The organism is Oceanicola sp. 22II-s10i (assembly GCF_002210105.1).
Taxonomy (GTDB): domain Bacteria; phylum Pseudomonadota; class Alphaproteobacteria; order Rhodobacterales; family Rhodobacteraceae; genus Pseudooceanicola.
Window position 1 is genome coordinate 1 of sequence record NZ_AQQU01000007.1, and the last position, 114366, is coordinate 114366.

At 66.4% G+C, this 114366-nt stretch carries 105 protein-coding genes and 2 tRNA genes (1 of these 107 only partly in view); 58 read left to right on the plus strand and 49 right to left on the minus strand.

Going from position 1 to position 114366, the window contains the following annotated elements; all coding sequences use genetic code 11:
• The first annotated feature begins 109 nt into the window (after nt 1-109).
• The 3 genes from ATO6_RS16830 to ATO6_RS16840 are packed head-to-tail and all read left to right on the plus strand — an operon-like array spanning nt 110 to nt 3519.
• Entirely contained in the window at nt 110-844 is a 735-nt protein-coding gene (locus ATO6_RS16830; RefSeq protein WP_088625202.1) for an RNA methyltransferase, read from the plus strand.
• Nucleotides 845-896: 52 nt separating this feature from the next.
• Entirely contained in the window at nt 897-2033 is a 1137-nt protein-coding gene (ctaA, locus tag ATO6_RS16835) for a heme A synthase (RefSeq protein ID WP_088625203.1), read from the plus strand.
• 1 nt (nt 2034) lies between these two features.
• Entirely contained in the window at nt 2035-3519 is a 1485-nt protein-coding gene (locus tag ATO6_RS16840; RefSeq protein WP_254919188.1) for a carboxypeptidase M32, read from the plus strand.
• A gap of 382 nt (nt 3520-3901) precedes the next feature.
• Here the strand turns inward: ATO6_RS16840 and ATO6_RS16845 are convergent, their stop codons facing one another.
• Both ATO6_RS16845 and gyrA read right to left on the minus strand, forming a co-directional pair.
• Nucleotides 3902-4753: a LysR family transcriptional regulator gene (locus ATO6_RS16845; RefSeq protein WP_088625204.1), complete on the minus strand. Its 852-nt coding sequence runs from the start codon at nt 4751-4753 to the stop codon at nt 3902-3904.
• A 29-nt stretch (nt 4754-4782) separates the two neighbouring features.
• Nucleotides 4783-7533 carry a DNA gyrase subunit A gene (gyrA, locus tag ATO6_RS16850; protein WP_088625205.1) on the minus strand — a complete coding sequence of 917 codons (2751 nt, stop codon included), beginning with the start codon at nt 7531-7533 and terminating at the stop codon, nt 4783-4785.
• Between the two features lie 192 nt (nt 7534-7725).
• Here gyrA and ATO6_RS16855 point away from each other — a divergent pair, with 192 nt between their 5' ends.
• Nucleotides 7726-7995 carry an usg protein gene (locus ATO6_RS16855; RefSeq protein WP_088625206.1) on the plus strand — a complete coding sequence of 90 codons (270 nt, stop codon included), beginning with the start codon at nt 7726-7728 and terminating at the stop codon, nt 7993-7995.
• A gap of 39 nt (nt 7996-8034) precedes the next feature.
• Here the strand turns inward: ATO6_RS16855 and ATO6_RS16860 are convergent, their stop codons facing one another.
• The 3 genes from ATO6_RS16860 to hemB form a co-directional block, all read right to left on the minus strand.
• Nucleotides 8035-9312 carry a tetratricopeptide repeat protein gene (locus tag ATO6_RS16860; protein WP_088625207.1) on the minus strand — a complete coding sequence of 426 codons (1278 nt, stop codon included), beginning with the start codon at nt 9310-9312 and terminating at the stop codon, nt 8035-8037.
• A gap of 177 nt (nt 9313-9489) precedes the next feature.
• The gene (locus ATO6_RS16865) at nt 9490-10050 is read right to left on the minus strand and encodes a YSC84-related protein (protein ID WP_088625208.1); all 561 of its coding nucleotides are present in this window, start codon (nt 10048-10050) and stop codon (nt 9490-9492) included.
• Between the two features lie 131 nt (nt 10051-10181).
• Nucleotides 10182-11186 carry a porphobilinogen synthase gene (gene hemB, locus ATO6_RS16870; protein WP_088625209.1) on the minus strand — a complete coding sequence of 335 codons (1005 nt, stop codon included), beginning with the start codon at nt 11184-11186 and terminating at the stop codon, nt 10182-10184.
• Nucleotides 11187-11318: 132 nt separating this feature from the next.
• On the opposite strand from hemB, the gene ATO6_RS16875 reads away from it, so the two are divergent.
• Nucleotides 11319-11843, plus strand: coding sequence for a component of SufBCD complex (locus tag ATO6_RS16875; RefSeq protein ID WP_088625210.1), 525 nt, complete (start codon nt 11319-11321; stop codon nt 11841-11843).
• A gap of 3 nt (nt 11844-11846) precedes the next feature.
• Nucleotides 11847-15311 carry a transcription-repair coupling factor gene (gene mfd, locus ATO6_RS16880; RefSeq protein WP_088625211.1) on the plus strand — a complete coding sequence of 1155 codons (3465 nt, stop codon included), beginning with the start codon at nt 11847-11849 and terminating at the stop codon, nt 15309-15311.
• Nucleotides 15312-15325: 14 nt separating this feature from the next.
• Here mfd and ATO6_RS16885 read toward each other — a convergent pair whose 3' ends face one another.
• From ATO6_RS16885 to ATO6_RS16910, 6 genes are all read right to left on the minus strand, one after another.
• Entirely contained in the window at nt 15326-16225 is a 900-nt protein-coding gene (locus ATO6_RS16885) for a helix-turn-helix domain-containing GNAT family N-acetyltransferase (protein WP_088625212.1), read from the minus strand.
• Nucleotides 16226-16341: 116 nt separating this feature from the next.
• Nucleotides 16342-17565, minus strand: coding sequence for a leishmanolysin-related zinc metalloendopeptidase (locus ATO6_RS16890; protein ID WP_088625213.1), 1224 nt, complete (start codon nt 17563-17565; stop codon nt 16342-16344).
• A 178-nt stretch (nt 17566-17743) separates the two neighbouring features.
• Nucleotides 17744-19420: a tetratricopeptide repeat protein gene (locus tag ATO6_RS16895; protein WP_088625214.1), complete on the minus strand. Its 1677-nt coding sequence runs from the start codon at nt 19418-19420 to the stop codon at nt 17744-17746.
• Nucleotides 19421-19567: 147 nt separating this feature from the next.
• Nucleotides 19568-20140: an HD family hydrolase gene (locus ATO6_RS16900; protein ID WP_088625215.1), complete on the minus strand. Its 573-nt coding sequence runs from the start codon at nt 20138-20140 to the stop codon at nt 19568-19570.
• Nucleotides 20137-20370, minus strand: a complete 234-nt coding sequence (locus ATO6_RS16905) for a hypothetical protein (RefSeq protein WP_088625216.1) — start codon at nt 20368-20370, stop codon at nt 20137-20139. The genes ATO6_RS16900 and ATO6_RS16905 overlap by 4 nt, the downstream gene beginning before the upstream one ends.
• Nucleotides 20371-20380: 10 nt before the next feature.
• Nucleotides 20381-21034: an alpha/beta hydrolase gene (locus ATO6_RS16910; protein WP_088625217.1), complete on the minus strand. Its 654-nt coding sequence runs from the start codon at nt 21032-21034 to the stop codon at nt 20381-20383.
• A 178-nt stretch (nt 21035-21212) separates the two neighbouring features.
• On the opposite strand from ATO6_RS16910, the gene ATO6_RS16915 reads away from it, so the two are divergent.
• The 13 genes from ATO6_RS16915 (at nt 21213) to ATO6_RS16975 (ending at nt 31403) form a co-directional block, all read left to right on the plus strand.
• Nucleotides 21213-21680, plus strand: a complete 468-nt coding sequence (locus ATO6_RS16915; RefSeq protein ID WP_088625218.1) for an Rrf2 family transcriptional regulator — start codon at nt 21213-21215, stop codon at nt 21678-21680.
• A gap of 115 nt (nt 21681-21795) precedes the next feature.
• Complete coding sequence (locus tag ATO6_RS16920; RefSeq protein WP_088625219.1) at nt 21796-22842, plus strand: cysteine desulfurase family protein; 1047 nt, start codon at nt 21796-21798, stop codon at nt 22840-22842.
• A gap of 16 nt (nt 22843-22858) precedes the next feature.
• On the plus strand, nt 22859-24391 hold the full coding sequence (gene sufB, locus ATO6_RS16925) for a Fe-S cluster assembly protein SufB (protein WP_088625220.1): 1533 nt from the start codon (nt 22859-22861) through the stop codon (nt 24389-24391).
• A 15-nt stretch (nt 24392-24406) separates the two neighbouring features.
• The gene (locus ATO6_RS16930; protein ID WP_088625221.1) at nt 24407-25201 is read left to right on the plus strand and encodes an FkbM family methyltransferase; all 795 of its coding nucleotides are present in this window, start codon (nt 24407-24409) and stop codon (nt 25199-25201) included.
• Between the two features lie 47 nt (nt 25202-25248).
• On the plus strand, nt 25249-25587 hold the full coding sequence (locus ATO6_RS16935) for a DMT family protein (RefSeq protein WP_088625222.1): 339 nt from the start codon (nt 25249-25251) through the stop codon (nt 25585-25587).
• A gap of 13 nt (nt 25588-25600) precedes the next feature.
• Complete coding sequence (locus ATO6_RS16940; RefSeq protein WP_088625223.1) at nt 25601-25915, plus strand: heavy metal-binding domain-containing protein; 315 nt, start codon at nt 25601-25603, stop codon at nt 25913-25915.
• Between the two features lie 2 nt (nt 25916-25917).
• The gene (locus ATO6_RS16945) at nt 25918-26523 is read left to right on the plus strand and encodes a hypothetical protein (RefSeq protein ID WP_088625224.1); all 606 of its coding nucleotides are present in this window, start codon (nt 25918-25920) and stop codon (nt 26521-26523) included.
• Nucleotides 26524-26567: 44 nt separating this feature from the next.
• Nucleotides 26568-27320 (plus strand): Fe-S cluster assembly ATPase SufC, encoded by a 753-nt coding sequence (gene sufC / locus ATO6_RS16950; protein ID WP_088625447.1) that lies wholly within the window; start codon nt 26568-26570, stop codon nt 27318-27320.
• Nucleotides 27320-28609 (plus strand): Fe-S cluster assembly protein SufD, encoded by a 1290-nt coding sequence (gene sufD, locus ATO6_RS16955; RefSeq protein WP_088625225.1) that lies wholly within the window; start codon nt 27320-27322, stop codon nt 28607-28609. The genes sufC and sufD overlap by 1 nt, the downstream gene beginning before the upstream one ends.
• Complete coding sequence (locus ATO6_RS16960; RefSeq protein ID WP_088625226.1) at nt 28609-29097, plus strand: YIP1 family protein; 489 nt, start codon at nt 28609-28611, stop codon at nt 29095-29097. Before sufD ends, ATO6_RS16960 begins: the two co-directional genes overlap by 1 nt.
• Nucleotides 29094-29693 carry a Yip1 family protein gene (locus ATO6_RS16965; protein ID WP_088625227.1) on the plus strand — a complete coding sequence of 200 codons (600 nt, stop codon included), beginning with the start codon at nt 29094-29096 and terminating at the stop codon, nt 29691-29693. Before ATO6_RS16960 ends, ATO6_RS16965 begins: the two co-directional genes overlap by 4 nt.
• A complete protein-coding gene (locus tag ATO6_RS16970; RefSeq protein ID WP_088625228.1) occupies nt 29693-30910 on the plus strand; it encodes a cysteine desulfurase in 1218 nt (405 codons plus the stop codon). Before ATO6_RS16965 ends, ATO6_RS16970 begins: the two co-directional genes overlap by 1 nt.
• A gap of 19 nt (nt 30911-30929) precedes the next feature.
• The gene (locus ATO6_RS16975; protein WP_088625229.1) at nt 30930-31403 is read left to right on the plus strand and encodes a hypothetical protein; all 474 of its coding nucleotides are present in this window, start codon (nt 30930-30932) and stop codon (nt 31401-31403) included.
• Here the strand turns inward: ATO6_RS16975 and ATO6_RS16980 are convergent.
• Nucleotides 31400-31960, minus strand: coding sequence for a TetR/AcrR family transcriptional regulator (locus tag ATO6_RS16980; protein WP_088625230.1), 561 nt, complete (start codon nt 31958-31960; stop codon nt 31400-31402). The genes ATO6_RS16975 and ATO6_RS16980 overlap by 4 nt on opposite strands.
• A complete protein-coding gene (locus ATO6_RS16985) occupies nt 31960-32403 on the minus strand; it encodes a PaaI family thioesterase (RefSeq protein WP_088625231.1) in 444 nt (147 codons plus the stop codon). Before ATO6_RS16985 ends, ATO6_RS16980 begins: the two co-directional genes overlap by 1 nt.
• 179 nt (nt 32404-32582) lie before the next feature.
• Here ATO6_RS16985 and ATO6_RS16990 point away from each other — a divergent pair, with 179 nt between their 5' ends.
• The 3 genes from ATO6_RS16990 to ATO6_RS17000 all read left to right on the plus strand — a co-directional run bounded on the left by ATO6_RS16990 (nt 32583) and on the right by ATO6_RS17000 (nt 35111).
• On the plus strand, nt 32583-33596 hold the full coding sequence (locus ATO6_RS16990; protein WP_088625232.1) for a methyltransferase: 1014 nt from the start codon (nt 32583-32585) through the stop codon (nt 33594-33596).
• Between the two features lie 79 nt (nt 33597-33675).
• Nucleotides 33676-33752 (plus strand) — tRNA-Arg (locus ATO6_RS16995).
• A gap of 111 nt (nt 33753-33863) precedes the next feature.
• The gene (locus ATO6_RS17000) at nt 33864-35111 is read left to right on the plus strand and encodes a hypothetical protein (RefSeq protein ID WP_141102029.1); all 1248 of its coding nucleotides are present in this window, start codon (nt 33864-33866) and stop codon (nt 35109-35111) included.
• Between the two features lie 10 nt (nt 35112-35121).
• Here the strand turns inward: ATO6_RS17000 and ATO6_RS17005 are convergent, their stop codons facing one another.
• From ATO6_RS17005 to ATO6_RS17015, 3 genes are all read right to left on the minus strand, one after another.
• Nucleotides 35122-36630: an ankyrin repeat domain-containing protein gene (locus ATO6_RS17005; protein ID WP_088625234.1), complete on the minus strand. Its 1509-nt coding sequence runs from the start codon at nt 36628-36630 to the stop codon at nt 35122-35124.
• Nucleotides 36631-36771: 141 nt separating this feature from the next.
• Nucleotides 36772-37839 (minus strand): cysteine synthase A, encoded by a 1068-nt coding sequence (gene cysK, locus ATO6_RS17010; RefSeq protein WP_088625235.1) that lies wholly within the window; start codon nt 37837-37839, stop codon nt 36772-36774.
• 179 nt (nt 37840-38018) lie between these two features.
• Nucleotides 38019-38585 (minus strand): DUF882 domain-containing protein, encoded by a 567-nt coding sequence (locus tag ATO6_RS17015; protein WP_088625236.1) that lies wholly within the window; start codon nt 38583-38585, stop codon nt 38019-38021.
• A gap of 315 nt (nt 38586-38900) precedes the next feature.
• Here ATO6_RS17015 and ATO6_RS17020 point away from each other — a divergent pair, with 315 nt between their 5' ends.
• From ATO6_RS17020 to ATO6_RS17035, 4 genes are read left to right on the plus strand one after another with little or no spacing between them, the layout of a single operon-like run.
• Nucleotides 38901-40517 carry a murein L,D-transpeptidase gene (locus ATO6_RS17020; RefSeq protein ID WP_088625237.1) on the plus strand — a complete coding sequence of 539 codons (1617 nt, stop codon included), beginning with the start codon at nt 38901-38903 and terminating at the stop codon, nt 40515-40517.
• 25 nt (nt 40518-40542) lie between these two features.
• On the plus strand, nt 40543-41637 hold the full coding sequence (locus ATO6_RS17025) for a UDP-3-O-(3-hydroxymyristoyl)glucosamine N-acyltransferase (protein WP_088625238.1): 1095 nt from the start codon (nt 40543-40545) through the stop codon (nt 41635-41637).
• Nucleotides 41638-41671: 34 nt separating this feature from the next.
• A complete protein-coding gene (locus ATO6_RS17030) occupies nt 41672-41932 on the plus strand; it encodes an acyl carrier protein (protein ID WP_088625239.1) in 261 nt (86 codons plus the stop codon).
• Entirely contained in the window at nt 41929-43137 is a 1209-nt protein-coding gene (locus tag ATO6_RS17035; protein ID WP_088625240.1) for a beta-ketoacyl synthase, read from the plus strand. Before ATO6_RS17030 ends, ATO6_RS17035 begins: the two co-directional genes overlap by 4 nt.
• A gap of 79 nt (nt 43138-43216) precedes the next feature.
• On the opposite strand, the gene ATO6_RS17040 is transcribed toward ATO6_RS17035, so the two are convergent.
• Entirely contained in the window at nt 43217-43870 is a 654-nt protein-coding gene (locus ATO6_RS17040) for an invasion associated locus B family protein (RefSeq protein ID WP_088625241.1), read from the minus strand.
• Between the two features lie 466 nt (nt 43871-44336).
• Between ATO6_RS17040 and ATO6_RS17045 the strand changes: the two genes are divergently transcribed.
• Entirely contained in the window at nt 44337-45887 is a 1551-nt protein-coding gene (locus tag ATO6_RS17045) for a helicase HerA-like domain-containing protein (RefSeq protein WP_088625242.1), read from the plus strand.
• Here the strand turns inward: ATO6_RS17045 and ATO6_RS17050 are convergent.
• Entirely contained in the window at nt 45884-46675 is a 792-nt protein-coding gene (locus ATO6_RS17050) for a LytTR family DNA-binding domain-containing protein (protein WP_088625243.1), read from the minus strand. The genes ATO6_RS17045 and ATO6_RS17050 overlap by 4 nt on opposite strands.
• A gap of 285 nt (nt 46676-46960) precedes the next feature.
• Nucleotides 46961-47485, minus strand: a complete 525-nt coding sequence (gene ssb, locus ATO6_RS17055) for a single-stranded DNA-binding protein (RefSeq protein WP_088625244.1) — start codon at nt 47483-47485, stop codon at nt 46961-46963.
• A gap of 268 nt (nt 47486-47753) precedes the next feature.
• On the opposite strand from ssb, the gene ATO6_RS17060 reads away from it, so the two are divergent.
• Both ATO6_RS17060 and ATO6_RS17065 read left to right on the plus strand, forming a co-directional pair.
• Nucleotides 47754-48281 carry a lytic transglycosylase domain-containing protein gene (locus ATO6_RS17060; protein WP_088625448.1) on the plus strand — a complete coding sequence of 176 codons (528 nt, stop codon included), beginning with the start codon at nt 47754-47756 and terminating at the stop codon, nt 48279-48281.
• A 152-nt stretch (nt 48282-48433) separates the two neighbouring features.
• Nucleotides 48434-48955 carry a hypothetical protein gene (locus ATO6_RS17065; protein ID WP_088625245.1) on the plus strand — a complete coding sequence of 174 codons (522 nt, stop codon included), beginning with the start codon at nt 48434-48436 and terminating at the stop codon, nt 48953-48955.
• A gap of 56 nt (nt 48956-49011) precedes the next feature.
• Here the strand turns inward: ATO6_RS17065 and ATO6_RS17070 are convergent, their stop codons facing one another.
• From ATO6_RS17070 to miaA, 5 genes are all read right to left on the minus strand, one after another.
• Nucleotides 49012-51099 carry an ABC transporter ATP-binding protein gene (locus ATO6_RS17070; RefSeq protein ID WP_088625246.1) on the minus strand — a complete coding sequence of 696 codons (2088 nt, stop codon included), beginning with the start codon at nt 51097-51099 and terminating at the stop codon, nt 49012-49014.
• A gap of 245 nt (nt 51100-51344) precedes the next feature.
• A complete protein-coding gene (locus tag ATO6_RS17075) occupies nt 51345-52796 on the minus strand; it encodes an ABC transporter permease (RefSeq protein ID WP_088625247.1) in 1452 nt (483 codons plus the stop codon).
• Between the two features lie 10 nt (nt 52797-52806).
• Nucleotides 52807-53856, minus strand: a complete 1050-nt coding sequence (locus ATO6_RS17080) for an ABC transporter permease (RefSeq protein WP_088625449.1) — start codon at nt 53854-53856, stop codon at nt 52807-52809.
• Between the two features lie 108 nt (nt 53857-53964).
• On the minus strand, nt 53965-55608 hold the full coding sequence (locus ATO6_RS17085) for an ABC transporter substrate-binding protein (protein ID WP_254919189.1): 1644 nt from the start codon (nt 55606-55608) through the stop codon (nt 53965-53967).
• A 237-nt stretch (nt 55609-55845) separates the two neighbouring features.
• A complete protein-coding gene (gene miaA / locus ATO6_RS17090; RefSeq protein ID WP_088625248.1) occupies nt 55846-56727 on the minus strand; it encodes a tRNA (adenosine(37)-N6)-dimethylallyltransferase MiaA in 882 nt (293 codons plus the stop codon).
• Between the two features lie 107 nt (nt 56728-56834).
• Here miaA and pyrH point away from each other — a divergent pair, with 107 nt between their 5' ends.
• The 13 genes from pyrH (at nt 56835) to lpxB (ending at nt 69068) form a co-directional block, all read left to right on the plus strand.
• The gene (pyrH, locus tag ATO6_RS17095) at nt 56835-57563 is read left to right on the plus strand and encodes a UMP kinase (protein WP_088625249.1); all 729 of its coding nucleotides are present in this window, start codon (nt 56835-56837) and stop codon (nt 57561-57563) included.
• Nucleotides 57564-57675: 112 nt separating this feature from the next.
• Complete coding sequence (gene frr / locus ATO6_RS17100) at nt 57676-58242, plus strand: ribosome recycling factor (protein WP_088625250.1); 567 nt, start codon at nt 57676-57678, stop codon at nt 58240-58242.
• 24 nt (nt 58243-58266) lie between these two features.
• Nucleotides 58267-58992 carry a polyprenyl diphosphate synthase gene (gene uppS / locus ATO6_RS17105; RefSeq protein ID WP_088625251.1) on the plus strand — a complete coding sequence of 242 codons (726 nt, stop codon included), beginning with the start codon at nt 58267-58269 and terminating at the stop codon, nt 58990-58992.
• 1 nt (nt 58993) lies between these two features.
• On the plus strand, nt 58994-59806 hold the full coding sequence (locus ATO6_RS17110) for a phosphatidate cytidylyltransferase (protein WP_088625252.1): 813 nt from the start codon (nt 58994-58996) through the stop codon (nt 59804-59806).
• Between the two features lie 3 nt (nt 59807-59809).
• On the plus strand, nt 59810-60982 hold the full coding sequence (gene dxr, locus ATO6_RS17115) for a 1-deoxy-D-xylulose-5-phosphate reductoisomerase (protein ID WP_088625253.1): 1173 nt from the start codon (nt 59810-59812) through the stop codon (nt 60980-60982).
• A 17-nt stretch (nt 60983-60999) separates the two neighbouring features.
• Nucleotides 61000-62343: an RIP metalloprotease RseP gene (gene rseP / locus ATO6_RS17120; RefSeq protein WP_088625254.1), complete on the plus strand. Its 1344-nt coding sequence runs from the start codon at nt 61000-61002 to the stop codon at nt 62341-62343.
• Nucleotides 62344-62472: 129 nt separating this feature from the next.
• The gene (locus ATO6_RS25495; protein WP_254919190.1) at nt 62473-62607 is read left to right on the plus strand and encodes a hypothetical protein; all 135 of its coding nucleotides are present in this window, start codon (nt 62473-62475) and stop codon (nt 62605-62607) included.
• Nucleotides 62608-62840: 233 nt separating this feature from the next.
• Entirely contained in the window at nt 62841-65132 is a 2292-nt protein-coding gene (gene bamA, locus ATO6_RS17125; protein ID WP_254919191.1) for an outer membrane protein assembly factor BamA, read from the plus strand.
• Between the two features lie 5 nt (nt 65133-65137).
• A complete protein-coding gene (locus tag ATO6_RS17130; protein ID WP_088625255.1) occupies nt 65138-65752 on the plus strand; it encodes an OmpH family outer membrane protein in 615 nt (204 codons plus the stop codon).
• A 79-nt stretch (nt 65753-65831) separates the two neighbouring features.
• Nucleotides 65832-66296: a 3-hydroxyacyl-ACP dehydratase FabZ gene (gene fabZ / locus ATO6_RS17135; RefSeq protein WP_088625256.1), complete on the plus strand. Its 465-nt coding sequence runs from the start codon at nt 65832-65834 to the stop codon at nt 66294-66296.
• 4 nt (nt 66297-66300) lie between these two features.
• Nucleotides 66301-67104 (plus strand): acyl-ACP--UDP-N-acetylglucosamine O-acyltransferase, encoded by an 804-nt coding sequence (lpxA, locus tag ATO6_RS17140; protein WP_088625257.1) that lies wholly within the window; start codon nt 66301-66303, stop codon nt 67102-67104.
• Nucleotides 67105-67908, plus strand: coding sequence for an LpxI family protein (locus ATO6_RS17145; protein ID WP_088625258.1), 804 nt, complete (start codon nt 67105-67107; stop codon nt 67906-67908).
• Nucleotides 67905-69068, plus strand: coding sequence for a lipid-A-disaccharide synthase (gene lpxB / locus ATO6_RS17150; RefSeq protein ID WP_088625259.1), 1164 nt, complete (start codon nt 67905-67907; stop codon nt 69066-69068). The genes ATO6_RS17145 and lpxB overlap by 4 nt, the downstream gene beginning before the upstream one ends.
• A gap of 10 nt (nt 69069-69078) precedes the next feature.
• On the opposite strand, the gene ATO6_RS17155 is transcribed toward lpxB, so the two are convergent.
• The gene (locus ATO6_RS17155; protein WP_088625260.1) at nt 69079-71487 is read right to left on the minus strand and encodes an FAD-dependent oxidoreductase; all 2409 of its coding nucleotides are present in this window, start codon (nt 71485-71487) and stop codon (nt 69079-69081) included.
• Between the two features lie 260 nt (nt 71488-71747).
• On the opposite strand from ATO6_RS17155, the gene ATO6_RS17160 reads away from it, so the two are divergent.
• Nucleotides 71748-72965 (plus strand): DUF2254 domain-containing protein, encoded by a 1218-nt coding sequence (locus ATO6_RS17160; protein ID WP_088625261.1) that lies wholly within the window; start codon nt 71748-71750, stop codon nt 72963-72965.
• A 108-nt stretch (nt 72966-73073) separates the two neighbouring features.
• Entirely contained in the window at nt 73074-75494 is a 2421-nt protein-coding gene (locus ATO6_RS17165; RefSeq protein WP_088625262.1) for an FAD-dependent oxidoreductase, read from the plus strand.
• A gap of 153 nt (nt 75495-75647) precedes the next feature.
• Here the strand turns inward: ATO6_RS17165 and ATO6_RS17170 are convergent, their stop codons facing one another.
• Complete coding sequence (locus ATO6_RS17170; protein ID WP_088625263.1) at nt 75648-76130, minus strand: hypothetical protein; 483 nt, start codon at nt 76128-76130, stop codon at nt 75648-75650.
• A gap of 148 nt (nt 76131-76278) precedes the next feature.
• Here ATO6_RS17170 and trkA point away from each other — a divergent pair, with 148 nt between their 5' ends.
• The 4 genes from trkA to hflX all read left to right on the plus strand — a co-directional run bounded on the left by trkA (nt 76279) and on the right by hflX (nt 80819).
• On the plus strand, nt 76279-77655 hold the full coding sequence (trkA, locus tag ATO6_RS17175) for a Trk system potassium transporter TrkA (RefSeq protein WP_088625264.1): 1377 nt from the start codon (nt 76279-76281) through the stop codon (nt 77653-77655).
• A 3-nt stretch (nt 77656-77658) separates the two neighbouring features.
• Nucleotides 77659-79179: a TrkH family potassium uptake protein gene (locus tag ATO6_RS17180; RefSeq protein WP_088625265.1), complete on the plus strand. Its 1521-nt coding sequence runs from the start codon at nt 77659-77661 to the stop codon at nt 79177-79179.
• Between the two features lie 129 nt (nt 79180-79308).
• Complete coding sequence (gene hfq, locus ATO6_RS17185; protein ID WP_088625266.1) at nt 79309-79548, plus strand: RNA chaperone Hfq; 240 nt, start codon at nt 79309-79311, stop codon at nt 79546-79548.
• Complete coding sequence (gene hflX / locus ATO6_RS17190) at nt 79545-80819, plus strand: GTPase HflX (protein WP_088625267.1); 1275 nt, start codon at nt 79545-79547, stop codon at nt 80817-80819. The genes hfq and hflX overlap by 4 nt, the downstream gene beginning before the upstream one ends.
• 305 nt (nt 80820-81124) lie before the next feature.
• Here hflX and ATO6_RS17195 read toward each other — a convergent pair whose 3' ends face one another.
• On the minus strand, nt 81125-82069 hold the full coding sequence (locus ATO6_RS17195) for an aldo/keto reductase (RefSeq protein WP_088625268.1): 945 nt from the start codon (nt 82067-82069) through the stop codon (nt 81125-81127).
• Nucleotides 82070-82131: 62 nt separating this feature from the next.
• Nucleotides 82132-84603 (minus strand): penicillin acylase family protein, encoded by a 2472-nt coding sequence (locus tag ATO6_RS17200; RefSeq protein WP_088625269.1) that lies wholly within the window; start codon nt 84601-84603, stop codon nt 82132-82134.
• Between the two features lie 42 nt (nt 84604-84645).
• On the opposite strand from ATO6_RS17200, the gene ATO6_RS17205 reads away from it, so the two are divergent.
• The 3 genes from ATO6_RS17205 (at nt 84646) to tsf (ending at nt 87473) form a co-directional block, all read left to right on the plus strand.
• On the plus strand, nt 84646-85572 hold the full coding sequence (locus ATO6_RS17205; protein ID WP_254919199.1) for an NAD(P)-dependent oxidoreductase: 927 nt from the start codon (nt 84646-84648) through the stop codon (nt 85570-85572).
• 175 nt (nt 85573-85747) lie between these two features.
• Nucleotides 85748-86512 (plus strand): 30S ribosomal protein S2, encoded by a 765-nt coding sequence (gene rpsB / locus ATO6_RS17210; protein ID WP_088625271.1) that lies wholly within the window; start codon nt 85748-85750, stop codon nt 86510-86512.
• A gap of 85 nt (nt 86513-86597) precedes the next feature.
• Nucleotides 86598-87473: a translation elongation factor Ts gene (tsf, locus tag ATO6_RS17215; protein ID WP_088625272.1), complete on the plus strand. Its 876-nt coding sequence runs from the start codon at nt 86598-86600 to the stop codon at nt 87471-87473.
• A 437-nt stretch (nt 87474-87910) separates the two neighbouring features.
• Here the strand turns inward: tsf and ATO6_RS17220 are convergent, their stop codons facing one another.
• The 8 genes from ATO6_RS17220 to ATO6_RS17255 all read right to left on the minus strand — a co-directional run bounded on the left by ATO6_RS17220 (nt 87911) and on the right by ATO6_RS17255 (nt 96499).
• Nucleotides 87911-88672 carry an autoinducer binding domain-containing protein gene (locus ATO6_RS17220; RefSeq protein WP_088625273.1) on the minus strand — a complete coding sequence of 254 codons (762 nt, stop codon included), beginning with the start codon at nt 88670-88672 and terminating at the stop codon, nt 87911-87913.
• A 342-nt stretch (nt 88673-89014) separates the two neighbouring features.
• Nucleotides 89015-89701 (minus strand): phosphate regulon transcriptional regulator PhoB, encoded by a 687-nt coding sequence (gene phoB, locus ATO6_RS17225; RefSeq protein ID WP_088625274.1) that lies wholly within the window; start codon nt 89699-89701, stop codon nt 89015-89017.
• Nucleotides 89702-89703: 2 nt separating this feature from the next.
• Nucleotides 89704-90450, minus strand: a complete 747-nt coding sequence (gene phoU, locus ATO6_RS17230) for a phosphate signaling complex protein PhoU (RefSeq protein WP_088625275.1) — start codon at nt 90448-90450, stop codon at nt 89704-89706.
• A gap of 13 nt (nt 90451-90463) precedes the next feature.
• On the minus strand, nt 90464-91261 hold the full coding sequence (gene pstB, locus ATO6_RS17235; protein WP_088625276.1) for a phosphate ABC transporter ATP-binding protein PstB: 798 nt from the start codon (nt 91259-91261) through the stop codon (nt 90464-90466).
• A gap of 14 nt (nt 91262-91275) precedes the next feature.
• The gene (gene pstA, locus ATO6_RS17240; RefSeq protein ID WP_088625277.1) at nt 91276-92640 is read right to left on the minus strand and encodes a phosphate ABC transporter permease PstA; all 1365 of its coding nucleotides are present in this window, start codon (nt 92638-92640) and stop codon (nt 91276-91278) included.
• Nucleotides 92637-94103: a phosphate ABC transporter permease subunit PstC gene (pstC, locus tag ATO6_RS17245; protein WP_088625278.1), complete on the minus strand. Its 1467-nt coding sequence runs from the start codon at nt 94101-94103 to the stop codon at nt 92637-92639. Before pstC ends, pstA begins: the two co-directional genes overlap by 4 nt.
• Before the next feature lie 135 nt (nt 94104-94238).
• Entirely contained in the window at nt 94239-95282 is a 1044-nt protein-coding gene (locus ATO6_RS17250; RefSeq protein WP_088625279.1) for a substrate-binding domain-containing protein, read from the minus strand.
• A 149-nt stretch (nt 95283-95431) separates the two neighbouring features.
• On the minus strand, nt 95432-96499 hold the full coding sequence (locus tag ATO6_RS17255; protein ID WP_088625280.1) for an ATP-binding protein: 1068 nt from the start codon (nt 96497-96499) through the stop codon (nt 95432-95434).
• A gap of 227 nt (nt 96500-96726) precedes the next feature.
• Between ATO6_RS17255 and ATO6_RS17260 the strand changes: the two genes are divergently transcribed.
• A complete protein-coding gene (locus ATO6_RS17260) occupies nt 96727-96972 on the plus strand; it encodes a DUF1330 domain-containing protein (protein ID WP_088625281.1) in 246 nt (81 codons plus the stop codon).
• 7 nt (nt 96973-96979) lie between these two features.
• On the opposite strand, the gene ATO6_RS17265 is transcribed toward ATO6_RS17260, so the two are convergent.
• The 10 genes from ATO6_RS17265 to ATO6_RS17310 all read right to left on the minus strand — a co-directional run bounded on the left by ATO6_RS17265 (nt 96980) and on the right by ATO6_RS17310 (nt 105236).
• Complete coding sequence (locus ATO6_RS17265; RefSeq protein WP_088625282.1) at nt 96980-97510, minus strand: gamma carbonic anhydrase family protein; 531 nt, start codon at nt 97508-97510, stop codon at nt 96980-96982.
• Nucleotides 97507-98148, minus strand: coding sequence for a guanylate kinase (gene gmk / locus ATO6_RS17270; protein ID WP_088625283.1), 642 nt, complete (start codon nt 98146-98148; stop codon nt 97507-97509). The genes ATO6_RS17265 and gmk overlap by 4 nt, the downstream gene beginning before the upstream one ends.
• A gap of 165 nt (nt 98149-98313) precedes the next feature.
• On the minus strand, nt 98314-99579 hold the full coding sequence (locus ATO6_RS17275; protein WP_088625284.1) for a glutamate-5-semialdehyde dehydrogenase: 1266 nt from the start codon (nt 99577-99579) through the stop codon (nt 98314-98316).
• Between the two features lie 15 nt (nt 99580-99594).
• Nucleotides 99595-100707, minus strand: a complete 1113-nt coding sequence (gene proB, locus ATO6_RS17280) for a glutamate 5-kinase (protein ID WP_176440988.1) — start codon at nt 100705-100707, stop codon at nt 99595-99597.
• A gap of 8 nt (nt 100708-100715) precedes the next feature.
• Complete coding sequence (gene obgE / locus ATO6_RS17285; RefSeq protein ID WP_088625285.1) at nt 100716-101756, minus strand: GTPase ObgE; 1041 nt, start codon at nt 101754-101756, stop codon at nt 100716-100718.
• A gap of 49 nt (nt 101757-101805) precedes the next feature.
• On the minus strand, nt 101806-102363 hold the full coding sequence (locus ATO6_RS17290; RefSeq protein ID WP_088625286.1) for a GNAT family N-acetyltransferase: 558 nt from the start codon (nt 102361-102363) through the stop codon (nt 101806-101808).
• Nucleotides 102364-102451: 88 nt separating this feature from the next.
• Nucleotides 102452-102721, minus strand: a complete 270-nt coding sequence (gene rpmA, locus ATO6_RS17295; protein ID WP_088625287.1) for a 50S ribosomal protein L27 — start codon at nt 102719-102721, stop codon at nt 102452-102454.
• Between the two features lie 15 nt (nt 102722-102736).
• Nucleotides 102737-103378: a 50S ribosomal protein L21 gene (locus tag ATO6_RS17300; protein WP_088625288.1), complete on the minus strand. Its 642-nt coding sequence runs from the start codon at nt 103376-103378 to the stop codon at nt 102737-102739.
• Between the two features lie 200 nt (nt 103379-103578).
• Nucleotides 103579-104403, minus strand: a complete 825-nt coding sequence (locus ATO6_RS17305; RefSeq protein WP_088625289.1) for a DUF2059 domain-containing protein — start codon at nt 104401-104403, stop codon at nt 103579-103581.
• Nucleotides 104403-105236, minus strand: coding sequence for a DUF2059 domain-containing protein (locus ATO6_RS17310; protein ID WP_088625290.1), 834 nt, complete (start codon nt 105234-105236; stop codon nt 104403-104405). The genes ATO6_RS17305 and ATO6_RS17310 overlap by 1 nt, the downstream gene beginning before the upstream one ends.
• 125 nt (nt 105237-105361) lie before the next feature.
• Between ATO6_RS17310 and ATO6_RS17315 the strand changes: the two genes are divergently transcribed.
• Both ATO6_RS17315 and ATO6_RS17320 read left to right on the plus strand, forming a co-directional pair.
• A tRNA-Ser gene (locus ATO6_RS17315) sits at nt 105362-105451 on the plus strand.
• A 560-nt stretch (nt 105452-106011) separates the two neighbouring features.
• Nucleotides 106012-106299, plus strand: a complete 288-nt coding sequence (locus ATO6_RS17320; protein ID WP_088625291.1) for an SH3 domain-containing protein — start codon at nt 106012-106014, stop codon at nt 106297-106299.
• Nucleotides 106300-106324: 25 nt separating this feature from the next.
• On the opposite strand, the gene ATO6_RS17325 is transcribed toward ATO6_RS17320, so the two are convergent.
• Nucleotides 106325-107113 carry a methyltransferase, TIGR04325 family gene (locus ATO6_RS17325; protein ID WP_088625292.1) on the minus strand — a complete coding sequence of 263 codons (789 nt, stop codon included), beginning with the start codon at nt 107111-107113 and terminating at the stop codon, nt 106325-106327.
• A 348-nt stretch (nt 107114-107461) separates the two neighbouring features.
• Here ATO6_RS17325 and ATO6_RS17330 point away from each other — a divergent pair, with 348 nt between their 5' ends.
• From ATO6_RS17330 to ATO6_RS17340, 3 genes are all read left to right on the plus strand, one after another.
• Complete coding sequence (locus ATO6_RS17330) at nt 107462-108433, plus strand: hypothetical protein (RefSeq protein WP_088625293.1); 972 nt, start codon at nt 107462-107464, stop codon at nt 108431-108433.
• 153 nt (nt 108434-108586) lie between these two features.
• Entirely contained in the window at nt 108587-109909 is a 1323-nt protein-coding gene (locus tag ATO6_RS17335; protein WP_088625294.1) for a 3-hydroxyacyl-CoA dehydrogenase, read from the plus strand.
• Between the two features lie 203 nt (nt 109910-110112).
• Complete coding sequence (locus tag ATO6_RS17340) at nt 110113-111597, plus strand: acetyl-CoA acetyltransferase (protein ID WP_088625295.1); 1485 nt, start codon at nt 110113-110115, stop codon at nt 111595-111597.
• A 4-nt stretch (nt 111598-111601) separates the two neighbouring features.
• On the opposite strand, the gene ATO6_RS17345 is transcribed toward ATO6_RS17340, so the two are convergent.
• A complete protein-coding gene (locus ATO6_RS17345; protein ID WP_088625296.1) occupies nt 111602-112300 on the minus strand; it encodes a 4-hydroxythreonine-4-phosphate dehydrogenase in 699 nt (232 codons plus the stop codon).
• Nucleotides 112300-113298 carry a 4-hydroxythreonine-4-phosphate dehydrogenase PdxA gene (gene pdxA, locus ATO6_RS17350; protein WP_254919192.1) on the minus strand — a complete coding sequence of 333 codons (999 nt, stop codon included), beginning with the start codon at nt 113296-113298 and terminating at the stop codon, nt 112300-112302. The genes ATO6_RS17345 and pdxA overlap by 1 nt, the downstream gene beginning before the upstream one ends.
• Nucleotides 113299-113516: 218 nt before the next feature.
• Here pdxA and ATO6_RS24870 point away from each other — a divergent pair, with 218 nt between their 5' ends.
• Nucleotides 113517-114366: the 5' portion of a PRC-barrel domain-containing protein gene (locus ATO6_RS24870; protein WP_141102031.1), read on the plus strand. 494 nt of this gene lie beyond the right edge of the window; only the first 850 of its 1344 coding nucleotides appear in the window; its start codon is at nt 113517-113519; the stop codon falls past the right edge of the window.

A 114366-nucleotide genomic window follows, 5' to 3' on the forward strand; every position in this document is an offset into this window, starting at 1 on the left:
CCGCGACTCCCCCCGAAAGTAATTTGGAACCAGAAGAAGCAGGGGACCTGTGCCCTTGTCCCCGTGGGGGTGCGTGGTATGAGGCGGCAGGTTTTTGGAAAGGGTCCAGATGTCACAGCCGGTCTTCGTTCTGGTGCGGCCCCAAATGGGCGAGAACATCGGCGGCGCGGCGCGGGCGATGTGGAATTTCGGGCTGGACCGGATGCGGATGGTCGATCCGCGCGACGGCTGGCCGAACCAGAAGGCGGTGGCGATGGCATCGGGCGCCGGGCGGCTGCTGGACGAGGCGGGGCTGTTCGGCACAACCGCCGAGGCGGTTGGCGATTGCACATGGGTCGTGGCGACGACGGCGCGGGCGCGGGGGCTGACGAAGCCGGTGTTGACGCCGGAGACGGCGATGGCCGAGGCGCGGGCGCGGATCGCGGCGGGCGAAAAGGTCGCGGTGCTGTTCGGGCCCGAGCGTGCGGGGCTGGAGAACGACGACATCGCGCGGGCGAACGCCATCATCAACGTGCCGGTGAACCCGGAGTTCGCCTCACTCAACCTAGCCCAGTGCGTGCTGCTGACGGCCTACGAGTGGAGGCGGCAGACGAATGATGTGCCGGGTGAGCGGGTCGAGATGGCGGGGGCAGACTGGGCCAGTGGCATCGAGGTCGAGAAGCTGGCGGCCCATTACGAGGAACGTCTGGATCAAGCGGGGTTCTTCTTTCCCGAGACCAAGGCGGAGGGGATGAAGATCAACCTGCGCAACCTGTGGTCCCGGATGCGGCTGACCCGCGCGGATGTGCAGATGCTGCATGGCGTGATGCGTCAAATGGTCCGCTGGAAGGAGCGGGGGGAGTGATCTTGCCGCCCCCGGTCCCCGGCTTTAGGTTGCCCGCGAAACGGAGGCAGGGATGACCCAGAAACGCAGCATCTTCGAAGAGGTCGGCGAGACGGCGAAGCCGCAGGCGCAGACCGGTGTCATCGACCGCGCCCGGCGCGGGTCGCGCAAGGGCGTCCGGGCCTGGCTGATCCTGCTGTTCGTCATGGTCGCGGCGATGATCATCGTGGGCGGCCTGACGCGGCTGACCGACAGCGGGCTGTCGATCACCGAGTGGCGTCCCTTGACGGGGGCCCTGCCGCCGATGAACGAGGCGGCGTGGCAGGCTGAGTTCGAGCGGTATCAGCAGATCCCGCAGTTCGAGCTGCAGAACCACTGGATGACGCTGGACGACTTCAAGTCGATCTACTGGTGGGAATGGGGCCACCGCCAGCTTGGGCGCGCCATCGGGCTGGTCTGGGCGATCGGCTTTTTCGGCTTCTGGGCCACGGGCCGTATTCCGCCCGGCTGGCACAGTCGGCTGGTGCTGATCGGCGCGCTTGGCGGCGTTCAGGGGGCGGTCGGCTGGTGGATGGTGGCTTCGGGGCTGGAAGGGACGATGCTGAGCGTCGCGTCCTACCGGCTGGCGACGCATCTGGGGCTGGCCTTCATCATCCTCGGCTTCATCGCCTGGTTCGTCCTGTCGCTGTCGCGCGAGGAACGGGACCTGATGCAGGCCCGCCGCCTGCGGGAACGCCGGCAGTTCGGTGTGGCGACCGGCTGGATGCATTTCGCTTTCCTGCAGATCCTGATCGGGGCGCTGGTGGCGGGGATCGACGCCGGGCGGTCCTATACCGACTGGCCGACCATCGGCGGCGGCTGGCTGCCGCCCGATCCCTGGATGATCTCGCCCGCCTGGCGCAACTTCCTCGAGAACCCGGCCCTCGTGCAGTTCGTGCACCGCTGCGTCGGTTACCTGCTGTTCCTCTATTCGATCATGGCGCTGCTGCGCGGCCGCCGGTCTGCGCATCGGGCGACGCGCGGGGCCTTCACCGTGGCCTTTGCCGCGCTGACCGGGCAGGTGGCTCTGGGCATCTACACCGTCATGACCGGGGCGCCGGCGCAGGTGGCGATCCTGCACCAGATGCTGGCCATCGCGGTCTTTGTCCTCATCCTCAGGGCGCGGTTCCTCGCGGCCTATCCGATCGCAAGCACCATCCGCGGAGGCTGACATGATCCCCAATGACGCGATGACCGCGCTGTTCGAATACCAGCGCGAGACCGAGGCGCTGGCGCAGGTGGCCGGACGGCTGGGCTGGGACCAGGAGACGATGATGCCACGCGGCGCAGCGCTCCAGCGGGGCGAGGAGATGGCGGCGATGGAAGGCGTGCTGCACGCCCGCCGCACCGATCCGCGCGTTGGCGAGTGGCTGGCGGCGACCGAGGGGCAGGCGGCGGACGAGGTGTCGGCGGCAAAGCTGCGGCTGATCCGGCGGGCCTATGACCGGGCGGTCAAGGTGCCGGCGAAGCTGGCGTCCGAGATCGCGCGGGTGACATCCGTCGCGCAGGGCCAGTGGGCCGAGGCGCGGGCACGGGACGATTTCGCGGCCTTCGCGCCGGTGCTGGAGCAGGTCGTGCGCCTGAAGCGCGAGGAAGGCGCGGCGCTCGCGGCGGGCGGCAATGTCTATGACGCGATGCTGGACGATTACGAGCCGGGGATGAGGGCGGCGGAGCTGGAGGCGATGTTCGCCGAGATGCGGCCGCGCCTGGTGGCGCTGCGCGAGGCGATTCTGGAAAAGCCGGAGCCTGCGGCTCTGACCGGCGAGTTCCCCGAGAGCTCGCAGCTGGCGCTGTCGACCAAGCTGGCGGCGACCTTCGGCTATGACTTCACGCGCGGGCGGATCGACAAGGCCGTGCATCCGTTCAGCTCGGGCTCCGGCAGCGACGTGCGGATCACGACACGGACCAATCCGACGGATCCGTTCAACTGCTTCTACTCGACGATCCACGAGGTAGGGCACGCCTGTTATGAGCAGGGGATCGACGCCGACTATGCGCTGACGCCGCTCGGGCAGGGGGTGTCGATGGGCGTCCACGAAAGCCAGAGCCGGATCTACGAGAACCAACTGGGCCGGTCGCGGGCGTTCACGGGGTGGCTGTTCGGGCAGATGCAGGGCGTGTTCGGCGACATCGGCGTCGACACCCCGGAGGCGTTCTTTGCCGCCGTGAACCGGGTGCAGCGCGACTTCATCCGGACCGAGGCGGACGAGGTGCAATACAACCTGCACATCATGCTGCGCTTTGACCTGGAACGCGCGCTGATCGCGGGCGACCTGAAGCCGGGCGAGTTGGAAGGCGCGTGGAACGAGCGGTTCGAACGGGACTTCGGCTATGCCGTGCCGCGCGCGGCGCTCGGGTGCCTGCAGGATGTGCACTGGTCGGTGGGGCTGTTCGGCTATTTCCCGACCTACAGCCTTGGCAACGTCTATGCCGGCTGCCTGCACCGGGCAATGCGGGGCGATCTGCCGGATCTGGATGCGCAGCTTGCGCAGGGCGACACCGCATCGGCCACGTCGTGGCTGCGCGAGAAGGTGCAGCGGCACGGTGGCCTCTACCGCCCGCGCGACGTCATCACACGCGCCTGTGGCGAGGCGCCTTCGGCGGGGCCGCTGCTGGATTACATCGAGGCAAAGTTCGGCGCGATCTACGGCCTCTGATCCCGGAAAAATGGGCCGGCTGTTCAGGCCGGCCCAGTGACGAAGGGATTGACGGGGTAGAAGCGTCAAACCACCATGTGCCCCCACGCTCCGCGACGAGAGATTGCCACGGCGCCGAACACGCAAACAGCGTGGGGACGGATCCGGCTGCCACCAACGAGGTCGGCACCCGAAATAGGAAATCCGTCTGCGACAGCATCGGGGATTTGCCAGAAAGCCGGAGTGATGCGGGGCCCGAGCGTTTGCGCCACGCCCCTTATCCTCAGTTGCCGTTGATGGCTTGCCTCAATGCTCGCGTGAGTCAGTTATGCACGTATAGGTGGAAGTCCCAACCCGGAAAGCTGCACGTTTCGGCTTGCAGAAATGCAAAGCGGCATACGGGTCACACCGATGGCCATTTGTCCGGTGCATTCGAGAACCGTTCGGCGATCCAATCCGCGACCTTGCGCACCAGAGGGTCCCGGCGGCGGGTTTCGTGAAACGCCAGGTAGATCGGCGCCTCGATGTCGTCCAGTTCGGGATCGAGCCGCTCCAGACCTTCTTCGTGCGCGGCGGCAATGCTGGGCATCAGGCCGGGCAGACGGGTGGATTTTGCAGAGTTTACAACTTCATGCAACGTTTCCACCCGGAAATACGGATCGCGGCCACCCATCATTTCACGGGCCCGCTGCATGGCTGGTTGCTTGTCATGGGCCTTGACCAGTCCGATCCACGTTCCGTCGCGCGGGGAGTCGGGGTAGCCGAAGACGTTCATCGTCATCTTGCCAAGGTAGCGGACCACCAGACGGCCCTGGCTGGGGCGGGTCGGCACGACGATTATGTCGTTTTCCCCCAGTGCTTCCGTGAACATCTGCGAGTTGAACGTGATCGACAGCTGAGGTTCGGCCTCGAGGAAGCTGCGCAACGCAGGGTAGAGGAGATAGGTCGAGATCGCAGGCGGGCAGCCGATGGCGACGTTGCCCTTGCCGCCGGTATCGACGCTGTCCTTGGCATTCAGATATGTCGCGATCTCGTGCTCGAACGACGTGACCGTTTCGATCAGGTCCGCGATCGCCTCGTTCGCGCTCCAGCCGTCCGGCGTCTTGACGAACAGGTCAAAGCCAAGTGTCTCGCCCAGCCGTCCGAGCCGACGTGAAACCGTTGCAGGATTGGTGTCGAGCAGCCGTGCCGCGGCGCTCATGCTCCCGGTTTTGTGCACCGCCACAAGGTAGCGCAGGTCGTCCCAATTCTTCATGTCTTGTCCCGGAACCCCGTACCGGTTGTTCAGTCCTGAGCGGGGCCTTCCTCCGCACCGGACTCGTCCAATTCTTCTCCCTGCTCCGCGATGCGGGCAACGGATACGACCACTTCGTCGGTGCCTGTGTTGAAGACCTTGACCCCACCGGCAGATCTGGACCGGAACGAGATACCGTCAACAGGCACGCGGATGGATTGACCGCGCGACGTGACGAGCATGATCTGGTCGTCCATCTCGACCGGGAAGGAGGCGACGACGGCGCCGCCGCGCATCGCCCGGTCCATTGCCGCCACGCCCTGACCGCCGCGTCCGCGCACGGGGTAGTCGTGCGAGGAGGACAGCTTGCCCGCGCCACCGGCGGTAATGGTCAGGATCAGGTTTTCGGCCGCCGACATCTCGGCATAGCGCTCAGGCGACAGCTGGCCGGCCTCGACCGCCTCGTCGTCATCGTCCTGCGCCTCGTCCTCGGTCACGCCGGCCATCAGGCGGCGCTGCTTCAGGTAGGCGGCACGTTGCTGCGGATCGGCTTCGAAGTGCCGGATGACCGACATCGACACGACCTGATCGCCGTCCTGCAGCCGGATCCCCCGCACGCCGGTCGAATCGCGGCCCTTGAACACGCGCACATCGGTGGTGGGGAAGCGGATCGCGCGGCCGGATTCCGTCACCAGCATCATGTCGTCGTCCTCGGACGCGATGCGCGCGTTCACCAGTTCCACGCCCTCGGGCAGTTTCATCGCGATCTTGCCGTTGCGCATGACGTTGGTGAAATCGCTCAGCGCGTTGCGGCGCACGTCGCCTTCGGTCGTGGCGAACACGATCTGCAGCGAATCCCAGTCTTCCTCGTCCCGGTCGACCGGCATGATCGCGGCGATGGAAACGCCCTGCGGGATCGGCAGGATGTTGATGATCGCCTTCCCGCGCGAGGTCCGACCGCCGAGCGGCAGGCGCCAGCACTTGAGCTTGTAGACCATCCCGTCGGTGGTGAAGAAAAGCAGCTGCGTATGGGTGTTCGCGACGAAGAGCGAGGTGACGATGTCGTCGTCCTTGAGCCCGCCGCCGGACAGACCCTTGCCGCCGCGTTTCTGCGCGCGGTAGTCGGCCAGTGGGGTGCGCTTGATGTAGCCGCCCTGCGTCACGGTGACGACCATGTCCTCACGCTCGATGAGGTCTTCGTCCTCCATGTCGCCGGACCAGTCGACGATCTCGGTGCGACGGGGGACGGCGAACAGTTCGCGCACCTCGCGAAGTTCGTCCCCGATGATCCCCATGATCCGCTCGCGCGAGCCGAGGATTTCGAGGTAGTCCTTGATCTTGCCCGCCAGTTCCTCGAGCTCGTCCGTCACTTCCTTGACGCCGAGCTGGGTCAGGCGCTGGAGGCGCAGTTCGAGGATCGCACGGGCCTGCGTCTCGGACAGGTTGTAGGTGCCATCCTCGTTCATCGTATGCGTCGGATCGTCGATCAGGCGGATGTAGCCCGCGATCTCGGCGGCCGGCCAGCGGCGTTCCATCAGGCGTTCGCGGGCCTCGGCGGCATCGGCGGAGGCACGGATGGTCGCGACGACCTCGTCCACGTTCGACACGGCGACGGCTAGACCGCACAGGATGTGGCTGCGTTCGCGCGCCTTGCGCAGTTCATAGGCCGTGCGGCGGGCGACGACCTCTTCGCGGAAGGTGATGAACGAGGCGAGGAAGCCGTGCAGCGTCAGCGTTTCCGGCTTGCCGCCGTTCAGCGCCAGCATGTTGCAGCCGAACGAGATCTGCATCGGCGTGAAGCGCCAGAGCTGGTTCAGAACCACGTCGGCGGTTGCATCGCGCTTCAGCTCGATCACAACGCGGACGCCGTGGCGGTCGGATTCGTCCTGCACGTGGGCAATGCCCTCGATCCGCTTTTCGCGGACGTGCTCGGCGATCTTCTCGATCATCGCGGCCTTGTTCACCTGATAGGGGATCTCGTCCACGATGATCGCCCAGCGATCCTTGCGCAGCTCCTCGACATGGGTCTTGGCGCGCACGATGACGCTGCCACGGCCCTCGAGATACGCTTTCCGCGCGCCGGAGCGGCCGAGGATGTGTCCGCCGGTCGGGAAGTCGGGGCCGGGGACATATTCGATCAGGCCCTCGGTCGACAGGTCGGGGTTCTCGATCAGGGCCAGCGTGGCGTCGATCACCTCGCCCAGGTTGTGGGGCGGGATGTTGGTCGCCATGCCGACGGCGATGCCGCCCGCGCCGTTGACCAGCATGTTGGGAAAGCGTGCGGGCAGGACGGTCGGTTCACGGTCCTTGCCGTCGTAGTTCAGCTGGAAATCGACGGTGTCCTTGTCGATGTCCGCCAGCAGGTAGCCCGCCGCCTTGGCCATCCGCACCTCGGTGTAACGGAAGGCCGCGGCCTTGTCCCCGTCCATGGAGCCGAAGTTGCCCTGGCCATCCAGCAGCGGCAGGGACATGGAGAAGTCCTGCGCCATCCGCACAAGGGCGTCGTAGATCGCGGAGTCGCCGTGCGGGTGATACTTGCCCATGGCATCCGCCACGGGGCGCGAGGATTTCCGATAGGGCTTGTCGAAGGTGTTGCCGACCTCATGCATGGCAAAAAGGATACGCCTGTGCACAGGTTTTAGGCCGTCGCGCAGATCCGGAATCGCACGGGCGACGATGACGCTCATCGCGTAGTCGAGGTAGGAAACCCGCATCTCGTCGGTGATCGACACCGACGGACCCTCGTAGGACGAGCGCGGTTTTTCTTCTTCGTTATCAGGGGGTTCGGGCGTATCGCTCACGAAGTCAACCTTGTCCGGAGAGGCATTCTATATCTAGTCGCGCGGACTATAGCATCGCCAATATGAGGGGTGCAATGATGCCCCGGCATCCCCTTTGGCAGCCGGGCTTGTGATGTGCCAACATACTGTTTTTGTTGAAAACTAATTCTGTTGCGGCATCCTTTTCATATGCACCCTTCCAGGAGGCTTCATATGAGTGCAACCGAGACCGAACTGATGCTCAGGGGATACGGGCTGACGACTGCCGAATTCTTCTACCGGATGCCCGACTATACCCACGTCCTGAACAGCTTCATCTGGCAGGACTACGACATCGCCCCCGACCATCCGCGATTGTTCAAGTTCATCGAGTTCTGGCAGCGCGAGATCGAGGGGCCGCTGCATTCGGTCAGGTTCACGCACCGCAAGGAACTTTCGCCCGGCCGCTGGCGCAATGTCGTGGGCGAGCTGAAGCTGCACTGAGGGCGTCCGGGCCGGGCGCTTGGCCCGGCCTGCGCGCGGTCAGGCGTAGCCGGCGACGGGGGCGGATTGCCGGAACACGGGGCGTCGGGTCGCGACCGTCCGGTGCGCCTCGTCCCCGCGTCCGGTCTTGAGCAGCAGGTTCACATAGGTCAGTTCCAGCAGGTCCCGTTGCGCACGGCTGCCCCCCAGTCTGGCGTGATCGGCCATGGCGGGCGTCAGAAGGTCCAGCGCCGCATCCCACTCTCCCCGCGCGATTGCTCCCCAGGCCCGCGCAACGGGGCGGACCAGATCGGCGGCGAAGCCGCGGCTCGCCTCGGCCAGCGGGGCCAGCCGGTCGCCGTTTCCGGCCATCGCATGGGCCAGCGCGCTGTGGATGTCGGCAAAGCTCATGCCCGGATCGGGAAAGAACCTGGCGGCGTAATCGCTGATCACCCGCCAGCGCTCCGGTGCGACGGTCATGCCCGCAAGGTCCGCGCGGTAGAGCAGGGCCGCCGCGTCGGTCAGGACGTTGACCGGGATGGAGTGTGACGCCTCGGGCGCGATCGCGGTGTCGTAGATCGACCAGAGCTCCGCCTCGTCCGACTGCTCCAGCGCCCAGAGGGCGCGGTGCCAGCTCAGGTGTCCGTGCAGCAGCGAGCGCGTGTCGTAATCCCTGATCCACTCCGCCAGATAGGCGCGGCCGGTATCGCTTTCGCCCTGTTCGTAAAGCGTATGCGCCTTGAAATGCGAGGCGTTGGCGTTCGCGTTGTTCAGCGACAGCGAGCGGTCCATCAGCGTCATCGCCTCGTCCAGCCGCCCGACTTCGCACAGCGCCTGTCCGTGCACGCTCAGAACCCACCAGTCATCGCCCAGTGCATCGTACAGACGGGAGGTATAGGCGACCTGGTGGCTTTCGCGCCCCGGTTCGCCCGAGACGCCGATCAGGCCGAAGATATTGGTGCAGAGCTGCGCGGCGAGGATATCCCGCGGATGCTCGCGGACATGGGCGATGACCGCCTGCCGCGCCTCGACGGCGCGTCCGGCCAGCAGCAGGTCGAAGATGGCGATGTGATCCGCCTCGCGGCTGCTGACAGTGTCCCTGGCGGCTTTCGCAGCTTCGATGGCCTGCTTGGCGCCCGGCATGTCGGCCTCGTACATCCGCGCCCGCGCCAAACCGACATGGGCCAGCGCGAATCCTGGATCGGCGGTCAGGGCCCGAGAAAACGCGGCGCTTGCCCCGTGGGAGGCTTCCAGCAGGTGGTCGATACCGGCAACGTAGGCGTCCCGTGCGTCGGCGCTCTGCGTGGTCAGCGGCAGTCCGTAGCGATCCTTGAGCATCTCAATCCTCCCAACACCTCGGGAGGGATCATGCACCTGCGAACGGATTCTTGGAACGATCTTGCGAATACACGGCCGGAAGACCCGCCCCGCCGCCATGTGAAAGGCCTCCGGAAATCACTCCGGAGGCCTGCATTGCGTCGCGAACGTTCCAGCCCGCCCCTTAGCGAAACGCGATCAGGGGATGATGCGGTTGTATTTCACCCCTTCCAGCGAAGCACCGATCTTGAGCCCGGCCTGACCGAAGACGATCGCCACGATCGGGGACAGGCCAGTGTTTGATTCCGCCCGCAGGGTCTCGCCCTTGTCGCTGAACACGTATTCGACATCCGCGCCAAGCGCCCAGCCATAGGAGTGGCGGAAGTCGTCCAGCGCTTCCTGCGTCATGAAGAACAGGACGTGCGCATATTGCTGCGCGCCGACCTGAAGGCCGATGTTGGCCGCGGTCGAGGAATAGTAATCCACCGTCGCGCCGTTCACACGCAGCGCGCCGCGCCCGTAGGTCCCGCCGATGCCGAAGCCGACCTCGGTCTGCAGCGGCATGACCAGCATCCCGACCGACTTCTGCGTCAGGTCGAGGGTCTGGGGAAACTGCTGGTGCATGTAGTTGATCGTCGCGTCGACGCGGGCGTCGATCTTTTGCCCTCCCGTCGATCCCGGCCCGTTGCCGCAGGCCGCCAGAAGGGGCAGCGCCGCCAGCGCCGCAAACGAAAACGTACGTCGGGTATAACCGCTCATGCTCTTGCCTCACTTGCCCGTGTTTAGCCCGCGCGGGGGCGGCCGGTTTTCCGGCATTGGGGCAAAGTATAGGCGTTCAGGCAGGGCCTGTCACCATCGCTTGTGCGCCGATCAGGCTGATTCCCGCCGACTCACGCGCCTTTGAGCGCCCGCGCCATCGCCGGGGCGAAATAGGTCAGGATCCCGTCGCAACCCGCCCGCTTGAAGCACAGCAGCGATTCCGCCATCGCCTTGTCGCCGTCGATCCAGCCGTTCAGCGCCGCACCCTTGATCATCGCGTATTCGCCGGACACCTGATAGGCGAAGGTCGGCACGCCGAACTGGTCCTTCACGCGGCGGCAGATGTCCAGATAGGGCATCCCCGGCTTGACCATGACCATGTCCGCGCCTTCCTCCAGATCGCGGGCCACCAGCCGCAGCGCCTCGTCGGAATTGCCGGGGTTCATCTGGTAGGTTGCCTTGTCGCCCTTCAGCGCGCCGGTCGCACCGACCGCATCGCGGAAGGGGCCGTAGAAGGCGCTGGCATACTTGGCCGAGTAGCTGAGGATCATCACGTTCTTGTGCCCGGCGCCTTCCAGCGCGGACCGCATCGCGCCGATCCGGCCGTCCATCATGTCCGACGGCCCGATGATGTCCGCCCCGGCCTCGGCCTGGCTGAGCGTCTGTTTCACCAGCGCCTCGACGGTTTCATCGTTCAGGATCTCACCGTCCACGACGAAGCCGTCATGACCGTCGATGTTGTAGGGGTCGAGCGCCACGTCGGTCATCACCGCCAGCCCCGGCACGGCCTTCTTGATCGCGCGGGTGGCGCGGTTGGACATGTTGTCGGGGTTCCATGCCTCGGCGCAGTCCTTGGTCCGCTTCTCCATCGGGGTGTAGGGGAACAGGCAGATCGCGGGGATGCCGAGGTCCGCCGCCTCTCTGGCAGCCTCGACCACCGCGTCCACGGTCAGCCGGTGCACGCCGGGCATCGAGGGGATCTCCTCGCGCGCCACGCCGTCGCCCTCGCGGACGAAGACCGGCCAGATCAGGTCGCCGGCAGTTAGCGTGTTTTCCTGCGCCAGTGCCCTGATTCCGGGCGTCTGCCGGGTGCGGCGGAAGCGGGTCATGGGGTAGGGGGCGGAAAAGGGGGTCATGGTGACGTTCCTGCTGTTGCGCGGACGGGCATCGAATGGCATGGACCACGACGCATCTCAAGGGTAGGAATTGCCGCTGCCCGCCTATATGACAGGCGGACCGGGCAAGCGCGCAGAGCAGAGGACTGGCAGGTGAACCTGTCCCAGACGATTTTCGAACTCATAGACATGCGGTCCTTCTCGAACCTGTGGTTCTGGATCGCACTCGCCGTGGTGTGGTCTTCGGCCAGCCACTGGGTGCTGGGCGTGCCATGGGATCTGGCGCTTCGCGCCAAGCGCAAGGGCGGGCAGTTCGAAGAGGATTTCGAGACTCTGCTCCGGATCAACGTGAACCGCCTGATCTATATCTACGAGGTTTCGGGGCTCGTCCTGACCTCTTTCGGCAGCTTCGTGCTGACCACGCTGCTGGTGATGGGCTTCTATTACCGGGTGGAATTCGCGCAGGCGGTGTTCCTGATCGCCTTCCCGCTCTCCATCGTCGGCTGGCTGTCGATGCGGGCGGCGCGCAAGATCCGTATCTCCGGCGCGACCGGGGACGAGGTACACCGCCGCCTGCTGATGCACCGGCTGGCGATCCAGGGAATCGGCGTTGTGTCGATCTTTGTCACCGCGCTCTGGGGGATGCTCCAGAACCTGACCATCGGTGCGCTCGGCTAGGACATGGCGGGGCGCGAACATATCACCCTCGGCGGCGCGCCCGAGGGCTTCGACGCGGCATTGCTGCTGCGCGAGGCCGAGGCGAAGGGCGTTGTCGTCCATGTCGCGCGCGACGAACGGCGCATGGCGGGGATGGCCGACGCGCTTGCGTTCTTCGCCCCCGGCCTGCCGGTCTTCCGCTTCCCCGCGTGGGACTGCACCCCCTACGACCGCGTATCGCCGAACCCCGATGTCTCCGCCGCCCGCATGGCGACGCTGGCGGCGCTGGTGCACGGGATGCCCAAGCGGTTCGTCCTGCTGACCACGCTGAATGCCGCGACCCAGAGGATACCGGCGCGCGACATCCTGCGCGAGGCGGCCTTCACCGCCCGCGTCGGTCACCGGATCGACGAAAAGGCACTGCGCAACTTCCTGGCCCGCATGGGCTTTTCTCAGGCGCATTCGGTGACGGAACCCGGCGACTATGCCGTGCGCGGCGGGATCATCGACATCTATCCGCCGGGCGAGGGCGGGCCGGTGCGGCTGGACCTATTCGGCGACGTTCTGGACGGCGCGCGGCGGTTCGATGCGGGCACGCAGCGAACGACCGAAAAGCTGGATGTCGTGGAACTGGCGCCGGTCTCCGAGGTCATCCTCGACGAGGCCGCGATCACCCGCTTCCGCCAGAACTACCGGGCCGAGTTCGGTGCCGCCGGCACCGACGATCCGCTCTACGAGGCGGTCAGCGCGGGGCGCAAGCATCAGGGGATGGAGCACTGGCTGCCGCTGTTCCACGAACGGCTGGAAACGCTCTTCGACTACCTGCCCGAGGCCAGCGTGATGCTGGACGACCAGGTCAACGGCGCCCGGCATCATCGCTGGGAAAGCATCAAGGACCAGTACGAAACCCGCCGGGTCGCGCTGATGGACCGCGGGCGGATGGACAGCGTCTACAAGCCCGTGCCGCCGGGTCAGCTCTACATGGACGACACGGCGTGGGACGCGGCACTCAAGGCGCATCGCGTGGTGCAGATGTCGCCGCTGCCGCAGCATTCGGGGCCGGGCGTCGTGGATGCCGGCGGGCGGATCGGGCGGAACTTCTCGCCCGAGCGGCAGTTGGAAAACGTCCATCTTTTCAGTGTTCTGGCCGACCACATTCGCGCACGGATGGAGGTCGGGCCGGTGGTCGTCGCCTCCTATTCCGACGGCGCGCGGGAGCGGCTGGAGGGGCTGCTTGAGGACGAGGATCTCGTCGGCGCGGTGTCCCTCAGGACCGCCGAGGGGATCGGCAAGACCGGTCTGCACCTTGCCGTCTGGCCGCTGGAGCACGGCTTTACCGGGCCGTGGAGCAAGGGCGAGATCACCGTCATCTCGGAACAGGACGTCCTCGGCGATCGCCTGATCCGCCAGCCCAAGCGCAAGCGGCGGGCCGACAACTTCCTGACCGAGGCGCAGAGCCTCAGCCCCGGCGATCTGGTGGTCCATGTCGACCACGGCGTCGGCCGTTACCACGGGCTGGAGGTCATCACGGCGGCGGGCGCGGCACATGAATGCCTGCTGATCGAATACGCCGAGAATTCAAGGCTTTATCTTCCGGTCGAGAACATCGAACTGCTGTCGAAGTTCGGCCACGAGGAAGGTCTGCTGGACCGTCTCGGCGGCGGGGCGTGGCAGGCCAAGAAGGCCAGGCTCAAGCAGCGCATCCGCGAGATGGCGGATCGCCTGATCCGCATCGCCGCCGAACGCGCCCTGCGCAACGCGCCGGTGCTGGAGCCGCCCGAGGCCGCGTGGGAGGCGTTTCAGGCGCGGTTCCCCTATCAGGAGACGGACGACCAGCTGTCGGCCATTCAGGACGTGCTGACCGACATGGACTCCGGCCACCCCATGGACCGGCTGGTCTGCGGCGACGTGGGTTTCGGCAAGACCGAGGTCGCTTTGCGCGCCGCTTTCGTCGCGGCGATGTCCGGCGTGCAGGTTGCGGTGATCGCGCCGACGACACTGCTGGCGCGGCAGCACTATCAGGGGTTTGCCGAACGGTTCCGTGGATTTCCTTTGCAGGTCAGCCCCTTGTCGCGCTTCGTCAGCGCGTCCGACGCGGCGCGGGTGCGGGCCGGCATGGCGGACGGGACGGTCGATATCGTCGTCGGCACGCACGCGCTGCTGGCCAAGGGCGTCCGGTTCAAGAACCTCGGGCTGCTGATCGTGGACGAGGAACAGCGCTTTGGCGTGGGGCACAAGGAACGCCTCAAGGAACTGCGCTCGGACGTGCACGTGCTGACCCTGACCGCGACGCCGATCCCGCGCACGCTGCAACTGTCGCTGTCGGGCGTGCGGGACCTGTCGATCATCGGCACGCCGCCCATCGACCGCCTTGCGATCCGCACATACGTCAGCGAATTCGACGGGGTGACAATCCGCGAGGCGCTGCTGCGCGAACATTACCGCGGCGGGCAGAGTTTCTTTGTCGTTCCGAGGGTTGCGGACATTCCCGAGGTCGAGGATTTCCTCAAGACGCAGGTGCCCGAGGTGACGTTCGTCACCGCGCACGGGCAGATGGCGTCGGGCGATCTCGACAAGCGGATGAACGCTTTCTACGACGGCAAGTTCGACGTGCTGCTGGCGACGACGATCGTGGAATCCGGCCTCGACATCCCGAGCGCGAACACGATGGTAGTTTACCGCGCCGACATGTTCGGTCTGGCGCAGCTCTACCAGATCCGGGGGCGCGTCGGGCGTTCGAAAACAAGGGCTTACGCCTATCTGACGACCAAGCCGCGGGTCAAGCTGACGCCGCAGGCCGAGAAGCGCCTAAGGGTGCTGGGCAGCCTCGACACACTCGGCGCGGGCTTCACGCTGGCCTCGCAGGACCTCGATATCCGGGGGGCCGGGAACCTCCTGGGCGAGGAGCAGTCGGGCAACATGCGCGACGTTGGTTACGAGCTTTACCAGCAGATGCTGGAAGAGGCGATTGCCAAGATCAAGTCGGGCGAGATGGAAGGGCTGTCGGATTTCGAGGACAGCTGGTCGCCGCAGATCAACATCGGCGTTTCCGTCATGATTCCAGAGGATTACGTGCCGGACCTCGACCTGCGCCTCGGGCTTTATCGCCGTCTGTCCAACCTGTCGACCAAGGTCGAGCTGGAAGGCTTTGCCGCCGAGCTGATCGACCGGTTCGGCAAGCTGCCGAAAGAGGTCAACACCCTGCTTCTGGTCGTCCGGATCAAGGCGATGTGCAAGCGCGCAGGCATCGCCAAGCTGGACGGCGGGCCCAAGGGGGCGACGATCCAGTTCCACAACGACAAGTTCGCCAACCCGCAGGGGCTGGTGGAATTCATCAAGGATCAGAACGGCCTGGCGAAGGTGAAGGACAACAAGATCGTCGTCCGCCGGGACTGGTCAAAGGACAGCGACAAGATCAAGGGCGCGTTCTCGATCGCGCGCGACCTGGCCGAGAAGGTGCAGGCGGTCAAGGCCGCCAAGGCCGGCTGAACCCGGCGTCGGAGTTAAGCCGGGGCACCGTCCCGCGCGTCGATCCGCTTTTCAAAGAAATGGTCGGGGTAGGGATCGTCGTTGAACCGTTCGATCTCGGTCCAGCCGGAGTTGCGGTAGAGCGCCACCGCCTCGGGCAGCGCGGAATTGGTGTCGAGCCGCAGTACCTCCACCCCCAGCTCCGCCGCATCCGCTTCCAGCCGGCTCATCATCTGCCTTGCCAGCCCCAGTCCGCGCGCTTCGGGCGCGACCCACATGCGCTTGATCTCGGCCACTTTTCCGCCGTCACCCTTGAGCCCCGCACAGCCGATCGGCAGCCCGTCCGAAACCGCGACGATGAAGGATCCGCGCGGCCGGATCATGGCCGTCGCCTCGGGATCGCGGGACAGCGAGACGTCAAAGCCCTGCGAGAACCGGCGCGCCAGCTCGGCGTAGTAGCTCTGCAGGCAGTGCACGGCATCCGCGGCGCGAGGGTCCATCTCGACCATCTCGATCCGGTCACGGGCGAGGGCGGTGGCCACGAGGTCCATCGCCGCCAGCAGCGCGTCGGGTTTCGGATGCCGCCGGAGCAGGTCGCGGACACGGTCGTCGGACAACTGCTCATAGGCCGCATATTCCGCCTCGCCTTGCGCGGTCAGCGACAGCAGGCGGCGTCGGGCGTCGGCCGGATCGGTCCGCGTCTCCACGAGTCCCTCGGACTCCAGCCCGCGCAGCAGGCGGCTGGTCAGGCCCGAATCGAGGTTCAGATAGGCCCGCAGCGCGGCGACGTCGGCGATACCGTGACCGATGGCGTTCAGCACCCGAGCCGCGCCGAGCGACCGGCCGCGACCCAGAAAGGAATCGTCCAGTGCGCCCACCTCGGCGGTAACGGCACGGTTGAAGCGGCGGATTCGGGCGACGGGATCGTGTTTCATGAATCCCTGACTATGGTCAGGTATTCTGCCTGTCAATCGGTCTCTGACCCGGGTCAGCTATCTGCCGCTGCAAGGAATGCGACCGGCCCGTCGGGAGCGAGCCGGTCGCGCAGGCGTCAGGCGAACAGGATCCCCCCGTTCGCATCGTAGAAGGCCATCATCGGATCGGCGGTTTCCAGGTCCACGCCATCCGCCAGCGCGTTCTGCTGGTCCGCCCCGCCGAAGGAGGCGATGTCGACGTCGTAACCGATGTCCGCCAAGGCGGCGAGCGACCAGTCCGACAGATAGACCGGGTCCGCGACGTTCGGCGTGCCGAAATCGCTGTAGAGATAGCCGGTCATCAACTCGCCCCAGTAGTCCTCCTCGTTCCAGTGGGCGAGCGCGGTGCCGCTGCCACCGTCGGTTTCAACGACGATCTTTTCGCCGGTGGTGCCCATCTCGGCGTTGAACTCGGCATTCCCCGCCGCGCCGTTGTATTCGGCGGTGGTGAGGAACACATCGTCGTTGGGGCGCTTGGTGTCGGCCCCCGCGATCTGGGTTGAGGTCTGGGTCACGAGTCCGTCGTAGAACCCCCAGAGCGAGCCGAGGCCCAGCACGTGGATCATCTCGTGCAGGATGACGTCGTCCCATGTTCCGGCAGAAAGCAGGTCGGCGGCGTCGGCCACGTCGAACTCCATCACGCCGACCACCGTGGTCAGCTGATCGACCGTGCCCGGATCGCGCACCGAATAGGCACCTGCGCGGCCGAGGACGGAACCCGATCCGTCGATGGTGGGCAGGCGCGCCTCGATCAGCACGTCGTCCACGGTGAAGAGCGTGCCGGTGTCGAAGGTGTTGAAGGCCGCGGTGTCGTCCCGCAGGCCGCAGGCCATGATCGAGCTGAGGAAGTCGGCTGCGGCGGCGAAAGCGTCCATGAACATCGCGTCCCAGTCACCGTAGAACTGGATGTCGATGTTGAAGTGATCGGTCTGGGCGGTGTCCGCCTCACCGCTGGTATAGCTGGCGAAGAGCACTTCGACCGGCTGCGGCGCCGGCTTGCCGCCCTTGCCCGACGGGGGGCCGACATGGACCGGGGCGAAGTCCGGCACCGAGACCGATGGCATCTCTGGCGTGTCGAACGTCAGGCCCGCCGAGACCGGCGAAGGCGGCGCATATGTCCCGCTTTGCATGGCGAACACGAACGTATCCGGTCCCTGCGGATCGGACAGACCGACATCGTCGAGCCCCAGGTCGTCGAGCGGGCCCAGTACGGAGTGGTCATCCTCCGATCCGCCTTCGAATTGTGCCCACCACGAGTCCCAGCTGTCCCTGTCCGACAGCAAGAGCGGGAAATCCTTCATGTATTGTCCTCCGGTCCGCGCACCCAAACCGCACGCGTTCTACACGCCCCCAGAGCGACAGGGTTGGCGGCGGATTCTGGCCGGAGTGCGACGGTCGGTTTCGCTTCGGGAAACAAAGGCCGGTTCGAAGTTAGGATTGTCGCGTAGGTGACGGTGCAGCAGGCGAAAACTCGCCGGTTCAGGCGCAGCACCCGCCCGGAGTGCCCGTCATCGCCGCCTGCGCGCAGAAGCACGACGCCGCAACCGCCGTATCCGCACGCGCCAGCGCCAGGTCCAGTTTCTGCCGGATCAACGGCAGTTCCGCGCTGTCACCCCGCGCCTCCAGGCAGTCGTGCAAACCCTTGAGCGACCAGACGTTGTCCGGATGGATGCAGGCACGCGGCAGGTCGCCCGCCAGCCCGAGGTCCTCGCGATAGACCTCCTCCGCCTCGGCCACGTGCCCCTGTTCGAACAGCAGCGCACCGAGCGCGTGGCGCGTCGGCTGCATCCAGCCCCAGGGCTCGTCATAGGGCAGGCCGTCGTCCAGAGCGACGGAGCGGCGGAGCGCGGCGAAGGCCTCGTCGAAACGGCCCTGGCGATAGAGGATCTCGCCGCGCAGCATCTCGGTCGCGACGGCCATCAGGTCCTTCACATCTACGACGTGCAGCCAGCGGTCGGGCATCTGTTCGACCGCGGTCAGGAAGCGCTGTTCCATCTCAAGCGCGGACTCCACCTGTCCGAGCGCGGCATGGGCCAGCGCCTTGGCATAGAGCGTCGTGGCGTTGAGCGTGGCGTAGAGCTTCGGGTCCTCGGGCAGGTCCATGTCGATCAGCCGCTGCCACTGGCCGAAGCGGATGTATACATGCGGCTCCATCGCGAGATAGGCCTCGAAGAACATCGCGTAGGGCGGCGTTTCGATCCGCAGCATCTCGGGCGGCGTGGTGGCGGCCAGCTGACGGACGGCGGCGAGGGCGGGTTCCATCTGACCGAGGAACAGCGCGCCGTAGATGACGAAGTGGTAGTCGTGCTGGCGGTAGCCGGTATAGAAGTTCATCCCGCCTTCGCGGTGATAGAACTTCTCATCCGCGACGACGGCGCGCTGGTTCCAGAAGACGGTGTCCTGGTAGGCGCCGCACTGGACGTCGATATGGGTGGGCATGTGGACGAGGTGGCCCGCATCGGGCACCAGCGGGCGCAGGGCGTCGGCGGCCCGGAGCGCCTTCTCGGGCGTGGGCGACATCTCCATCAGGTGGATGTAGAGGTGCAGGATGCCGGGATGCCGCATGGCGCGCGGATCGTGGTCCAGCGCGGCCTCCAGCAGGGCCTGGCATTCCAGCGTATCGGCATGCTTGCCCGGCGCGCCGGTCTTCAGGTCCCACATCTTCCAAGGCGTGCGGTTCAGCATGGCCTCGGCACAGATCGTGCGGATGTCGAGACTGTCTGGATGCGCCCGCTGTGCGCCCCTCATGGCCTCGGCGAACGCGGTGTCCCAGGGCCTGGTGTCCTCGGGCGGTTTCGCCTGCGGATAACGGGCGGGCAGGGCGCGGATCAGCGCGGCTTCCTCCGGCGTGACGCCATCGATATGGGCCAGCGCCTGTCCGGTGGCCGCAAATGCCTCCGACAGCACACGCGCCTTGGACACCGGATCCATCAGCACCCAGGGGTAGTTGTAATTCGGCCCCGTGGCATAGGCGACGCCCCAGTGCGCCATGGCGCAAGCCGGATCATGCTCCAGCGCGCGCCGGTAACAGGCGACAGCCTCCTCGTGATTGTAACCGAAGGTCCAGTTCAGCCCCCGGTCGAACCACAGCTGCGCCTCGGCGCTGGCGGTCGTCACCGGAAACGAATGACTGCCGAGATCGAAATACTCCTGCACGGGCCCGCTCCTCTGCCGTTACCGGCAGCCTCGCCAATCCCCGCCGCCCTGCCAAGACAAAAGCGCCGCGTCCCATGCTTCTTCTGGTTTCAAATACTTCGGGGGTCCGGGGGCAGAGCCCTCGGCGGGTCGCCGCAGGCGAAACCTTCAGCCCTTGAGATAGGCCCTGACCTTCGGCCCGACCCAGTCCCAGAGCCCTGGCGCGCCACGGGCGATCTTCTGCCCGACCCGCGCCTCGAACATCTCGTAGCTCACGTCGTAGTCCCTCCACGACCCGCCGCCCGAGGCAAGGTTCAGGTTCGGCGGCTGGAACCGGTCGAGCGACTTGGCAAACTGCGCGTCCGGCGTCTCGTTCGCCTCGAACTCCTCCCAGAGCGCCCGGAAGCTTGCGGACTGATCCGCCGGCAGCAGGCCGAAGATCCGTTTCGCCGCCGCCTGTTCGCGGGCGGCGATGGCGGCCTCGTCCTTCTCGCCGTAGATCGGTACGTCGCCCGCGTCGATCTCGACGAGGTCGTGCAGCAGCAGCATGCGGATCACCCGGTCGATCGAAACATCCGCGCCGTGTTCGCCCAGCACCAGCGCGAAGAGCGCGAGGTGCCAGGAATGCTCGGCGGAGTTCTCGCGCCGGGAATCGTCGGCGATCGGTGTTGCGCGGAGGATGGACTTGAGCCGGTCGGCCTCCATCAGGAAGGCCATCTGCGCGTCGAGGCGGTCGGTCATGCCCCGCCCGCGCCGGCGCGGTGCTGCTTCAGCCGCCGGTTCAGGTGCTCGCGTGCCTTGCGTTCGGCAAGGCGGACGCGGACATCCGTGAGAAACGCTTCCTCCAGCGTCTGCGAGGCCGCGCCGATGGTCTTGGAGATCTCCATGAACAGCCGGTCGTCCCCCGTCTCGTCCATCGCCTTCATGACGTCTTCGCCGAGCTGCGCGGCCAGTTTGTCGAGCGTGGACATCCGGGTCTCCTCAGCGGCTGGTCTCGGTCAGGCGGCGTTTCACGTAATCGGACACGGTGCCGATCATCGTCTCCATATGCGGATCCTCGAAGAAATGGCCGGCACCCTGCACCTGCTCATGGGTGACGGTGATGCCCTTCTGTTCCTGCAGCTTGCCGACCAGCGATGCGGTGTCGGCGGGCGGCGCGACGCGGTCCGCCGTGCCGTTGATGATCAGGCCCGAGGACGGGCAGGGGGCGAGGAACGAGAAGTCGTACATGTTCGCGGGCGGGCTGACCGAGATGAAGCCGGTGATCTCGGGCCGCCGCATCAGCAGCTGCATGCCGATCCAGGCCCCGAAGGAGAAGCCCGCGACCCAGCAATGCTTGGAGTTGTTGTTCATCGACTGCAGGTAGTCGAGCGCCGAGGCCGCGTCGCTGAGTTCGCCGATGCCCTGGTCGTATTCGCCCTGGCTGCGGCCGACGCCGCGGAAATTGAACCGCAGGACGGTGAAGCCCATCTTGTGGAACGCGTAATGCAGGTTGTAGACGACCTTGTTGTTCATCGTCCCGCCGAACTGCGGATGCGGGTGCAGCACGATGGCGATCGGGGCGTCGCGGTCCTTCTGCGGATGGTAGCGGCCTTCTAGACGGCCTTCCGGCCCCGGAAAAATGACCTCGGGCATGTGTGCGAGCTGGCTCCGCGTGACGGCCGAGGCATTCTTGACGAATTCACTCGGACAAATTAGAACTATTCCAGATCGGCTCTTGCCGGATCGGGTTCCAAGCGAGATAAGGCTTGGGGTCACATAGGTCAACAAGTCCGGAATAAGCCGCATCGCGCCAGTGTCGGGAGGGCCGCGCATGAAACTGAGCACCAAGGGGCGTTACGCGATGGTCGCGCTGGCAGATATCGCGCTGCAGCCGGAGACCGATCTGGTCACCCTGGCCGAGATCTCGCGGCGCCAGGCGATCTCGCTGCCCTACCTCGAGCAGCTCTTCGTCAAGCTGCGGCGCGGCGGGCTGGTGGAGTCGGTGCGCGGGCCCGGCGGCGGCTACCGGCTGTCGCGTCCGGTCGAGGACATCCGGGTGTCGGACATCCTGACGGCGGTCGACGAGACGGTCAGCGCCATGCACAAGGGCGCGGGCGCGAGCGGCGGGCTGTCCGGATCGCGCGCGCAGTCGGTGACCAACCGGTTGTGGGAGAGCCTGTCGGCGCATGTCTATGTCTTCCTGCACCAGACGACGCTGGCCGATGTGGTAAAGAACGGGCTGACCCCCTGCGCGGCGGTGCCGGCGCTGTTTTCGGTCGTGGACGAGGTGGAGGCATGACCTCTCGCCGCCACGCCTTTTCCAGACGTGGATTTGGGGGCGCTGCCCCCGTCGCGGGCATGCGCCCGCGACTCCCCCGGCATATTTCCGGCAAGATGAAGCGGGGGAGCAGCGCGTGAGGGACCGGGTGTATCTCGATCATAACGCGACGACGCTGCTCAGGGATGAGGCGCGGGCGGCGATGATCGCGGCGATGGATGTCGCCGGGAACCCGTCCTCGGTCCATGCCGAGGGACGGGCGGCCAAGGCCCTGGTCGAACGGGCGCGCGCGCAGGTCGCAGCGGCGCTCGGGGCCGAGGGGGCGGATATCGTCTTCGTGTCGAGTGCGACGGAGGCCGCGGCGCTGGCGCTCGAGGGGCGCGGGCTGGTCTGTGCGGGCGTCGAACATGATGCCGTGCTGGCGTGGTGCGACGAGGCTCTGGCGGCGGATGCCGACGGGCGGGTCGCGGTGGCGGATCCCGCGGGCGCGACGTTGCAGGTCGCGAATTCCGAGACGGGCGTGGTGCAGGACCTGCCGGAGGGGCTGGCGGTCAGCGATCTGACGCAGGGGTTCGGCAAGCTGCCGCTGGCGTTCAACTGGCTGGGCTGCACGATGGGGCTGGTCAGCGCGCACAAGCTGGGCGGGCCCAAGGGGATCGGCGCGCTTGTCATGAAGCGCGGGACCGATCTGGCGGCGCGCATTCGCGGCGGCGGGCAGGAGATGGGCCGCCGGTCCGGCACGGAGAACGTGATCGGGATCGCCGGTTTCGGCGCGGCGGCCGAGGCGGCGGCGCGGGATCTGGCGGACGGGGTCTGGGACCGGGTGGCCGAACGGCGCGACCGGCTGGAGGCGCTCCTTGCGACGGAGGCCCCGGATATTATCTTTGCAGGCAGGGGGGCGCGTCGGTTGCCGAACACCTCCTGCATCGTGAGCCCCGGCTGGAAGGGCGAGACCCAGGTCATGCAGATGGACCTCGCCGGTTTCGCGATCAGCGCGGGCTCCGCCTGTTCGAGCGGCAAGGTGCGGGCGAGCCGCACGCTGCGTGCCATGGGATTTGACGAAGGGGCTGCGGCCAGCGCGATCCGCGTAAGCCTTGGCCCCGTAACCACCGACGACGAGATCGCGCGTTTTGCCGAAAGCTGGCTGGCGCAGCGCAGGAAACACCGCGCCCGCGCGGCGTGAGGATGAGAGGTTCGAGATGACCGCACTGGATGAAAGCCGCGAGGCACAGGTCGTGAAAGAGGGCGTCGACAAGGAGACGGTGGATGCCGTCGCCAGCGTCGGCACCTACAAATACGGCTGGGATACGGAAATCGAGACCGACTACGCCCCGATGGGCCTGAACGAGGACATTGTTCGGCTGATCTCGTCCAAGAACGAGGAGCCGGAGTGGATGACCGAGTGGCGGCTCGGGGCATACGAGCGCTGGCTGACCAAGGAAGAGCCGGACTGGGCGATGGTCGATTATCCCAAGATCGACTTCCAGAAACAGTATTACTATGCCCGCCCCAAGAGCATGGCGGTAAAGCCCAAGTCGCTGGACGAGGTCGATCCCAAGCTGCTGGCCACCTACGAGAAGCTCGGCATCCCGCTGAAGGAACAGATGATCCTCGCCGGTGTCGAGGGGGCCGAGGACGCGCCCGCAGAGGGCCGCAAGGTCGCCGTGGACGCGGTGTTCGACTCCGTCTCCGTGGGCACGACGTTCCAGGCGGAACTGAAGAAAGCGGGCGTGATCTTCTGCTCGATCTCGGAGGCGATCCGCGAGCATCCGGAGCTGGTGAAGAAATACCTCGGCTCGGTCGTGCCGGTGAACGACAACTTCTATGCCACGCTCAACAGCGCGGTCTTCTCGGACGGGTCCTTCGTCTACGTCCCGCCGGGGGTGCGCTGCCCGATGGAGCTGTCGACCTATTTCCGCATCAACGCCGAGAACACAGGCCAGTTCGAGCGGACGCTGATCATCGCGGACAAGGGGAGCTATGTCTCCTACCTCGAAGGCTGCACCGCGCCCAAGCGGGACACCTCTCAGCTTCACGCGGCGGTGGTCGAGATCATCGTCGAGGAAGACGCGGAGGTGAAATACTCCACCGTCCAGAACTGGTATCCGGGCGACGAGAACGGCAAGGGTGGCATCTACAACTTCGTCACCAAGCGCGCCGATTGCCGGGGCGACCGGGCCAAGGTTATGTGGACGCAGGTCGAGACCGGATCCGCCGTCACGTGGAAATATCCCTCGTGCATCCTGCGTGGCGATGACAGCCAGGGCGAATTCTATTCGATCGCCATCGCCAACAACTACCAGCAGGCCGATACGGGGACCAAGATGATCCACCTCGGCAAGCGGACGAAAAGCCGGATCGTGTCCAAGGGGATCAGCGCGGGCAAGGCGCAGAACACCTATCGCGGGCTGGTGTCGATGCACCCCAAGGCCGAGCACGGGCGGAACTACACCCAGTGCGACAGCCTGCTGATCGGGTCGGAATGCGGGGCGCATACCGTGCCGTATATCGAGGTGCGCAACAACACCGCGCGCGTCGAACACGAGGCCACGACATCGAAGGTCGACGACGATCAGCTGTTCTACTGCCGGTCGCGCGGGATGGACGAGGAAGAGGCGGTGGCGCTGGTCGTCAACGGGTTCTGCAAGGAAGTGCTGCAGGCACTGCCGATGGAATTCGCGATGGAGGCACAGCAGCTGGTCGCCATCTCTCTCGAAGGGTCCGTGGGCTGAGGCGCTGAGGCAGGCATGAGCCGGATCGGGGACATACGCCGCACGCTGGCCGAAGGCCGGCCGCTGCAGAGCGCGGGACTGAGCCTTGTCCACGCCAGCGTGGACGGGCGGGCCGTGCGGTTCTGCGTGAACATGCGGCGCGACCCGATCCAGCGCGCGCATCGGGCGGGCGCGTTCTACGAAGCGGCGGAGCTGGCGGCGCTGCGGCCGATCTTTCCCGAGGGCGGGACGTTCGTGGATGTCGGCGGCAACGTGGGCAATCACACGCTATATGCCGCGATGTTCCTCGGGGCCGGACAGGTCATCCCGTTCGAACCGAACGAACGCGCCTATGAACTGCTGGTCAACAACGTGCTGGTGAACGATCTGGGCGCGGTGGTCGACCTGTCCCACATCGGGCTGGGCCTGTCGGATCGCGCGGCGGGCGGCTTTGCGATGGAGGACCGGGACCGCAACCTCGGCAATGCGAGGATGCTGCCGGGCGAAGGCGATCTGGAGGTTGCGCGGGCGGATGCCCTGCTGGCGGATGTCACCCCGGATTTCGTCAAGATCGACGTCGAGGGGATGGAGATCGAGGTGCTGAACGGCTTTGACGGCGTGCTGGCGCGCTGTCGGCCGGTGTTCATGGTCGAGGTCGACCGCGAGAATGCGGAGGCTTTCGAGGCGTGGCTCGGGCGTCATCGCTACGGCGTGCTCTATACACATGCCCGGTATCGGCGGAACCGGAACCACATCGTTGCGGGCGCCGAACGGCTGGAGGCCCTGCGCGCCGTCTTCGTCCCGCCGGTGGCCGAGGAGGTTCCGGCATGAACGGCAGCGGTGCAACGCGGGCCTGCGCCCCTTGGAGTGTCCGATGAATGACGCCCTACATTCTGCCCATCGGTCTGCTGATCGTGTCGAACGTCTTCATGACGTTCGCGTGGTACGGGCATCTCGGCGACAAGACGACGCCGCTTTGGATCGCGGTTCTGTCGAGCTGGGGGATCGCGTTCTTCGAATACTGGCTGGCGGTGCCGGCCAACCGGATCGGGCACGAGGTCTATTCGGCGGCGCAGCTGAAGACGATACAGGAGGTCGCCACGCTGGTGATCTTCGCGGGCTTCTCGGCCTTCTGGCTGAAGGAGCAGATCACATGGAACACGGCGGCGGGTTTCGTCCTGATCGCAGCGGGCGCGGCGCTGGTGTTCCGGGGATGACAGGAGAGATGGCATGATCATCACGACGACGCAGGGCATCGAGGGCCACAAGATCCTGGACTACAAGGGGATCGTGGTGGGCGAGGCGATCATGGGGGCGAACATCGTCCGCGATTTCTTTGCCAACATCACCGATATCGTCGGCGGCCGCTCGGGCGCCTACGAGGCCAAGCTGCAGGATGCCCGCGACACTGCCATGCGCGAGATCGAGGCGCGTGCTGCGGCGCTCGGGGCGAACGCCGTGGTCGGCGTCGACCTGGATTACGAGGTCGTGGGCGACTCGATGCTCATGGTGTCGGTGTCCGGCACGGCAGTGGTGATCGACTGACCATGACGCCCGCAGGGGATCATATCGCCGTCACGCGGCCCGAGCTGACCTTTCCCGACGCGGAAGGGCGGCTGGTGCGCGCGGAGTACGAACGGGCGTCGGTGATCCTCGAATACGGGTCCGGCGGGTCGACCGTCATGGCCGCCGAGATGCCGGGCAAGCGGATCACCAGCGTCGAGAGCGACGGGGCATGGGCGCGGATGATGCGGGCATGGTTCGATGCGAACCCGCCGGTGTCGCCGGTGAAGATCGTGCATCACGACATCGGCCCAACCAAGGAGTGGGGCCATCCCGAGACCGACGAGGGCTGGCGCAAGTATCCGGGTTATCCGCTGAAGGTCTGGGAGACCGCGGATTTCGTCCAGCCGGACGTGGTTCTGGTGGACGGTCGGTTCCGGGTCGGCTGCGCGCTGGCGACGGCGTTCCGGACGAAGAAACCCGTGGTGGTCCTGTTCGACGACTATGTCGAACGCACCCAGTACCACGGGGTGGAGGAGTTTATCGGCAGGCCCGAGTTCACGGGCAGGCTGGCGCGGTTCGAGGTGTCGCCTATGGCGGTGCCGGCGGACCGGTTGTTGCGGGTCGTGCAGTTCCTGTCGCGGCCCTGATTGAGACACGCCGCCCGCGGGGCGGCCAAGGATGGATGGAAAAGATGCTGGAAATCAACAACCTGCATGTCGAACTTGAGGAAGAGGGCAAGGCGATCCTCAAGGGCCTGAGCCTAAAGGTCGGCGCCGGTGAAGTGCATGCGATCATGGGACCGAACGGGTCCGGCAAATCGACGCTGAGCTATGTCCTGTCGGGCCGCGATGGCTATGCCGTGACCGAAGGATCGGCCACGCTGGACGGCACCGACCTGCTGGATCTGGAGCCCGAGGAGCGTGCGGCTGCCGGGCTGTTCCTGGCGTTCCAGTACCCGGTGGAAATTCCCGGTGTCGGCAACATGACCTTCCTGCGGACCGCCGTGAACGCGCAGCGCAAGGCGCGCGGGCAGGAGGAACTGTCGGCGGCCGAATTCCTGAAGGTGATCCGCGAGAAGGCCAAGGCGCTGCAGATCGACGCGGACATGCTCAAGCGCCCCGTGAACGTCGGGTTCTCGGGCGGTGAGAAGAAGCGGAACGAGATCCTGCAGATGGCGATGCTGGAGCCCAAGATGTGCATCCTCGACGAGACCGACTCGGGCCTCGACGTCGACGCGATGAAGCTGGTGGCCGACGGCGTGAACGCGCTGCGGTCCGAGGGGCGGTCGTTCCTCGTTATCACGCATTATCAACGGCTTCTGGACCACATCAAACCCGATGTCGTGCACATCCTGTCGAACGGCAAGATCGTCAAGACGGGCGGCCCCGAGCTGGCGCTCGAGGTCGAGAACAACGGCTATGCCGAGTTTCTGGAGGAGGCGTGATGGCTCTGCCGAAACTCAAGTCCGACGCGACCGAGGCGCGTCTGGCCGCGCTGTCGCTGCCCGAGGCGCCGGGCTGGACCCGTGCCGCGCGTGACGCGGCGCTGGACCGGCTGCGGGCCATGGGCCTGCCGGCGCGGCGTGACGAGTACTGGAAATACACCCGCCCCGACAGCCTGACGGCGGTCGATGTGACGCCCGCCGCGATCTTCACGGCGACGGACGAGGCGCCGATCTTCAGCAGCATCGACCGGCTGCGGATCGTCTTTGTCGATGGCGTCTTCGATGCCGAAGCGTCCGATGACCTCGACCTCGCAGGCGTCCGGATCGAACGGCTGGCCGAGGCACAGGCCGCGGACCTGCACTGGGCGCGGGATGTCTATGGCGTGCTGGAACAGCGCGGGCAGACCCCGGTCGAGCGGCCGCTGGCGGCGCTGAACACGGCCTTTGCGACGGACGGCGTGCTGATCCATGTTTCGGGCAAGGTCGAGAAACCGATCCAGTTCGTTTACTACCACAATTCAACGACTTCGGACGCCATCCTTCACCACTGCATCAAACTCGATGCCGGGGCGGACCTGACGCTGCTGGAAAACGGTCCGGCGGCGGCACGGTTCAACAAGGTGATGGAGGTCGAGATCGCGGACGGCGCGCGGTTCGCGCATGTCCGGGCGCAGGGGCGTGACCACGAACGCCGCGCTGCGACGCACATCTTTGCGCGCCTCGGGGCCGAGAGCGTGTTCAAGAGCTTTACCCTGACCGCCAATGGCGTGATGACGCGCAATGAATGCGTGATCGAACTGACCGGCGACGACGCCGTGGCGCATGTCGCGGGCGCGGCCGTCGGGGACGGCGATTTCCACCACGACGACACCGTCTTCATCACCCATGACGCCGAGCGCTGCGAAAGCCGCCAGGTGTTCAAGAAGGTGCTGCGGAACGGCGCGACCGGCGTGTTCCAGGGCAAGATCCTCGTGAAGGCAGGCGCGCAGAAGACCGACGGCTACCAGATCAGCCAGTCGCTGCTGCTGGACGACAACAGCCAGTTCCTCGCCAAGCCCGAGCTCGAGATCTACGCCGACGACGTGGCCTGTTCGCATGGTTCCACCTCGGGCGCGATCGACGAAACGGCGCTGTTCTACCTGCGGACCCGCGGCGTGCCCGAAGGCGCGGCGACGGACCTGCTGACGCTGGCCTTCCTCGCCGAAGCGGTCGAGGAGATCGACGACGAGCCGCTGCGGGACGAAATCGTCGCACGGCTAACCGGCTGGCTGGAGCGTCGGCGGGGCTGATGTCGGCGCTCAAGGACATGGCGGCGACCTATCGCGGTCCCGGCGGGGCGATCCGCCGGATCCTCTCGCGCGGGGTGCGCGAGGACCGGGCCCTGGTGGTCGTCATGGCCGCCTGCCTGCTGATCTTCGTCGCGCAGCTGCCGCGTCTGGCGCGGCAGGCCCATATGACCGGCGAGGATCTGAATCCGCTGATGGGGGCCAGCCTGTTCGCCTGGCTGTTCATCGCGCCTTTGTTGCTTTACGGCGTCGGCGCCGTGGTGCATCTGCTGGCCCGTGTCGCGGGCGGGCGGGGCACGTTCTACGGCGCCCGCATGGCCCTGTTCTGGTCGCTCCTGTCGTCGGCCCCGGTGCTTTTGCTGCACGGGCTGGTCGCGGGGTTCATCGGGCCGGGACCGCAACTCGCGCTGGTTGGCGCGGTGTGGCTGGCGCTGTTCCTGTGGTTCTGGATCGCAGGCACCATCGCGGCCGAAAAGGGAGAGACGGCATGACCGCCGAACCGTTCACCCGGCCGTGGCTCAGGGACATGGCCCTGCGCAGCCTGACCGAACCCCGCGCCGCGGCGGCCGAACTGCTGAGCCTGTCCATCCCGCGTGACGTGCTGTGGACGTGGCTGGCGCTGTTGTCGGTGCTGAACGGCGTCCTGTACTGGTCGACCCTGCCGGCGCAGGTCGAGGTCGGGGTCATGGTCCCGGCGTTCATGCACAGCCCGATCCTGCTGACGCTGGGCCTTGCAGGGCTGATGATCCTGATGACCCAGTTCCTCGTCCTTGCCGGACGGGTGCTGGGTGGATCGGGCGACTTCTTCCGGATGTTGCAGATCACCTGCTGGCTGCAGTCGCTGCGGCTGGTGTTCCAGATGGCGGTGGTCATCGTGACGACGATCGCGCCCGGCATCGGTGCCATCATGGCGGTGGTGGGCGGCATCTGGGGGATCTTTGTCCTGGTCAACTTCCTGACCGAGGCACATCGCTTCGGCACACCGCTCAAGGCCGTGGCGACGATGGTCTTCGCCATGCTCGCCTCGGCCTTCGCCCTGTCCTTCATCCTCGCCATTCTCGGCGTCACCCCGGAAGGAGCGCTCTGATGTATGATGTGGAAAAAATCCGCGCCGATTTCCCGATCCTGTCGCGCGAAGTCAACAACAAGCCGCTGGTCTATCTCGACAACGGCGCCAGCGCGCAGAAGCCGCGCGCGGTGATCGACGCGATCACCCGCAGCTACGAGATGGAATATGCCAACGTCCATCGCGGCCTGCATTTCCTGTCCAACCTCGCGACCGAGAATTACGAGGCGGTGCGCGGCAAGATCGCCCGTTTCCTCGGTGCCGGTGAGGATGAGATCGTCCTGAACTCGGGCACGACCGAGGGGATCAACATGGTCTCCTACGGCTGGGCCGCGCCGCGGCTTCAGGCCGGGGACGAGATCGTGCTGAGCGTGATGGAGCATCACGCCAACATCGTGCCCTGGCATTTCCTGCGGGAACGGCAGGGCGTGGTGCTGAAATGGGTGGATACGGAGCCGGATGGCAGCCTCGACCCGCAGAAGGTCATCGACGCGATCGGGCCCAGGACCAGGCTGGTTGCTGTGACGCATCTGTCGAACGTGTTGGGCACCGTGGTCGACGTGAAGGCGATCTGCGCCGCCGCCCGTGCGCAGGGCGTGCCGGTGCTGGTGGACGGGTCGCAGGGCGCGGTTCACATGAAGGTGGACGTCAAGGACATCGGCTGCGACTTCTACGCGATCACCGGGCACAAGCTTTACGGTCCGTCGGGGTCCGGTGCTATCTATGTCACGCGCGAGCGGCTGGCCGAGATGCGGCCCTTCATGGGCGGCGGGGACATGATCCGCGAGGTGTCCAAGGACGCGGTCAGCTATGCCGACCCGCCGCTGAAGTTCGAGGCCGGGACGCCGGGGATCGTGCAGACCATCGGCTTCGGCGCCGCGCTGGATTATCTCGAGGCGCTCGGGATGGAGAACGTCGCCGCGCATGAGCACATGCTGGCGGACTACGCGACCCAGCGGCTGAAGGGGCTGAACTGGCTGAACCTGCAGGGCCATGCGCCCGGCAAGGCGGCGATCTTCAGCTTCACGATGAACGGCGCGGCGCATGCCCATGATATCTCGACCATTCTCGACAAGAAGGGCGTCGCCGTGCGGGCCGGACATCACTGCGCGCAACCGCTGATGGAGCATCTGGGCGTGGCGGCAACCTGCCGGGCGAGCTTTGGCCTCTACAACACCCGCGCCGAAGTCGATACGCTGATCGAGGCGCTGGAACTGGCGCATGACCTGTTTGCCTGAACGCTGTGGAATTACACACATGTATCTGAAATCGCTTGCTCTTGTCCTGATCTCGGCCACTCCGGCGCTGGCGGGGACGCAGCCCGCCGATGGCCACTGGCGCGGGTCGTGGGACCTGGTCGAAAACGCGGGCTGCCCGCAGATGATGATCGACCAGATCGCCACGATGACCGAGGGCGACAAGAGCTATGAGCGGGACATCGAGTTCCCCAAGCCCTTCGATCCCGGCGCGCTGCAGGACAATGACGTCAGCTTCGCCTGGCAGGAGGTCGAGACCGATCACTGGACCGGCAGCTACTCCGAGACGCAGACCACCGCCATGGGCGAGATGACCGTGACGGTCGCGCAGGACCTGATGATCCTGTCCGAGGACGCGATGGATCAGACCGTGGTCGCGACGATCCAGATGCCCGAGGCCATCGGCAACATGCTGAACATGCAGAACGGCACCTGTTCCTGGACCAGCGCCGTCGAGCATCGCCGCGACAATTAACGCACCAGCCTGAGCGCCGCTGTCTCGGCCGCCTCGAACGGGGCGGGGGAATGGCAGGCGCGGGCCTGCGCCACCGCGCCGTCCAGCATGGCGAGGATCGGACCGGCCATCGCCGGGTCGCCGCCACCAGCGGCCAGCGCGCGGGCGAGGGCGGTCGTGGCGGCATCCACCGCCTGTCCCAGCCTCTTCGACAGGTCTGCCTCGTGCGGCACGACCTCCTGCGCCAGAACGGCCAGCAGCGCGCCCGAGGCATAGCCGGTGCCGGTGACCCAGCCCGCCGTCTGCTGGAACAGGTGTGAAATCTGTCGGTCGGCCGGGATCGCCTTGTCCGCCGCCCGGTCGAAGCTGGCCGTGATCTCCGCCTCCAGCCAGTCGACCGCCGCGATGGCGAGCGCGGCCTTGCCGCCGGGGAAGTGGTGATAGAGCGAGCCCTTGGGGCAGCGCGCCCGCGTATGGATCTCGGTCACGCCGACAGCGTGGTAGCCGCGCTGCTGGAACAGCTCCAGCGCGGCGCGGATCAGGCGCTGACGTGTCGGGACGCTCTCGCTGACGGCCATCAGATGCGCGGCCGCGCTTCGGGCAGGACGGCGATGGAGGCCAGCGCGGTGGCGCAGAGCTTGGGCTCCTCGCCGTCGTTCTCGATGAAGATCTCGGCTTCGACCGTCGCGACCGTCTTGCCGGACCGGATCGTGCGGGCCTTGGCGCGCAGCTGCTTGCCCATGGCCGGACGCAGGAAATGGATGGTGAAGTTCGACGTCACCACGTCCTGCCCGCCGTTCGTGCTGCCCGCCCAGGCACAGGCCATATCCGCAAGCGCGCCGATGCAGCCGCCGTGGACGTAGCCGTGGTGCTGGCGCATGTCGTCGCGGAGCGGCAGCAGGATTTCCACCTGTCCGTTCCCCGCGGCAAGGCCCTGCAGGCCCATCCAACGGTTGAACCCCTGCGCGGCGGAGTTGCCGTTCAGACGGGCGAGGATCTCGGGGTCGGAATAGGCGTGCATGCTGGTGGGCCTCACTAGACTGGTCGGTCTAATTCTTGCCTTCTGCCGCGCGTGGCGTCAAGCATTGCCTTGAAATGCGTCGAAAGCGACATTCCATGGGTCGCAATCGGCCCGCGCGCCTTCCAATTCGCGGGCAGGGGACTAAGCTCGCCTTAACAGCCACAACAACAGGAGACGCCATGACGCCGCTCACCGAAGCCGACGAAATCTCGGACATTGCATTCGGGTTCATGGGCTCCAAGGCCCTGTTCGCCGCCCTGCAGTTCGAAGTCTTCACCAATCTCGCCGCCGGGCCCGCCACGGCCGAGGCGCTGGCCGCGAAGGCGGGCATTCACCGCGACCGGATGGAAACGCTGCTGACGGCGCTCGCAGGCCTGGGTCTGGTCACGGTCGAGGAGGGAAAATTCTCCAACTCGCCAGCGGCCGAGGCGTTTCTGGTGAAGGGCGCGAAATACGATTTCGGCGAATACCTGCGGCTGCAGGTCGGGCGGCAGATGTATCCGCTGCTGGACCAGATCGAGGGCGCCTTGGCTGGGACGCTGGGGGACGAGGCGACGAAATCCTATGCCGAGTGGTTTTCGGACGCGGAGGAGGCGCGGCTTTATTCCGAAAGCCAGCATGCGGGCTCCATCGGCCCCGCGCGGCAGCTGGCCAAGTCGCTGGACATCGACGGCCCGGCGCAGATGCTGGACGTGGGCGGCGGCACCGGCGCCTTCGCGATCACGCTCTGCAAGGCATTCCCCGAGCTGAAGGCCACCATCGTCGATTTCCCGAACGTCGCCCTCCTGGGGCGCAAGTATGTCGAGAAGGCCGGTCTGTCGGACCGCATCCAGTATGCCGACGGCAACGCGCTGGACCAGGGCTGGCCGGGCGGACAGGACATAGTGCTGATGTCCTACCTGTTTTCCGGCGTGCCGGGCGAGGCGCATCCCGAGCTGATCTCGGACGCCCACAAGGCGCTGAAACCGGGTGGCCGCATCCTGATCCACGATTTCGTGGTCGACGCGGGCCGCGAGGGGCCCAAGCTGGCCGCGCTCTGGCAGTTGCAGCACACCGCCTTCACCCCCGAAGCCCGTTCGCTGGACGACGCATGGCTGGCCGAGGCGCTAAGCACGGCGGGGTTCGGCGATGTTTCGGTCCGCCCGATGATCCCGGAAATGACGATGCTGGCCGAAGGCCGCAAGGCCGCCTGACCGGCCCCGCAATTTTCCGCATCCCCGGCGGCAACCCCCATTGCGGGCTGCCGCCGGATGGTCTAAGGCAACCCGGCACGCACCCGTAGCTCAGCTGGATAGAGCGCTGCCCTCCGAAGGCAGAGGCCAGAGGTTCGAATCCTCTCGGGTGCGCCATTTCTCTTGCGAGTGATACTGCTATTGAAGCGCCGCGACGCATAGGTCGCAGGACGGAAAAGCAGGCCAACCCGCTGACAGTTTTCACGATCGCGTCAGTTCGTGATTCTCATGGATGTCCGGTTTGCGCGCTTGTTGCCAGGAGCAAGTGTGCTGTGGTTGAGTGCCCGGGTGTTTTTAAAATTGCATCTTCTTCGACACGGTCAGGTGTTGGCGCTAGCCGCTCAGATGAAAGGCGCCCTGTTTGCCGCGCTTTTGTTTCTGCCGCGGATCGCAGTCGCGGAGCAGGACTGCCTTGCGGTCTCCGCAAGCCAAGCCTCGTCGCTGGCCGCTGCCAGAGGGGCGTATCATCTCTGCATTTCTGAGGAGACCAAGCGGCTAGAGACCCTGTATCGACCGACTGGCATCACTGCATGTCTTGGTGTTCCGGTCGTATACGACGCCTGCGAAGCGCCCTCCCGTGCCCTTTGCGCCGCCATGGAGCAGCGCGATCGGAAAGTGGCCGAATGCCGTGCCATGGCGTCTTTGGAGCGGATGGCGGACCTTGCCCGGACAAGGGAGGACGCGGACGCCGCGGGGATCGCCGATGGCATGGCGCGTCTTCTGAATGCCGCGCGCGGCCCGGCCAATCCGGGGGGGCAGTTGTCGCGCGTCATGACCGGGCTGGCACTGTCGGCCCTCGGCCCGGTGGCCGACAATGCCCTGTCTGACTTTCTTGAAACCGCCAATCGGTTCGATGCCGGAGGCTCGGCAGACGGCGCGCGCCGGACACTTCGCGAGATGAGTTTTGTACCGCACTCGATCAACTCCGACCTGTCAGCCAATATCGCCACGATGGAGCAGCAGGTCTCACCGGTGCTGGATGTCGCCCGGACGGTGGCCGAAAAACAGTATCGCCTGCCAGGTGGCGACCGTTTCACGAGCGTGGATCCGGGGCAGGCGGACGACCTGACCCTGTCGCTGCTCGGTGCCGCGCTGCAAGGCGCTCCAGACAGCGGGAGGGTGCCGACGATCCCGTTCGACCTGAACGAAGCTCGGAGCGAGAAATCGGGGACAATGGCGCGACGGGCAGAGCCGCGTGCAACACCATCTGTACCGCAGTCACAGCCACAATCTCGAAGTGATCCCGGTACGGCGCAGCCGGCGTTTCACCCGACGGGCAAAGGCTGTGTTCGCTGCGATACCCTGTGCTCCTTTTCGACGCAGTTTAGCGCGGTGGTCCGTGGCCTCAGCGTGAGCGAGTGCTCTCGGAAATGCGTCTCCTACCAGAAGACCTCGCGCTATCCGGGATATTGGTGCCTGCCGGCTTGGGCCGTCAGGCAGTATGTGCCAAGCCAGTATTGGTCGCGCATCAGGTAGACGTCCGCAATCAGCGCAGGGTGAAAGTCCGCGCGTCCTGGAGGCTTGCTTCCCGCGCGCAGTAGTCTGCGTAATAGAATGGTTGATTGTCCACGCGAACGGCAGCTCTTTCGTACCCGAAAATCGGTCTGCGGCCGCTGTTTCTGCAAGTGTCGCTTGCCGCAGAGAGAGAGATCGACAGGCCTCTGAGTTCAAACCTGATGTCGCCTGCCCGACCTGCATCGTCTGTCTCGCAGGTCAGTATGCCCTGTTCAGTTTGCCCTCCAAACAGGAACCTCGCGCGCGAAACTCGCATGCCGTAGGAGTCGTGACGTGGGAAAATCGAATAGGTGAGGGCGCCGAACCTGACGACATAGGGTGCCCGGGCCGGCATTTCGGCGCCAATTTCCTTGGGATCGGGTCGGACAACACTCTGGCAGAGTTCCCGACCCGCCTTGGCGGCGGCAGAGATCGCGCCTTGGAACCAGGCGTGCATAGCTGTGTCGGTTGCCGGGCCGCGCTGTCCGTCCCTCTGGCCATCATAAAGGCCGAGCCCGGCCAGACTTCCCTGCACCTCGGCTACATCTGCGGTGGACATCGACACGCGAAAGGGCGGCAGCGGCCCGAGGTCGAGCGGCGCCGGATTGGCAAGCTGTCTGACCATCGGATTTTCGGTGTTTCCGAGGAGGCGCCGGGCGAGAAGGCCGTTCGGACCGGCGCTGACGACACCTTCGTTCAGATCGTGATCCTGTGAAATCATCGTCAGGATGCGAAATCCGTCCTGCCCGTCATCGCCCCGAGCGCTGAGTCCGAGCAGGGCGGCGAGCGGCACGGTGATTCCGGGGACAAGCCCGTAATATACCGTTCGCGGATCCTCCTGCATGTGCGCCTTCAGTGTTCCGGTTTCCGCAATCACGGCGTCATATAAATCCCGATCGCCGTGCCATGCAGCGTATTCCAGCGCTGTCCAGTTGATGCCATCCGGTTTTTCCAGTTGCGCGCCCAGTCGCAGAAGCGCGCGCAGCAGAAATCTGTCTCCGGCCTCCACCGCCATCAGCGCAAGCCGGTCCAACTCTACGGAGGACAGTGCATCCCAAGCGTCGGCGGCCGAAGGCGCGCGGTCCAGAGACACCCCTCCGTATTGCGACAACAGATCGACAGTCGCACCGTCGCGGCCTTTGGCGGTGCGATCGGCGCCTGCGGTAAGGAACCATCGGACCACCGGCCCATGCCCGTGATGCGCGGCCGTCATCATGGGCGTCCAGCCGGTCGCTTCGTCCCGGGCATCTATGGGGGCACCCGCGTCATGCAGACCGCGAAGCGCGTTCAGGTCTCCGGCGGCGGCTGCCATGTGCATCAATTGAGTCGTCATCGCCGTATCCGCCGGCAGCCCGTCTTCAGCAAGCGCGGCGGTCAATTCCGCACTGTTGCCGGTACCAATCAGAACGGCCAGCCTCCATCCTCCGTCGGCCTGAGCGCGGGACGGTTGGGGCGCGGTACTGAGTGCGAGGTAAAGGATCAGTCCGGCAAAACGATACATATTTCGGATCGTGTCACGCGGGCTTTGTCGGTTCAAGGTCCTGCCCGGCTGCAACGTTCAGGGTCGGATGTCATTCCGCCTTCGGCCGTTCGTAAGGGCATCCCGCCCGCCATGACTGCCAGGTCGGGCGGGAGCCTGCGGTCAGCCCATCTGAAATCCCGGCGTGGATTTCGAGATCTCCGTCTCGGCCTCGTCCATGTCCTCGGGGATCCCCTCGAACAGCGGCGTGCTCATGTAGCGTTCGCCCGTGTCGGGCAGCATGGCGAGGATGACGCTGCCGGGTTCGGCCTTTTCCGCGACCTTCATCGCCACCGCGAAGGTCGATCCGCCGGAAATGCCGGTCAGGATGCCCTCCTGCTGCGCCAGCTTCTTTGCCCATGCTATGCCGTCGGGCCCGGCGACAGGGATCAGTTCGTCATAGAGCTTGTTGTCCAGTGCCTCCTGCAGCACGGCGGGGATGAAGTCCGGGGTCCAGCCCTGGATGGGATGCGGTTCGAACGCGGGGTGCGAGACGGCGGGGCTGCCGTCGGCGGTGCGCTCCTGTGCGGTGCCGCTCTGGACCAGCGCGGCGTTGGCCGGTTCGGTCAGGATGATCTTCGTCTCTGGCCGCTCGCGCCGCAGGACGCGGCCGACGCCGGTGACGGTCCCGCCGGTTCCGTAGCCCGAGACGAAGTAATCCAGCCGTTTGCCGTGGAAATCGCACAGGATTTCCGGCCCGGTGGTCGCTTCGTGGATGGCGGCGTTTGCGGCGGTTTCGAACTGGCGGGCCAGGAACCAGCCGTTCTTTTCGGCCAGTTCGACGGCCTTCTGATACATGCCGAAGCCTTTCTGCGCGCGCGGCGTCAGGACGACCTTGGCGCCCATCATCCGCATGAGCTTGCGCCGTTCGATGGAGAAGCTGTCGGCCATGGTGACCACCAGCGGATAGCCCTTGGCGGCGCAGACCATGGCAAGGCCGATGCCGGTGTTGCCGCTGGTGGCTTCGACCACGGTCTGGCCTGGCTTGAGTTTGCCCTCGCGTTCGGCGGTTTCGATGATGCTGAGGGCGAGGCGGTCCTTGACCGAGGCGGCGGGGTTGAAGAACTCGGCCTTCACATAGACCTCGACCCCGTCCGGGGCGAGGCGGTTGATCCGGATGACCGGGGTGTCGCCGATCGTGTCGGTGATGGAATTATAGAGCGTGCCGCCCGTGGTGGGATAAGTCGTCATGCCGGTGTCTCCTCCTGTCCGGTGTGCCGGGACCGAGTGTAACGCCGCCAGGTGGGCAATGCCCAAGGCAAAAACCGCGGCGGACGGAATACGGGCGATCCTTCCGCGGAACCTGACCTGAAAAGGAAAAAGGCGCGCCGGTTGGCGCGCCTTTCAGAACGTGGTTGGTGCTGACAGCCTCAGCTGCCCCAGGAGCGGACCGGGCCGCAATCCATATGCACGAAATCCGAACTGGTGTAGCGACCGACGCCGCCGGCATGGCAGGACACCGCCGCGCGGGCCATCTGGCTGACCGACCGCGACTGGAGCCGCAGATCCGCAGCCTCGCCCCGCAGGTGGCGGGAATTCTTGGCCACGCCGGAGGAACGAGCCCGCAGCATCGCGTTCGTCTCGGGCGAGCGATAGCCCGAGATCAGCATGTAGGGTTCGGTCACGTTCAGCAGATTGTGCGAGGCGGCCATGATGTCCATGGTCCGCATGTCGATGTTCTTGAGCTGATTGTTGCGCCAGTCCCGCATGAAGTAGGTCACTTCACGCACCGCATCCGCGATATATTCGCCTTCGATCCAGTAGATCATGTCCAGCTTTTCGCCGGTCCGAGCCGAATACATCTTCAGTCTGCGAATATCTCCGGCCCCGCGAAGGAACCCAGCGGCCTTCGTATACGTTGGTGCTGCAACAAGAGTGGTTGCCGCAAATGCGCCCAATAGGGCACGGCGCGACATAGTCGTTGTGGTATTGGTCATAGAGCGCCTGTCCCGTGCTTTTGCCCGATGCCGCGACGTTGCGCGGCCAATTCATCCCATCCCCAAGTGCGGAAAACATCGCACAAACGAGCAGTGAGACCAAGGCGAAGATACTTAGAATGCTCACCAACCCGTGAGGTCGGCAGAATCTTGCTGACATATGGTGGAATTCCACCATTTTGGGTGGGCGCGTCATCGGGCTACATCAGTTTGCGGATCTTTTGCATGAACCGCTGAGGGGCGCTGGACAACAGCACGGGCCCGGTTCACACCGGACGACGGCCCGATCACGAAAACGGACAGGGGGTTTACCGAATGACGCGCAGGTCACTGAAAGGCATCCGAAACGTACTGGCGGGGGTATGCCTTGCAGCCGTGGTCGGCGCGCTGCCGGCGGCGCCCGTCCGCGCGGAGGTCGGCATGGCCTTCATGCAGGCGGTGGCCGAAGCTTCGGCCCGCGACCGCGACGTGGCCAAGTGGTACCGCGACACGGGTTACGCGCCGGTCTGGACCGCGCCGGGCGACGAGGCCCGGATGCGCCGCGCCGCGCTGCTGGATGCCTTTGCCGTCGCCCACGCCCACGCTCTGCCCGAAGGCAAGTACAGCGCCGACAAGCTGCGCGCGATGATGTCCCGTGCCGTCACGCCGCGCGACCTCGGTCGGCTGGAGGCCGAACTGACGCGTGTCTATCTGGATTTCGCGACCGACATCCAGACCGGCGTGCTGGTCCCGCGCGAGGTCGATGACGGCATCAAGCGCGAGGTGCCGCTGCGCAGCGTCGAAAGCTACATGACCGGTATCACCAGCCCGGATCCGGTCGGCTTCGTCCGCGGTCTTGCGCCGCGCACCGGGGAATACACGCGCCTGCTCAAGGCCAAGCTGGATCTGGAATACCGCGTCAATCACGGTGGCTGGGGCGCGCCGGTGGCCGCCAGCTCGCTCAAGCCGGGGCAGGAGGGGCGCGATGTCGTCGCCCTGCGCAACCGGCTGATCGCCATGGGCTACCTGCCGTGGTCGGTCGGCACCCGCTACGATGCCGAGATGCAGATGGCCGTCCAGACCTTCCAGGAGGATCACGGCCTGCTGCCCGACGGCGTCGCAGGGGCCGGCACGATGACCGAGATCAACGTCCCGATCGGCGAGCGTCTGAAGTCCGTCATCGTTGCGCTGGAGCGTGAGCGGTGGATGAACATGGAGCGTGGCAAGCGCCACATCCTCGTGAACCTGACCGACTTCCACGCGCGGATCATGGACGACGACAAGCTGACCTTCGTCACCCGCTCGGTGATCGGTCAGAACACCGGCGATCGTCGCAGCCCGGAATTCTCGGACGAGATGGACCATCTGGTCATCAATCCGACGTGGAACGTGCCGCGGTCGATCGCGACCAAGGAATACCTGCCGGCCTTCAAGCGGAACCCGTATTCCAACAGCCATCTCAAGCTCTACAACGCGCGCGGACAGGTGGTGGACCGGGGGTCGGTGAACTTCGCGGCCTACAACGAGCGGAACTTCCCGTTCGACGTGAAACAGCCGCCGTCCTCGCGCAATGCGCTCGGGCTGGTGAAGTTCATGTTCCCGAACAAGTACAACATCTACCTGCACGACACGCCGTCCAAGAGCCTGTTCGATCGCGAAGCCCGCGACTTCAGCCATGGCTGCATCCGTCTGGCCGATCCGTTCGACTTCGCCTACGAACTGCTGTCCCGTCAGGAAGCCGATCCGCAGGGCTTTTTCCAGTCGATCCTGCGGACCGGCCGGGAAACGAGGGTGAACCTCAAGGAACCGGTGCCGGTGCACCTGATCTATCGCACCGCCGTGACCGATCCCAAGGGCCGGATCACCTTCCGCCGCGATGTCTACGGACGCGATGGCCGGGTGTGGGACGCGCTGCAACGCGCGGGCGTGATCCTGCCCGGCGGACAGAGCTGAGGCCGCGGCCCATGGCCGCCGCGTCATGCCGCACAGCATAGCCGATATCGCCGCCGCCCTCGGGGCGGTGGCGGTCGGTGATACCTCACTGACAGTCGAAGCTGCGACGTCTCCGGCAACCGCCGGGCCTGGCGATCTTGCCGTTGCGCTCGGCGGGGCGCATGTCGTGGCGCTTTGCGAGGGGGCGGCCCGCGCGGCGATCCTGCCGGACGGCACCGACTGGGCGGCGCTCGGGCTCGATGCCGCAATCCTGTTGCCGGTCGGACGTGAGACACTGCACAGGATCACGGCGCATATGGATAGGGGGCAGGGCCATCCGCCCGGCATCCACGCCGGCGCGGTGATCGACCCGACGGCGCGGATCGGGGCAGGGGTCAGCATCGGCCCATTTGCCGTGATCGGCCCCGGCGCCCGTATCGGGGCGGGGACGATCATCGCTGATGGCGTGCACGTCGGGCCGGAGGCTTGCATCGGCGCAGACACGGTCCTGCATCCCCACGTCCGCATCGGCGCCCGCGTCCGTATCGGTGACCGGTTCATCGCGCAGCCCGGCGCGACGGTGGGCTTCGACGGCTTCTCCTTCACCACGCTGCGGCCGTCCCAAGCGGAGCAGGCGCGGACGGTTCTCGCATCGCCCGATACGCCGCCGGACGGCCAGCCCTGGCTGCGGGTTCACTCCCTCGCCAGCGTCGAGATCGGCGCGGATGTGGAACTGGGTGCCAACACCTGCGTCGACAGCGGCACGCTGGCGCCGACGCGGATCGGGTCGGGCACAAAGATCGACAACCTCTGCCATATCGCGCACAATGTGACCGTGGGTGACGATTGCCTTTTTGCGGCAATGGTCGGGATCGCCGGATCCTGCCGGATCGGCAACAACGTGGTGCTGGGCGGCAAGGTCGGGGTCAGCGATCATGTCTCGGTCGGCGACCATGTCGTGGCGGGTGGCGGATCGGTCATCCTGAGCACCGTGCCCGCCGGCCGCGTGATGCTGGGCTATCCGGCGACGCGGATCGAGACGCAGGTCGAGAGCTACAAGGCAATGCGGCGGCTGCCACGGCTGATCCGCCGCATCGAAAGGCTGCAGAAATCGGTTTTCAAGTCGGAACAGAAAGACTAAATCGGGGCCAACCGCGACAGGGGGAGGCGTGAGCATGAGCGTCAAGGACAAGGTCATCGCGATCATCGCCGAGCAGGCGGTGCTGGAACCCTCGGACGTGACGATGGACAGCACCCTCGAAGACCTCGGAATTGACAGCCTCGGGCTGGTCGAAAGCATCTTCGCGATCGAGGAGGCGTTCGACATCCAGATCCCGTTCAACGCGAACGAACCGACCGAAAGCGATTTCGACATCACCAACGTGGGCACCATCGTCGCCGGGATCGAGAAGCTGGTGGCGGAACAGCACGCGTGAAACGGGTCGTCATCACGGGCGCGGGCACGATCAACGCGCTCGGACATTCGGTCGCCGAGACCTTCGAGGCGTTCCGCGAGGGCCGCTGCGGGATCGGCGCGCTTGAAATGCGCGACGTGGAGCGGCTGGCCATCCAGATCGGCGGACAGGTCAAGGGCTTCGAGGCCGAGGGCGAGTTCAACCGCCAGCAGATGGCGCTCTACGACCGGTTCACCATGTTCACCCTGCACGCCGCCAAGGAGGCGATCGCGCAGGCCGGGCTGGAATTCGTGGGCGAACTGGCCGCCAAGTCCGGCGTCGTGCTGGGCACGGCGGGCGGCGGTGTGTCGACGTGGGATGACAACTACCGGGCCGTCTACGAAGAGGGGAAGAACCGGGTTCACCCCTTCGTCGTGCCCAAGCTGATGAACAACGCGGCCGCGTCGCACGTCAGCATGGAATACAACCTCAAGGGCCCGTCCTTTACCGTGTCCACCGCCTGCGCGTCGTCGAACCACGCGATGGCGCAGGCGTTCCAGATGGTCCGCTCCGGCATGGCGCCCGCCATGGTCACCGGCGGGTCGGAGTCGATGCTCTGCTTCGGCGGGGTGAAGGCTTGGGAAGGCCTGCGCGTCATGTCCAAGGACGCCTGCCGCCCGTTCAGTCTGAACCGCAACGGCATGGTGCAGGGCGAGGGCGCGGGCGTCTTCGTCTTCGAAGAGATGGAGCACGCGAAAAAGCGCGGGGCCGTCATCCTGGCCGAGGTGATCGGCTTCGCCATGTCGTCCGACGCCGCCGATATCGTCATGCCGTCCAAGCAGGGCGCGGCGCGGGCGATCACCGGGGCGATGCAGGACGCGCGGATCAATCCCGAGGACGTGGGCTATATCAACGCGCATGGCACCGGGACGGCGGCGAACGACAAGACGGAATGCGCGGCCGTGGCGGATGCGCTTGGTCATCACGCGGACGCGGTGATGATCTCTTCGACCAAGTCGATGCACGGGCACCTGATCGGCGGCACGGGCGCGGTCGAGCTTCTGGCCTGCATCATGGCGCTGAAGGACGGGGTGGTCGCGCCGACCATCGGCTACGAGGAACCCGATCCGGAATGCGCGCTGGACGTCGTCCCGAATACCGCGCGTGAGGCGAAGGTCGAGGTCGCGCTGTCCAACGCGTTCGCCTTTGGCGGGCTGAACGCGGTGCTAGCGCTCAGGAAAGCCTGACAGGTTTCACGATCGGCACAGGCACAACAAAAAAGCCGGCCAGACGGCCGGCTTTCGCGTGTTTCGGGGGCAGGTCAGGTCACTGTTGACCGGGCGCCACGGTGATCTGGTCGTAGCCGGCGGTGAAACCGGTCAGCGAAAGGTTGAGCGCCAGTTTCACGTCCGGGGCCGCGTAGGGCACGATTGTCAGCGTCGCCGCTTTGCCGCGCTTGAGCGAATCCACATCCGCCTGGGTCAGGCCGATCCGGGCGAAACAGCCGACCTGGTTGCAGAAGGAAAAACGATACCGCTTGCCCTTCGCGCCATCGACGGACAGCATCATGTCCTCGATCAGCGCGGTCTCGAGCGGAACGACGACAGTCGCGCCGGCTGCGGCCTGGCCACCTGCGGGCAGGCGGAACAGGCTGAACTCTGCGACCGGGTTGTCGTTCTCGTCGCGCAGCAGCTGATACAGCTGGCAGCTTTCATCGGCCCCTTCCGCGGGCGCTTTCATGCACTGTACCAGCCAGTCGCCGCTTTCGGCCTTGGTATAGGGCTGACCCTCGGCGCCTTCGCCGTCGTCGGTGCCCATGGTCAGGTCGCCGGACTGGGAGGGCTGCTCGGTCGCAGGCTGCTCGGTCGCAGGCTGTTCGGCTGCGGGCTGGGTCGTCGAGTCGCTGGTTTCGCCAGTGGTCTGTGCGACGGCCGGCGCGGCCAGTGCGAGTGCGATAAGAAACGAAAGAATACGGGTCATCTCTGTCCTGTCTGTCCAGCGTCGGCACAACACCGACGGTCCATTTGTCGAGCGCGATCTAACACGGTGTGACCGGCTTGTCAGTCCCCCCGTCGGGGGGGCGGCGGCACGCCGCTTCAAACTCGCGTGTGTCCCGGCCACGACGAAATAGGCGGTCCGGTTGCAAGAGAAAAGGGGCCATGCGGCCCCTTTTCCCTGTCTCCCTGTCGGACTGGCCGACTTATTCATTGCTCCTGACGCTAAGGCCTTTGCCGGGAGGCGTCAACAGCAAATTTTGCCTGTCTCATGGGAACTTAGCCGTTCGAGACAGGGAAAAGAGGCCGTGCCCGGAGGCACGGCCAGTCTGACAGGGAGGAAGTCTGTCCCAGGCGGCGAGGACTGCCGCCTGGGACGTGTTTCACTATGGCACCGACAAGTTAAGGATGTATGTTCGCCCGGACGGAAACGGACAGTCGGGGACGGGGATTTGGACGGCAGGATTTTCATCGGCGGCGGCGGAGAAGGGTATGGCGAAAAGCAGTGGCTGATCCTGAAATACGCCAACCGTCACGGCCTGATCGCGGGCGCGACCGGCACCGGCAAGACGGTCACGCTGCAGATCATGGCCGAAAGCTTCTCGGCCCAGGGCGTGCCGGTGATCCTGTCCGACGTGAAGGGCGACCTGTCCGGGCTGGCCGAGGCGGGAAGCGAGACGTTCAAGCTGCACGAGGCATTCACCAAGCGCGCCGCCCAAATCGGTTTCGACGATTACGCCTACACGGCCTTTCCGGTGCTGTTCTGGGATCTCTTCGGTGAACAGGGCCATCCGATCCGCACCACCGTCAGCGAAATGGGCCCGCTGCTGCTGTCGCGCCTGCTGGAACTGAGCGAGGCGCAGGAAGGCGTGCTGAACATCGCCTTCCGCGTCGCCGACGAGGAGGGCCTGCCGCTGCTCGACCTCAAGGACCTGCAGGCGCTGCTGGTCTGGACCGGCGAGAACCGGGAGGCGCTGAGCCTGCGCTACGGCAATATCTCGGTCACCTCGGTCGGCGCGATCCAGCGCGCGCTGCTGGTGCTCGAGAACCAGGGCGGGACGAAGCTGTTCGGCGAACCGGCACTGGAACTCTCGGACCTGATGCGCACGGATACCGACGGGCGGGGCATGATCTCGATCCTCGCAGCCGATCGCCTGATGGGGTCGCCCCGGCTCTACGCGACCTTCCTGCTCTGGCTGCTGTCGGAACTCTTCGAGACGCTGCCCGAGGTGGGCGATCCGGACAAACCCAAGCTGGTCTTCTTCTTCGACGAAGCGCACCTGCTGTTCGACGACGCCCCCAAGGCGCTGGTCGACAAGGTGGAGCAGGTCGCGCGGCTGATCCGGTCCAAGGGGGTCGGCGTCTATTTCTGCACCCAGAACCCGGCGGATGTGCCGGAGGACATCCTCGGCCAGCTCGGCAACCGGGTCCAGCACGCCCTGCGCGCCTTCACCGCGAAGGACCGCAAGGAACTGCGGCAGGCCGCCGAGACCTATCGCGACAACCCGCGCTTCTCGACCGAGGACGCGATCCGCGAGGTCGGCACGGGCGAGGCGGTGACATCGTTCCTCGAGGCCAAGGGCGCACCGGGCATCGTGGAGCGGACGCTGATCCGGCCACCGTCTTCGCGGCTTGGGCCGGTGGAGCCCGAAACCCGGCGCGAGCTGATCGCGACCTCGGCCGTCGCGGGGAAATACGACACGGTCGTCGACCGGGCCTCGGCCTATGAAATGCTGCGCGACCGGGCGACGAAGGCCGCGAAGGAAGCGGAGGCGGCCGAGGCCCGCGAGGCCCGCGCCGATGCGGAGGAGCGCGAGTTTCAGGCCGGGCGGCGCTATACCGGCGGCCGGGTCCAGACCCCGACCCGCAGCACGACGCGCAGGCGCAAGGAAGAGGACAGCTTCGGCTCGGCCATTTCCGAGGCGGTGATCAAGGAGCTCAAGGGCACCACCGGGCGCCGCATCGTCCGCGGCATCCTCGGCGGCCTGTTCAAGGCGCGCTAGCCGCGTGCCTCCAGTCGTTTGCGCAGGGCCTTGGCATAGGTGCGGCTGACCGGCAGATCGCGGCCGTCCGACAGGATAACGCGGTCCTTGCCGTCCTTGCGTTCCATGCGCACGGCATGGGGCAGGGCGATCCAGTGCGAGCGGTGGACCTGCATCCCGTCGACGCCCTCCAGTTCGGCGATGGCGTCGGACAGGCGGATCAGGACCATCTGGACACCCCGCGTGGTCGAGACCTGGACGTAGTGATCCTGCATCGTCAGCGACAGGATGTCCGTGCCGGTGTCCGGTGTCAGCCTTCGATGGAACGCCACGGGTTCGGACGGGTGGTGCTCAGCCGGCGTCCTGCGGCTGTCGGGCCGGGGCGTGACCGTGTCAAAGCTGCCTTGCATGTACTGGACCAGTCCGATCGCGCTACCCATCACCGCGACCTGCACATAGGTCAGGGCATAGGCCTCCAGCGTCATGTGACGCGGCCAGAGCAGCGCACAGACCAGAAAGACGATGAACGCGCCGGGCACCGCCGCGATGGCGGAGCCAAGTGCGATGCACCTCGGCCGGGGCCAGTCGCGGAACATGTCCGCCACGAGGCACTGGCACATGGCGATATGCATGGGCACGCTGATCCCAAGCACGATCAATGACCAAAACAGGCTGCGGCGCCCCGGAGGCATGGCCTCGTAGGTCCCGAACGGTCCGAGCATGGTCAGGATCACGACGACCGTCGCGAGGACCGCGAGTCTGCGCTGGTTCGCGAAACCCGACACCATTTCACGCATCGTGAAATACATCCTCTCAACTCACGAATTGGCGGCGAGACTTCACGAAAGTTGGTTTGAAGTCAACGTCATCACGATGTTTGAGTTGCGACATCAGCACCGTTTATTCATCAGAACTATTTCGATGACTGAACAATTTGGACAGACACCCGCAGGCCCTCACGGGCTTCGCGGGTGTCTGTCGCCGCAACGACGGCAGATTTGAGGTCGCGGCACGTTCGGGACATCAAGGGGTAGAAGCAAAAGGGCCGCCGGTTGTACCCGGCGGCCCTTTAACATTCATTTGTTCCTGACCTGTCAGAACGGGATCTCGTCGTCCATATCGCGCGAACCGCCGCCACCGCCGCCGCCCGACGACGGGCCGCCCCGGTCGTCATAGCCGCCACCGTAACCGCGATCGTCATAGCCGCCGCCACCGCCGCCACCGCCGTAGCTGCCGCCGCCGCCACCACCGCCGCCGCCGCCTTCGCCACGGCCATCGAGCAGGGTCAGTTCACCGCGATAGGGGCGCAGCACGACCTCGGTCGAATAGCGGTCCTGACCGGACTGGTCCTGCCATTTGCGGGTTTCGAGCTGGCCCTCGATATACACCTTGGAGCCCTTGCGCAGATACTGTTCCGCGATCCGGGCCAGCGGTTCGGAAAAGATCGCGACCGAATGCCATTCGGTCCGTTCCCGGCGTTCCCCGGTATTGCGGTCCTTCCAGGTTTCCGACGTGGCGATGCGCAGGTTGCACACCTTGCCGCCGTTCTGGAACGACCGGACCTCGGGATCGCGCCCCAGATTTCCGACCAGGATGACTTTGTTGACCGATCCCGCCATGGGCTCCCCTTCGATTCCGCCGCTTTGATCCTGACGGTTACACCAGACCGCAAAGAAAGAGTAAAGTTTTGCGCAAGTCGCGCGGCCGTTTCCGCTGGGTCGCGGAGGCGGGCGGGAAGCCGCCAATCCACCCAGATCGGGGGGTGTCAGAGGCGCTGTTTGCAGTTATTGTCCGCTGACAATGACGGGGGACGGAACGATTCAGCTGCGTCGGCGCCACTTTACGGCTGCGCTGCTTGCGATCGGGGTGCTTTGCGGCGCCCCGGCGATGGCGTCCGATGTCTTTTCCTCGCAGTCCCGCGTGAAGCTCTTCAAGTCGCAGACCAAGGTGCTCGATAACCGTGCGTCGGTGCAGTACCGCAACTCGGTGCGGCTGCAACCCAAGCCGATCGTCGTGCCCGGCAAGGGCACCGGTCCATATCGCGGGCGCTACACCGGGCCCTACCTGGCCGTGGCGCGCGACAAGGCGCGCCAGCATGGTGTGCCCGAGGATCTGTTCCTCAAGCTTGTCCAGCAGGAAAGCGGCTGGAACAAGGCCGCTCTGTCCCACAAGGGGGCGATCGGGCTGGCGCAACTTATGCCCGGCACGGCATCGCACCTTGGCGTGGACCCGCACGATCCCGAAGAGAACCTTGAAGGCGGCGCCCGTTATCTCGCACGCCAGTTCCGCGAATTCGGGTCCTGGCGGCTGGCGCTCGCTGCCTACAACGCGGGGCCCGAAGCGGTGCGCAAATACAATGGCGTGCCGCCGTACAAGGAAACCCAGAACTACGTGAAGGTCATCTGGGGCGAGTGATCCTCGCGCCTGTTATGTGATCTTTTTTCGTGCCGGCAGGGAACCGCCGCACCTCTTCCGCTGTTGCAGACGCACAGACGGTCCACGGACCGGGCCGGCCACGAACCGCGACTGAACGCACCAGGCCGGCACAGATAGGAAGTGAGAAAACGATGTTCAAACGTGCAGTCACTGCCATTGGCCTTGCGCTTGCTCTCTCTGCGCCGGCTTATGCCCTGAACGAGCCGCTGCCAGTGTCCAACGTCAAGGTCGACACCGCGCTGGAAGGCGTCAACGCCCCGGACGTGCTGGGGATCTACCCCAAGATCAACGAAGACCTGACCGCCGCGATCTGGGAGCGGATGGAAAACCCGATGAGCGGCAGCGCCGATGGCTATGACATCGACGTCCGCGTGACGAACATGATGCTGGACGATGCCCCGATGGGTCCGGATGGCCAGTTCAACACGCTTGAGGGCATCGTGGCCTACACCAAGCCGCTCGAAGCCGCGCCGGTTCATTCCGTGCCGGTGACGATCCGCGCCACCTCGGGCGCCGTGCCGCCGGGCGTGATCGCCATCGCACCCTCCGAAGGCGATTTCTACGCCGCGATGATCGGCGCCTTCGCCAAGACGGTCGAGGACCAGATGGTGAACCTGCGTCCGCTCAAGGCTGGCGAAGAATACCAGAAGTGATCGCGCAATCTGCGTGAGAAGGGGGCCCGGCCATGTGCCGGGCCTTTTGCTTTGCGCTATTCGGCGGCCAGGGTGATGACCGGCTCCATGCCCTGCAGGATGTCCTCGGACAGGTGGCACTTGACCTGATGACCCTCCGCCATCTTCCGCATCGGAGGGACCTCTTTTTCGCAGAGCCCGCCCGGAACCTCGCTTTTCCAGCGGCAGCGGGTCTGGAAGGGGCAGCCCGGCGGCGGGTTCATGGCCGAGGGAATGTCACCCTCCAGAACGATGTGCTTCTTCTCGACCGAGGTGTCGGCGATCGGGACCGCCGACAGCAGCGCCTCCGTATAGGGGTGGTAGGGGGGCGAGAAGACCTGATCGGTCGTGCCCAGTTCCACCACATGACCCAGATACATGACCATCACCCGGTCGCTGAGATAGCGGACGATGGACAGGTCGTGCGAGATGAACAGCAGCGTCGTCTTTTCCTCGCGCTGGATGTCCATCAGCAGGTCCGTCACGGCCGCCTGCACGGAGACGTCGAGCGCCGAGACCGGTTCGTCCGCCACCACGATCCGCGCGCCGCCGGCAAAGGCGCGGGCGATGCCAACACGCTGCTTCTGCCCGCCGGAGAGCTGGCGCGGCATGCGGTCGGCGAAGGCGCGGGGCAGTTTCACGAGGTCGAGCAGGGTGAGCATCCGCTCGCGCCGTTCCGCGTCGTTGTTGCCGATCTTGAAGATCTCGAGCGCCCGGATGATCTGGCGGCCCACGGTCATCGAGGGGTTCAGCGTGTCGAAGGGGTTCTGGAACACCATCTGCACGTCCGCGACCGTCTTGGTGTCGCGCTTTTCGATGGCGGTGTCCTGGATCTCGCGGTTGTCGAGAATGATCTTGCCCGAGGTCGCGGTTTCCAGCCCCATCAGCACCTTGGCGAAGGTCGACTTGCCGCAGCCGGACTCGCCCACGATGGCCAGCGTCTCGCTCTCGCGGGCCTCGAAGCTGAGCGTCTCGTTCGCCTTGACCACCTTCTTGCCGCTCGACCCGAAGAGCGAGGAGGCGGCGACCTCGTAGTATTTTCTCAGGTCGTCCATCCGCAGGACAACATCGCCGACCTCGGCCTTGGCCTTGACCTCCGTCGCCTCGATGGGCGCGTCCCAATCGATTTCCTCGTAGCGCAGGCAGCGCGTGACGTGGCGGTCGTCGCCCTCGATATTGAACATCGGGATGTCGCGGGCGTCGCAGCGGCCCTGCTGGAAATAGTCGCAACGGGGGCCGAAGTTGCAGCCCTTGGGGCGTTCGTGGGGCAGGGGGAAGTTGCCGGGGATCGCCTTGAGCGGGCGCGCCGTCTTGTCCGCGCCGGGCAGCGGGATTGAACGGAAAAGCGCCTGCGTATAGGGGTGCTGCATCCGGTCGAAGACGTCCTCGATCGAGCCGCGCTCGACCGCCTCGCCGGAGTACATGACGCAGATCCGGTCGCAGGTTTCCAGCACCAGCCCGAGGTTGTGCGAGATGAACAGCATCGAGGTGCCGTATTTCGCCCCCAGTTCCTTGACCAGTTCGACGATGGCGGCCTCGACCGTCACGTCGAGCGCGGTGGTGGGTTCGTCGAGGATCAGGAGCGCGGGCTTGGACATCAGCGCCATGGCGATCACGATGCGCTGCTGCTGGCCGCCGGAGAGCTGGTGCGGGAAGGCGTCGAGGATGCGTTTGGGGTCTGGCAGCTTGACGTCGGTGACGACCTGAAGGGCGCGGTCATAGGCCTCCTTCTCGGACACGCCCTCGTGGATCATCGGGACTTCCATCAGCTGCTTGCCGATCCGCATCGCGGGGTTCAGCGAGGCCATGGGCTCCTGGTAGATCATCGCGATCTCGTTGCCGCGGATCTGGCGGAGTTCGGCGTCGGACATCTTGCCGAGGTCGCGGCCCTTGAACTTGATCGACCCGCCGACGACGCGGCCGTTCTTGCCGAGGTCCTGCATCACCCCGAGCGCGACGGTGGACTTGCCGCAGCCGGATTCGCCGACGAGGCCGACTGCCTCGCCCGGCATGACCTTGACCGAGAAGTCCATCACGGCGGGGATTTCCCTGAGACGGGTGAAGAAGGAGATGGAAAGCTTGTCGATCTCGAGGATCGGGCCGTCGAAGGTCTGGGTGTCAGCCATGTCGCGTGCCTTTCGGGCTTGGTCTGATCCGGCGGAGCGCCGGGCTGCGCCCGGCGCGTTGTTTCAGTGTGAGGGGGCTCTGCCCCCGTCGCGGCCCTGTGGGCCGCGACTCCCCCGAAGTATTTGGAACCAGAAGAAGCAGGGGGAGCGGTGAGGTCATTGCGGCCATTCGCCCGAGTGGCGCCCGCCGAAAGCGCGGGGGCTTTCCGCTAGACGCGACCCGGCGCATTGTGTGACTACGCCGGTCAATCCTTGAGACTTTCTTCGCGGAGGCCGTCGGCCATCAGGTTCAGGCCGAGGACGAGCGACAGGAGCGAGAGGGCGGGCACGATGGCGGCGTGGGGGTAGATCGACAGGAGCTTGCGGCCCGCGTTGATCGTGGTCCCCCAGTCGGGGCTGTCGGGCGGCAGGCCGAGGCCGAAGAAGCCGAGCGTGCCGAGCAGGATCGTCGTGTAGCCGATGCGCAGGCAGAAATCGACGATCAGGGGCCCGCGGGCGTTCGGCAGGATCTCCCAGAGCATGATGTACCACGGGCCTTCGCCGCGGGTCTGGGCCGCCGCCACGTAGTCGCGGGTCTTGATGTCCATCACCAGGCCCCGGACGATGCGGAACACCGTGGGCGCGTTCACGAAGACCACCGAGACGAAGACCACGAGGATGCCGCCGGGGATGTCGAAGAGGTCGAGATCCACCGGGAAGAAGCTGACCGGCGTGCGCGGGTCGGAGACCAGCGAGCAGTAGAGCCATATGAGCGGGATCAGCACCACGGCCAGGATGATGTTCCGTTTGCGCGGTTCGGTGAAGTAGCGCGAGTTGATCAGCACCGTCAGGAACAGGATCGGGAAAAGGAACAGCGCCACCGCGAGGTAGGAGGGGATGCCGGTCTGCACAATCTCGGGCGTGACCAGCAGGTAGAACAGCAGGATCACCGGGAAGGCGAGGATCAGGTTGGCGAGGAACGACAGGAAGGTGTCAAGCCGGCCGCCCACGTAGCCCGCCGGCAGCCCCAGCGTGATGCCGACCATGAAGGCGAAGAGCGTGGCCAGCGGCGCGATGCGGACCACGACGAAGCTGCCTGAGATCATCCGGGAGAAGACATCGCGGGCAAGGTTGTCGCCGCCGAGGAGGTAGTAGGGATAGTCGCCGTCCTCCGCGCCTTGCAGCGGCGTGCCGGGGAGCTTGTTCTTCATCCCCGAGACGGCCTGCAGCGGGTCGTGCGTGATGATCAGATCGAAGAGGCCAACGGCCAGCGCGGTGTAGACCCAGAACATCACCAGTCCGAAGCCGACCATGCCGATCGGGTTGTCGAAGAGCTTGCCGTAGAGACCGAGGCGGCGCTTGAAGGTGATCGACAGCGCGAAGGTCGCGACGAGCGCGATCCAGACCGGCAGCAGCCGGGCCGAGACGGCGCCGACGATGCCCTTCGCCTCGATCGAGGGGATGAAGATGCCGCCGAGGATGAAGATCAGGCAGACCGCGATCACCGCGAGGACGGCGCCGGTCATCACCAGCCGGGCCCAGTCCGCCGGGCTGCGCTTGGCCGTGAGCGTGCCGTCGGGGTTCACCGAGGGCATCGGCTGCGGCAGGAAGCCGAGGATCAGGGTCGCGACGAAGCCGATGGCGGCGACCACGATGGCGGCGAAGAGGATCGGGTTGAGGACGGGTCCGAGGATGCCGGTCCAGGTCAGGGTGTCCATGGCGGCCTCCTCAGGATATCCGGATGCGGGGGTTCAGGTAGACGTAGCCGATGTCCGAGATCAGCTGCGTCACCAGCACGACGATCACCGACACGACCGAGATGCCGAGCAGCAGGTCGATGTCGTTGTTGCCCGCCGCCTGCACGAGGCTCCAGCCGAAGCCCTTGTAGTTGAACAGCGTCTCGACGATCACGACGCCGTTCAGCAGCCAGGGGAACTGGAGCATGATGACGGTGAAGGGCGCGATCAGGGCGTTCCGGAGCGCGTGCTTCATGACGATATTGGGGAAGCTGACGCCCTTGAGGCGGGCGGTGCGGATGTATTGAGCGGTCATGACCTCGGCCATCGAGGCGCGGGTCATCCGGGCGATGTAGCCCATGCCGTAGAGCGCGATGGTCAGGACGGGCAGGAAGAAGTTTTCGAAATTCGCGCCGTCCATGGCACTGGTGGCTGTGCCCTTGAACCACTTCAGCCCGAAGGCGGATGAGGCGAAGACCGCGATCAGGATCACGCCGGAGACGTATTCCGGCGTCGCGGTGGTGGCGATGGAGAAGGTCGAGAGCGACCGGTCGAGGCGCGAGCCCTCGCGCATGCCCGCCAATACGCCCACGATCAGGGCCGAGGGGACCATCAGCACCATGACCCAGAACATCATCTTGCCGGTCAGGGCGAGGCGGGTGGCGACGATGGAACTGACGTCCTCGCGGAACACGCGGCTGACGCCCCATTCGCCCTGCAGGATGCCGCAGTAGCTGGCGGCCTCGTCGGCGGTGGCGGGGCTTTCGACGCAGCGCCCGGCGACGACGCGGCCGTTGTCATCCTCGCGCGTCCAGCCGGGCCAGACGCCCAGCCATTCGCCGTAGCGGATCAGGATCGGCTGGTTGAACCCGTTGTTGCGCAGCCAGCCCTCGACCTGTTCGTCGGTCATGCGGCTGTTGCCTTCGTACTTCGCGACCTTCTCGAGGTTGGGTTCGAGGTTGGTCAGGAAGAACACGATGAAGCTGAGGCACAAGGCGGTCAGCAGCATCGTTCCCGTCCGTCGCAGGAGGAAAATGAGCATCATACGTCCCTGTCTGGCTTTGCGCGCCCGGCCTTTCCGGCTCTGTTCTGGATGCGCAAGGCTGGATGCGGAGCGGGGCCGCGCGATGGCGGCCCCGGTCAGTTCGGATCAGCTTTCGATCCACCACTTGTAGTGATGCATCTCGAAGGTCGGATGCATCTCGGTGCCGTGCACCGTCGACTTGTAGTGCCGGAAGAGCGAGCGCCAGTAGGGCTGGATGACCACGCCCTCGTCGATCATGATCTTCTCGATGTCGGCCATGACCGTCTTGCGCTTCTCGGCATCCGCGATCGACATCGCCTGTGCGAGCTTCTCGTCGAATTCGGCGTTCTCGAAGGCGGTTTCGTTCCATGCCACGCCGGAGCGATAGGCGAGGGCGAGGACCTGAACGCCGAGCGGGCGCATGTTCCACTCGGTCGCGGACCAGGGGTAGACCAGCCAGTCATTCCAGAAGGTCGAGCCGGGCAGGATTTCCCGCTTCACGTTGATGCCCGCGTCGCGGCACTGGGCGGCGACGGCGTCGCAGGTGGCCGACTGCCATTCGTCGTCGATCGAGATCAGGGTGAATTCCGTGTCGGCCATGCCGGCATCGGTCAGCATCTTCATCGCCTCGTCCGCGTTCGGCGCGGGCGTCTCGATCTCGGCGTATTCGGGGTGGATCGGGCAGACGTGGAAGTTCTCGGCCACGGTGCCGAGGCCCGAGTAGCCCAGTTCCAGAACCACCGCGTTGTCCACCGCGCGCTGCAGCGCCTTGCGGACCTCGACGTTGGTGTAGGGCTCCTGCTTCTGGTTGAAGCGGACGCAGAGGGTGGCGGCGGTCACGGCTTCGGACTTGGTCCAGCCGATGGCGTCCAGCACCTCGACGAATTCGCCGGTGGACTGGTAGGTCATGTCGACCTCGTCCGCGTCGGCGGCGGCGACCCAGGCGGCCATGTCGGTGCCGAAGTCGATGAACTCGATCCGGTCCAGATAGGCCTCACCGCCCCACCAGGTGTGATCGGTGTTCTTGACCAGCACCTGGTTCACGCCGGGGTTGTTTTCCTCGGGCATGAAGGGGCCGGTGCCGATCGGGTTGTCCGCCGGATCCTCGCCCGCGTAGGAGCTGTGGACCACCTGCGCCGGATAGTCGGCCATGCCGGGGATGATGGTGATGTCGGGGGCCGAACACTTCAGCACCAGCGTCATGTCGTCGGTCGCGGTGACGGCGCCTTCGCGCATCTTGCCGCTGTCGGTGTCGATCAGCGTGGCGAAGCGCGAGGCCATCGAGTTGCCCTCGACGCTGCTGTCGCACCAGCGTTCGAAGTTGAACAGCACGTCGGCCGCGGTGAAGTCGTCGCCGTTGTTCCACTTGACGCCCGGACGGACCTTAAGGGTGTATTCGGTCGCGTCCTCGTTGGCTTCCCAGCTTTCGATCAGACGGCCCTCGAAGGTGCCGTCGGCGTTGTACTGGACAAGGTATTCCAGCCAGCCGCGGCTGAAGTTGGCCATCTGCGACCAGTCGTAGTTGCGCGGATCCTTGAGCGCCTTGCACTCCATCTGGACGCGCAGCGTGCCGCCCATCTGGGGTTCCATGTGGCTTGCGGCCTCGACCGGCTGGTCCAGCCCGCCGAGTGCATAGACGACCGGGGTCGCGACCCCGAGCGCCGAGACGCGGGCGAGGAACTCGCGGCGGCTCAGCTGGCCTGCGCGGAACTCCTTCGCATACATCTCCGCAGCCGGGTGCACCCGGTCCTTGGTTGTCATCTGCGTCATCGTATTCTCCCTGTGACACATATTTCTGGCTTGGCGGTCCTTGTGCCGGACCTGTCCCCGATTGTTTTGGAGCGGTGAACGGTCTGGTCAAACCGCCCGTGCTTCAAGCGGCATTTGCGCATGCAGAACGTCGCTGCGTCAACGCGCACAATCGGCATTTCTCGAGGCAAAAGCGACATTGGCCTCATTCAAAAACGACATCATGTCGGAATACAACCAAAAGGTCCGGAGCGGGCGCTATTTTTCCATCACATTCAGGGTCCGCCACTTTTTCATCCGGGCCCGGAACCACGTGCGCTGGCGCTTGGCATACTGCCGGGTTGCGACGGTCGCGGCCTCGCGCGCGGCATCAAGCGTCAGTTCGCCCCTGAGATGCGCGATCAGTTCCGGCGCCCCGATGGCGCGGGAGGAGGGCAGGGCGGGATCCCACCCGTCGAGGTTCGCCTGCGCCTCGTCCAGCGCACCTTCGGCCAGCATGGCGTCGAAGCGGCGGGCGATCCGGTCGTTCAGCCAGTCGCGCGGGGCGTCGACCAGCAGCGGCTGCGCGGCGTGCAGCGGCAGAAGTGGAGGCGGCGTGTCGTCCTGCCATGCCGACAGGGGTCGCCCGGTGGCGCGCCAGACCTCCCATGCCCGCTGCACGCGCATCGGGTTCTGCCGGTCGATCCGCGCCAGCGTCTCGGAATCAAGGTCGGCCAGCATCGGATCAAGCCCCTCGTCGCCCCGTATCCGGTCCGCCTCGGCCCGGATGGCCGGCGGGGTCTCGGGGATCTCGGCCAGCCCCTCGGTCAGCGCGGTGAAATAGAGCCCGGTGCCCCCCACGATGATCGGCCGTTCGCCGCCGGTCAGCAGCGGCGCGATGTCGCGCAGCCAGTGGCCGGTGGAATAGGGCGTGAACCGGCCCACGTGACCGAACAGCCGGTGCGGCAGCGCGGCCTCGTCCGCCGCAGAGGGCCGCGCGCTGAGAATCCGCCAGTTATCATAGACCTGCAGGGCATCCGCGTTCACGATCACCCCGCCGTCCCGCGCCGCGATCTCCATCGCCAGCGCGGACTTGCCGGAGGCGGTCGGCCCGGCGATCAGGACGGGCCGTTCCCGGTCGAGGTCCGCGGGCGCTTTCACGGCTGCGTCGGCCGGCAATTGAAAGAGGTCGGAAGGAGCATTGAACCGGGCGGCGTTTAGGGGCAGTTTGCGCGCGATCCTAGACCCCCCCAGCGACGGAGCGCAACATGGCCCAAGACACAGCGAAAACCACCTTCCGTCGCGTCCTTCTGAAAATCTCGGGCGAGGCCCTGATGGGCGACCGCCAGTACGGCCTGAACCCGCCCACCGTCGAACGCATCGCGCGCGAGGTGAAGGCGGTGCACGACCTTGGCGTCGAGGTCTGCATGGTGATCGGCGGCGGCAACATCTTCCGTGGCCTGTCCGGCAGCGCGCAGGGGATGGAGCGGACGACCGCCGACTACATGGGAATGCTGGGCACCGTCATGAACGCGCTGGCGATGCAGTCGGCGCTGGAACAGCTGGGCGTGCACACCCGCGTGGTCAGCGCGATCCCGATGGACCAGGTCTGCGAGCCCTACATCCGCCGCCGCGCCGTGCGCCATCTGGAGAAGAAGCGTGTGGTGATCTTTGCCGCGGGCACCGGCAACCCCTATTTCACCACCGACACGGCGGCGACTTTGCGTGCGAGCGAAATGGCTTGCGAGGCGATCTTCATGGGCAAGAACGTCGACGGCGTCTACGACAAGGACCCCAAGATCCACCCGGATGCCAAGCGCTACGACGACATCACCTACGATCAGGTGCTGTCGGAATACCTCAAGGTCATGGACGCCTCGGCGATCGCGCTGGCGCGGGACAACAACATGCCGATCCTCGTCTTCTCACTGGACGTGCCGGGCGGGTTCCGCGGCATCATGGCGGGCGAGGGCATCTATACCCGCGTCCACGGATAAGGGTTTCACCGGATCGGGAACGTGTGGCGGGCGCATTCTGGATTGTCGCCCGAGGTCAAATGCGGCTATATCCGCCAGACCAATAAGCAGGCAGTGGTGACAGGAGCCGGTCATGTCAGAAGAAGACTTGGACATCGACATCGACGATCTCGAACGCCGGATGGACGGCGCGATGAGTTCGCTTCGCACGGAATTCGCCTCGCTCAGGACCGGCCGCGCTTCGGCCTCTATGCTGGATCCGATCATGGTCGACGCCTACGGCGCGCCGACCCCGATCAACCAGGTCGGTACGGTGAACGTGCCCGAACCGCGGATGGTCACGGTCAACGTCTGGGACAAGGGCCTTGTGAACAAGGTCGAGAAGGCGATCCGCGAATCCGGTCTGGGCATCAATCCGCAGATGAACGGCACCATCATCATGCTGCCGATCCCCGAACTGAACGAAGAGCGCCGCCGCGAACTGACCCGCGTCGCCGCGCAATATGCCGAACATGGCCGCGTCGCGATCCGCAACGTCCGTCGCGACGGCATGGACCAGATCAAGAAGGCCAAGGCCGCCGGCATGTCCGAGGATGACGTCAAGCTCTGGGAAAGCGAAGTCCAGGAACTGACCAACAAGTTCATCGGCGCGGTCGACAAGGCGCTGGAGACCAAGCAGGCCGAGATCATGCAGGTCTGATGCCTTCGGGCAGAGGAGGCGATCATGCCGGATGACGGCAGATACCTGAGCGGACCGCGCCACGTCGCGATCATCATGGACGGCAACGGACGCTGGGCCGAACGGCGCGGGCGTCCGCGCCTTTTCGGGCACCACGCAGGGGCCCGCCGCGTGCGCGAGGTGGTCGAGGCATGTCCTGACCTCGGCGTGAAATACCTGACGATCTTCGCCTTCTCGACCGAGAACTGGAAACGGACCCAGATCGAGGTCGCGGGCCTGATGAGCCTCTTCCGCAGCTACATCAAGCGCGAGGCGATGGCGCTGAAGGAAAAGAACGTCCGCGTCCGCTTTATCGGCGACCGTCCGGGCCTCGATCACAAGCTGCAGGCCCAGATGGACGAGCTTGAGGCGATGACCGAGCATTGCGACAGCGTCAACCTGACCATCGCGCTGAACTACGGCGGGCGGGACGAGGTCGCGCGCGCGACCAAGCGGCTGGCGCAGGATGTCGCGGCCGGACGGCTCGACCCCGAGGCGATCGACGAGGAAACGCTGCCGCGTTACCTCGACACCCGTGTGCTGCCGGATCCCGACCTCGTGATCCGCACCAGCGGCGAGGCGCGAATCTCCAACTTCCTGCTGTGGCAGTCGGCCTATGCGGAATACGAATTCATCGACACGCTGTGGCCCGACTTCACCCGCGACGTCTTTGCCGGTCTGGTCGGCAACTATGCCGGGCGTGACCGCCGGTTCGGCGGGGTGAAGGCCTGAGATGACGGATCCGGCCAAGCCGACCGGCGGCGACCGCAAGTGGTCGGACCTGATGCCGCGCATCCTGTCGGCGGCCGTGATGGTCGCGCTCGGATCGCTGATGATCTGGCTGGGTGGGCACTGGTTCCGCCTGTTCGTGGTCCTGCTGTCCGCCGGCATGGTCTGGGAACTGACCCGCATGTCCGCGCCGGAGCGTCCGGATCGCTGCTACCTGATGGGCGCGATCGCGGGCGTGGCCGCGCTGGCCGCGATCTACCTGCCCGCCGCGATCGCCATGCCGTTGCTGCTGGTCCCCTCGATGGCCGCCATCGCGCTGGTGCCGCAGCGCCGCACGGTGGTGATCGCCTATGCCGCGATGATCCTTCTGGCGGGCTTCGGGATGGTGCGCATCCGTGACGATCTGGGCGCGACATGGCTCCTGTGGCTCGTGGCCGTCGTGGTTGTCACCGACGTGCTGGGCTACTTCGCGGGCCGCATGATCGGCGGGCCAAAGTTCTGGCCGCGCGTCAGTCCCAAGAAGACATGGTCCGGCACCGCCGCGGGCTGGGTCGGCGCGGCCGCCGTCGGTCTGGCCTATGGCCAGTGGAGCGGCCTCGGCATCGCGCTGGTCGGGATCAGCATCGCGGTCTCGATGGCCTCCCAGATGGGCGACATCGCGGAGAGCGCCATCAAGCGTAAGGCGGGGATCAAGGACAGTTCGAACCTCATTCCCGGCCATGGCGGGCTGCTGGACCGGTTCGACGGGATGCTGGGCGGCTCGCTGTTCCTGCTGCTGGCGGGGCCGGTCGCCGGTTTTCCGCCGGGGATCGGCTGAGCGATGCGCCGCGTTTCGATCTTCGGCGCGACCGGGTCCGTGGGGCAGAGCACCATCGACCTCATCGCCCGCGCGCCCGAGGCCTACGAGGTCGTCGCCCTGACCGGTGGCCGCAACGTGGCGCGTCTGGCTGCCGACGCGCGCCGCCTGAACGCCCGCTTTGCTGTCACCGCGCATGACGAGTGCCTGAACGACCTGCGCGCAGCGCTGGATGGCACGCAGATCCGCGCGGGCGCGGGGCAGGGCGCGCTGAAGGAAGCCGCCGCCATGCCCGCCGACTGGGTCATGTCGGCCATCGTGGGGGCCGCGGGCCTGCTGCCGGGGCTGATCGCGCTGGAGCAGGGGGCGACACTGGCGCTGGCGAACAAGGAGACGCTGGTCTGCGCCGGACCGCTGGTGATGGAGACCGCCCGCCGCCACGGCGCGACGATCCTGCCGGTCGACAGCGAGCATTCCGCCGCCTTCCAGTGCCTTGCCGGCGAAAGCGCGGCGGATGTGGAACGGCTGATCCTGACCGCCTCGGGCGGGGCGTTCCGCGACTGGCCGCTGGCGCGGCTGGCGACGGCAACGCCCGAGCAGGCGGCGACACATCCGAATTGGGTGATGGGCCAGCGGATCACCATCGACAGCGCGTCGATGTTCAACAAGGCGCTGGAAGTCATTGAAGCCAAGGAATTCTTCGGCATCGAGGGCGAGCGGATCGAGGTCCTGATCCACCCGGAATCGCTGATCCACGCGATGGTCGGCCATGCCGACGGCGCGCTGATGGCACATCTCGGAGCGCCGGACATGCGCCATGCCATCGGCTATGCGCTCAACTGGCCGGTGCGCGCAGACCTGCCCGTGGCGCGTCTGGACCTGGCCGAGATCGGATCGCTGACCTTCCGCCGCCCGGACCCGGCGCGTTACCCGGCCCTGGACCTCGCGCGGCAGGTGATGGCGCGCGGCGGACTGGCGGGGGCGGTGCTGAACGCCGCCAAGGAACGCGCCCTCGACGCCTTCATCGCACGCGATCTGCCGTTCACTGGAATGGCCGATGCGGTGGCCTTCGCCCTGGACCGGGCGGAGGGCGAACCGGGCCTTATTGATGCCGAATTCACGCTGGATAGCGTCTTGCGCGCGGATCGCATGGCGCGAGACTGGGCGGACGCCTATATCCACAAGCAATCTGTCTGACCGAGGGGATTTTCCACATGGCCTTTCTGCCCGAATTCGGCGGCGTCGTGATGACGCTGGTGGCCTTCGTGGTGGCGCTCTCGATCATCGTGGCGATCCATGAATACGGCCACTACATCGTCGGCCGCTGGTCGGGCATCCATGCCGAGGTCTTCTCGCTCGGCTTCGGGCCCGTCCTGTTTTCGCGCACCGACCGGCACGGCACGCAATGGCAGCTCGCGGCGCTGCCCTTTGGCGGCTACGTCCGCTTCATGGGCGACCTGAACGCGGCCTCGGGCAAGGACGGCGAGGCCATGGGCCGGATGTCGGAGGCGGATCACCGGCGCACGATGCACGGCGCGCCGCTCTGGGCGCGGACGGCCACGGTCGCCGCGGGGCCGGTTTTCAACTTCGTGCTGTCGATCATCGTCTTCACCGCGCTCTTCATGCTGCGGGGGCAGGTGGCCGAACCGCTGACGGTGGGCGAGATGCGCCAGCTGCCGGATGCGGGATACGAGCTTCAGGCGGGCGACGAGGTGCTGGCCGTGGCCGGTGTCCAGGTGCCCGCCTTCAGCGACGGCACGGCGATGGAAGCGTTCGGCGATGCGCTGCCGGCCACCGCCCCGCTGGACTATGCCGTCCGCCGCGACGGGCAGGAGATCACCGTCACCGGTCCGAACCTCTATCCGCCGATCATCTCTCAGCTCGCCCCGCAGTCGGCGGCATATGACATCGGCCTGAAGGCCGGGGACGTCATCACCTCGATCGAGGGCGAGCGGATCAGCGCCTTCGAACAGCTCAAGAGCTACGTCGAGGGTGCGGAGGGCGCGCCGATCCAGATCACGGTCTACCGGCCGGGCGAGGAGGCGGAACTGGACTTCGTGCTTGCCCCGCGGCGTGTCGACGAACCCCAGCCCGAGGGCGGATTCGAAACCCGGTGGCGCATCGGCATCGTCGGCGGGCTGGCATTCGAACCGGCGACGGAAACCGTCGGCCCGGTCGAGGCGCTGGCCGACGGGCTGGGCCAGACCTGGCGCATCGTCACCAGTTCGATTTCCGGCCTGTGGCACATGGCCACGGGCGCGATCAGCACCTGCAACATGACCGGCCCGATCGGAATCGCGCAGACATCCGGCGCGATGGCCAGCCAGGGGGCCGAGAGTTTCGTGTGGTTCGTCGCCGCGCTGTCCACGGCGGTCGGCCTGCTGAACCTGTTCCCGGTGCCGGTTCTCGATGGCGGACACCTCGTTTTCTACGCGTTCGAGGCGGCCACGGGCCGTCCGCCGTCGGATCGCGCGCTGCGCGTGCTGATGGCTGCGGGTCTGACGCTGGTGCTGTCGCTGATGGTCTTTGCCCTGACCAACGATCTTTTCTGCCCCTGATCCTGCTTCTGCCCCCACGTCAGGGGCGGGCGCCACATTTTCGCCGCATTCAGATCCAGATTCGCGCCAGATTCTGCGGGCATACCCGCACCCAAGCGGAACACTCAAAACGCATATGGGATCGGTGAAATGGCACATGCTATCCAGAACGGCTACAAAGGCCTGTCGCTTCTTTTCGTCCTGAACTGGGACAGGATTCTCTATGTCACGGCGATCGTCATGGCTCTGGCCAGCGGCGCGCTTCTGCACACTGTCCTCAGCTGACGGCACCCGGTCGCGGACCGGATTCCCAACCCTCAGGCCACATCCCTCGGCCCGCACGCGCAACCCCTGCAAAGGTTGCGCGTTTGCTGTTTTGACAAGGGCTTGCATACCCGATACCACGAAGACACTGGATGTCTGACCGGGAAGAGAAAATGCTGTCGAAACGGGGTAAGGGACCCTCGGGTCAATCGGGGCGCCCGAGTGGAGTGCGTCACGCGATTTCTCTGATAGTCGTGTGTGTTACGCTGCTGTTTGCCGCCTTCACCACCACTGCGGAGGCACAGAGTTATCGGTTCTCCAGCGTGTCCGTATCGGGCAACGAGAGGATCGAATCCGGCACCATCCTCAGTTATGCGGCCATCCCGCGCGGCCAGACGGTTTCGGCGGCGGATCTGAATGACGCCTATCAGCGCATCGTGCGCTCCGGGCTTTTCGAATCCGTGGATATGGAGCCGCGCGGCGGCACCCTCGTGATCCGCGTCGTGGAATTCCCGACGATCAACCGCATCAGCTTCGAAGGCAACCGCCGGATCGAGGACGACGTGCTGGCCCGCACCATCGGGTCGCGGTCGCGCTACGTCTATTCCGCCAACCGGGCCGAGGCCGACGCGCAGGCGATCGCGCAGGCCTATTCGCAGTCCGGCCGCAGCGCCGCACGGGTCACGCCGCGGGTCATCCGCATCGGCAACAACCGCGTCGACCTCGTGTTCGAGATCTTCGAAGGCGGGATCGTCGAGCTTGAGCGTGTGAGCTTTGTCGGCAACCAGAAATTCTCGGACGGGCGTCTGCGCCGGGTCGTCGGCTCCAAGCAGGCCGGCCTGCTGCGCACCCTGATCCAGAGCGATACCTATTCCGAGGACCGGCTGAACTTCGACCGTCAGCTGCTGCGCGATTTCTACCTGTCGCGGGGCTATGTCGATTTCCGCATCAACTCGGTCAAGGCCGAGCTGTCGCAGGAACGCGACGGGCATTTCCTGACCTTCAACGTGACCGAGGGCCAGCAGTTCCGGTTCGGCAAGATCACCGTGTCCTCGCAGCACAGCCAGGCCGAGGTGGCCGACTTCCAGCGCTCCGTCAACATCCGCAGCGGCACGGTCTACTCACCGGTCCGAGTGGAGAACGTGATCGCCCGTATGGAACGCCTCGCGATCCAGAAGAGCATCGACTTCCTGCGGGTCGAACCGCAGATCACCCGCAACGACCGCGACCTGACGCTCGATATCGAATTCGTCCTGACCCGCGGCCCGCGTGTGTTCGTCGAACGGATCGACATCGAAGGCAACACGACCACGCTTGATCAGGTCGTCCGCCGCCAGTTCCGCACCGCCGAAGGCGATCCGTTCAACCCCCGCGAAGTGCGTGAAAGCGCCGAACGGATCCGGGCGCTCGGGTATTTCGAATCCGCCGACGTGCAGACCCGCGAAGGCTCCAGCCCCGATCAGGTCGTCGTCAACGTGAACGTCGAGGAGCAGCCGACCGGCTCGCTCAGCTTCGGTGGCACCTATTCGACCAACGGCGGCTTCGGCGTCGCGGCCTCGTTCCGCGAGGACAACTTCCTCGGCCGTGGCCAGACGCTGGAATTCGCCTTCTCGGGCGCGACGTCCAACCGGGCCTACACGATGTCGTTCTCCGAACCCGCCTTCCTCGGCCGGAACGTCGGCTTCGATTTCGGCGGCGGTTATTACGAAACGGACAACCAGTTCGCGAACTACGACACCAAGAACGTGACGCTGTCGACCGGGCTCAGCTTCCCGATCTCCGAGGCGTCGCGGCTCAAGCTCAAGTACGATTTCCGCTACACCGACATGATCCTCGACGGGACCACCGTCGGCGGCATCATCGCGGCCGAAGCGGCGCGCGGCGGGCTCTTCGCCTCGTCCGTGGGGTATGAGTTCACCTACGATTCCCGGCGCACCGGGCTGAACCCGAACACCGGGCTGGTTCTGAACTTCGGTCAGGACGTGGCCGGTCTGGGCGGCGACGCCCGCTACGTCAAGACCGGGGCGCGGGCGATGGCCCAGACACGGGTCTGGAACGAAGAGGTCACCCTGCGCGCCACGGTGAACGGCGGCGTCCTGCACGGCGTCGGCGGCTACAGCACCCGCACGACCGACCGTTACCTGATCGGCAACACGATCATGCGCGGCTTCGAACCCGACGGCCTCGGCCCGCGGGAAATAGACACCGCCACCAACGGCGGCACGGTGAACGACGCGCTTGGCGGCAAGTTCTACGCCGTGGCCCAGTTCGAGATGGAATTCCCGCTGGGCCTGCCCGAGGAATACGGGATCAGCGGCGGCGCGTTCTACGACGTCGGCACCGTCTGGGGCTATGACGGCGCGGGCAATATCGGCGCGGGCAACCAGGTGGTGAACAACTCGCCCAACTTCCGGCACGTCATCGGCCTGTCGCTGTTCTGGGACACGCCGATCGGTCCGCTTCGCTTCAACTGGTCGCGCGCGCTCAAGAAGGAAAGCTACGACAACGAGCAGCGGTTCGACCTGACCGTGTCCACCAAGTTCTGATCGCCATGCTGCGCGGGGCTCTGTCCGGGCTGACGCGCGGGCTGCGGTCCGCGCTGCTGGTGGCCGTCGTGGCGCTGCCAGTTCAGGCGCAGGATGCCGGGCTGGGCGAATCCCGCGGCAACGTGCTGGTCATCGACAGCGAGGACGCCTTTGCCCGTTCGCCCTTCGGTCAGGCGATGGCCGAGGAAGTGGACCGCGAAAGCCGTGCGCTCGCGACCGAGAACCGCCGGATCGAGGCCGAGCTGACCGAAGAGGAGCAGGCGCTGACCGCGCGGCGCCCCACGATGGAACCCGACGCCTTTCGGGAACTGGCCGATGCCTTTGACGAAAAGGTCCGCCGCATCCGCGAGGAACAGGACGCCAAGACCCGCGCCATAGGGCAGATCGGCGAAGAGGCCCGGCGCGAGTTCCTGGTGGCCGCGCAGCCGGTGCTGCAGCAGATCATGGCCGACTTCAACGTGCCGGTGATCCTTGAGCTGCGGTCGGTCTTTCTGGTCGACGAGGCCGCGAACATCACCGACGAACTGGTGCGCCGGCTGAACGAAGCGGCCGGCGCCCCCGGTGAGGCGGCGCCCGATGACACGCCGGGCGACCCCGCACCACAGACCGGGCGGGACTGAGCGGGCGGTTGCCCCGTCGCACAGCGCTTGGTAATTCTCGTCGACGCGCGCCCGCAGGGTGCCAAGGAAAGGACAGCCCATGACCGATACCCCGACCCGAGCGGACATCGCCCTGATCCAGCGGATCATTCCGCACCGTTATCCGTTCCTGCTGGTCGACCGGGTCGAGGACATCGACGGCTACCAGTCCGCGCGCGGGATCAAGAACGTCACCATGAACGAGCCGCATTTCCAGGGTCATTTCCCCGGCAAGCCGATCATGCCCGGCGTCACCATCGTCGAGGCGATGGCCCAGACCGCAGCCGTCATGGTCGGCACCGCGCTGAACATGGCCGACCGCAACATGCTGGTCTATTTCATGGCCATCGAAAGCTGCAAGTTCCGGCGCATGGTCGTGCCCGGAGACGTGCTGGAAATGCACCTGACCACCCTGCGCGGCAAGCCCGGCGGCAAGGTCTGGAAATTCGGCGGCCGCGCCGAGGTCGGCGGGGAACTGGCCTGCGAGGCCGAGTTCACCGCGATGATGGACCTGCCCAAGGAGTAGGCCCATGTCCGTCAGCCCCGCCGCGCGCGTCCACCCCTCGGCCGTGGTCGAGCCGGGCGCGCATGTCGGCGCGGGCTGCGAGATCGGGCCGTTCTGTCATGTAGGACCCGAGGTCGTGCTGGGCGCCGGTGTCCGGCTGATGTCCCATGTCGTGGTGTCCGGCGCGACCGGGATCGGGGAGGGGACCGAGATCCATCCCTTTGCCGTCATCGGCGGATCGCCGCAGGACAAGAAATACGGGGGCGAACCGTCCCGCCTGATTGTCGGCCGCCGGAACCGGATCCGCGAGCATGTGACGATGAACTCCGGCACCGCTGCCGGGACCGGGGCCACGGTCGTCGGCGACGATGGCCTGTTCATGGCGGGCTGTCATGTCGCGCATGACGTGCGGATCGGGGACCGGGTGGTGCTGGTCAATCACGCCTCGGTCGGCGGTCATTGCGACATCGGCGATGACGTGATCCTCGGCGGGCTGACCGGGGTTCACCAGTGGGTGCGGATCGGGCAGGGCTCCATCGTCGGCGCCGTCACCATGGTGACGCATGACGTGATCCCCTACAGCCTCGTGCAGGCGCCGCGCGGGACCATCGACGGGCTGAACCTCGTCGGGCTCAAGCGGCAGGGGGTGGCCCGGTCGGACATCACCGCGCTCAGGGCCGCGTTCCAGACACTTGCGCAGGGTGAGGGCACCTTTCAGGACCGCGCGCGGCGTCTCGGTGAGGATACCGACAGCGATTACGTCCGGCGGATCGTGGCCTTCGTCACCAATGGCGCCGGACGGTCGTTCCTGACGCCGGGCGACCGCTGAATGGCACGGATCGGGCTGATTGCCTTCGGGGGGCGCCTGCCGGTCGAGGTGGCCGCCAGCGCCGAAGTCCATGTCGTGACCTTCGCGGGGGTCGAAACGCTGCTGACCCCGACCAGCGGCACCGCGCACCGGTTCGAAACGCTAGGCCGCGTGGTGTCCGAACTGCGCTCTGTCGGAACCGAACGGATCGTGCTGGCCGGGTCTCTGAAACGCCCCGCGCTCGACCAGACCGCCTTCGACTCCGAGACCCGCGCGCTGGCCACCGCCCTTTCGGTCGCGGTGAAACGCGGCGACGACGCCGTCATGCGGCTGGTGATCGGCTTTTTCGAAGGGCAGGGGCTCGAGGTGCTCGGCGCGCACGAGGTCGCACCGCATCTGGTGGCTGAACCGGGGCTGGTCGCCGGACCTGCGCCCGCCGACGGCCACCGCGCGGATGCGGACCGGGCCGAGGCGATCCTCGGCGCGCTCGGGCCGCTGGACGTGGGGCAGGCGGCGGTCGTGGCCGGCGGGCGCTGTCTGGGGATCGAGACGGTGCAGGGCACCGACGCCATGCTGCGGCAGGTGGCCGAGACCCCGGCGCATCATCGCCCCGACGCCGCGGGTGTTCTGGTGAAATGGGCCAAGGACGGGCAGGACCTGCGGGCCGATATGCCCGCCATCGGCCCCGTGACCGTCGACCTTGCCGCCCGCGCCGGGCTGGCCGGGATCGTGGTGGAGGCCGGACGGGTCCTGATCCTCGATCGTGCCGCCGTGGTCGCGGCGGCCGAGGACGCGGGGCTGTTCGTTCTGGCGCGGGGCGAATGACACGGGTTTTCCTGATCGCGGGCGAGCCGTCGGGCGATGCGCTTGGCGCGGCCCTGATGTCCGGTCTGCGCTCGCTGGAGCCGGGGGTGAGCTTCGACGGGATCGGCGGCCCGGAGATGGAAGCGCAGGGGCTCGTGTCGCGTTTCCCCATGTCGGACCTGACGGTCATGGGGCTGGCCGAGGTGCTGCCGCGCTATCCCGCCCTGCGCCGCCGCCTGCGGCAGGCGGTGAAGGCCGTCCTCGATACCCGACCGGACGTGCTGATCACAATCGACAGCCCCGACTTCTGCCTCCGGGTCGCCCGTGCGGTCAGGGCCCGTGCCCGGATCCGCACCGTGCATTACGTCGCCCCCACGATCTGGGCCTGGCGCCCCCGGCGCGCCGCGCGGATGAAGGGTGTGATCGACCAGGTCCTCGCCCTGTTCCCGTTCGAGCCGCCACACTGGGCCGCCTCGGGGATCCGCTGCGATTTCGTCGGCCATCCGGTCGCTGCCACACCACCCGCGACCGAGGCGCAGGCGGCGGCCTTCCGTCTGGCCCATGGCATCGGAGACGCGCCGCTGCTTCTGGCCCTGCCGGGCTCGCGCCGGTCCGAGGTCGCGCGACTGGCCCCCGTGATGGACGACGCGCTGGAACGACTGCGCCCCCGCCATCCGGACATGCGCGTGGTGATCCCCGCAGCGCCTTCGGTGATCGGGACGGTGACCGAGGCCTGTTCCGGCTGGGCCGTGCGCCCCCTGATCCTCGACCCGCGTGAAATCGGGGCGGAGAGGTTGGCGGAGGCCAAGCATGCCGCGTTCCGCGCCGCCGACGTGGCGCTGGCGGCCTCGGGCTCCGTCACCCTGGAACTCGCGGCGGCGGGGACCCCGATGGTGGTCGCCTATGACCTGCATCCGCTCAGCCGGGCAATCGTGACGCGGCTGCTGAAGGTGGACACGGTCACATTGCCGAACCTCGTCACAGGCACCCGCGCGGTCCCCGAATTCATTGGCCGCGCCTGCCGACCGGTGTCGATCGCCGGTGCACTGGCCGAGGTGATAGACCATCCCCGCCACCAGATGGCGGCGCTGGCCGAGTGCATGGAGCGGTTGGGGCAGGGCGGAGAACACCCCGGCCTGCGGGCCGCGCGCGCCGTGCTGAGCGGGCTCGGACGCGGCTAGGCCCCAGCCGTTACCCCCGCATCCGCGCCCCGTCCGCATCCCAGAGCGGCGCGTCGATGCGCCGAGCAGGCCGCCGGTCGCCGAGGATCTCGATCTCGACCTCCAGCCCCTCGCGGTCGGCATCCTTCGGCACGAAGCCAAAGGCGAGGCTCTGGCCCAGATGATGCGAATAGCCGCCCGAGGTGCAGAAGCCCACAACCTCGCCATCCAGCCAGATCGGTTCGTACCCATGCACATCGGTATCCGCCGCATCGACGACGAAGCCCACCAGATACCGCGCGGGTCCCTTCGTCCGTTCGGCCTCGGCAGCAGCACGCCCGATGAAGTCCGCATCCTTCTTCCACGCGATGAACCGGTCCAGCCCGGTCTCGGCGGGGGTGTAGTCCGGCGAGAACTCCCTCAGCCACGACCCGAACATCCGGTCGAGCCTGAGCGACATCATCGCCCGCATCCCGAACGGCTTCATCCCGTGCGCCTGACCGGCGGACCAGAGCGCGTCCCAAAGGCTTCGCTGGCTCATGTGATCGCAGTAGATCTCATACCCCAGATCGCCGGTGTAGCTGACCCGCTGCACGACGCAGTCCGCCATCCCCACCGTCATCCGCCGCACGTCGAGGAAGCGCATCCCCGTCACGTCATCCCGCGTGCAGGCCGCCAGAACATCCCGCGCCGCAGGTCCCGCGATCTGGAACCCCGTCACGCTGTCCGAGATGTTCTCAACCCGCACGCCGTCCTCGAGGTGCTGCATGAACGACCGCAGGTGATAGGCCTGCGCGCCGTAGCTCGCCGTGACCCGGAAATCGCCCTCGGCAAGGCAGGAGACGGTGAAATCCCCGATGATCCGCCCGGCACGGCTGAGCATCGGGGTCAGCGACAGGCGGCCCGGCTGCGGGATCCGCCCGGCCATGATCCGGTCCAGCCAGGCCCGCGCGTTCGGGCCGGTCACGCTGTATTTGCCGAAGTTCTGCACCTCGTTGATCCCGACCGCCTCGCGCACCGCCTTCACTTCGCGCGCCGTCGCGTCAAAGGCGTTCGACCGGCGGAACGACGGCGTCTCGTAGCGCGGCTCATCGCCCTCGGCGAAGTAGTTCACCACCTCCAGCCCGTATTGCTGGCCCCAGACCGCGCCCATGGCGTCGAACACCGGATACATCGGCGTCGTGCGGAATGGCCGCGCTGCGGGCTTTTCCTCGTTCGGATAGGCGACGGAGAAGCGGGTCTGGTAGTTCTCGATCACCTTGGGCCGGGTGTAGCCCGGCGTCGTCCAGGTCCCGAACCGCGCCACGTCGAAGCTGGCGGTGTCGCGTTCGCACTCGCCATCGACCATCCACTGCGCCAGCATCAGCCCCACGCCGCCACCCTGAGAGAACCCGGCCATCACCGCGCAGGCCGACCAGTAGTTCCTGAGCCCCGGCACCGGCCCGACCAGCGGGTTGCCGTCGGGGGCGAAGGTGAAGGGCCCGTGGATCACCGTCTTGACCCCGGCATCCGCCAGCACCGGGAAGCGGCGATAGGCAAACTCGATGCTGTCGGAAATCTTGTCCAGATCGTCCGGCAGCAGCTCGTGCCCGAAATCCCAGGGCGTGCCGTCGACGGCCCATGGCTTGGCGCGCTGCTCGTAGAAGCCGATGCACAGCCCGCGCCCCTCCTGCCGGAGATAGCTCTCGCCCGCCGGATCCATGACGTGCGGATGTTCCTCTCCACGCTCGTAGATGAAGGGGATGTCGTCGGTGACGATGTAGTGATGCTCCATCGGGTGCAGCGGCAGGTAAACCCCCGCCATCGCCGCCACCTCGCGCGCCCAGAGCCCGCCCGCGTTGACCACATGTTCGGCATGGATCGTGCCCTTGTCGGTCACGACATCCCATGTCCCGTCAGGCCGCTGCCGGGTCTCCCGCACCATGCAATGCGTCTCGATCGTCGCGCCCTGCATCCGCGCGGCCCTTGCATAGGCGTGGGTCGTCCCCGACGGATCCAGATGCCCGTCCAGCGGATCGTAAAGCCCGCCGATGATGCCCTCGATATTCGTGACCGGCGCAATCTCGCGGATTTCCTCCGGCGTCACGATCCGCGTGTCGAGGCCCATGTGCCGGTGCTTCGCCCGCTCGGCCAGCATCATGTCGAAGCGGTCCTGCGTGTCGGCCAGCGTCACGCCGCCGACATGGTGCAGCCCGCAGGACATGCCGGTGATCGCCTCGAGCTCCTTGTAGAGCCGGATGGTATAGCCCTGCAGCGCCGCCATGTTGGTGTCGCCGTTGATCGTGTGAAACCCGCCCGCCGCGTGCCATGTCGACCCGGAGGTCAGCTCCGACCGCTCCAGCAGCATCACGTCCGACCACCCGAGCTTGGTCAGGTGATAGAGCACCGAACAGCCGACGACGCCGCCGCCGATGACCGCAACGCGGGTGGTGGTTTTCATGGCTGGAACTCCCCGTCTGTTTGCCGCCACCCTGTCGCGCCGGGCACCTGATGACCACCCCGTTTGCGACACGGAATGTCGCCGGAACGCTCACCCGCGACACCCCGGCCCATGACCGCACGGCCCCCTGCTTCTTCTGGTTCCAAATACTTCGGGGGTGCGGGGGCAGAGCCCCCGCGGCGGGCGCCCGCCGCCGTCGCGCCACTGGACACTCCCGCGCAACCCTCTAACTACACCCCAAGCCCGAGGACCCGCCGACAATGATCCCGACTCTCCTGCGCAAGGCGCACGACATCTCCCGCATCCTCGTGGTGCGCGTGCTGCTGATCGCCTTCCTCGCCGTGCTCTCCATCGTGCTGACCAAGGTGTTCAGCATCTTCATCCCCGATGGCATCAGCTACAAGGTCGGGGCGGAATCGGTGGACCACATCCTGTCGATCATCGCGAACTCCATGCTGACCGTGACGACCTTCTCGCTGACGGTGATGGCGGCGACGCACCGTTCGGTGGCCAGTCTCTGGACCCCCCGCGCCCATCAGATCCTGCTGCAGGACACCACGACCCACACGGTGCTGGCCACTTTCGTCGGCGCCTATCTTTACGCCCTCATTGCCATCGTCCTGCGGGAAACCGAGGTGTTTCAGGGCGAGGAACTGCTCGTCCTCTTCGGCATGACGCTTCTGGTGGCGCTGCTGGTCGTGGCCGCCATCGTGCGCTGGATCAGCCACCTCGAGATGTTCGGCTCGCTGATCGAAACGGCCAGCCGGATCGAGGAACAGACCCACACCGCCTGGCAGATGCGGCGGCAGTGGCCGGCGCTCGGCGGGCACGAGCTTGGCAGCGTGCCGGAAAACGCCCGCCCGGTGACTGCCGAGCGGTCCGGCTATTTCCAGCAGATCTACCAGGACCGGCTGCAGAAGGCCGCGGAAGAGGCCGACGCCCGCATCTGGGTCACCCGCCATGTCGGTGCGTTCATCCACCGGGGCGAGGAGATTGCCCGCACCGATGGCGGCGACACCGGGCTGGACGACCGCATCCGCGCCCATCTCTCCATCGGCACGCTCAGGAACTACGCGCAGGATCCCGGCTTCGGCCTGCTGAACCTCTCGGAAATCGGCAGCCGGGCGCTGTCGCCCGGCGTCAACGATCCCGGCACCGGCATCGACGCGATCCGCCGTATCGCGCGGGTGATCCTCGGCGATCCCGACGGGCCCGAGACCGGCGAGGTCAGCCATGACCGCCTTTACCTGCCGCGGTTCGACGCCACGCGGGCGATGGAGCGCGCGCTGGCGCCGCTCGGACGCGACGGCGCGGGCTTCGTCGAGGTTCAGGCCGCCTTCGCCGAGAGCCTGGCCGCGATCGAGCGGCATGGCCCCTTCGACCTGCAGCTCACCGCCCGGCGCCTGCGCGAGGCTGCCCGGAACCGGGCGGAGGAGCATCTGACCGAACCCGAAATGCGCCGCATCTCGGGGGACTGACCGACCGGGCAGGTCCCGCCTGCGACGAAACCTGTCGGGTTCGGGCAATCCGCCGGTGCGAATCCGCGTCAATCTGGCCCCGAAACGCCAGAAGGGGACCGAATCCGCATGAAAACCCACGCACAGGCCGTCGTCATCGGCGGCGGAGTCATCGGCTGCTCGATCCTCTATCACCTCGCCAAGCTCGGCTGGACCGATGTCATGCTGCTGGAACGGGACGAACTCACCTCCGGCTCCACCTGGCACGCGGCGGCGAACATCCACGGGCTGCACGACAGCACCAACATCAGCCGCATCCAGCACTACACGATGCAGCTCTACAAGGAACTCGAGGCCGAGACGGGGCAGGGCTGCGGCGTCTTCCAGCCCGGCTCGCTCTACCTCGCCCAGACCGAGAACCGAGAACACCAGCTGCGCCTGCAGGCCGCCAAGGCCAGGCTCTACGGGATGAACTTCCACGAGGTCACCCGCGACGAGGCTGAACGCCTGCACCCGCTGGTCGATTTCGACGGCATCCGCTGCATCATGTTCGAACCCGATGGCGGCAACGTCGACCCTTCGGGCGTCACCAACGCCTATGCCGCCGGCGCCCGTGCACGCGGCGCCGAGATCCACCGCTTCACCCCCGTCACCGCGACGGAACAGCAGCCCGACGGCACATGGATCGTCCGCACCCCCAAGGGCGACATCCGCACCCGGTGGGTCGTCAACGCCGCCGGTCTCTGGGCCCGCGAGGTCGCCGCGCTGGCGGGCCTGACGCTGCCGCTGATCCCGACCGAGCACCAGTATTTCGTGACCGAGACGATCGCCGAGATCGCCGCGATGGACCGCCGTCTGCCCTCCGTCGCCGACCGCGACGGCGAGTACTACCTGCGGCAGGAGGGCAAGGGCCTGCTGGTCGGCGCCTACGAGAAGAACATGCGCTTCTGGGCCGAGGAGGGCACGCCCCTCGGCTTCGGGCACGAGCTCTTTGCCGACGACCTCGAACGGATCGAGGACAACATGATGCGCGCCATCGCCCGTGTGCCCGCGGTAGGGGAGGCGGGCATCAAGCGCGTCATCAACGGCCCGATGATCTGGTCGCCGGATTCGAACGTCCTCTTCGGCCCGGTGCCGGAGCTCTCCAACTACTTCGCCTGCTGCGGCATCATCCCCGGCTTCTCGCAATCGGGCGGCATGGGCCTGTCGGCGGCGGAATGGATCACCACGGGCGAATCGAAATTCGACATGTTCGCCTGGGACGTCGCCCGGTTCGGGGCGTGGGCGGGCAAGGATTTCACCAAGGCGCGCGTCGAGGACCAGTATTCCAAGCGCTTCTCGATCCACTTCCCGAACGAGGAACGCGCGGCGGGCCGCCCGGTTCGCACCCGCCCCGCCTACGCGATGCAGAAGGAGATGGGCGCGGTCTTCGGCCTGAACTACGGCTGGGAACATCCGCTGTGGTTCGCAGGTGCGCCCGGCGTCACCGAGACGCTCGGCTTCACCCGCCAGAACTGGTGGGAACCGGTGGGGCAGGAGGCCCGGATGCTGCGCGAGAAGGCGGGGATCATCGACATCTCCAACTTCGCCAAGTACCGCGTACAGGGCCCCGGCGCCGAGGACTGGCTGAACGCGCTCTTCGCCAACCGCATGCCGAAAAGCGTCGGCCGCTCATGCCTGACCCCCCTGATCGGCACCCGCGGCGGGATCGCGGGGGATTTCACCGTCACCCGGCTGGCCGAGGACGAGTTCTGGGTCATCGGGTCCGGCATGGCCGAACGCTACCACCAGCGCTTCTTCAAACAGGTCCCGCTGCCCGATGGCACCACCTTTACTTCGCTGACCGAAGCCGTCTGCGGCTTCAATGTCGCCGGTCCCCTGTCGCGCGACATCCTCCAGTCCCTCACCAACGCCTCGTTGGCCACGGCGGACTTCCCCTTCATGCGCTCCCGGCGGATCACGCTGGCCGGGATCGAAGTCATGGCGCTGCGGGTCTCCTTCACCGGCGATTTCGGCTGGGAACTCCACTGCGCGACCGAAGACCAGACCCGCCTCTACACGGCCCTTCTTGACGCCGCGCGCCCGCACGGCGCGGGTCCGGTCGGCTCTCGCGCCCTCATGTCGCTGCGCATAGAGAAGGGCTACGGCTCGTGGAGCCGCGAATACTCGCCCGAATACTGGCCGCAGGAGGTCGCCCTCGACCGCCTCGTCAAGCTCGACAAGGAGTTCCTGAACCGCGCTGCCGTGGAGCGGACCCTCGCCAACCCGCCGCGCGAGGCACTCATGCTGATCGCCATCGACCAGGCCGACACGCAGGCCTCCAACGCCGACGCAACAGGCGGCGAGCCGGTCTTCCTGAACGGCCGCGGCATCGGCAAGGTCTCCTCCGGCACCTACGGCTACAGCGTCGGCCAGTCCCTCGCGCTCGCGCACCTCAAGGCGGGCGCGCCCGGCGACCGGGTCGAGGTCATGATCCTCGGCCGCCCGCACAAGGGCACGATCCTCGCAGAGCCCCCCTTCGACCCGGAAGGCCACCGCCTCCGGGCCTGACCCGGCACCACGGGCATGCGCAGAATCGTCCGGCCTATCCACCCCCCGGGTGCAGCGCCAGTCCCCTGCTTCTTCTGGTCTCAAATACTTTCGGGGGGTCCGGGGGGCAGACAGCCCCCCGGCGGGCGCCGCCAGGCGCAATCCCCGCCCAACTCACCCCGCGATCGGCACGATCTGGTAGTTGTCCCCGCCGCGCCGGATCACGCAGGCCTTGCCGTTGATCCGCGGCATCGTGCGCGTGATCCCCGGCGTCACCGCCTTCGACACCGCCTCGGAACAGGCCGGCAGCGTCACCCGCTGATAACCCCGGTCCGCCATGCATTGCCGCGCGATCATGCCGCGCAGTTCCTCGTTCACATCCCGCTCGTAAAGCTGCGGCGGAGAGCGCCGGACCGGGCCGGGGCGGCAGCGGCCCTTGTCGTCGCAGATCGGACGGCCGCGGTAGACCTCGCCGGGGATCCATTCCCGTTCGATCGCCACCGGGGCCTGCGACAGGGCGATCCGCCCGCAGGCGACCTCGTCGGCGCGGGCCCGGTCGGTGGTCGCCCCGGCGCGGTAATAGAGCGAATAGGGGAGGCAGGCCCCGAGCAGGGTCAGCACGGCGAGGGCGGGGAGGAGGCGCGGGAAACGTGTCATGCCTCCATTCTCCCCAGCCCGGCGCGTTAGGCAAATCACATCTCGAAACCGATTGACCCCCCTCGGGCGATCTGTCATCCCAAGGGCCTTGAGGGTTGCGCGGGGATGCGCGCCCGGACGACGCGGCAGCTTCCGGTGGAAGGGATAGATGAAGGTCATCATCTGCGGCGCGGGGCAGGTCGGGTGGCAGATCGCCCGGCATCTTTCCGGCGAAAACAACGACGTGACCGTCGTGGACAACAACCCAGACCTCGTCGCGCGCGCGACCGAGACGCTGGACGTGCAGGGCATCGCGGGCTTCGCCTCCTACCCGGACGTGCTGGACAGCGCCGGTGCGCGTGACGCCGACATGATCATCGCGGCGACCTATTCCGACGAAGTGAACATGGTGATCTGCCAGGTCGCCCACTCCATCTTCTCGATCCCGCGCAAGATCGCCCGCCTGCGCGCGCGCTCCTATCTCGACGCGATCTATTCCGACCTCTACCGCCGCGATCACATGCCGATCGACGTGGTGATCAGCCCCGAACGCGAGGTGGCCGAGGCCGCGCTGCAGCGCCTGTCGGCCCCCGCCGCCTTCGACATCGAGACGTTCCTCGAAGGCCGCGCCCAGCTACTGGGCCTGCACATCACCGAGGACTGCCCGGTGGTGAACACCCCGCTGCGGCAGCTGACCGACCTGTTCTCGACCCTGCGCGCCACCGTGGTCGGCATTCGCCGCGACCGGCGCCTGTTCGCGCCCGAGGCCGAAGACCAGCTGTTTCCGGGCGACGACTGCTACGTCTTCGTCGTGAACGAGGACGTGCCGCGCACGCTCGAGGTGTTCGGCAAGTCGATGAAGACGCAGGAACGGGTGGTCATCGTCGGCGGCGGCAACGTCGGTCTGGCGGTCGCCCGGCGGCTGGAAAGCCGCACCCGCAAGGTCCGCGCCAAGATCATCGAGAAGAACCGCAAGAACGCCGAACGCGCCGCCGACGCGCTGGAACGGACCATCGTGCTGAACGGCGACGGTCTGGACACCGCGCTGCTGGCCGAGGCGGGTGTGGACCGCGCGGACGCGATCCTCGCGATCACCGACGATGACAAGACCAACCTGCTGGCCTCGGTCCGGGCCAAGGCGCAGGGCTGTCCGATGGCGATCGCGCTGATCAACGATCCGACGCTGGTCCCGCTGCTCGGACCGCTAGGGATCGACGCCTACATCAACCCGCGCTCGACCACCGTGTCCTCGATCCTGCGCCACATCCGGCACGGCCGGGTGCGCGGGGTCTATTCCATCGGCGACGCCGAGGCCGAGGTGATCGAGGCCGAGGTACTGTCGACCAGCCCGATCTCGGGCCGCTCGATCCGCGACATCGAATTTCCCGAGGGCGTTCTGGTCGGCGGCGTGCTGAAGGGCGACAAGGTGGTCAAGCCGACCGGCGCGCTGCAGATCGAGGAGGGCGATGTCGTCGTCCTGTTCGCGATGGCCGCCGACGTGCCCGAGGTGGAGCGCCTGCTTCAGGTCTCCATCGACTACTTCTGAGCGATGCTCGACCGTCTCAAGCACCAGCCGCTGTTCCTGATCCTCGCGGGGCTCGCGTCGCTGTCGATGCTCGTTCCCGCGATGCACGCGGCCTCGGTGGAGAATTTCGCCGTCGCGCGCAGCTTTCTCTACACCGGCATCCTCGGCTTCATGCTGTCGCTGGTCATCGGTCTTGCGCGGGGCACGACGCGGCCCCGGCCACCGCATCGCGACGATCTGGGCGCACTGCAGGCGCTGCTGGCGACCTTCGTCTTCCTGCCGGTCCTGCTGGCGGTGCCGTTCCACGACGCCCTGCGCACGACGACCTTCCTCAACGCCTATTTCGAGATGGTGTCGAGCCTGACCACCACCGGTGCGACGCTGTTCGAACATGGCCGCCTGCCGCCCTCGCTGCACCTGTGGCGGGCGCAGGTGGCCTGGATGGGCGGTTTCCTCGTCTGGGTGGCGGCGGCGGCTGTCATGGCGCCGCTCTCGCTGGGCGGGTTCGAGGTGACCGCCGCGGTCACCGAACGCGACGCGGCCACGCGGCTGGACCGGTTCACGCGGGCGGGCGCGGTGCGCCGCGTCGGCACCTTCGCGCGGCGGCTGGCGCCGGTCTATGTCGGGCTGACCGGGGCACTGTGGCTGTTCCTGATCCTGATCGGCGACCGGCCCTTCGTCGCCGTCGTGCACGCCATGTCCACCATGTCGACCAGCGGCATCTCGGCCATCGGCGGTGTGGAATATGCGGGCGGCGGCATTGCCAGCGAGATGGTGATCTTTCTGTTCCTGATGTTCGGTCTGTCGCGGATGACCTTTTCCTCGGACACCGCCGGGGCGCATCAGAAGGTCTGGCGCGATCCGGAGTTCCGCATCGGCATAGCCATCGCCATCGCCGTGCCGTCGCTGATGATCCTGCGCCACTGGATCGCCGCCTTCGAGGTACAGTCCGGCGAAGACGTCACCTCGCTCCTGCGCGCGTTCTGGGGCGGTGTGTTCACCGTCATGTCCTTCCTCACGACCACAGGGTTCGAAAGCGCCGAATGGGACACCGCGCGCAGCTGGTCCGGTCTGGGCACGCCGGGGATGATCCTGATGGGGCTGGCCATGGTCGGCGGCGGTGTCGCGACCACGGCGGGCGGGGTCAAGCTGCTGCGGGTCTTCGCGCTCTACCTTGCCGGGCTTCGGGAACTGGAGCGTCTGGTGCATCCCCATTCGATCGGCGGATCCGGCGCGATGCACCGGCGGATCCGGCGGCAGGGCGCGTTGCAGGCCTGGGTCTTCTTCATGCTGTTTGCCATCACGCTGGCGGCGGCGACGGCGGTGCTGGCGGCGCTCGGGTCCAGCTTCGAGGATTCGATGGTCATGAGCATCGCGGCGCTGTCCACGACCGGGCCGGTGATGACGCTCGGCGCGGAAACGCCGATCAATCTGGCAGCGCTCGGACCATGGGCGAAATCGGTCCTCTGCGCTGTGATGGTGCTCGGACGGCTCGAACTGCTTGCCATCATAGCGCTCATGAATTCCGATTTGTGGCGAGAGTGACGCAAAAGTCACTTCCACCGCAATCCGGTTCGGAAATGGGGCTGGAATATCAACGCACCCATCTCCATACTTAGGTAGAACAAGGGACAGCCCTGACCGGGGGCCGCAAGAACAAAGGCTTATAAACGAATGGCATCCGATCGACAGAATCTGCAGGACGCGTTTCTCAATCACGTCCGCAAGACGAAGGTTTCCGTCACTATTTTCCTGATCAACGGCGTCAAATTGCAGGGCGTCATCACGTGGTTTGACAACTTCTGCGTGCTGTTGCGCCGCGACGGGCAATCGCAACTTGTCTACAAACACGCGATTTCGACCATCATGCCGTCCTCGCCGATCAACCTTTACGATGGCGAAGGCGACAATTGACCCCTGAAGGGCCGGGCGGCACGCGCGCCTGGATCATCCACCCGGACCTGACCCGTGAAGAACGGCGTCATGCCCCTGAGTATGCGCTGGCCGAAGCGGTGTCGCTGGCGCATGCGCTGCCGGGGATCGAGGTCGTGGGTTCGGGAATCGTGCGACTGTCCAAACCGACGCCCGCCACGCTTCTGGGGACCGGCAAGATCGCCGAGCTCAAGGAGATGTTCGAGGCGGCCGAGGTCGAACTGGTCCTGGTCGACGGTCCGGTCAGCCCGGTCCAGCAGCGCAACCTGGAAAAGGAATGGAAGGTCAAGCTTCTGGACCGGACCGGGCTGATCCTCGAGATCTTCTCGGACCGTGCCCGTACCCGTGAAGGTGTGCTGCAGGTCGAGATGGCCGCGCTGTCCTACCAGCGGACGCGGCTGGTCCGGGCCTGGACCCACCTCGAACGTCAGCGGGGCGGGCTCGGCTTCGTCGGCGGCCCCGGCGAAACGCAGATCGAGGCCGACCGCCGCGCCATCGACGAACAACTCGTCAGGTTGAAGAAACAGCTCGACCGGGTGGTCAAGACGCGCGAGCTGCACCGCGCCGCCCGCGCGAAGGTGCCGTTCCCGATCGTCGCGCTCGTGGGCTACACGAACGCCGGAAAATCGACGCTGTTCAACAAGCTGACCGGCGCGGACGTGCTGGCCAAGGACATGCTCTTTGCCACGCTCGACCCGACGATGCGCCGGGTGCGTCTGCCGGACGGGCCCGAGGCGATCCTGTCGGACACCGTGGGCTTCATCTCGGACCTGCCGACCCAACTGGTCGCCGCCTTCCGCGCGACGCTGGAAGAGGTGCTGGAGGCGGACCTGATCCTGCATGTCCGCGACATCTCGCACCCCGAGACGCGCGAACAGGCGGCGGATGTGAACGACATTCTCGAGGACCTCGGCGTGCCCGAGGAGATCCCGATCATCGAGGTCTGGAACAAGATCGACCTGTTGTCCGAAGAGCGCCAGGTGGAACTGTCGGGCCGCGCCGGTCGGGAAGAGGGCGTTCTGGCGATCTCGGCCGTGACGGGGCAGGGGCTGGACGGACTGCTGGGCGAAGTCGCGGAGCGGATTTCCGGGCTGCGGACCGAGGCCGAGCTGCATCTTGCCTTCGAGGATGGCAAGCGGCGGGCGTGGCTGTTCGATCAGGCCGTGGTGCAGGAAGAGCGGCAGGAGGAGGACGGCGTCCATCTCCGCGTGCTCTGGACGCCCGCGCAGGAGGCGCGGTTCCGGCGTTTGTGATGCCGCGGCGCGTGTGTTGCCGCACTCGACCGGCCGGGCAAGCCTGCCCGTGGGTGGGCGCCGCACACGACTGATCGGTGCGTTTTATCCTGACACGCACGTCTTCTGCCGAACGTCATCGCGCGGGTGACACAGCGCCTACCCGCCGGGACGGGCAGGCGCCAGGCGCGGCGGCTTCACCTTGATTCCGCGCCCGGTCGGGCAAAGCAGCCTGCGGGATCGGGCCAGCCGCCTCATTGGAATAATAGTGCCGGAGAAACCTTCCTGTGGTCCGTCGGCTGACGCCGGGGGCATCGGAGCCGGGATCACCCCGCCGCGTCGAGCTTGGCCATGGCGCTGTCCGACAGCTCCAGCGAGGCCGAGGCGACGAGGCTGTCCAGCTGGCTGTCCGAGGTGGCCGAGGCGATCGGCGCGGTGACACCGGGCTTCTTTCGCAGCCACGCCAGGGCGATCTCGGCATGCTTCGCCCCGGTCTCTTCCGCCACCTCGTCCATTGCTGCGAGGATCTTCAACCCGCGGTCGTTCAGGAAGCGCGAGATCGTGCGTTCCCCGCGCGGGCCCTTCAGATCGGCCTCGGTCCGGTATTTGCCCGACAGGAACCCGGCGGCCAGCCCGAAGAACGGGATCACGCCCACATCATGCGCAATGCAGAACTCCGCCAGCGGCCCCTCGAAGACGTCACGGGTGTAGAGGTTGTATTCCGGCTGCTGCGCACCGTAGGGCGTCACGCCGCCCGCCTTGGCCGCCGCCTCGGCCGCTTCCATCCGGGGCGCGTCGAAATTGGATGCGCCGATGGTGCGGACCTTGCCCGACTGGATCAGCCGCTCGTAGGCGGCCAGCGTTTCCTCGTGCGGCGTGCTGTCGTCGGGGCGGTGCGAGAAGTAGAGGTCGATCCGGTCGGTCTGCAGGCGCTTCAGCGAATGCTCGACCTCCTCCTCGATCCACTTGGCCGACAGGCCCCGGCCCTCCGGCATCGGCCCGCCGATCTTGGTGATCAGCACCACCTTGTCGCGCTTGGACGGGTCGGCGGCGAACCACTTGCCCAGCACGGTCTCACTCTCGCCGCCGGAATGACCCTCGACCCAGCGGTTGTAGACGTCCGCGGTGTCGAGCGTGTTGATCCCGGCTTCGACCATCCGGTCCAGCAGGCGGTGCGAGGCGGCGGTATCGACGGTCCAGTCGAACACGTTGCAACCGAACACGACGGGCGAGATCATCAGGCCGGTGCGGCCAAGGCGGACAGGTTCCATGGGGCGTCTCCAAATGCGGTGTCTGGAGCCGACCCTAGCGCCCCCGGCGCGAATGCCAATCCTCAGCGCGCAGGCAACAGGGTCGTGACACCGACGGAGGCCGCGCGGGCGAGGTCTTCGTCCAGCGACATGGGGATGTATTCTCCGCGCCGCCAGAGCTGGGCCAGATCGTCATAGTGGCGTGACAGGAAATGCCCGGACTGGCCGGTGGAAATGACGAAGACCGAGCTGTCCGGATCCGCGAAGTCGTAAACGCCCCGATACCCCGCCGCGTGGACGTTCAGGAACGCGTCGGCGCCGAAACCTCCACGGGTCGAGCCGCGCATCAGCGTGTTGTCGCTGCCGCTGGTCGACTGGCGGATGTTCACGAAATACTTGAGGATCGGCACCTCGCCCAGAACCTGGTGATCCTGTGCCGCCTGGTGCGCGTCGCCCCAGCGGAGCGATTCCAGCGCGGTGCCCCATGTCTCGGATATCCACACCAGCGCGTCGTCCAGCGCGAGGTGGGCGATGTCGGTGCAGGTCTCGACCGGCTGGGACTGGCGCACGTCGCACCAGACCGAAGCGCCGTCGATGTCGCGGTAGACCCGTTCGATGAACAGCGGATCGACCTTGCTGAATTCCCGCGCGAGGGGGCCGAGGTCGTCCTCGATCAGCCGGGCCTGCAGGGCCCGCAGCCAGGCCGAATAGATAAGCGGTTCGGGCAGATGCTCGTTCATCTCGCCGTTCCAGTCGGCCAATAGCTCCAGCGCGCGTTGGCGCAGCCGCTCGGGCGTGCCGTCGGGCGCGGCTTCGCCGGTGAACCACAGGTCGGCCCCGATCAGCGGCAGCAGGGCGCGGGCGGTGTAGCTGACAGTGTCCAGCTGCGCCTCGATGAAGCTGTCGCGCGTATGGACCTGCCGCGTGCCGAGCAGGCGTTGCAGCCGGTGGATCCGCTGGCTGTCGCCCCAGTCAAAGGAGACATGCATCGGGAAGGGGCGGTCGAGGATCTTGTTGTTGGTGTTGGCCAGCAGCCCGCCCTGCGGATCGACGAATTCCGGGTTCGCGGAATAGGGCAGGCTGCCCTGCCAGCGGTTCCGCTCGATCCAGCCGCGCGAGGGCATCCGGCCCTGCGTGTCGTGATCCGCGTCCCGGCGCGGCATCCGCCCGATGGTCTTGAGCGCGATCCCCTCGGCATCCACCAGCATCAGGTTCTGCGAGGGCGCGACGAAATCTTCCATCACGGCAATGGCTTCCGACCGGTTCTTCGCGTGCATCAGCTTGAGCCCGGCGGTCAGCGAGGTGTCATCCGCCGTCAGCGCGGTCCACGAGATCGAGGCGACATGGCCCGGCGGGGTGACATCGGCCAGCTTGTAGTCCGATCCCGACAGCACCGGCCCGTTATCCGTCCAGCGCAGGCGCAGCGTGACCGAGGTCTGGTCCTTGACGGTCACGATCGAGTCCCGCGTCTCGAATGCCTTCCAGCCGTCGGGCGTCTTGTATTCCTCGGGGTTGTCGGGGTTCAGCTCCTCGATGTGGATGTCCTGATCGTCGAGGTAGGAAGTCGTGTAGCCCCAGCCGAGGTTCGGACTGCGCCCGACGAGGACCACGGGCAGGCCGGGAAAGGTGCCGCCGATCACGCCGCCGGTCGTCAGTTCCAGCCGCGCCAGATACCAGACAGACGGGGCCGACAGGCCGAGGTGCGGGTCGTTGGCGAGGATGGTGCCCCCGGTGGTCGACCGCGACGGCCCGGCGGCAAAGGCGTTGGATGCGCCGGCCAGATCCGGCGGCAAGACCGGCGAGAGCGGGTCGCGTTCGGGCTCTGCCGAGGCCACGCGCGGCGCATCGAGGCCGGGGAACAGCGCGGCATAGGCGGGCAGGGCGGCGATGCCCGGTCCCGGCATGTCCGGCAGCAGGTCGATGATGCGGTCCGGGTCCGGCAGCGCCAGCGACACCCGCGCGCGACGCACCTCGGTCTGAAGGTGACCGGTCAGCTGCAGCGCCATCAGCTTGGCGATCGCGATGGAATCGGCGGGCTGCCAAGGTGACACGGGGTTGTTGAAGATGAACATCTCGGGCGCACCACGGCCGAGCGCCATCTGATTCACCTCGTCCAGCCGGGCGTTCACGCCCTGTGCATAGGCCTCCAGCATCCGCGTGGTCGGCGCGTCCTGAACATCGACCGAGCGGCGCGCCAGCGTGTAAAGGTCGAACCGACGCATCAGCTTGTCGATGTTGACGGTGCGCAGGCCGAAGACCTCGCTCAGCCGCCCCTGCGCGGTGCGGCGCAGGGTGATCATCTGCCACAGGCGGTCCTGCGCATGAGCGTAGCCGAGCGCGAAGAACACGTCGTCATCCGTCGCGCCGAAGATATGGGGGACGTTGGCATTGTCGCGGACGATCTCGACCGGGCCGCTCAGGCCCGAGACGACCAGCGTCTTGTCGTAATCGGGCAGGGACCGCGAGGCGAGGTAGTAGACACCGATCACCCCTGCGGTAATCAGCAGGACCATCCCCGCCGCGATCCTCAGGAGCCACCGAAAGACCGTTCTCATATTCCACGTCCTGCCGTTCCGACCTTTGCCTCGGGCCTTGCCATTCCGTCCGCCGCCCGACAAGTCTTTAGGGCATCACAAGGACAGGAGAAAGTCATGGCCAAGGTCGCATTCATAGGTTTGGGCGTCATGGGATACCCGATGGCGGGGCACCTCGCGGCGAAGGGGCATGACGTGACGGTCTATAACCGCACCGGCGCCAAGGCCGAGAAATGGGCCTCCGAGCATGGCGGCAAGGCCGCGCCGACCCCGCGCGAGGCGGCGGAGGGGGCGGATTTCGTCATGACCTGCGTGGGCAATGACGATGACCTCCGCTCGGTCTGTCTGGGTGAGGACGGGGCATTCGCGGGCATGAAGGCGGGCGCGATCCTCGTCGATCACACCACCGTGTCGGCGAAGGTGACGCGAGAACTTTACGCAGCGGCCAAGGATGGCGGCTTCGGTTTCGTCGACGCGCCGATCTCGGGCGGGCAGGCGGGGGCCGAGAACGGCGCGCTGTCTGTCATGTGCGGCGGCGACCAGTCCGAATATGACGCGGCCGAGCCGGTGATCGACGCCTATGCCAAGATCTGCCGTCGTCTGGGTGACAGCGGTGCAGGTCAGATGACCAAGATGTGCAACCAGATCGCCATCGCCGGACTGGTGCAGGGTCTGGCCGAGTCGCTGCATTTCGCGCAGAAAGCCGGGCTGGACGGCGCGGCGGTGGTAGAGGTCATCTCTCAGGGGGCCGCGGGGTCCTGGCAGATGCAGAACCGCTACAAGACGATGCTGGCGGACGAGTTCAACCATGGCTTCGCCGTCGACTGGATGCGCAAGGACCTTGGCATCTGCCTCGCCACAGGGAACGAGATCGAGGCCAGCCTGCCGGTGACGGCGCTGGTCGACCAGTTCTACAAGGACGTCCAGAAGATGGGCGGCGGTCGCTGGGACACGTCGAGCCTGTTCAAGCGCCTGACCGACGCCGGCTGAGCGCCGGAGCATCCGGGCAGGGCAGGGGTTGCGCATCCCCGCGACCCGGTGTAATGCGCGCGCACTGACTCCGCTGGCGGGGTTGGGCCTGCGGGGGAGACATCCCCGCATGTCCGCCGGTTGACCACATGGTCGATCCCCGCCGAGGCATGAAACCGGAAAGGATACGAGAAGCATGGCTCTTCCTGAGTTCTCCATGCGTCAGCTGCTTGAAGCTGGCGTTCACTTTGGCCACCAGACGCAGCGCTGGAACCCCCGCATGGGCGAGTTCATCTATGGCGCGCGCAACGGCATCCACATCATCGACCTGACGCAGACTGTTCCGATGCTGGACGCCGCTCTGAACGTCATCCGCGACACCGTCGCACGGGGTGGCCGCGTCCTGTTCGTCGGCACCAAGCGTCAGGCCGCAGCGCCCGTCGCCGAAGCCGCCGAGAAATGCGCGCAGTACTACATGAACCACCGCTGGCTCGGCGGCACGCTGACCAACTGGAAAACCGTGTCCCAGTCGATCAACCGCCTCAAGGCGATTGACGAGCAGATGGAAGGCGGCGCCGAGGGCCTGACCAAGAAAGAACGTCTTGGCATGGAACGCGAGCAGGCCAAACTGCAGGCTTCGCTGGGCGGCATCCGCGAAATGGGCGGTCTGCCGGACCTGCTCTTCGTCATCGACGTCAAGAAAGAAGCGCTGGCCATCCTCGAAGCCAAGAAACTGGGTATCCCGGTCGTGGCCGTCGTCGACACCAACTGCTCGCCCGACAGCGTGGATTACATCATCCCCGGCAACGATGACGCGGCCCGCGCCATCGCGCTCTACACCGATCTGGCCAGCCGCGCCGCTCTGGACGGCATGTCGGCCCAGATGGGCGCCGCAGGCGTCGACATCGGCGCCATGGAAGAGGCCCCGGTCGAAGAGGCTGTCGAGGACGCACAAGCGTAAGCTGCGCGCCGTCATCAAACTTTTACCGGCTGCGGGCAGACCCGCGGCCGGACAATCCGTTCAAGACCGATAAGGAGATCCCGAGATGGCGATCACTGCCGCACAGGTGAAAGAACTGCGCGAAAAGAGCGGCGCAGGCATGATGGATGCCAAGAAGGCCCTCACCGAAACCAACGGTGACATGGAAGCGGCCATCGACTGGCTGCGCACCAAGGGTCTGGCCACTGCCGCCAAGAAATCCGGCCGTACCGCCGCCGAGGGCCTCGTCGCCGTCGCCGTCGAAGGTGGCAAGGGCGTCGCGCTCGAGGTGAACTCGGAAACCGACTTCGTCGGCAAAAACGCCGATTTCCAGGCCATGGTCAAAAGCTTTGCCGATGCCGCGCTGAACGTGTCGGACATCGAGGCGCTGAAGACCGCAACCGTGGACGGCAAGACCGTCGAAGCCACGCTGACCGACAAGATCGCCACCATTGGCGAGAACATGACCCTGCGCCGGATGGTCAAGATCGAAGGCGATCAGGTCGTGTCCTACGTGCACAACGCGGCCGCCGACGGCATGGGCAAGATCGGCGTTCTGGTCGCGCTGAAGGGCGACAACGAGGCGTTCGGCAAGCAGGTCGCGATGCACATCGCCGCCGCCAACCCGGCATCGCTGTCCGAAGCCGATCTGGACCCGGCGCTGGTCGAGCGCGAGCGTTCGGTCCTGACCGAGCAGGCGCGTGAATCCGGCAAGCCCGAGAACATCATCGAGAACATGATCAAGGGCCGGATGAAGAAGTTCTTCGCCGAGGTCACGCTGCTCGGCCAGGCCTTTGTCATCGACCCGGACAAGACCGTCGCGGACGCAGCAAAGGACGCCGGCGTCGAGATCCTCGGTTACGTCCGTCTCGAAGTCGGTGAAGGCATCGAGAAGAAGGAAGAGGACTTCGCAGCCGAAGTCGCGAAGGCCGCTCAGGTCTGATCCCGCAGGGCAGGGCGCGTCCCTGCCCGTTGCAGAGAATACGAAAGCCGTCAGCCGCGTGCTGGCGGCTTTTGCTTTGCCCCGTCATTGCCCTGAAATGCAGAACGGTGCCGGACCTGCCGACACCGTTCGCATCTCGACCGCCCCCCTGGATGGGGATGTTGGGAGAGCGGATCGATATGCCGACCGGAGGCGGATCAATACACCTCCGGCCAGCTCCGGGAAAACCCGGCCGAACCGCAGAGCCTTGCAATTCCAAGGGTCCGGTCCGGATGCTCCATGGCCTCAAGGCCACCACTCACGGAACACGGTCAGATTGCCCTTTGACGTGGCGTCACGAAAGTATGGGAATCCATACCCTTCGGTAAGAATCCTGCGCCAAGCCCCCGAAAAGCATGGTATTCCTTACCCGGAAAGCAGTCCGGACGCGGAAATTCCTACGCTTCGATGACGAACATCTGGTTGAGGAAGGCCGCTTTGAGCACCGCCTGCGCCGTGGTTTCCACGTTCAGGTTCTCGCGGGCGAGTCGCAGGTGCTTTTCCACCGTCGCAGCCGTCAGACCCATCAACAGCGCGATGTCCTGCGTGGTCTTGCCGTCACCGACCCATTGCAGCGCCTCGCGCTGGCGCTTGGTCAGTTCGCGGGCCGGGCCCGAATAGGGCAGGGTCAGGATCTTGAGGTGTGCGACGTTGTTGAAGATGACGATGTCACGCCCGTATTCTTCCCAGATCGCGTCCACGTCGTCCTGGGTCATGCCGGGCTTGCCGGTCAGTGCGATCGCGCCCTTGGTCCGGGGCGAGATGCTCTTGAAGCTTATCGCGTAGCCGGCGGTGACGTTCATGGAACGGTTGAATTCCAACACCTTGCGTTCGCTTTCCGTCAGCGTGCCGGTGGTCATCATCTCGGCCGCGACACGCCACGAACAGGCGCCTTCGTTCGACAGCGCCCATTTGACCATGGGGGCATGGAAGTACAGGCCTTTCCCCATGAAGACGTCGGTGTAAGCCGTTGAATGGTTTGTCAGAATGACGAAGTCTTCCGGGTCGCCAAGCGACGTGTTCGTGCGGTAGCGCGTAAAGCCGTAGAGCAGACGGTCAAAGCCGTAGTCGGCCATCTTGGCGCAGTGCAGCGACCAAAGCTCCTCGATGCTGGGGGCATTGGTGATCTGCTCCAGGTAATCGCGTCGCGTTGTGGTCATCACTGTCATGTGGAGCCAAAGACTTGGTCAGGAATCGGAAAGCCCCAAGGGAGCGCGGTAAAGGCCGGGTCCACGGGCACGCCAGACCTTACTCGCAGCAATCCTCGGTTGTCGAGCCATGCAGGCGCAACTTTCCTCTCTTGTGGCCAGACCTGCGCGCGCGGTGACGTCGTCGGATCGACCAGAGGCCGGGTCAGAAGAACGACGCCACGCAAACCGTTCCGCAGGGCGCTGATTACACAGGATATTAAGGTCAGGATACTCAGGGACTGGTCGGGGTGTTAGTCGGATATTTACATAATACCGATTACACGATAAACGTATGAACCGACCGGGATGCCATCATCCTAGCGCATATCCCGCCCCGCGCACCGTCCGGACCGGATCGTCACCACCGAACTGGCACAACGCCTTGCGCAGCCGTCCGATGTGCACGTCGACGGTCCGCGTATCCACGTAGATGTCACGGCCCCAGACACGGTCCAGCAGCTGCTCGCGCGACCACACGCGGCCCGGTTTCTCCATGAACGTCGACAGCAGCCGGAACTCGGTCGGCCCCAGCTTCAGCGGCTGATCGGCGCGCGTGACGCGGTGCGTATCGCTGTCGAGGATGATGTCGTCGAACTCCAGCCGCTCACCCACGGACGACGGCCGCGAGCGGCGCAGCTGCGCACGGACGCGCGCCAGCAGCTCGACGACGCTGTACGGCTTGACCACGTAGTCATCGGCGCCGGTCTCCAGGCCGCGGACCTTGTCCACTTCCTCGGATCGCGCCGAGAGCATGATGATCGGCACGCCGCGCGTTTCACTGCGCGTCTTGAGCTGGCGGCACACTTCGATGCCCGAGACGTTGGGCAGCATCCAGTCCAGCACGATCACGTCCGGCTGCGCCTCGGCGACGAGGACAAGCGCCTCCTCGCCGTTGGCGGCCTTGGACACACGGAAGCCCTCGGCCTCCAGGTTATAAGCCAGAACCTCGCGCTGCGCGGGTTCGTCTTCGACCACCAGAACGGTGGGTTGGTCGGCCATTCTCAGTCGTCCTCGTCAGTGTCGGCATAGGCCATCGTGGGCGCGATCGACGGATCGACCGAGGTCTTGTCGCCCTTGGGCCGGTTCTCGTCCGGCTTCACGCCCGAGACCAGATAGATCACCTGCTCGGCGATCGAGGTCACGTGATCGCCCATGCGTTCGTTGTTCTTGGCCATGAAATGCAGGTGCATGCAGGCGGTGATGTTGCGCGGATCCTCGAGCATGAAGGTCAGGAATTCGCGGAACAGCGCGTTGTACATCTGGTCGATGTCCCGGTCGCGCTGGATGACGTCCGCCGCCAGCGCCGCATCGCGGCGGATGTAGGCGTCGAGCGCGTCCTTCAGCATCAGCTGCACCTCGCGCGCCATGCGGCGCAGCGCGGCGTGGCTGCCTTCGATCGGGCTCATCTGGATCAGGACGCCGGTGCGCTTGGCCATGTTCTTGGCATAGTCGCCGATCCGTTCGAGGTTGCCGGCGATCTTCATCACCGACAGCACGATGCGCAGGTCGATTGCCGTCGGGCTGCGCAGCGCGATCAGGCGGGCGCAGTCCTCGTTGATCATCTCTTCCAGTTCGTCGATGGCCCGGTCCCCTGCCCGCACCGTCTCGGCGCGTTCCTCGTCCCGGTCCTCGAGCGACTGCGCGGCTTCGAGGATCGCGGCCTCGACCAGTCCGCCCATCTTCATGATGCGGGCCTGGATCGCCTCCAGGTCGCGGTCGAAGGCGCTCGCGATGTGCTGTTCCTTCATGGTCCTGTCCTCCTCAGCCGATCCGGCCGGTGATGTAGCTTTCGGTCCGCGGGTCCTTGGGATTGGTGAAGATCTGGGAGGTCTCACCGTATTCCACAAGGTTTCCAAGGTGGAAGAACGCGGTCTTCTGGCTGACCCGCGCGGCCTGTTGCATGGAGTGCGTGACGATCACGACACTGAAGTTCTCGCGCAGCTCGTCGATCAGTTCCTCGACCTGGCCGGTCGCGATCGGGTCGAGCGCCGAGCACGGTTCGTCCATCAGCAGCACCTCGGGTTCGGTGGCAACGGCGCGCGCGATGCACAGACGCTGCTGCTGGCCGCCTGACAGTCCGGTGCCGGGCGCATGCAGACGGTCCTTGACCTCGTTCCAGATCGCCCCGCGGCGCAGGGATTTCTCAACGATTTCATCCAGTTCCGCCTTGTTCTTGGCAAGGCCGTGGATGCGCGGACCATAGGCGATATTGTCGTAGATCGACTTGGGGAACGGGTTCGGCTTCTGGAACACCATGCCGACCTTGGCGCGCAGCTGGACCGGATCGACGCGCTTGTCATAGATATCCTCGCCGTCGAGAAGGATGTCTCCCTCGACCCGGCAGATATCAATTGTGTCGTTCATCCTGTTGATACAACGCAGGAAAGTCGATTTCCCGCAGCCCGACGGACCGATGAACGCAGTGACGGTCTTGTCCTCGATCTGGACGTCCACGTCCTTGATGGCGTGCGTGTCGCCGTAATAGACCTGCACCTTGCGTGCGGTGATCTTGATGTCTTTCTGGTCCACGGCGGTCCCTGTCTTCGGAGAGTCGTACATCTTCACAGCCCTTTCTACCACCGGCGCTCGAATTTGCGGCGCAGGATGATGGCGATGATGTTCATGGTCATGAGGAACAGCAGCAGGATGATGATGCCACCCCATGCCCGTTCGTAATAGGCCGGATCGGCCCGCTTGGCCCATTCGTAGATCTGGGCGGGCATTGCCGAGTTCGGGGACAGGAAACCGTCGGTGAACCCGTCCGGATAGTTCGACGCGATGAAGCCCACCATCCCGATCAGCAGCAGCGGCGCGGTTTCCCCGAGTGCCTGAGCGAGGCCGATGATCGTTCCCGTCAGGATGCCGGGCATAGCCAGCGGCAGGACATGGTGGAACACCGACTGCATCTTGGAGGCCCCTACCCCGAGCGCCGCATCGCGGATCGACGGCGGCACGGCCTTGAGCGAGGCGCGGGTCGAGATGATGATCGTCGGCAGCGTCATCAGCGTCAGGACCAGCCCGCCGACGATAGGCGCCGACTGCGGCAGTTCCGCGAACTGGATGAAGACCGCCAGGCCGAGGATACCGAAGACGATGGATGGCACGGCGGCGAGGTTCGAGATGTTCACCTCGATCAGGTCGGTCCAGCGGCTCTTGGGGGCGAATTCCTCGAGGTAGATCGACGCGGCCACGCCGATCGGCAGCGCGAGGAACAGCACGACCAGCATCATGAAGAACGAGCCCATCATCGCGACCCCGATCCCGGCCTGCTCCGGCCGCTTCTCGGAGGCGTCGGCGCCGAACACGAAGTCCCAGTTGAACGACTTGGCCAGCAGGCCCTTGTCCGCCATCGCGTCGACCAGGTCGAGGTGCGCGGCGTCGAGGTTCTTGTCGCGGGCTAGGCTCTCACGGGTCACGCGGTCCTTCATGTAGCCGTCGACACGGCTGGCGGCCAGCAGGCGGAACTCGACCGTCTGCCCGACCAGCGCCGGATCGGCCAGGACCACGTCCCGGATCTGCGAGGCTGCGCTGTCGGAGACCAGCTTGCGCAGGTCCTTTTCCTTTTCGAACGGGTTCTCGATCCCCTTGTCGGCCAGCGCCTTTGCCAGCGCTGTGTCGACCAGCGGGGCGTAGCCGAAGGTCGTGACCTTGGCCATCTCCTCGCGGTCGCGGTTGCCGGTCTTGTCCAGCTTGGCCTCGTCAAGCTCGACCGGGATCGAGATGAAGGTCTGGGTGAAGGCCGGGGTGCCATTGCGCACGATGGCGAACAGCAGCGCGACGAGGAACAGCAGGCCGATCCCGATGGCGATGATGCCGTAGATCTTGAACCGGGCCTCGGCGGCGTTGCGCTTGCGGGTGCGGGCGTCCAGTTCCAGCAGCGAGCCGGAGGACCGCTTGCCGGGGGTTGCGCCCGGCATGGGGGTTGCGGCGTCGGTCATTCGTATTGCTCCCGGTATTTCCGCACGATCCAGAGCGCGAAGATGTTGAGGCCCAGCGTGATGACGAAGAGCGTCATGCCGAGCGCGAAGGCGACCAGCGCCTCGGGGCTGGCGAAATCCGCGTCACCGGTCAGCTGAGAGACGATCTTGGCGGTGACGGTGGTCATCGCGTCGAAGGGGTTCATGGACAGCTTGGCCGCGGCCCCTGCCCCCAGCACCACGATCATCGTCTCGCCGATGGCGCGGCTGGCGGCCAGCAGGATGGCGCCCACGATGCCCGGAAGGGCGGCGGGCAGGACGACCTGCTTGATGGTTTCCGACCGGGTCGCGCCCAGGCCGAGCGACCCGTCGCGCATCGCCTGCGGCACTGCGTTGATGATGTCGTCGGACAGCGAGGACACGAAGGGGATCAGCATGATGCCCATCACGAGGCCCGCGGTCATCACCGCCGTCCCGCCGCTCATCCAGTTCACGCCGATGGCCCCGTCGCGGCCGAAGATGTCGACCAGCAGCGGACCCACCGTCAGCAGAGCGAACAGGCCGTAGACGATGGTCGGGATACCCGCCAGCACCTCGAGCAGCGGCTTGGCAACCGCGCGGACCTTGGGGCTGGCGTATTCGGACAGGTAGACGGCGGCGAAGAGGCCGATCGGGACGGCCACGGCCAGTGCGATCAGCGAGATGTAGAATGTGCCCCAGAACAGCGGCAGAATGCCCAGCTCGGACCCGCCGCCGAAGGACGGCGACCATGTCAGGCCGAAGAAGAACTCGCTGGCCGGGTAGAGCTTGAAGAACTCGATGGTGTTGAAGACCAGCGACAGCACGATCCCGACCGTCGTCAGGATGGCGATCGAGGCCGCGCCGATCAGCAGGCCCAGCGACACCTTCTCGACGCTGTTGCGCGCGCGGAAGTCGGCGCCGGTGCGCATGTAGGCCATCCCGAACCCGGCAGCGGCGATCAGCAGGATCACGACGCTGCGGATCATAGTGCCGGTCGCGTTCATCGCACGGTAGCGCTGCGCGGCGGCCAGCGTGCTTTCGCTCACGTCGGAGCCGAGCGCGACGCCCACACCGGCCAGCCGGTCGCGGATGTCGTCCGGGCCGATGCTCTCGGCCTCGCCCGCGCCGATGACGCCCTGCGCGACGGCCATGTCCAGCCCGTCCGCCACCCGGCGCACGTCGGACATGATGAGCGACAGCGCGCCGCTGTCGGCGTAGGCGTCTTCCGGGATCATCGACTTGACCCGGTTCTCGATCAGCATCGGCTGGGCGACCAGCCAGAGGATCAGAACAAGGAGCGCCGGCACGACCGTCCAGATCAGGACGTTGTAGCCATAGTAGCCGGGAAGCGAATGCAGCCTGCGGATTTCACCGCCGGCCGTCGCGAGGGCACGGGCGCGCCCGACAAAGAACCCGACCGCGGCCAGGGCCAGGACGATCAGGACGATAATGCTTGCAGACATGAGGTGTTCACCGGGGTCTGTGAAAGATTTCGTCAGTCAAAGCCGTCCGGTCCCCGCGGCAGCAGATCCATTCAGGGGAATGGCCGGACGGAAGCGGTCCGGGCGGTGCACGGTGGCACCGCCCGGAAACCGGTCTTACATGCTCTGACCCATGGTCTGCTCGTCAGACACCATCGACTGGGTGTCCGCCAGTTCCGGATCCGACACGAGGCCGTATTCCGACAGCGGGCCGTCGGGGCCTGCCATGTCGTCGGACACGAAGAACTCGGCATATTCCTTCAGGCCGGGGATCACGCCGATATGCGCCTTCTTGACGTAGAAGTAGAGCGGACGCGACACCGGGTAGTCGCCCGATGCGATGGTCTCGGTCGTGGCTTCGACGCCCGAAATGGTCGCGACCTTCAGCTTGTCGGTGTTGTTCTCGTAGAACGCCAGGCCGAAGACGCCGATGCCGTTGGCGTTGGCGTCGATGCGGGCCAGCGTTTCGGTGTAGTCGCCGTCGATGTCGACCGACTTGGCATCGGTGCGCAGCTCCATGCAGGCGCTGGCGGCGGCTTTCTTGTCGCCGCCGTTCTCGGCCATGTAGGCCTCGAAGGCGCCGGTGGCTTCACAGCCCGCGACGATGACCTTTTCCTCGAACACTTCGCGGGTGCCGTGCTTGGTGCCCGGAATGAAGGCCAGGATGTCTTCGGCGGGCAGGTTCGCGTTGAACTCGCTCCACTGGGTGTAGGTGTTGTCGACCAGCTTGCCGTCGACCAGCACCTTCGCGCCAAGGGCGTTGAAGATGTCGGCGGGCTCGAACGCGTCGTAGGCCGGGCCGTTCAGCTGGCTGGCGAAGACGATCCCGTCATAGCCGATGCGGACTTCGATGATGTCGGTGACGCCTGCGTCGGCACAAGCCTTCACTTCGCTTTCCTTGATCGCGCGCGATGCGTTGGCGATGTCGATCGTGTTCTCGCCCACGCCTTCGCAGAAGCGCTTCAGACCGGCCGAGGAGCCGCCCGATTCCACGACCGGGGTCGGGAAGTCGAAGTTTTCGCCGAAGGCTTCGGCGACGATGGAGGCGTAGGGAAGGACCGTCGAGGACCCTGCGACCTGCACCTGATCCCGCGCTGCGGCAGCACCGGCGGAAAGAGCGGCAATGGCCAGCGCCGAGGCGGTGAGTTTCATGGAATGCATCTAGTGCTCCTGCTTGTCAGCTGTCAGTCGGCCACCATCCCCCGGTGGCCCTGTCCGCGTGCTAGAGGGCGGGCGCAATGCTTTTGTGACACTCACGTAACAGTTTCATGACAGCGCAGGATGACGCAGCGGAACCGGCCTCCTCCCGCCTATTCCGCCGGATCGGTTGCCCCGGTCACGACCTGAACAGGCAGCGTAACCGAGAAGCGCGTGCCCTGCCCCGGCTCGCTTTCCACCTTCAGACGCCCCCGGTGCCGGTTGACGATATGCTTGACGATGGCCAGCCCCAGCCCGGTCCCCCCCATCTCGCGCGAGCGGTGGTCGTCGACGCGGTAGAACCGTTCGGTGAGTCGCGGCAGATGGATCGGATCGATTCCCGGCCCGTCATCCTCGACCGAAATCACCGCACCCGGACCGCGCAGCGCGGCCACCTGCGCCTCACCCGTCAGCCGGACCGTCACCTCGCCGCCGCTGGCCCCATACTTGATCGCGTTCTCGACCAGGTTGGTGACCACCTGCCGCAGCTGATCCTCGTCGCCCGGCACCTCCAGCTCGCCTTCGGGCAGCGCACCGGTCAGCGTGACACCGGCCCCCTGCGCCAGCGGATCGAGGCGCCGCAGCACCGACCCGACGAGCCCGACCAGATCCACCCAGCTGCGCGGCCGCATCCGCTCTTCGCTTTCGACCCGGTTCAGCGACAGCAGGTCGGCCACCAGCCGCTCCATCCGCTGCGCCTCGGCCGCCATGATCCCGAGGAACCGCTCCCGCGCCACCGCATCCTCGCGCGCCGGGCCGCGCAGCGTCTCGATGAACCCCAGCAGTGCCGTCAGCGGTGTCCGCAGCTCGTGGCTGACATTGGCCACGAAGTCGCGCCGCATCTGGCCCGCCTGTTCGATATGTGTGACGTCCTGAAACGACAGCAGCACGCCCTCGGCACCGGGGATCCCCAGCCAGGCGCTCTGTACCTCATAGGTCATGTCCTGACCCTCATTCCGGGTCAGCATCCGTGTGCGCCGCACCCGCCGGTCCCCCATCGTGCCCTCGACCGCGTCCAGCACGGCCGGCTGACGGATCGCCGTGATGTAGTGGCGCCCGTCGATCCCCTCGCCGAACAGGGCGGAGGCTCCGGCATTCGTCCCAAGGATCCGCTCGGTCCGGCCAATCAGCACGGCGGGCAGCGGCAGCGCCTGCATGAGGGCGGGTATCGTATCGGTCATCAGCGCGGTCCCTCCGGGTGAGTCGCCGCAGATATGCCGCGTCGCGCCGGTCGAGGCCAGCGCCGGACAGGTCGTGCACGTTTTTCCGGCATCCGACGCCGCGCATCCGCGTCATTCCGCCGCCCGGCCCGATGCGGCGAGTGCCCCCCATTGCGCAAGGGTGTCGAGACGGCTGACGATGATTACGTCGCCGCCCGAGTGCGGTGCTGGGGATGAGGCGCCGAAAGATGCCGTGCTACGTGATCACGCATACCCGTTTCCGCGATGACCAGGGGTTTCGCGAATTCCGGACCCGGCTCGACACGCTGGCCGACCGCCAGCACTTCCGCCTGCACCCGCTCAGCGACGTGTCCACGCTGCCGCGGCCGGATCAGGCGGTGATGATGGAATTCGAGAATGCGGAAAGCGCCCATGCCTTCATGGGCTCCGACCTCTTCCGCGCGATCAGCCGCGAACCGGCGCTGAGCGCCTGACGCGTCCTCAGCCGACCGGCTTCAGCCCGACCCGGAACCGGCGCATCTTGTCCTGGTAGCTCTCGGCCGATTTCGCCAGCCGCGCCGCCCATTCCGGGCCCAGCTCCTTCACGACCTTGCCCGGACTGCCGAGAACCATCGAATTGTCGGGGATCACCTTGTCCTCGGTGATCAGCGCCCCCGCCCCGATCAGGCAGTTCTTGCCGATCACCGCCCGGTTCAGCACCGTCGCGCCCATGCCGATCAGTGTGCCGTCACCGATGGTGCAGCCGTGCAGCATCGCCTTGTGCCCGATGGTGCAGTTCGCCCCGACGACCAGCGGACAGCCCGGATCCGTGTGCATGACCGTATTCTCCTGCACGTTCGACCCCGTGCCGATCTCGATCACCTCGTTGTCGCCACGCAGCGTCGCGCCGAACCAGACCGAGGCGCCGGAGCGTAGCACCACCCGCCCGATCACGTTGGCATCGGGCGCCACCCAGAAATCGCCGTCCTCGGGCGTTTCCGGCACCCACTCCTCGAAAGCGTAGATCGTCATGACATCTCCTCGAATTCCGCCTGCAGGGCACGCACATGTTCGGTCAGCCCCGGCTGCTGCAACCGCTTCAGCCGCGACGCGGTCAGTATGGCGCGCAGCTTCTCTTCCGTCGCGTCCAGATCGTCGTTCACAAGGACGTAGTCGTAGCTGTCCCAGTGGCTGATCTCGTCCCAGCTCCGCTGCATCCGCCGCGCGATGACGTCCTCGCTGTCCTGCGCCCGCTCGCGCAGGCGACGGTGCAGCTCGCGGATCGACGGCGGCAGCAGGAAGATCGACAGCGTGTGCATCCCGAGCGCCGAGTTCCGGATCTGCTGGGCCCCCTGCCAGTCGATGTCGAACAGCACGTCCTGCCCGGCCTCGATCGCCTCCTGCACCGCGGCGCGGGGCGAGCCGTAGAAATTCCCGAACACATGCGCATGTTCCAGCATGCCGCCGCCCGCGACCTGCGCCTTGAACCCCGCCTCGTCCATGAATTGGTAATCGCGCCCGTCGACCTCGCCGGGCCGCGGGGCGCGCGTGGTGGCCGACACCGAAAACCGGATCGCCGGATCCCAGGCCATCAACCGCCGCGCCAGCGTGGATTTCCCCGCCCCGGAAGGCGAAGACAGGATGATCAGAAGGCCGCGCCGCTCGCTCATGCGCCCGCTCCGGGTAACCAAAATCCCCGCCCCTGTCGCATCAATCCAACGCGCAGGCAACCGTACCGCACCGGTCCCCTGCTTCTTCTGGTTCCAAATACCTCGGGGGCTCCGGGGGCAGAGCCCCCGAAGTCCCGGTCAGCCAAGGAGCGTGGACGCCCGAGGTCACCCCCGGACCGTCCCCTTACCCTCGACCAGGTACTTGAAGCTGGTCAGCTGCTCGGCCCCGACGGGCCCCCGCGCATGCATCTTGCCGGTGGCAATCCCGATCTCCGCGCCCATCCCGAACTCGCCGCCATCGGCGAACTGGGTCGAGGCATTGCGCATCAGGATCGCGCTGTCCAACTCGCGGAAGAACTTGTCCGCCGCCACGTCGTCCTCGGTGATGATCGCCTCGGTGTGCTGCGACCCATAGGTCCGGATATGGTCGATCGCCTCGTCCAGCCCGTCGACCAGCTTGGCCGCGCAGATCATGTCGAGGAACTCCTTGCCGAAATCCTCGGCCTGCGCCGGCACCACGCCCGCGACCTTCGTCAGCTCCCCGGCCCCGCGCACCTCGACACCGGCCTTGACCAGCGCCTCGACCACAATCGGGCCGTGCTGGGTGTAGAACCGCCAGTCGACCAGCAGGCATTCCATCGCGCCGCAGATGCCGGTGCGCCGGGTCTTGGCGTTCAGCACCACCTCGACCGCCATCGCCGGATCCGCGGTGGCACCGACGTAGATGTGGCAGATGCCCTCCAGATGCGCGAACACGGGCACCCGCGCCTCGCGCTGGACGAGACCGACCAGCCCCTTGCCGCCGCGCGGGACGATGACGTCGATGTGTCCCACCATGCCCAGCATCTCGCTGACCGCCGCCCGGTCGCGGGTCGGCACCAGCTGGATCGCGTCCTCGGGCAGGCCCGCCTGGCGCAGTCCCTCGACGAGGCAGGCGTGGATCGCGCCTGACGAGTGGAAACTCTCGGATCCGCCGCGCAGGATCACCGCGTTGCCGGACTTCAGGCACAGCGCCCCCGCATCCGCCGTCACGTTCGGGCGGCTTTCGTAGATCACCCCGATCACGCCCAGAGGCGTGCGCACGCGGCGGATGTGCAGGCCCGACGGCATGTCCCATTCCGCGATCACGTCACCCACGGGATCGCGCTGTTCGGCCACGGCCCGAAGGCTGTCGGCGATGCCGCGGATCCGCGCCTCGTCCAGCGCCAGCCGGTCCATCATCGCCTTGGACAGCCCCTTTTCCTCGCCATAGGCGAGGTCGAGGCAGTTGGCGTCGATGATCTCTTCCCGGCGCTGCCAGATGGCCTCCGCCGCACCGATCAGGGCCGCGTGCTTGCGGTCCGGGGCCGCGGTCGCGAGCACGGCCGAGGCCTTGCGGGCCTTCTCGCCAATCTCGCGCATCAGGTCGGGGATGTTCTCCATGTCCTTCATTTCGCGTCCCTTTTCTCAGATTGCCATGTCATCGCGGTGCACCAGGGCGGCGCGGCCCGGATAGCCCAGTATCGCCTCGATCTCGTTCGACCGGTGGCCCTTGATCGCCTGCGCCTCGACCGAGGTGTAGCGCGACAGGCCGATCGCCAGAACGGCGCCGTCCGGCCCGGTCAGCGTGACGGGATCGCCGCGCCCGAAGCGCCCCTCGACCGCCGTCACACCGGCGGGCAGCAGCGACTTGCCCTTGGCCATCGCGGCCGCCGCACCGGCGTCCAGCCGCATCAGCCCCTTGGGCTTCATCGCACCGATCCACCGCTTGCGCGCTGCCTGCGGGTCGACCTGCGCGGTGAACCACGTTGCAGGCGCGCCGTTTTCCAGCCCGGTCAGCGGGTTATCCGGCGTTCCCAAGGTGATGCACAAGGCGCAGCCTGCCGAGGTGGCCGTCTTGGCCGCCATCAGCTTGGTCTTCATCCCGCCCTTGGACAGGCCGGATCCGGCGTCGCCCGCCATCGCCTCGATCGCGGGGGTGATCTTCTCGACCAGTTCGAACCGCCGCGCGGTCGGGTCGTCGTTGGGATTGGCGGAATAGAACCCGTCCACGTCCGACAGCAGCACGACCTGATCCGCCCCGACCGTCACCGCGACCTGCGCCGCCAACCGGTCGTTGTCGCCATAGCGGATCTCGTCCGTGGCGACCGTGTCGTTCTCGTTCACGATGGGCACCACGCCGAAGCCCAAAAGCGTCTCCAGCGTCGCGCGCTGGTTCAGGTAGCGCCGCCGGTCCGCGCTGTCCTCCAGCGTCACCAGCACCTGCGCGATGGTGATCCCGTGCGGCTTCAGCACGCGCTCGTAGGCCGCAGCCAGCCCGACCTGCCCGACCGCCGCCGCCGCCTGCGCCTGTTCGAGCGCCAGCACGCCCAGGCCCAGCCCCAGAACGCCGCGCCCGAGCGCGATGGAGCCGGAGGAGACCAGCACCACGTCCGTCCCCCGCGCCCGGATCCGGGCCACGTCGGCGGCGAGGCTTTCCAGCCAGTCCGCCCGCAGCGCGCCGGTGTGACGGTCGACCAGCAGGGCCGAGCCGATCTTGACGACCAGCCGCTTCGCCTCGGCCAGCCGGGGCAGCGTCATGGTTTCGCTCAGGGCCTCCAAGGCTCGTCCTCCGCCGCTTGCGATTTCGCCTCGCGCAGCCGGTCGGCCGAGATCTTCTTGCGCAGCGCGCGCAGCACCTCGGTGATCCCTTCGCTGGAAGCCCCCGACATCAGCATCACCGGCCCGCCGACCTCGGCCTCCAGCTCTTCCTTCAGGAAGGCGCGTTCCTCGTCGTCCAGCGCGTCGATCTTGTTCAGCACGGTGATCCGGGGCTTTTCATCCAGCCCGGCGCCGTAGGCTTCCAGTTCCTCGATGATCGTGTGGTAATCCTCGAGCAGCGTGCCAGAGGTGCCGTCGACCAGATGCAGCAGCACCGCGCAGCGCTCGATATGGCCGAGGAACAGGTCGCCCAGCCCCCTGCCCTCGGACGCGCCCTCGATCAGGCCGGGAATGTCGGCCACGACGAATTCCGCCCCATCGACACCGACGACACCGAGGTTCGGATGCAGCGTCGTGAACGGATAATCCGCGATCTTCGGCCGCGCGTTCGACGTGGCGGCGAGGAAGGTCGACTTGCCCGCGTTCGGCAGCCCCAGCAGGCCGACGTCCGCGATCAGCTTCAGCCGCAGCCACAGCGTCCGCTCCACGCCCTCCTGCCCCGGATTGGCGCGCCGGGGGGCCTGGTTGGTGGAGGTCTTGAAGTAGGCGTTGCCGAAGCCGCCGTTGCCGCCCTTGGCCAGCACCACGCGCTGGCCGACCTCGGTCATGTCGGCGATCACCGTCTCCTCGTCCTCGTCGAGGATCTCGGTCCCCACGGGCACCCGCAGGATGATGTCGTCGCCGCGGGATCCGGTGCGGTCCCGGCCCATGCCGTGCTGGCCGTTCTGGGCAAAGAAGTGCTGCTGGTAGCGGAAGTCGATCAGCGTGTTCAGCCCGTCGACCGCCTCGGCGATCACGTCGCCGCCGCGCCCGCCGTCACCGCCGTCCGGTCCGCCGAATTCGATGAACTTTTCCCGCCGGAACGAGACCGCGCCGCCGCCGCCCGAGCCTGAGCGGATGTAGACCTTTGCGAGATCGAGAAACTTCATGTTTCATCCTCTGCCGCAAAGGTCGCTTATCCCAAGCGTGCCCTGCGGCTCAATCCTGTTTTCCGGACTCCAGCACCCTGCTGTAGGTCCAGGTGGGCACGTTGACGCCACGGGCGACCGAGAAGCTCTCGGCGTCCCCGATATAGGCGAAACCGCAGTTTGTCAGCACCCGCGCCGAGGCGGGGTTGTCCTGAAAGACGCTGGCGAAGAACGTCCGGTCCCCCAGCGGGTTCGCCGCGACGATCGCCGCGACCGCGCCCGAGGCGACGCCGGTGTTCCAGTAGGCCGGCGCGACCCAGTAGGAAATCTCCGACTGTCCGCCGCCGTCCATCCGGGTCAGACCGACCAGCCCCATGACCTCGGGCCCGCCGTTCTGGCTGGCGTCGATGGCCCAGACATCCTCTTCACGCCCCTCGGTCTGGGCGCGGCGGATGAAATCCTCCGGCACGCCCGGTGGCAGTGGGTGCGGGATCGACGTCGTGCCGCGCGCCACTCGTTCGTCCGAGGTGTGCAGCCGGATCAGCCCGGCATCGGACGTGCGCAGCGGGCGCAGGATGAAGTCGCCTGCCGGAATGACGGGCTGGGTGACGATGTGGTCGTGCATCATGGGCTATCTCCTCCGACGCCCCTGAACGAATAAGGGGACCGGCTGCGTGCCGATCCCCTATCTGTGTCATCAGACCCCTGAGGTCGGCTTACTCTGCGGCCTCCGCCGCTGGCAGCACGGAAATGAACGTGCGGCCCTTCAGGCCCTTGTGGAATTTCACATTGCCTTCGACGGTCGCGAAGATGGTGTGATCCTTGCCAAGGCCGACGCCCTCGCCCGGCCACCACTTGGTGCCGCGCTGGCGGCACAGGATGTTGCCCGGAATGACGGATTCGCCGCCGTATTTCTTGATGCCGAGGCGGCGACCGATAGAGTCGCGGCCGTTGCGGGAGCTACCGCCAGCTTTCTTGTGTGCCATTGGTCGTGTCTCCTCTTACTTCGCCAGTTCTTTGGCCTGTTCGATCCAGCCTTCACGCTCGATCCGGCCTTTGAACGACAGTTTCTCGTCCATCGCGGCGACGTCTTCGTCAGTCCATGCCGCGATCTGCGCGAAGCTGGTCACACCCGCTTCGTGCAGTTTCTTTTCCAGCGCGGGGCCCACGCCCGACAGCTTTTTCAGGTCATCGCCACCTTCGGCCTTGGGTGCGGCCTCTTTCTTAGGGGCGGCGGCCTTCTTCTCGGCCTTCGGTGCGGCTGCGGCGACGGCAGCGCCCGACACGGAACCCGCGCCGATGGCGGCCTTGACGCCCGACTTGCCCGCGCCGTCGGCGAGGATGTCGGTCACGCGGAGCAGCGTCAGCTGCTGACGGTGGCCCTTGGTGCGCTTCGACGAATGCTTACGGCGACGACGCACGTAGTGGATGACCTTGTCACCCTTGATCTGGTCGATGACTTCGGCCTGCACGGCCGCGTCCGCAACGAACGGCACGCCGAGGACGGTCTTGTCACCGCCCAGCATCAGCACGTCGTTGAACTGAACCTTCTCGCCGGCGTCCGCTGCCAGCTTTTCGACGCGCAGCACGTCACCGGCCTGAACCCGGTACTGCTTGCCGCCGGTCTTGAGAACCGCGAACATATGCTCTTCCTTCGTATCCCGCGTCCTGTGGCGCCCTTGCGGAACTTTCGGGGCGTGGCCCCGCCTGCGGACAGCGCGCCCCGGTCAGGGCGACATTGAAACAGACCGCCGAGTCCATGCGGACCCGTCGGAAGCCCGGCTTATGCGCGGGATCGGGTGGCAAGTCAAGGGCATCCTCGGCCCACGTCAGGTGCTGCCGCTCACAGCTCCTGCGTGTCCATCTGATCCGCCACCGCAAGGCCGAGCGCGTGGTAGATATCGTCGTACATCCGCTCGAACCCAAGGAACAGCGCGCGGTTCAGACGCTGGCCCTCGTCGGTCCCGGACAGCTTGATGTATTCCCGAAGCTCCTCGTCCGACAGCGGATCGTAGGCCGCCAGCAGGAAAGCGCGCAGCCAGTTCGAGGTGTCGGCGCGCGTCATCTCTTCCTGCGACCAGACATGGGTGACCATGTCCTCTTCGGTCATCTCCAGCGCCCCGCCCTCGGCCATGCCCAGGTAGAAGTGATAGTTGGAGTTCAGCGCGCCCATGACGTTGAATTCGATCAGGTCGTTGACGGCGATATAGTCGTCGATGAGACCGATGCGGCCGGTGTCCGGCGTCGCCGTGGCGGCCCTGCGCCGCGCCTCCTCCTCGACCGCCGGGTCGAGGAATTCCTTACGCATCTCCAGCTCGGCCGTCACGATCCTCCGTCCAAGCGGGGATTCGAAGAAGTCCACCAGATCGTCCACCGGTGCCTCGCCGAGCGCTTCGGCAAAAGACAGACGCATCGCCTGTTCCATCCGGTCCCGGTCATAGATGCGCCGCGACAGTGCCGCCCAGGCCTCGCCCGGCGGGAAGGACAGGTAATCGTAGGCCAGCGCCTCGGTCTGGCCCAGCCCCTCGTCCTGCATCACCCCGATCAGGTCGCCGAGCCCGAGCGCCGACCACAGCCGGTCGAAATCGCCCCCCGCCCGAAGTGGCGCCGCCGCGAGCAGCAGCACCGCGAGGCCGAGTGCGACGGCACGATGCGCCGTGCGGATCATCAGAGCTCCTGTCCCGGATCGAGTCCGTTCATACGGTGCGCCAGCGCCTCGTAGCGGTTGGCCATGATCTCGAACTGCACGGCGTTCATCAGCTCATAGACCTCCTGCATCAGCGGCGCTTCCAGCGCCACGGCATAGGCTTCGAGGTCCGCGTTGCTGAAATCGCGGTAGGTGTAGGCCGAGCCGCGCATCCCGCTCTGGCGGATCATCTCCAGCGCTTCCTCGCGCTGTTCCGCCTGGATCGCGCGCATACCCTCCTCGTCGGTCTTGAGCGTGACGATCCCGGCGGCCGCCGCGGCCATGAGGAACCTGATCTGGACCTCGTTCGCGGCATCCAGCGAGGATTCGGTGGACCCGATCGCGCGCATCATGCGGTCAATGATCGCCACCCGTTCGGGATCGGACTGCATCATTTCCGCCATCAGCGCCTCGCCCTCGCCCTGGCGGTCGTCGCGCGCTTCCATGTGCGACCTGTTCTCGGCCTCGACCAGCCGCTGGCCCAGGTCGGACGCATAGAAATCCGCCGCCTCGGCCAGAGCCTCGTCGCTCAGCGCGTTCTGCAGGATGTCGACGCCCATCTCCTGCATCTTTGCGACGTCGAACACCTCGGACGCGAGACGGGTCCAGCTGGCCCCGAAATCGCGGGCGTTCACGCCGAGCATCGCGGGGGCATCCTCGGCGGTCAGCTTTATGCTTTCCAGCGCGACGTCAAAGCCGGTCACGGTCAGGAAGGCGCGGACACGATCCCGGTCGGCGGCCTGCGCCAGAGTGGCGGAGAACAGCAGTGTCAGTATCAGCGGCAGGGCGGCGAAAGCCGGTCGCAGGTGGCGCATGTCAGAGGGTCCTCCGGTGCGGCGCGTTGTATCCCGGAATCTAGACCTTCGCGGCGATCATGCAATGCAATTCCCCCCTTGCGGGCGCCGATCTTTGCCACTAAACGGACGTCCCAGACCCCCGCGGAGAGGTGCCGGAGCGGTCGAACGGGGCGGTCTCGAAAACCGTTGTGGGTGCAAGCCCACCCAGGGTTCGAATCCCTGTCTCTCCGCCACTTTCACCCTTGCGGGTGATGGCAACATCCTGAAATCATTCAGTTTTCGTGTAGCCCGGCCGCGGTCGCGGCTCGCTATTACCGTTCGTCGCCGTTGTGTCCGTTGCGGGCCGGCGTTCAGCTTCAGGACCAGTGGGGCCGCGACGAGACCCACTGCCGCTGGACGGCCCATACCCCGGCGAGCCTTCGCGCACGGTTTGGTGAGACGGCAAGCGAGGCGCTTTATGCAGCGCCGCCGCCTCCCGACTGCCCGGTCCGACCGCCAGATCGCCCAGCAGGGCCCGCGCCGGCAATAAGAGGCCGGGCGTGACCTGAGCCTTGCCAACCGCCGCGTCGGATCAGTGGCTCGGCGCTCTGGCGAAGGCCGGACTGCCGGACTGAAGTCAGCCTCCGCGCCAGGGCCCGGACGATCCGACCTTCCCCGGAGACCGGACCGGTTATCGGACTCTGCCCCCGGCCACTGTGCCGCAGCCGACGCAGATCCCGGACACCGGTTCCGCCGCCATTGTCAGACCGCGCGAACACGGGCATCACGGCACTGCCAACCGAAGGAGCCCCGCATGATCCGCCTGATCCCAGTCGCCCTCACTGTCGCAGCACTGCTAGCGGGATGCGGCCAAGTTGGCGGCAGCCAGACCACCGTCAGCGGGGCCGGACCGGACGACATGCTGAAGCTGCGGGGCGGGCCCGGACTGGGCTACCGCGTGATCCTCGGCCTGCCCGACGGCACCCGTCTGACCCGGCATGACTGCGTGACCGAGGTCGGCCAGCTCTGGTGCCGCGTCTCGCTCGCAGATGCACCCGGCGTAACGGGCTATGTCTCGGCGGATTACCTGACCGGGCAGTGAATGCGCTGCCCGCCGTGGCGAACCATCAGGCGGTGCGTTCGAGAACGTAGCCGTAGCTGTCGCTGAACCCCAGCCACGGGTGCGTGTTGATCCGGTGCGACAGGCACGGGATCGTCCAGAAGTCGCGGATCTCGTATCCGGCATTGCGGATTTCGGCCTCGAACCGTCCGCGGTGCCGCATCTGGTAGGGGACCCGCTTTTTCCCGGTCAACTGCAGCGTGACGAGGTCGTCATTCTCGCGCGTGGCGACCTTGTTCAGGATCGCGAAGCGCGGCGGTTCGGCCAGCCGGTCGATCAGGCCCTGAAACGAGACCTCGATATACTGCATCAGCCCCGAGGCCAGCAGGACATCGACCGGCCCCGCATCGGCAGGTGCCTCGACATAGTTGATCCGGTCGGAAACGATCCCGTCGGCCTGCGCCTTGCGCCCCGCACGCAGCAGCGCGGGCAGGTCCCAGACCGTCCAGTCGACCTTGGTCAGGTCCAGATAGGGCCCGAAGGCATGGTGCTTGGTGCCGATGTGCCCGCCTGCGTCCAGAAGCGACAGATGCCCCTCCTGCCGGATCAGCCGGTCGAGCCAGAACACGACCGGGTAATCCCACGACAGCATCTTGAGCATGTTGTCGAGCGCGACCTCGACCATGTCGTCGCTGTCGTATCCGCTCTTTTCCTCGGGCGGCAAGCTGGCCTTCGCCAGCTCGAGCGTCGGAAACGCGCCGGAAAGTTCCGGCTCACGGTCTATGACGGCCCGCAGCCGCGTTGCCGCACCGAGTGCATAATACGCACCTGTCTTCAGAACGTCCCGAGCCACCATGTCCCACCCCACAAAATGTCAGGGGCATGCCGCAACGAACCTGCGCCATGCCGATAAACCTGGAATCTGAGTATTTGGCGACCTCCGTCCTCGCAATTAACGTTTCGGAAACAACCTGTTTTCACCGGGTTCCAAGAAACACTTCCCGGCCCTTCAGGCATTTGTTTCGCCCCAGGACCCTGCCGGTAAACTTGTTGTGTCTCATAACCTTATGAGGCGCATCTAACCCGCCCGGAACACACCCGCGGATTATCGCCGATCGGGCCGCGCAACCGCAGGATGACCAATTCATGCCCGGAATCACTTCTAACGTTCCTCAAAACACCAACCGAGGAAGAGAACCGAGCAATGACCAACCAGACCCGGATCCACGAGCACGATACAGACCGCCTGTTCATCGGGGCGCTGCAGCGCGACCCGGCCATTGCCGCCGCGTTCCGGCTGGCGCTCGGCGAGATGCCCTGCCCCGTCCGCGACGTACGCGCGCAGATCCGGCACGAGACGGGTCCGGGCACCATCGACATCGACATCGTATATGACGACGGGCTGAGGCTGATGATCGAGAACAAGGTCGACGCCGAATACGGACCGGCCCGGCGCAGGGCCACGAGCGCCATGCGGTATCGCCGCTCGGCGCAGGCCTGCCGGGACACCGGCACCGATGCGCGCTGCGTGCTGCTGGCACCGGGCCGTTACCTCGCCGCCGCGCGGGACGCGCGCGGGTTCGACGCCTGCATCTCCTACGAGCATTTCGCGCCCCTGATGTCCGGTGCCTGCCGCAACCTGCTGGACGCGGCCATCGAACAGGCCGAAACGCCCTTTTCCGCCGACGAGGCGCTGGCAACCTGCGCCTTCTTCCATGACTATCGCCGCTATGTCGAAGACCAGTTCCCCATGCTGGTCCTGAAACCCGATCCCAAGAAAAGCGAGATCCGGCCCGACGGCGCCTACACCCTGCATTTCGACGCCCGCCGGACGCTGGTCCGCCACGACGGGCTGCCGGATCCGGGGATGTCCCTGCAATGCCGCGACGGGTCGGCCCCGAAGGCTTCGGTCCGGATCACCCTGCGTGGCTGGGGCCGCTTCGCCACGGTCTTCGAACCCTCGCCCACGATGGAAAAGATCGGCGCCTACCTGCGTCCGGCCAGCCAGTCGCTGGGGATCACGATCGACACGCCGCGCCTCGACACGCAGCGTCCCTTCGCCGACCAGGTCCCCGAAGCGGTGGCCGGGCTCGAAGCGGCGCGGAACCTGCGCGCATGGTGGCTGGACAGCCGGTCCACGATCCAGAGCTGGGCCGATACGCTCGAGGGTGCCTGACAAGGCGCCCCACCTCCCCTGTCGCCCGACAGACTTCTGCAAAATCCGGGCCCGCCCCCGCGCAACCGCGATCTATGGTTGATCCCCGCGCCGTTTCGCGCTGTTAAGGGGGCGACGCCCCAACCGGGCGACAGGTTACTGGGAGGAAACCTCATGACGAAATCTCTATCCGGCCTCGACGTGGGCACCTATCTGGGGGAAGCGGGCAAACTGGCCTGGGTCGTCGACGACCTCGCCCCCGGCACGAAATCGCGCCCCGTGAACAAGGTCGGCATCATCGGCGCGGGCACCATGGGCGGCGGCATCGCGATGAACTTCCTGACCGCCGAGATCCCCGTGGTCATCGTCGAGACGAAGCAGGAAGCGCTCGACCGCGGCACCAAGGTGATGCGCGGTAACTACCAGCGCTCCGCCGATCGCGGCCGCTTTCCGCAGGAAGAGGTCGACATCCGTATGGACCGCCTGTCGCCGACGCTCGACATGTCCGACCTCGCCGACTGCGACCTGATCATCGAGGCGGTGTTCGAGAACATGGACGTGAAGAAAGAGGTCTTCACCAAGCTCGACGCGATCTGCAAACCGGGCGCGATCCTCGCCACCAACTCCTCCGGCCTCGACATCGACGAGATTGCGGGCGTCACCAAGCGGCCGGAGGACGTGATCGGCCTGCACTTCTTCTCGCCCGCGAACGTGATGAAACTGCTCGAGGTGGTCCGCGCCGACGAGACGGCGGACGACGTGGTCCAGACCTCGATGGACATCGCGCAGAAGATCCAGAAGGTCGCGGTCATGGCGGGGGTCACCCCCGGCTTCGTCGGCAACCGCATCCTGCGCCAACGCCAGATGCAGGCGAACAAGCTGCTCTACCAGGGTGTGATGCCCTGGGACATCGACGCGGCGATCAACCACTTCGGCTTCAAGATGGGCCCCTACCAGATGTCCGACCTCGCCGGTCTCGACATCGGCTGGTCCAAGGGCGCGACCACCCAGAACCCGATCCGCGACGCGCTCTGCGAACTCGACCGCCGCGGCCAGAAGACGGGCGCGGGCTATTACGACTATGACGCGGAGCGGAACCGCACGCCCTCGCCGGTGACCGAAAAGGTCATCCGCGACGTCACCGGTGCCCAGCCCTCGACCATGACCCGCGACGAGATCATCGAGACCTGCATCTTCCCGATGATCAACGAGAGCGTGAAGCTTCTGGAAGAGAACAAGGCGCAGCGCCCCTCGGACATCGACGTGATCTGGGTCAACGGCTACAACTGGCCCCAGGACAAGGGCGGCCCGATGTTCTACGGCGACGTCGTCGGCGCACAGGCGGTGCTCGACCGGATGGAAAAGGTCGGCGCCGAAGATCCGTCGATGGCCCCCGCCGAAACGCTCCGCAAGCTGGCGGCGGATGGCGGCAAGTTCCTCGACCTCGACCTCGGCGGGCTCAAGACCAAGGGCACCGAGGCGCGCAAGGCGGGCTGAGGTCGCGCACATTGATTGATCGGCCCGGCATTCAGCCGGGCCGATCAAGCCTCCGGCGGGAGTTTATCGGGCCAGATGAAGCTTGGGATCGTTCCCTCGTTCATCTGGCCCGATAAACTCCGGGGGGACAGGGGGCAGAGCCCCCGCAGCCCGGTCTCCACGGGCGTGGACATCACAGAGACAGAGAGCAGGACCACCACAACATGACCGATCCCGCACGCACCCCCGTCATCATCGGCGTCGGACAGATCAACGATCGCCCCGAGGACCCGGCTGACGGGCTCGACAGCCTCGGCCTGATGGAGGCGGCGCTGCGGCTCGCGGACGAGGATGCGGGCGGCGGCTGGCTGACCGGGCTCGATGCGCTTTCGACCGTCGACCAGATCTCCTGCCCGGAACTCGGGGACATCCCCCCTGCCCTCGCCGCGCGGCTCGGGGCCTCGCCCGCGATCCTCGAGACCACGGACATGCCGCACGGCGACAGTCCGATCACCCTGATGAACCTCGCGGCGAACCGGATCGGGCGGGGCGAGATCACCACGGCCGCCATCGTCGGGGCCGAGGCACTGCGGACGGCAGCGAAGCGCCCTGCCAAGGGCGATGCGCGGCCGGGCGACCTGCTGCGCGCCAATCCCAAGCGCAAGGTACATCCCTACCGCCGCGCCTTCGGCCTGATGGCGCCGACGGACATGTATCCGCTTTACGAGAACGCCACCCGCCATGCATTGGGCATGACATTGGCCGACGGTCAGGCAGAAAGCGGCGCCATCTGGTCGCGCATGGCCGCCGTCGCCGCCGACACCCCGTCGGCCTGGCTCCGCAAGGGGGCCAGCGCGGAGGAAATCGTCACCCCCTCGGCGGCCAACCGGCCGATCGCCTTTCCCTACACAAAGCTGATGGTCGCCAATGCCAGCGTGAACCAGGGCGCCGGCTTCATCGTCACCTCGCTGGCCGAGGCACGGCGGCGCGGCATCCCGGACGAACGGCTGGTCTGGATTGGCCAGGGTGCGGGCGCTCAGGAGCCCTATGACATCCTCGACCGGGCGGACTACACGCAGTCCGTGTCGATGGAGACCGCCCTGACCAAGACGCTGGAATTCAACGCGATCACCGCCGCGGACCTCGCGCATGTGGAGCTCTATTCCTGCTTCCCGGTGGTGCCGAAGCTGGCCCGCAGGACGCTCGGCTGGCCGGTGGACAAGCCCGTGACGGTCTTCGGCGGCCTGACCTTCGGCGGCGCACCGGTGGCGAACTACATGTCCCACGCGGTGGCCTGCATGGTCGAGAAACTGCGCGGGACGGCGGACAAGGGTCTGCTCTACGCCAACGGCGGGATCGTCACCACGAACCACGCCATCGTCATCTCGGGCGCGCCGCTGGACGTCAGCTTTCCGCAGGACGACGACGTTCAGCCCGAGGCCGACGCGAAACGCGGTCCGGCACCGGGGCTGGACGAGGATTACGAAGGCGCCGTCACGGTCGAAAGCTGGACCGTCCATTACGGTCGGGACGCGGCGCCGATCCGTGGTGTCGTCGTGGCGCGCACGCCGGACGGCAAGCGCACGCTGGCCGAGGTTCCGGCCACGGACACCGCGCTGATCGGCAGGCTGACGGACGGGTCCACCGACCCGATCGGTCAGGCCGGGCGGATCGCGGTCGAGGCCGGCAGCCGCCGCTTCACGCTCTGAGCCATCACTCCGGCGCGCGGTAGGCGGGAAAACCCGCCGCCCGCTCTGCCGCGAGGATCGCGCCGAGCTGCGCCTCCAGCCCCGGCGCGCCGGCCGGGAACACGCCGTCCAGCGCCGCCGTCCCGATGGTGAAGCCCCAGGCCCCCGCCGTGCAGAGCGCGGCGATCTGCGCCGGGCTGTCGACCGACCCCGCCACGACCACCGGCTTGTCCGTCACCCCGGCCACGCGGGCGATCAGGGTTTCCACGTCGCCCCGGAACCGCCAGGCCAGCAGGTCCAGCCCGTCGACACCGCTGAGCGCCGCCAGCCGGGCGGCCGAGGCCACGATATCGTCCGCCGGGCCGTGCAGCACGCTGGGGATCCCCTCGACCCGCCCCGGAAACGGCATGTATTTCAGGCCCGATCCCGCCACGCGCGGCGCGACCAGCGCGGCCCGCGTGCCGCCCAGCAGGACGTCCACCCCGATCCTCAGCGCCGCTTCGGCGCTGGCGACCTCGCTGTCGCGGTCCTCGGAAACGACCTCCAGATAGCAGGTCGCCCCCGCCGCCTTGATGCGGTCGCGCAACGCCCGCAGGCGGCCTTCGGGCATGCCGACGTCCTTGAAGCCGATGTGCCGGACCCCGCAGGCGATGGCCGTCTCCAGGTGCACCTCGGCATCCGCGACGGTGTTGTCGTTTCGGGTCAGCATGAAGATGAAGGTCATCAGCGCGTTCCCTCTTCCCGCACAGCACCCCGCGCCGCGGCCAGCACCCGCGCCATGCGCAGCGCGGTCTCCATGCTTTCGGCGCTGGCGATGCCCTGCCCCGCGATGTCGAAGGCGGTGCCGTGGTCGGGCGAGGTCCGCACGAAGGACAGTCCCAGAGTGACGTTCACGCCCTTGTCGAGCCCGAGATACTTCACCGGGATCAGCCCCTGATCGTGATACTGCGCGACCACCACGTCGAACTTGCCCGCCCGTGCGGCCATAAAGACCGTGTCGCCGGGCCACGGCCCGCTGGCGTCGATGCCCTCGGCGCGGGCGGCGGCGATGCCGGGGGCGATGATCTCGATCTCCTCGCGTCCGAACAGCCCGCCCTCGCCCGCGTGCGGGTTCAGCCCGGCGACCGCGACACGGGGCCGTGCGATGCCGAAGGCGCGGCAGCCCTCGTCCGCCAGCCGGATCGCCGCCATCTGCGCGTCGAAATCCGCGTCCTCGATCGCCTGCCGGAGGCTGACGTGGATCGTGACCAGCACGGTCCGGATCTCGTCATTGGCCAGCATCATGGCGACCCTATCCGCGCCGCCGTGATGGGCCAGCATCTCGGTATGGCCGGGGAACTTGATGCCCGCCGCCGACAGCGCCTCCTTGTGGATCGGCGCGGTCACGATGCCAGCCACGCGGCCAGCCTTGGCCAGTTCGATCGCCATGAGGATCGCATCCGCCGCCGCCTGACCGGCCGGGGCGCTCACCGCGCCGTAGTCCGGCGCATCTCGCTGGACCCCCGCCTCGATCAGCCGGATGTGCCTGTCGGAGACGGCCGCGTCCTCCGGTCCCGACACCACCTGCAGGTCATGATCCGGGGCCACCAGGGACACCGCACGGGCCACCGCCGACCGCTGTCCGAGGATCACCGCGTCGGGCTGGCCAAGCACCGCCCGGACGGCGATTTCCGGCCCGATTCCGGCCGGGTCCCCCATCGTGATCGCAAATGGCACCACCATATCCGGCCCCTCGGCTGCTTCCCGCCCACAATAGGCGCGGATCACACCGCGTTAAAGCCGTCTCTGCACGGTGACTTACACAACCGGCGGTTTTGTTCCGGCCACTGCCAAAAATATTCCCGTGAGTTTCCAGGAACTACCGTCCCGAACCCGACGTTCTTGGACCATAACCGGGACAGCCCCGCGCTGTCGCCACGACAGACACAGGAGACGATCCAATGAAACATCTGCTGCTGACGACCGCCCTCGTCGCCGCGTCCGCAACCGGCGCTTTCGCGCAGGAAGCCACGACGTCGACCGAGGCTCAGGCCCAGACCGAAGCAACGACCCCGTTCTTCTCGGAATCCGCTGCAACCCAGATCAACGCGTCCGACTTCATCGGCATGCGTGTCTACGCATCGGAGGCCGGCTTTGACGGCGACTCCGTCGAAGGCGCGTCCGACGACTGGGAAGACATTGGCGAGATCAACGACGTGATCCTCAGCCGCGAAGGCAACGTGGAGGCCGTCCTGGTCGACATCGGTGGCTTCCTCGGCATTGGCGAGCGTCAGGTCGCCGTCGACATGGACGAAGTGAAATTCGTGTCCGACAGCTCGACCGCAGACGCCGAGAACGACTTCTTCCTCGTGCTGACCGCAGACCGCGCGACGCTGGAAGGCGCGCCGGAATACGGTGCCGACGCCGAGATGGAGCAGTCCGCCGAAGCCGCAGCCGAGTCGACCGAGAACGCGATGGAAGAAACGGCTGACGCCGCAGAAGCCACCGCCGACGAAGCCGGCGAAGAGCTGGAGCAGGCCGCAGACGCGACCGAGAACGCAGCCGAGGAAGCCGGTGAAGAAATCCAGCAGGAAACTGCTGAAGCCGGCCAAGCCATGGAAAACGCTGCTGACGAAGTGAAGCAGGAAACGGCTGACGCTGCCGAAGCCGTCGAGGAAACCGCAGACGAAGCGGCCACCGAGACTGCCGAAGCCGTCGAGGAAGCCGGTGACGAAGTTCAGCAGGAAACCGCTGAAGCCACCGACACCGAAGTGACGCCGAATGCCGAAGCCGAAGCCACCGCAACGGCAG

Coding starts and splice junctions, on each gene's coding strand:
- ATO6_RS17345 (WP_088625296.1), bottom strand. CDS start 112,300: ATGACCTTCATCTTCATGCTGACCCGAAACGACAACACCGTCGCGGAT.
- lpxB (WP_088625259.1), top strand. CDS start 67,905: ATGACACGGGTTTTCCTGATCGCGGGCGAGCCGTCGGGCGATGCGCTT.
- rseP (WP_088625254.1), top strand. CDS start 61,000: ATGGCCTTTCTGCCCGAATTCGGCGGCGTCGTGATGACGCTGGTGGCC.
- ATO6_RS17065 (WP_088625245.1), top strand. CDS start 48,434: ATGTTCAAACGTGCAGTCACTGCCATTGGCCTTGCGCTTGCTCTCTCT.
- pstB (WP_088625276.1), bottom strand. CDS start 91,261: ATGTACGACTCTCCGAAGACAGGGACCGCCGTGGACCAGAAAGACATC.
- ATO6_RS16965 (WP_088625227.1), top strand. CDS start 29,094: ATGACCGCCGAACCGTTCACCCGGCCGTGGCTCAGGGACATGGCCCTG.
- pyrH (WP_088625249.1), top strand. CDS start 56,835: ATGGCCCAAGACACAGCGAAAACCACCTTCCGTCGCGTCCTTCTGAAA.
- ATO6_RS17340 (WP_088625295.1), top strand. CDS start 110,113: ATGACCGATCCCGCACGCACCCCCGTCATCATCGGCGTCGGACAGATC.
- ATO6_RS17030 (WP_088625239.1), top strand. CDS start 41,672: ATGAGCGTCAAGGACAAGGTCATCGCGATCATCGCCGAGCAGGCGGTG.
- ATO6_RS17195 (WP_088625268.1), bottom strand. CDS start 82,069: ATGGAACCTGTCCGCCTTGGCCGCACCGGCCTGATGATCTCGCCCGTC.
- hfq (WP_088625266.1), top strand. CDS start 79,309: ATGGCATCCGATCGACAGAATCTGCAGGACGCGTTTCTCAATCACGTC.
- trkA (WP_088625264.1), top strand. CDS start 76,279: ATGAAGGTCATCATCTGCGGCGCGGGGCAGGTCGGGTGGCAGATCGCC.
- ATO6_RS17290 (WP_088625286.1), bottom strand. CDS start 102,363: ATGATGCACGACCACATCGTCACCCAGCCCGTCATTCCGGCAGGCGAC.
- ATO6_RS17335 (WP_088625294.1), top strand. CDS start 108,587: ATGACGAAATCTCTATCCGGCCTCGACGTGGGCACCTATCTGGGGGAA.
- gmk (WP_088625283.1), bottom strand. CDS start 98,148: ATGAGCGAGCGGCGCGGCCTTCTGATCATCCTGTCTTCGCCTTCCGGG.
- ATO6_RS17160 (WP_088625261.1), top strand. CDS start 71,748: ATGATCCCGACTCTCCTGCGCAAGGCGCACGACATCTCCCGCATCCTC.
- fabZ (WP_088625256.1), top strand. CDS start 65,832: ATGACCGATACCCCGACCCGAGCGGACATCGCCCTGATCCAGCGGATC.
- ATO6_RS17265 (WP_088625282.1), bottom strand. CDS start 97,510: ATGACGATCTACGCTTTCGAGGAGTGGGTGCCGGAAACGCCCGAGGAC.
- ATO6_RS16970 (WP_088625228.1), top strand. CDS start 29,693: ATGTATGATGTGGAAAAAATCCGCGCCGATTTCCCGATCCTGTCGCGC.
- dxr (WP_088625253.1), top strand. CDS start 59,810: ATGCGCCGCGTTTCGATCTTCGGCGCGACCGGGTCCGTGGGGCAGAGC.
- ATO6_RS16975 (WP_088625229.1), top strand. CDS start 30,930: ATGTATCTGAAATCGCTTGCTCTTGTCCTGATCTCGGCCACTCCGGCG.
- ATO6_RS17180 (WP_088625265.1), top strand. CDS start 77,659: ATGCTCGACCGTCTCAAGCACCAGCCGCTGTTCCTGATCCTCGCGGGG.
- ATO6_RS17320 (WP_088625291.1), top strand. CDS start 106,012: ATGATCCGCCTGATCCCAGTCGCCCTCACTGTCGCAGCACTGCTAGCG.
- ATO6_RS16985 (WP_088625231.1), bottom strand. CDS start 32,403: ATGCACGCCTATTCCGACCCCGAGATCCTCGCCCGTCTGAACGGCAAC.
- cysK (WP_088625235.1), bottom strand. CDS start 37,839: ATGACGACTTATCCCACCACGGGCGGCACGCTCTATAATTCCATCACC.
- ATO6_RS16945 (WP_088625224.1), top strand. CDS start 25,918: ATGACGCCCGCAGGGGATCATATCGCCGTCACGCGGCCCGAGCTGACC.
- ATO6_RS17250 (WP_088625279.1), bottom strand. CDS start 95,282: ATGCATTCCATGAAACTCACCGCCTCGGCGCTGGCCATTGCCGCTCTT.
- ATO6_RS16990 (WP_088625232.1), top strand. CDS start 32,583: ATGACGCCGCTCACCGAAGCCGACGAAATCTCGGACATTGCATTCGGG.
- ATO6_RS17170 (WP_088625263.1), bottom strand. CDS start 76,130: ATGACACGTTTCCCGCGCCTCCTCCCCGCCCTCGCCGTGCTGACCCTG.
- ATO6_RS16855 (WP_088625206.1), top strand. CDS start 7,726: ATGAGTGCAACCGAGACCGAACTGATGCTCAGGGGATACGGGCTGACG.
- frr (WP_088625250.1), top strand. CDS start 57,676: ATGTCAGAAGAAGACTTGGACATCGACATCGACGATCTCGAACGCCGG.
- ATO6_RS16860 (WP_088625207.1), bottom strand. CDS start 9,312: ATGCTCAAGGATCGCTACGGACTGCCGCTGACCACGCAGAGCGCCGAC.
- ATO6_RS17330 (WP_088625293.1), top strand. CDS start 107,462: ATGACCAACCAGACCCGGATCCACGAGCACGATACAGACCGCCTGTTC.
- uppS (WP_088625251.1), top strand. CDS start 58,267: ATGCCGGATGACGGCAGATACCTGAGCGGACCGCGCCACGTCGCGATC.
- obgE (WP_088625285.1), bottom strand. CDS start 101,756: ATGAAGTTTCTCGATCTCGCAAAGGTCTACATCCGCTCAGGCTCGGGC.
- ATO6_RS17020 (WP_088625237.1), top strand. CDS start 38,901: ATGACGCGCAGGTCACTGAAAGGCATCCGAAACGTACTGGCGGGGGTA.
- ATO6_RS17070 (WP_088625246.1), bottom strand. CDS start 51,099: ATGGCTGACACCCAGACCTTCGACGGCCCGATCCTCGAGATCGACAAG.
- ATO6_RS17145 (WP_088625258.1), top strand. CDS start 67,105: ATGGCACGGATCGGGCTGATTGCCTTCGGGGGGCGCCTGCCGGTCGAG.
- pstA (WP_088625277.1), bottom strand. CDS start 92,640: ATGACCGACGCCGCAACCCCCATGCCGGGCGCAACCCCCGGCAAGCGG.
- ATO6_RS16915 (WP_088625218.1), top strand. CDS start 21,213: ATGAAACTGAGCACCAAGGGGCGTTACGCGATGGTCGCGCTGGCAGAT.
- ATO6_RS17220 (WP_088625273.1), bottom strand. CDS start 88,672: ATGACCACAACGCGACGCGATTACCTGGAGCAGATCACCAATGCCCCC.
- ATO6_RS16960 (WP_088625226.1), top strand. CDS start 28,609: ATGTCGGCGCTCAAGGACATGGCGGCGACCTATCGCGGTCCCGGCGGG.
- ATO6_RS17050 (WP_088625243.1), bottom strand. CDS start 46,675: ATGTATTTCACGATGCGTGAAATGGTGTCGGGTTTCGCGAACCAGCGC.
- rpsB (WP_088625271.1), top strand. CDS start 85,748: ATGGCTCTTCCTGAGTTCTCCATGCGTCAGCTGCTTGAAGCTGGCGTT.
- ATO6_RS16840 (WP_254919188.1), top strand. CDS start 2,035: ATGATCCCCAATGACGCGATGACCGCGCTGTTCGAATACCAGCGCGAG.
- tsf (WP_088625272.1), top strand. CDS start 86,598: ATGGCGATCACTGCCGCACAGGTGAAAGAACTGCGCGAAAAGAGCGGC.
- ATO6_RS17015 (WP_088625236.1), bottom strand. CDS start 38,585: ATGACCAATACCACAACGACTATGTCGCGCCGTGCCCTATTGGGCGCA.
- ATO6_RS17310 (WP_088625290.1), bottom strand. CDS start 105,236: ATGCGCCACCTGCGACCGGCTTTCGCCGCCCTGCCGCTGATACTGACA.
- ATO6_RS16890 (WP_088625213.1), bottom strand. CDS start 17,565: ATGAAGGATTTCCCGCTCTTGCTGTCGGACAGGGACAGCTGGGACTCG.
- ATO6_RS17000 (WP_141102029.1), top strand. CDS start 33,864: ATGGATGTCCGGTTTGCGCGCTTGTTGCCAGGAGCAAGTGTGCTGTGG.
- ATO6_RS16980 (WP_088625230.1), bottom strand. CDS start 31,960: ATGGCCGTCAGCGAGAGCGTCCCGACACGTCAGCGCCTGATCCGCGCC.
- ATO6_RS17040 (WP_088625241.1), bottom strand. CDS start 43,870: ATGACCCGTATTCTTTCGTTTCTTATCGCACTCGCACTGGCCGCGCCG.
- pstC (WP_088625278.1), bottom strand. CDS start 94,103: ATGTCTGCAAGCATTATCGTCCTGATCGTCCTGGCCCTGGCCGCGGTC.
- hemB (WP_088625209.1), bottom strand. CDS start 11,186: ATGACCCCCTTTTCCGCCCCCTACCCCATGACCCGCTTCCGCCGCACC.
- ATO6_RS17260 (WP_088625281.1), top strand. CDS start 96,727: ATGCCGTGCTACGTGATCACGCATACCCGTTTCCGCGATGACCAGGGG.
- ATO6_RS16910 (WP_088625217.1), bottom strand. CDS start 21,034: ATGCCCGAGGTCATTTTTCCGGGGCCGGAAGGCCGTCTAGAAGGCCGC.
- ctaA (WP_088625203.1), top strand. CDS start 897: ATGACCCAGAAACGCAGCATCTTCGAAGAGGTCGGCGAGACGGCGAAG.
- lpxA (WP_088625257.1), top strand. CDS start 66,301: ATGTCCGTCAGCCCCGCCGCGCGCGTCCACCCCTCGGCCGTGGTCGAG.
- ATO6_RS16940 (WP_088625223.1), top strand. CDS start 25,601: ATGATCATCACGACGACGCAGGGCATCGAGGGCCACAAGATCCTGGAC.
- ATO6_RS16865 (WP_088625208.1), bottom strand. CDS start 10,050: ATGAGCGGTTATACCCGACGTACGTTTTCGTTTGCGGCGCTGGCGGCG.
- ATO6_RS16905 (WP_088625216.1), bottom strand. CDS start 20,370: ATGTCCACGCTCGACAAACTGGCCGCGCAGCTCGGCGAAGACGTCATG.
- ATO6_RS17200 (WP_088625269.1), bottom strand. CDS start 84,603: ATGAGAACGGTCTTTCGGTGGCTCCTGAGGATCGCGGCGGGGATGGTC.
- ATO6_RS17325 (WP_088625292.1), bottom strand. CDS start 107,113: ATGGTGGCTCGGGACGTTCTGAAGACAGGTGCGTATTATGCACTCGGT.
- ATO6_RS16830 (WP_088625202.1), top strand. CDS start 110: ATGTCACAGCCGGTCTTCGTTCTGGTGCGGCCCCAAATGGGCGAGAAC.
- ATO6_RS17255 (WP_088625280.1), bottom strand. CDS start 96,499: ATGACCGATACGATACCCGCCCTCATGCAGGCGCTGCCGCTGCCCGCC.
- ATO6_RS17130 (WP_088625255.1), top strand. CDS start 65,138: ATGCTGCGCGGGGCTCTGTCCGGGCTGACGCGCGGGCTGCGGTCCGCG.
- ATO6_RS16930 (WP_088625221.1), top strand. CDS start 24,407: ATGAGCCGGATCGGGGACATACGCCGCACGCTGGCCGAAGGCCGGCCG.
- ATO6_RS17165 (WP_088625262.1), top strand. CDS start 73,074: ATGAAAACCCACGCACAGGCCGTCGTCATCGGCGGCGGAGTCATCGGC.
- phoU (WP_088625275.1), bottom strand. CDS start 90,450: ATGAAGGAACAGCACATCGCGAGCGCCTTCGACCGCGACCTGGAGGCG.
- sufB (WP_088625220.1), top strand. CDS start 22,859: ATGACCGCACTGGATGAAAGCCGCGAGGCACAGGTCGTGAAAGAGGGC.
- sufC (WP_088625447.1), top strand. CDS start 26,568: ATGCTGGAAATCAACAACCTGCATGTCGAACTTGAGGAAGAGGGCAAG.
- ATO6_RS17110 (WP_088625252.1), top strand. CDS start 58,994: ATGACGGATCCGGCCAAGCCGACCGGCGGCGACCGCAAGTGGTCGGAC.
- ATO6_RS16935 (WP_088625222.1), top strand. CDS start 25,249: ATGACGCCCTACATTCTGCCCATCGGTCTGCTGATCGTGTCGAACGTC.
- ATO6_RS16900 (WP_088625215.1), bottom strand. CDS start 20,140: ATGACCGACCGCCTCGACGCGCAGATGGCCTTCCTGATGGAGGCCGAC.
- ATO6_RS16845 (WP_088625204.1), bottom strand. CDS start 4,753: ATGAAGAATTGGGACGACCTGCGCTACCTTGTGGCGGTGCACAAAACC.
- ATO6_RS17060 (WP_088625448.1), top strand. CDS start 47,754: ATGGCGTCCGATGTCTTTTCCTCGCAGTCCCGCGTGAAGCTCTTCAAG.
- ssb (WP_088625244.1), bottom strand. CDS start 47,485: ATGGCGGGATCGGTCAACAAAGTCATCCTGGTCGGAAATCTGGGGCGC.
- ATO6_RS17275 (WP_088625284.1), bottom strand. CDS start 99,579: ATGAAGGACATGGAGAACATCCCCGACCTGATGCGCGAGATTGGCGAG.
- sufD (WP_088625225.1), top strand. CDS start 27,320: ATGGCTCTGCCGAAACTCAAGTCCGACGCGACCGAGGCGCGTCTGGCC.
- ATO6_RS17155 (WP_088625260.1), bottom strand. CDS start 71,487: ATGAAAACCACCACCCGCGTTGCGGTCATCGGCGGCGGCGTCGTCGGC.
- ATO6_RS17075 (WP_088625247.1), bottom strand. CDS start 52,796: ATGGACACCCTGACCTGGACCGGCATCCTCGGACCCGTCCTCAACCCG.
- proB (WP_176440988.1), bottom strand. CDS start 100,707: ATGACGCTGCCCCGGCTGGCCGAGGCGAAGCGGCTGGTCGTCAAGATC.
- ATO6_RS17080 (WP_088625449.1), bottom strand. CDS start 53,856: ATGCTCATTTTCCTCCTGCGACGGACGGGAACGATGCTGCTGACCGCC.
- ATO6_RS17305 (WP_088625289.1), bottom strand. CDS start 104,403: ATGATCCGCACGGCGCATCGTGCCGTCGCACTCGGCCTCGCGGTGCTG.
- ATO6_RS17085 (WP_254919189.1), bottom strand. CDS start 55,608: ATGACGCAGATGACAACCAAGGACCGGGTGCACCCGGCTGCGGAGATG.
- mfd (WP_088625211.1), top strand. CDS start 11,847: ATGGCGGGGCGCGAACATATCACCCTCGGCGGCGCGCCCGAGGGCTTC.
- pdxA (WP_254919192.1), bottom strand. CDS start 113,298: ATGGTGGTGCCATTTGCGATCACGATGGGGGACCCGGCCGGAATCGGG.
- ATO6_RS25495 (WP_254919190.1), top strand. CDS start 62,473: ATGGCACATGCTATCCAGAACGGCTACAAAGGCCTGTCGCTTCTTTTC.
- ATO6_RS17005 (WP_088625234.1), bottom strand. CDS start 36,630: ATGTATCGTTTTGCCGGACTGATCCTTTACCTCGCACTCAGTACCGCG.
- ATO6_RS16885 (WP_088625212.1), bottom strand. CDS start 16,225: ATGAAACACGATCCCGTCGCCCGAATCCGCCGCTTCAACCGTGCCGTT.
- phoB (WP_088625274.1), bottom strand. CDS start 89,701: ATGGCCGACCAACCCACCGTTCTGGTGGTCGAAGACGAACCCGCGCAG.
- rpmA (WP_088625287.1), bottom strand. CDS start 102,721: ATGGCACACAAGAAAGCTGGCGGTAGCTCCCGCAACGGCCGCGACTCT.
- ATO6_RS17025 (WP_088625238.1), top strand. CDS start 40,543: ATGCCGCACAGCATAGCCGATATCGCCGCCGCCCTCGGGGCGGTGGCG.
- ATO6_RS17300 (WP_088625288.1), bottom strand. CDS start 103,378: ATGTTCGCGGTTCTCAAGACCGGCGGCAAGCAGTACCGGGTTCAGGCC.